The 115,343-nt window shown below is 65.2% G+C and carries 82 protein-coding genes (2 of these 82 cut by a window edge); 32 read left to right on the top strand and 50 right to left on the bottom strand.

All coding sequences use genetic code 11. The features are described 5' to 3' along the window. From ACZ1JV_RS01450 to ACZ1JV_RS01465, 4 genes are all read right to left on the bottom strand, one after another. Nucleotides 1-391: the 5' end (the start) of a hypothetical protein gene (locus ACZ1JV_RS01450; RefSeq protein WP_465149302.1), read on the bottom strand. The gene continues 467 nt to the left of window position 1, outside the view; 391 of the gene's 858 nt are visible here — the first part of the coding sequence; the start codon lies at nt 389-391; its stop codon lies beyond the left edge, outside the window. Between the two features lie 106 nt (nt 392-497). Next, nucleotides 498-1,115: a hypothetical protein gene (locus ACZ1JV_RS01455; protein ID WP_465149303.1), complete on the bottom strand. Its 618-nt coding sequence runs from the start codon at nt 1,113-1,115 to the stop codon at nt 498-500. Further along, nucleotides 1,112-1,918, bottom strand: a complete 807-nt coding sequence (locus ACZ1JV_RS01460) for a DUF2092 domain-containing protein (RefSeq protein ID WP_465149304.1) — start codon at nt 1,916-1,918, stop codon at nt 1,112-1,114. Before ACZ1JV_RS01460 ends, ACZ1JV_RS01455 begins: the two co-directional genes overlap by 4 nt. Nucleotides 1,919-2,091: 173 nt before the next feature. Continuing rightward, on the bottom strand, nt 2,092-2,991 hold the full coding sequence (locus ACZ1JV_RS01465; protein ID WP_465149305.1) for a hypothetical protein: 900 nt from the start codon (nt 2,989-2,991) through the stop codon (nt 2,092-2,094). 357 nt (nt 2,992-3,348) lie between these two features. Here ACZ1JV_RS01465 and ACZ1JV_RS01470 point away from each other — a divergent pair, with 357 nt between their 5' ends. From ACZ1JV_RS01470 to ACZ1JV_RS01490, 5 genes are all read left to right on the top strand, one after another. Further along, the gene (locus ACZ1JV_RS01470) at nt 3,349-5,670 is read left to right on the top strand and encodes an arylsulfatase (RefSeq protein WP_465149306.1); all 2,322 of its coding nucleotides are present in this window, start codon (nt 3,349-3,351) and stop codon (nt 5,668-5,670) included. Between the two features lie 350 nt (nt 5,671-6,020). Beyond that, nucleotides 6,021-6,671 carry a response regulator gene (locus ACZ1JV_RS01475; RefSeq protein ID WP_465138881.1) on the top strand — a complete coding sequence of 217 codons (651 nt, stop codon included), beginning with the start codon at nt 6,021-6,023 and terminating at the stop codon, nt 6,669-6,671. A gap of 113 nt (nt 6,672-6,784) precedes the next feature. Further along, the gene (locus ACZ1JV_RS01480; protein WP_465149307.1) at nt 6,785-7,810 is read left to right on the top strand and encodes a SphA family protein; all 1,026 of its coding nucleotides are present in this window, start codon (nt 6,785-6,787) and stop codon (nt 7,808-7,810) included. Nucleotides 7,811-7,878: 68 nt separating this feature from the next. Beyond that, a complete protein-coding gene (locus tag ACZ1JV_RS01485; RefSeq protein ID WP_465149308.1) occupies nt 7,879-9,105 on the top strand; it encodes a BamA/TamA family outer membrane protein in 1,227 nt (408 codons plus the stop codon). A gap of 170 nt (nt 9,106-9,275) precedes the next feature. Next, entirely contained in the window at nt 9,276-10,133 is an 858-nt protein-coding gene (locus tag ACZ1JV_RS01490) for a Na+-dependent transporter (RefSeq protein WP_465149309.1), read from the top strand. Nucleotides 10,134-10,188: 55 nt separating this feature from the next. On the opposite strand, the gene ACZ1JV_RS01495 is transcribed toward ACZ1JV_RS01490, so the two are convergent. Continuing rightward, complete coding sequence (locus ACZ1JV_RS01495) at nt 10,189-10,851, bottom strand: M24 family metallopeptidase (protein ID WP_465149310.1); 663 nt, start codon at nt 10,849-10,851, stop codon at nt 10,189-10,191. Between the two features lie 726 nt (nt 10,852-11,577). Here ACZ1JV_RS01495 and ACZ1JV_RS01500 point away from each other — a divergent pair. Continuing rightward, nucleotides 11,578-12,663, top strand: a complete 1,086-nt coding sequence (locus ACZ1JV_RS01500) for a sensor histidine kinase (RefSeq protein WP_465149311.1) — start codon at nt 11,578-11,580, stop codon at nt 12,661-12,663. On the opposite strand, the gene ACZ1JV_RS01505 is transcribed toward ACZ1JV_RS01500, so the two are convergent. Further along, nucleotides 12,605-13,255 carry a response regulator gene (locus ACZ1JV_RS01505; RefSeq protein WP_465149312.1) on the bottom strand — a complete coding sequence of 217 codons (651 nt, stop codon included), beginning with the start codon at nt 13,253-13,255 and terminating at the stop codon, nt 12,605-12,607. The two genes, ACZ1JV_RS01500 and ACZ1JV_RS01505, sit on opposite strands and share 59 nt — an antisense overlap. Before the next feature lie 434 nt (nt 13,256-13,689). Here ACZ1JV_RS01505 and ACZ1JV_RS01510 point away from each other — a divergent pair, with 434 nt between their 5' ends. Further along, a complete protein-coding gene (locus ACZ1JV_RS01510) occupies nt 13,690-14,130 on the top strand; it encodes an EF-hand domain-containing protein (protein WP_465149313.1) in 441 nt (146 codons plus the stop codon). Nucleotides 14,131-14,309: 179 nt separating this feature from the next. Here ACZ1JV_RS01510 and ACZ1JV_RS01515 read toward each other — a convergent pair whose 3' ends face one another. Next, nucleotides 14,310-15,029: a hypothetical protein gene (locus tag ACZ1JV_RS01515; protein WP_465149314.1), complete on the bottom strand. Its 720-nt coding sequence runs from the start codon at nt 15,027-15,029 to the stop codon at nt 14,310-14,312. Nucleotide 15,030: 1 nt separating this feature from the next. Then, nucleotides 15,031-15,843 (bottom strand): DUF2092 domain-containing protein, encoded by an 813-nt coding sequence (locus tag ACZ1JV_RS01520; protein WP_465149315.1) that lies wholly within the window; start codon nt 15,841-15,843, stop codon nt 15,031-15,033. A gap of 267 nt (nt 15,844-16,110) precedes the next feature. Here ACZ1JV_RS01520 and ACZ1JV_RS01525 point away from each other — a divergent pair, with 267 nt between their 5' ends. The 4 genes from ACZ1JV_RS01525 to ACZ1JV_RS01540 all read left to right on the top strand — a co-directional run bounded on the left by ACZ1JV_RS01525 (nt 16,111) and on the right by ACZ1JV_RS01540 (nt 19,392). Beyond that, entirely contained in the window at nt 16,111-16,647 is a 537-nt protein-coding gene (locus tag ACZ1JV_RS01525; protein ID WP_465138871.1) for a DUF4136 domain-containing protein, read from the top strand. After that, nucleotides 16,647-17,309 (top strand): YidH family protein, encoded by a 663-nt coding sequence (locus ACZ1JV_RS01530; RefSeq protein ID WP_465149316.1) that lies wholly within the window; start codon nt 16,647-16,649, stop codon nt 17,307-17,309. The genes ACZ1JV_RS01525 and ACZ1JV_RS01530 overlap by 1 nt, the downstream gene beginning before the upstream one ends. A gap of 74 nt (nt 17,310-17,383) precedes the next feature. Beyond that, nucleotides 17,384-18,304, top strand: coding sequence for a formylglycine-generating enzyme family protein (locus tag ACZ1JV_RS01535; protein ID WP_465149756.1), 921 nt, complete (start codon nt 17,384-17,386; stop codon nt 18,302-18,304). Beyond that, entirely contained in the window at nt 18,301-19,392 is a 1,092-nt protein-coding gene (locus tag ACZ1JV_RS01540; RefSeq protein WP_465149317.1) for an AI-2E family transporter, read from the top strand. Before ACZ1JV_RS01535 ends, ACZ1JV_RS01540 begins: the two co-directional genes overlap by 4 nt. Here the strand turns inward: ACZ1JV_RS01540 and ACZ1JV_RS01545 are convergent. After that, complete coding sequence (locus tag ACZ1JV_RS01545) at nt 19,365-20,636, bottom strand: BamA/TamA family outer membrane protein (protein WP_465149318.1); 1,272 nt, start codon at nt 20,634-20,636, stop codon at nt 19,365-19,367. The genes ACZ1JV_RS01540 and ACZ1JV_RS01545 overlap by 28 nt on opposite strands. A 420-nt stretch (nt 20,637-21,056) precedes the next feature. Between ACZ1JV_RS01545 and ACZ1JV_RS01550 the strand changes: the two genes are divergently transcribed. Beyond that, complete coding sequence (locus ACZ1JV_RS01550; RefSeq protein WP_465149319.1) at nt 21,057-22,601, top strand: arylsulfatase; 1,545 nt, start codon at nt 21,057-21,059, stop codon at nt 22,599-22,601. A gap of 3 nt (nt 22,602-22,604) precedes the next feature. Then, on the top strand, nt 22,605-23,459 hold the full coding sequence (locus tag ACZ1JV_RS01555) for an acid phosphatase (protein ID WP_465149320.1): 855 nt from the start codon (nt 22,605-22,607) through the stop codon (nt 23,457-23,459). Between the two features lie 53 nt (nt 23,460-23,512). Here ACZ1JV_RS01555 and ACZ1JV_RS01560 read toward each other — a convergent pair whose 3' ends face one another. Genes ACZ1JV_RS01560 through ACZ1JV_RS01570 form a run of 3 tightly spaced genes read right to left on the bottom strand, consistent with a single transcriptional unit; the run spans nt 23,513 to nt 28,210 of the window. Further along, nucleotides 23,513-26,035: an Hsp70 family protein gene (locus ACZ1JV_RS01560; protein WP_465149321.1), complete on the bottom strand. Its 2,523-nt coding sequence runs from the start codon at nt 26,033-26,035 to the stop codon at nt 23,513-23,515. Nucleotide 26,036: 1 nt separating this feature from the next. Continuing rightward, nucleotides 26,037-26,417 (bottom strand): hypothetical protein, encoded by a 381-nt coding sequence (locus ACZ1JV_RS01565; RefSeq protein WP_465149322.1) that lies wholly within the window; start codon nt 26,415-26,417, stop codon nt 26,037-26,039. After that, complete coding sequence (locus ACZ1JV_RS01570) at nt 26,414-28,210, bottom strand: hypothetical protein (protein WP_465149323.1); 1,797 nt, start codon at nt 28,208-28,210, stop codon at nt 26,414-26,416. The genes ACZ1JV_RS01565 and ACZ1JV_RS01570 overlap by 4 nt, the downstream gene beginning before the upstream one ends. Nucleotides 28,211-28,741: 531 nt before the next feature. Here ACZ1JV_RS01570 and ACZ1JV_RS01575 point away from each other — a divergent pair. Continuing rightward, on the top strand, nt 28,742-30,022 hold the full coding sequence (locus ACZ1JV_RS01575; RefSeq protein WP_465149324.1) for a Xaa-Pro dipeptidase: 1,281 nt from the start codon (nt 28,742-28,744) through the stop codon (nt 30,020-30,022). Between the two features lie 131 nt (nt 30,023-30,153). Beyond that, a complete protein-coding gene (locus tag ACZ1JV_RS01580) occupies nt 30,154-31,605 on the top strand; it encodes a CYTH and CHAD domain-containing protein (protein WP_465149325.1) in 1,452 nt (483 codons plus the stop codon). Nucleotides 31,606-31,643: 38 nt separating this feature from the next. Here the strand turns inward: ACZ1JV_RS01580 and ACZ1JV_RS01585 are convergent, their stop codons facing one another. The 6 genes from ACZ1JV_RS01585 to ACZ1JV_RS01610 form a co-directional block, all read right to left on the bottom strand. Beyond that, nucleotides 31,644-32,960 (bottom strand): MlaA family lipoprotein, encoded by a 1,317-nt coding sequence (locus ACZ1JV_RS01585; RefSeq protein ID WP_465149326.1) that lies wholly within the window; start codon nt 32,958-32,960, stop codon nt 31,644-31,646. A gap of 257 nt (nt 32,961-33,217) precedes the next feature. Continuing rightward, nucleotides 33,218-34,039, bottom strand: a complete 822-nt coding sequence (locus ACZ1JV_RS01590) for a 3-deoxy-manno-octulosonate cytidylyltransferase (protein WP_465149757.1) — start codon at nt 34,037-34,039, stop codon at nt 33,218-33,220. Between the two features lie 11 nt (nt 34,040-34,050). After that, a complete protein-coding gene (locus ACZ1JV_RS01595) occupies nt 34,051-35,088 on the bottom strand; it encodes a KpsF/GutQ family sugar-phosphate isomerase (protein WP_465138860.1) in 1,038 nt (345 codons plus the stop codon). Between the two features lie 1,699 nt (nt 35,089-36,787). Further along, nucleotides 36,788-38,092, bottom strand: coding sequence for a replication initiator protein A (locus ACZ1JV_RS01600; protein ID WP_465149327.1), 1,305 nt, complete (start codon nt 38,090-38,092; stop codon nt 36,788-36,790). A gap of 620 nt (nt 38,093-38,712) precedes the next feature. After that, the gene (locus ACZ1JV_RS01605; RefSeq protein ID WP_465149328.1) at nt 38,713-39,777 is read right to left on the bottom strand and encodes a ParB/RepB/Spo0J family partition protein; all 1,065 of its coding nucleotides are present in this window, start codon (nt 39,775-39,777) and stop codon (nt 38,713-38,715) included. 145 nt (nt 39,778-39,922) lie between these two features. Next, nucleotides 39,923-41,068 carry an AAA family ATPase gene (locus tag ACZ1JV_RS01610; protein WP_465140282.1) on the bottom strand — a complete coding sequence of 382 codons (1,146 nt, stop codon included), beginning with the start codon at nt 41,066-41,068 and terminating at the stop codon, nt 39,923-39,925. Nucleotides 41,069-41,510: 442 nt separating this feature from the next. On the opposite strand from ACZ1JV_RS01610, the gene ACZ1JV_RS01615 reads away from it, so the two are divergent. After that, entirely contained in the window at nt 41,511-42,617 is a 1,107-nt protein-coding gene (locus ACZ1JV_RS01615) for an acyltransferase family protein (RefSeq protein WP_465149329.1), read from the top strand. A 189-nt stretch (nt 42,618-42,806) separates the two neighbouring features. Next, complete coding sequence (locus ACZ1JV_RS01620) at nt 42,807-43,457, top strand: twin-arginine translocation pathway signal protein (protein WP_465149330.1); 651 nt, start codon at nt 42,807-42,809, stop codon at nt 43,455-43,457. Between the two features lie 52 nt (nt 43,458-43,509). Here the strand turns inward: ACZ1JV_RS01620 and ACZ1JV_RS01625 are convergent, their stop codons facing one another. From ACZ1JV_RS01625 to ACZ1JV_RS01645, 5 genes are all read right to left on the bottom strand, one after another. Next, nucleotides 43,510-44,178 carry a GntR family transcriptional regulator gene (locus ACZ1JV_RS01625; protein ID WP_465149331.1) on the bottom strand — a complete coding sequence of 223 codons (669 nt, stop codon included), beginning with the start codon at nt 44,176-44,178 and terminating at the stop codon, nt 43,510-43,512. Then, nucleotides 44,175-45,266 carry an alpha-hydroxy acid oxidase gene (locus ACZ1JV_RS01630; protein ID WP_465149332.1) on the bottom strand — a complete coding sequence of 364 codons (1,092 nt, stop codon included), beginning with the start codon at nt 45,264-45,266 and terminating at the stop codon, nt 44,175-44,177. The genes ACZ1JV_RS01625 and ACZ1JV_RS01630 overlap by 4 nt, the downstream gene beginning before the upstream one ends. 83 nt (nt 45,267-45,349) lie before the next feature. Continuing rightward, nucleotides 45,350-46,672, bottom strand: coding sequence for an NtaA/DmoA family FMN-dependent monooxygenase (locus tag ACZ1JV_RS01635; RefSeq protein ID WP_465149333.1), 1,323 nt, complete (start codon nt 46,670-46,672; stop codon nt 45,350-45,352). A 112-nt stretch (nt 46,673-46,784) separates the two neighbouring features. After that, nucleotides 46,785-47,522, bottom strand: a complete 738-nt coding sequence (locus ACZ1JV_RS01640) for a 4-carboxy-4-hydroxy-2-oxoadipate aldolase/oxaloacetate decarboxylase (protein WP_465149334.1) — start codon at nt 47,520-47,522, stop codon at nt 46,785-46,787. Then, complete coding sequence (locus tag ACZ1JV_RS01645) at nt 47,519-48,475, bottom strand: hydroxyacid dehydrogenase (protein WP_465149335.1); 957 nt, start codon at nt 48,473-48,475, stop codon at nt 47,519-47,521. Before ACZ1JV_RS01645 ends, ACZ1JV_RS01640 begins: the two co-directional genes overlap by 4 nt. Before the next feature lie 169 nt (nt 48,476-48,644). On the opposite strand from ACZ1JV_RS01645, the gene ACZ1JV_RS01650 reads away from it, so the two are divergent. Beyond that, on the top strand, nt 48,645-49,568 hold the full coding sequence (locus tag ACZ1JV_RS01650) for an SMP-30/gluconolactonase/LRE family protein (protein ID WP_465149336.1): 924 nt from the start codon (nt 48,645-48,647) through the stop codon (nt 49,566-49,568). Nucleotides 49,569-49,696: 128 nt separating this feature from the next. Here ACZ1JV_RS01650 and ACZ1JV_RS01655 read toward each other — a convergent pair whose 3' ends face one another. Both ACZ1JV_RS01655 and ACZ1JV_RS01660 read right to left on the bottom strand, forming a co-directional pair. After that, a complete protein-coding gene (locus ACZ1JV_RS01655; RefSeq protein WP_465149758.1) occupies nt 49,697-51,328 on the bottom strand; it encodes a family 43 glycosylhydrolase in 1,632 nt (543 codons plus the stop codon). A gap of 17 nt (nt 51,329-51,345) precedes the next feature. Continuing rightward, nucleotides 51,346-52,917: a GH39 family glycosyl hydrolase gene (locus ACZ1JV_RS01660; RefSeq protein WP_465149337.1), complete on the bottom strand. Its 1,572-nt coding sequence runs from the start codon at nt 52,915-52,917 to the stop codon at nt 51,346-51,348. Between the two features lie 349 nt (nt 52,918-53,266). Here ACZ1JV_RS01660 and ACZ1JV_RS01665 point away from each other — a divergent pair, with 349 nt between their 5' ends. Beyond that, entirely contained in the window at nt 53,267-54,049 is a 783-nt protein-coding gene (locus ACZ1JV_RS01665; RefSeq protein ID WP_465138847.1) for an IclR family transcriptional regulator, read from the top strand. A gap of 91 nt (nt 54,050-54,140) precedes the next feature. Here the strand turns inward: ACZ1JV_RS01665 and ACZ1JV_RS01670 are convergent, their stop codons facing one another. The 10 genes from ACZ1JV_RS01670 to ACZ1JV_RS01715 all read right to left on the bottom strand — a co-directional run bounded on the left by ACZ1JV_RS01670 (nt 54,141) and on the right by ACZ1JV_RS01715 (nt 67,575). Next, nucleotides 54,141-54,431 carry a hypothetical protein gene (locus tag ACZ1JV_RS01670; protein ID WP_465149338.1) on the bottom strand — a complete coding sequence of 97 codons (291 nt, stop codon included), beginning with the start codon at nt 54,429-54,431 and terminating at the stop codon, nt 54,141-54,143. A gap of 51 nt (nt 54,432-54,482) precedes the next feature. Next, complete coding sequence (locus tag ACZ1JV_RS01675) at nt 54,483-54,797, bottom strand: hypothetical protein (protein WP_465138845.1); 315 nt, start codon at nt 54,795-54,797, stop codon at nt 54,483-54,485. A gap of 87 nt (nt 54,798-54,884) precedes the next feature. Next, nucleotides 54,885-56,462 carry an MFS transporter gene (locus tag ACZ1JV_RS01680; RefSeq protein WP_465149339.1) on the bottom strand — a complete coding sequence of 526 codons (1,578 nt, stop codon included), beginning with the start codon at nt 56,460-56,462 and terminating at the stop codon, nt 54,885-54,887. A 52-nt stretch (nt 56,463-56,514) separates the two neighbouring features. After that, a complete protein-coding gene (locus ACZ1JV_RS01685) occupies nt 56,515-58,980 on the bottom strand; it encodes a glycosyl hydrolase 115 family protein (RefSeq protein ID WP_465149340.1) in 2,466 nt (821 codons plus the stop codon). Nucleotides 58,981-58,982: 2 nt separating this feature from the next. Continuing rightward, entirely contained in the window at nt 58,983-60,098 is a 1,116-nt protein-coding gene (gene bglB, locus ACZ1JV_RS01690) for a beta-galactosidase BglB (protein ID WP_465143916.1), read from the bottom strand. A gap of 44 nt (nt 60,099-60,142) precedes the next feature. Beyond that, complete coding sequence (locus ACZ1JV_RS01695) at nt 60,143-61,366, bottom strand: glycosyl hydrolase 53 family protein (protein WP_465149341.1); 1,224 nt, start codon at nt 61,364-61,366, stop codon at nt 60,143-60,145. Further along, entirely contained in the window at nt 61,363-64,389 is a 3,027-nt protein-coding gene (locus ACZ1JV_RS01700) for a glycoside hydrolase family 35 protein (RefSeq protein WP_465149342.1), read from the bottom strand. The genes ACZ1JV_RS01695 and ACZ1JV_RS01700 overlap by 4 nt, the downstream gene beginning before the upstream one ends. 4 nt (nt 64,390-64,393) lie before the next feature. Further along, nucleotides 64,394-64,723 (bottom strand): L-rhamnose mutarotase, encoded by a 330-nt coding sequence (locus ACZ1JV_RS01705; protein WP_465149759.1) that lies wholly within the window; start codon nt 64,721-64,723, stop codon nt 64,394-64,396. A 79-nt stretch (nt 64,724-64,802) separates the two neighbouring features. After that, nucleotides 64,803-66,341: a rhamnogalacturonidase gene (locus ACZ1JV_RS01710; RefSeq protein WP_465149343.1), complete on the bottom strand. Its 1,539-nt coding sequence runs from the start codon at nt 66,339-66,341 to the stop codon at nt 64,803-64,805. A 4-nt stretch (nt 66,342-66,345) separates the two neighbouring features. After that, nucleotides 66,346-67,575, bottom strand: coding sequence for a rhamnogalacturonan acetylesterase (locus ACZ1JV_RS01715; RefSeq protein WP_465149344.1), 1,230 nt, complete (start codon nt 67,573-67,575; stop codon nt 66,346-66,348). Between the two features lie 265 nt (nt 67,576-67,840). Between ACZ1JV_RS01715 and ACZ1JV_RS01720 the strand changes: the two genes are divergently transcribed. Further along, the gene (locus ACZ1JV_RS01720) at nt 67,841-70,801 is read left to right on the top strand and encodes a TonB-dependent receptor (protein ID WP_465149345.1); all 2,961 of its coding nucleotides are present in this window, start codon (nt 67,841-67,843) and stop codon (nt 70,799-70,801) included. Between the two features lie 74 nt (nt 70,802-70,875). Here ACZ1JV_RS01720 and ACZ1JV_RS01725 read toward each other — a convergent pair whose 3' ends face one another. Together ACZ1JV_RS01725 and ACZ1JV_RS01730 are read right to left on the bottom strand one after the other, a co-directional pair. Beyond that, nucleotides 70,876-71,841, bottom strand: coding sequence for a glycoside hydrolase family 43 protein (locus ACZ1JV_RS01725; RefSeq protein WP_465149346.1), 966 nt, complete (start codon nt 71,839-71,841; stop codon nt 70,876-70,878). Further along, nucleotides 71,838-72,830, bottom strand: a complete 993-nt coding sequence (locus ACZ1JV_RS01730) for a family 43 glycosylhydrolase (protein WP_465149347.1) — start codon at nt 72,828-72,830, stop codon at nt 71,838-71,840. The genes ACZ1JV_RS01725 and ACZ1JV_RS01730 overlap by 4 nt, the downstream gene beginning before the upstream one ends. A gap of 83 nt (nt 72,831-72,913) precedes the next feature. Between ACZ1JV_RS01730 and ACZ1JV_RS01735 the strand changes: the two genes are divergently transcribed. Next, entirely contained in the window at nt 72,914-73,912 is a 999-nt protein-coding gene (locus tag ACZ1JV_RS01735) for an alpha/beta hydrolase (RefSeq protein ID WP_465149348.1), read from the top strand. Between the two features lie 168 nt (nt 73,913-74,080). Here the strand turns inward: ACZ1JV_RS01735 and ACZ1JV_RS01740 are convergent, their stop codons facing one another. Together ACZ1JV_RS01740 and ACZ1JV_RS01745 are read right to left on the bottom strand one after the other, a co-directional pair. Continuing rightward, entirely contained in the window at nt 74,081-74,758 is a 678-nt protein-coding gene (locus ACZ1JV_RS01740) for a DUF6250 domain-containing protein (RefSeq protein WP_465149349.1), read from the bottom strand. Further along, a complete protein-coding gene (locus tag ACZ1JV_RS01745; RefSeq protein WP_465149350.1) occupies nt 74,755-77,529 on the bottom strand; it encodes an exo-rhamnogalacturonan lyase family protein in 2,775 nt (924 codons plus the stop codon). The genes ACZ1JV_RS01740 and ACZ1JV_RS01745 overlap by 4 nt, the downstream gene beginning before the upstream one ends. A 218-nt stretch (nt 77,530-77,747) precedes the next feature. On the opposite strand from ACZ1JV_RS01745, the gene ACZ1JV_RS01750 reads away from it, so the two are divergent. Next, nucleotides 77,748-78,935, top strand: a complete 1,188-nt coding sequence (locus tag ACZ1JV_RS01750) for an MFS transporter (protein ID WP_465149351.1) — start codon at nt 77,748-77,750, stop codon at nt 78,933-78,935. A gap of 86 nt (nt 78,936-79,021) precedes the next feature. On the opposite strand, the gene ACZ1JV_RS01755 is transcribed toward ACZ1JV_RS01750, so the two are convergent. After that, nucleotides 79,022-80,935 carry a rhamnogalacturonan lyase gene (locus ACZ1JV_RS01755; RefSeq protein WP_465149352.1) on the bottom strand — a complete coding sequence of 638 codons (1,914 nt, stop codon included), beginning with the start codon at nt 80,933-80,935 and terminating at the stop codon, nt 79,022-79,024. 212 nt (nt 80,936-81,147) lie between these two features. Here ACZ1JV_RS01755 and ACZ1JV_RS01760 point away from each other — a divergent pair, with 212 nt between their 5' ends. After that, nucleotides 81,148-84,267, top strand: a complete 3,120-nt coding sequence (locus ACZ1JV_RS01760) for a TonB-dependent receptor (protein ID WP_465149353.1) — start codon at nt 81,148-81,150, stop codon at nt 84,265-84,267. 170 nt (nt 84,268-84,437) lie between these two features. On the opposite strand, the gene ACZ1JV_RS01765 is transcribed toward ACZ1JV_RS01760, so the two are convergent. The 5 genes from ACZ1JV_RS01765 to ACZ1JV_RS01785 form a co-directional block, all read right to left on the bottom strand. Continuing rightward, the gene (locus ACZ1JV_RS01765; protein ID WP_465149354.1) at nt 84,438-86,018 is read right to left on the bottom strand and encodes a tryptophan halogenase family protein; all 1,581 of its coding nucleotides are present in this window, start codon (nt 86,016-86,018) and stop codon (nt 84,438-84,440) included. Between the two features lie 60 nt (nt 86,019-86,078). Continuing rightward, entirely contained in the window at nt 86,079-89,027 is a 2,949-nt protein-coding gene (locus tag ACZ1JV_RS01770; protein WP_465149355.1) for a TonB-dependent receptor, read from the bottom strand. 236 nt (nt 89,028-89,263) lie between these two features. Further along, nucleotides 89,264-90,058: a GDSL-type esterase/lipase family protein gene (locus tag ACZ1JV_RS01775; protein ID WP_465149356.1), complete on the bottom strand. Its 795-nt coding sequence runs from the start codon at nt 90,056-90,058 to the stop codon at nt 89,264-89,266. Then, nucleotides 90,055-90,993, bottom strand: a complete 939-nt coding sequence (locus ACZ1JV_RS01780) for an alpha/beta hydrolase (RefSeq protein WP_465149760.1) — start codon at nt 90,991-90,993, stop codon at nt 90,055-90,057. Before ACZ1JV_RS01780 ends, ACZ1JV_RS01775 begins: the two co-directional genes overlap by 4 nt. Before the next feature lie 76 nt (nt 90,994-91,069). After that, complete coding sequence (locus ACZ1JV_RS01785; protein ID WP_465149357.1) at nt 91,070-93,502, bottom strand: glycoside hydrolase family 3 protein; 2,433 nt, start codon at nt 93,500-93,502, stop codon at nt 91,070-91,072. A gap of 137 nt (nt 93,503-93,639) precedes the next feature. Between ACZ1JV_RS01785 and ACZ1JV_RS01790 the strand changes: the two genes are divergently transcribed. Continuing rightward, nucleotides 93,640-94,740, top strand: coding sequence for a LacI family DNA-binding transcriptional regulator (locus tag ACZ1JV_RS01790; RefSeq protein ID WP_465149358.1), 1,101 nt, complete (start codon nt 93,640-93,642; stop codon nt 94,738-94,740). A 10-nt stretch (nt 94,741-94,750) separates the two neighbouring features. Here ACZ1JV_RS01790 and ACZ1JV_RS01795 read toward each other — a convergent pair whose 3' ends face one another. The 5 genes from ACZ1JV_RS01795 to ACZ1JV_RS01815 all read right to left on the bottom strand — a co-directional run bounded on the left by ACZ1JV_RS01795 (nt 94,751) and on the right by ACZ1JV_RS01815 (nt 99,864). Next, the gene (locus ACZ1JV_RS01795; RefSeq protein WP_465149359.1) at nt 94,751-95,599 is read right to left on the bottom strand and encodes an aldose 1-epimerase; all 849 of its coding nucleotides are present in this window, start codon (nt 95,597-95,599) and stop codon (nt 94,751-94,753) included. After that, nucleotides 95,596-96,999, bottom strand: a complete 1,404-nt coding sequence (locus ACZ1JV_RS01800) for a sugar porter family MFS transporter (RefSeq protein ID WP_465149360.1) — start codon at nt 96,997-96,999, stop codon at nt 95,596-95,598. Before ACZ1JV_RS01800 ends, ACZ1JV_RS01795 begins: the two co-directional genes overlap by 4 nt. A gap of 61 nt (nt 97,000-97,060) precedes the next feature. Continuing rightward, on the bottom strand, nt 97,061-97,933 hold the full coding sequence (locus ACZ1JV_RS01805) for an SMP-30/gluconolactonase/LRE family protein (RefSeq protein WP_465149361.1): 873 nt from the start codon (nt 97,931-97,933) through the stop codon (nt 97,061-97,063). A gap of 3 nt (nt 97,934-97,936) precedes the next feature. Continuing rightward, a complete protein-coding gene (locus ACZ1JV_RS01810; protein ID WP_465149362.1) occupies nt 97,937-98,722 on the bottom strand; it encodes an SDR family NAD(P)-dependent oxidoreductase in 786 nt (261 codons plus the stop codon). Between the two features lie 17 nt (nt 98,723-98,739). Further along, nucleotides 98,740-99,864: a fumarylacetoacetate hydrolase family protein gene (locus ACZ1JV_RS01815; RefSeq protein ID WP_465149363.1), complete on the bottom strand. Its 1,125-nt coding sequence runs from the start codon at nt 99,862-99,864 to the stop codon at nt 98,740-98,742. Nucleotides 99,865-100,127: 263 nt separating this feature from the next. Between ACZ1JV_RS01815 and ACZ1JV_RS01820 the strand changes: the two genes are divergently transcribed. From ACZ1JV_RS01820 to ACZ1JV_RS01855, 8 genes are all read left to right on the top strand, one after another. Continuing rightward, nucleotides 100,128-102,299, top strand: a complete 2,172-nt coding sequence (locus ACZ1JV_RS01820; protein ID WP_465149364.1) for a WD40/YVTN/BNR-like repeat-containing protein — start codon at nt 100,128-100,130, stop codon at nt 102,297-102,299. After that, nucleotides 102,296-103,933: a DUF5597 domain-containing protein gene (locus tag ACZ1JV_RS01825; protein ID WP_465149365.1), complete on the top strand. Its 1,638-nt coding sequence runs from the start codon at nt 102,296-102,298 to the stop codon at nt 103,931-103,933. Before ACZ1JV_RS01820 ends, ACZ1JV_RS01825 begins: the two co-directional genes overlap by 4 nt. A gap of 27 nt (nt 103,934-103,960) precedes the next feature. Then, nucleotides 103,961-106,879: a glycoside hydrolase family 31 protein gene (locus tag ACZ1JV_RS01830; RefSeq protein ID WP_465149366.1), complete on the top strand. Its 2,919-nt coding sequence runs from the start codon at nt 103,961-103,963 to the stop codon at nt 106,877-106,879. A 229-nt stretch (nt 106,880-107,108) separates the two neighbouring features. Next, nucleotides 107,109-108,758, top strand: a complete 1,650-nt coding sequence (locus ACZ1JV_RS01835; RefSeq protein WP_465149367.1) for an alpha-L-fucosidase — start codon at nt 107,109-107,111, stop codon at nt 108,756-108,758. Between the two features lie 33 nt (nt 108,759-108,791). Continuing rightward, complete coding sequence (locus ACZ1JV_RS01840) at nt 108,792-110,432, top strand: DUF5597 domain-containing protein (RefSeq protein WP_465149368.1); 1,641 nt, start codon at nt 108,792-108,794, stop codon at nt 110,430-110,432. A 133-nt stretch (nt 110,433-110,565) separates the two neighbouring features. Then, nucleotides 110,566-110,880, top strand: a complete 315-nt coding sequence (locus tag ACZ1JV_RS01845) for a hypothetical protein (RefSeq protein ID WP_465149369.1) — start codon at nt 110,566-110,568, stop codon at nt 110,878-110,880. A gap of 1,841 nt (nt 110,881-112,721) precedes the next feature. Continuing rightward, the gene (locus ACZ1JV_RS01850; protein ID WP_465149370.1) at nt 112,722-114,878 is read left to right on the top strand and encodes an acyltransferase family protein; all 2,157 of its coding nucleotides are present in this window, start codon (nt 112,722-112,724) and stop codon (nt 114,876-114,878) included. Beyond that, nucleotides 114,875-115,343, top strand: partial view of a GMC oxidoreductase gene (locus ACZ1JV_RS01855; protein ID WP_465149371.1) — the 5' portion only. The gene runs 1,106 nt beyond the window's last position; 469 of the gene's 1,575 nt are visible here — the first part of the coding sequence; its start codon is at nt 114,875-114,877; its stop codon lies beyond the right edge, outside the window. The genes ACZ1JV_RS01850 and ACZ1JV_RS01855 overlap by 4 nt, the downstream gene beginning before the upstream one ends.

Below are 115,343 nucleotides of genomic sequence, written 5' to 3' on the forward strand. Positions count from 1 at the left end.
TCCCGACGTCCAGCCCGAAGATGTCGCCCGCCAGAATCAGCCCCAGCGGCGTGACCACGATCGACAGCAGCGTCGTGCTCACCAGCAAGCCGGTCACATAGCAGGCCCGGCCGCCGGCGCGCATCATCTTGCCCGGCAGGATCGGCGGCAGCGGAGAGAGCGCGATCGCCACCATCGCCGCCTTCACCACCGGATTGAGATCGAACAGTTTTGCCATGGCGATGGCGATCAACGGCACCACCACGAATATCGACACGAAGGCCCGCAGGCCCAGTTGCCAGTGCGTGACGAAATAGAGCGCATCCGCCGCCTTCGCGCGCAGCGCCAGCCCCAGCACCATCAGCACGACGCTGAGCACCAGCAGCAGCTTCAAAATCATGGCAAGAGTCATCGCGCGTCTTCCCCGTTATTGCACCGGAAGTACCCCGTCACATTGCGCGGCAGCGCCGGACGCCGGGCGTTTGCCCGGAGCCCGGCGCCAGCCCGGTCAGACCATGTCAACGCGGCGGGTTGACGACCACATACTGGACCGAGGATCCGGCATATTGCGGCTGGTACCAGGTGCTGCCGCACTGCGAATAGCTGACGCCATTGACCACCACGGTGGAGCAGCTGGGCGGAATGCTCCGGACGATGGAGCCAACCACCATGGCCGTTGCGGTGACGGCGGCCGCCGTGGCCACCGGATGCCAGTGATCGTCCCAATCGTCGTCCCAACCGCCATGGCCGTGATAGTCGTTGTGGACGTCCACGTTGACGTTCCGGTTCACATTGCGGTTCACATTGCGATTGACGTTCCGGTTGGCGTTCGCGGTGTGGTTGATGTTGGTCTGCGCCCCGCCGCGCACAGCGGGCCGGCCGCCTGCCCCGCCCGGATGGGCCCCGCCGGCATGGGCACCACCGGCGCGGGCACCGCCGCCGCCAGCCGGTCGCCCTGCCGGTCGCGCACCGCCGCCGCCGCGATGGGGTGGCGCGCCATAGGCCACTTCGCCTCCCGATCCGCTGAGAGTTGCATCGGAGAACGGCGCCGCCACGGTCATGGGCAAGGATAGCCCATCCAATCCCAGCACCAGCCCGGCTACCAGCGCCACAGGCGCACTGACGATCGCGCTCATTGTGCATCTCCCTTACCGGCGGCGGTCTTGATGTCCGCCATAGTGATACGATGGGCGTCCGCCGGCGGATTGAACGCCAGATCGGCCGCGCTCGGCGGCGGCTGCGTGGTCCAGCGCAGCACTGCGGTATATTGCGGCATCGTCGGATCTTCCTTGCTGGTGATCACGATCTTGCAGGGCAGCGGCATCGCGCCGTCCTCCACCCACAATTGCCAGTCCACTTTCTCCTGCCGGAAGGCATAGTGCATGCATTTCCGGTCGCCGATGGTCTCGGGCCGAATCACCATGGCCTCCTTCACGCGCGACCGGAAGGTCTGGTCGGTCCCCCAGGTGAAAAGGTCGGCCAGCGGCAGTTCGATACCGAAATCGTTGCGCGCCTTGTCGATCGTCAGCCCGATCGAGGACGGCGCGGGGAAGCTGGCGTAATAGCCCAGCCGCGGCGCGAAGATCGTGAAAGTCTTCCCGTCATAGAACATCTCACGCCGCTGCAAGTCGGAATCGGCCACGATCTTGAAGGCGGTCGGCCGCTGGGCCAGGATCTGCACGGTGCCGCCGAACTGGATCTTCTGGCCGGTCGTCAACACCTGCTCGGTCGTGACGTCGGCATCGATCCGGAAGGCGTTCAGCGTCAGCAGTGCCGCGCTCATCTTGTCCATCGCCTGCATCGCCGCCGGATCGATGGGATTGGAGGCGTCCGCCGTCGCGGGCGGCGTGGCGGATTGGGCATGGACGGCGGGAATGAGCGCAGGGCTGCATAGCGCCAGGCCCAATGCTGCCAGTCCGAATGAGGCGGAACGTCCCATAGAGTCACTCTCCTGAAGCAGCGGGCCGGTGCCGGCGCGTGGGTTTTACCGGGCGGGCACGGACGGCGCCCCGGTGTCCTTGCATGTATCGACTGTTCCGATTGCCGGACCCATCCGGAATACTTCCGAGATCGGGCGGGATTGATCCTCTATCCGCCCCTTTCGTTGCCCGATCATTCGGGGAACAGCAGCGTCATCACGAAGCGGAAGCCCCATTCGGGGCCGAACTGGGGCCTTTCCGCATAGTAGCGCCCGCCAACGCCCAGGCTGACCGGCTGCTTGCCGAACTTCACCACGTGGCTGACCGAAAGGTTGATCGGCACCGTCCACTGCTTCGCCTTCCAGTCGTAGCTGGTCTCGGTATTGAGCGCGAAGCTGGTGGAATCGGGCAGCGTCTTGGTGATGAAGGGCTGCAGGAACGTCTGGCTGACATCGGGATAGGAAGACTTGCCCGCGAACGACCAGATGTGGTTCGCCAGAATGCCCACGGTGATGCCCTTCTTCTGGCGAAGCAGAACCGCCGTCGGGCCGGCGCCGAACTTCTGCGCACTGAATTCGGAGGCGCCGGTGGGCCACAGTATCGCCGGGCCCACGCCCCAGACGATCCCGTTCTTCGCCTCCTTGGGCGAGAAGAAGAAACTTTGCAGCACATCGCCGAAGCCGGTGGCCCCGCCCTCGCCCGGCTGCGACTCACCCTGGCTGATGATCGGCACGATGGTGCGGGCGATCACGTTCCAGTCCTTCGACAGGCCGAAGGGGATTACCGGCTGGATGTTCAGGGTGTAGCGATCCCCGTCGCGCGGGCCGTAGCAGCAGTCGTAGTTCGACTGGAACGGCACCGAGATCAGGCTGGAAACCGGGTTGGCCAGCTTGTCCGCCAGCGCCTGCCCTTCGGACGCGCCGCCCTCCCCGGCCCCGGCCCCGGCCCCGCTGGAATCGCTCAAAGTGGGTTCGGCGGAGGGATTCGCCGCCGGCTGCGCCTCCTGCGCCCGCAGCGGAGCGACCGATACTGTCAGAGCCAGCAGGGCTGCCGCCGGCAGCAGTCTCCGGCAGGTGTGAAGTCCCCTCATCATGTCCTCCTGCGCTCATCGGCGCTTCGGCCGAGACCCTTGCGAGACTCGCCTGCCCGCATCGGACTTGGCCATGGGCAATTTCCTTGTGTTCGCCTGGGGGTTTTCCCGATGACTGGCCCGATGGCGGCCTGCGCGTTCCATTTGCGGGGACATTTCGGGGGCGCATCGGGGAATCTCGGCAGCTTCCTCGGGAGAAGTCCCGATGGCCTCGCCCGGCGATCCGGTTACTTCCTGATGTCGTGGCGCGTCGCCGAGCCGCCGGATGTCCTTGAACACGGCGCGTCACACATTTTCCGGCGGCATTTGCGCGCTGCGGCCGCCGCAGCGGACGATTATCGACACCGAAGGAGACTGGCAGTGGCCCAGAAGGAATTCAAAGGCGTCATCAAGCTCGACATTCGCGATTCGAAAGCGGACTGGGAGCCGTTCCTGCCACCCAAGGCCCCCGAAGGCGCCCCGAACGTTCTGATCGTGCTCTATGACGATACCGGCCAAGCGGCATGGCAGCCCTATGGCGGCGGCATCAATATGCCCACGCTGCAGAAGCTGGCGGACAACGGGCTGATCTACACCCAGTGGCACACCACCGCGTTGTGCTCGCCCACGCGCTCCTGCTTCCTGACCGGCCGCAACCATCACCTGAACGGCATGTCCTGCATTACCGAGGCATCGAACGGCTTTCCGGGCTGGAGCGGCCGCGTGCCCGAAAACTGCATGACCATCGGCCAGATGCTGCAGGACAACGGCTACAGCACGTTCTGGCTGGGCAAGGACCACAACGTGCCCGAACAGGATATCTGTTCCGGCGGGCCGAAGAGCGAATGGCCGCTGCAGAAGGGCTTCGACCGGTACTACGGCTTCCTCGGCGGAGAGACCAACAACTGGTATCCCGACCTGGCCGAGGACAACAAGTTCATCGACCAGCCCTATCTTCCCGAGGACGGCTATCACCTGTCCAAGGACCTCGTCGATCAGGCCATGCAGATGATCCGCGACCAGAAGGCCAGCAACCCTTCGAAGCCCTGGTTCACCTGGCTCTGCCCCGGCGCCAACCACGCCCCGCACCATGCGCCGAAGGAATATGCGGACAAGTACAAGGGCAAGTTCGACGACGGCTACGACGCCTATCGCAAGTGGATCGTGCCGCGGATGATCGAGAAGGGCCTGCTGCCCGCCGGCACCAAGCTGGAAGACTTCAACCCGGTCCGCGAGGATCAGGCTAACCCGGCCGACTATGTCCGCCCCTGGGAGGAACTGAGCGCCGAGGAGAAGAGGCTCTTTTCGCGCATGGCCGAAGTCTATGCCGGCATGTCCGAATATACCGACGTGCAGGTCGGCCGGCTGATCGACTATCTGGAACAGAGCGGCCAGCTGGACAACACCATTATCCTCTACTGCGCGGACAATGGCGCATCGGGCGAAGGCGGCCCGAACGGTTCGGTCAACGAAAACAAGTTCTTCAACAACTATCCCGACTCGATCGAGGAAAACCTCAAGTATCTCGACGTGCTGGGCGGGCCGGAAACCTACAACCACTATCCCACCGGCTGGGCAGCGGCGTTCTCCGCGCCGTACAAGATGTTCAAGCGCTATTCGGAATATGCCGGCGGCACCGCTTGCCCGATGGTCATCCACTGGCCCAAGGGCATCAAGGCCAAGGGCGAAGTGCGCAACCAGTACCACCACGCAGTGGATCTGGTGCCCACCCTGCTCGAATGCATCGGCATCGAGATGCCCGACAGCTATCGCGGCGTGAAGCAGCATCCGCTGTCCGGCGTGTCGATGAAGTACAGCTTCGAAGCGGACGGCAAGACGCAGAAGAAGCGCCAGTACTACGCCATGCTCGGCACCCGCGGCATCTGGGAAGACGGCTGGAAGGCCGCCGCCATCCACGCGCCGCTCACCAGCAAGGGCCACTTCGACCAGGATGACTGGGAACTCTACCATGTCGATGAGGATCGCTCGGAATCGATCGACCTTGCCAAGGAGCATCCCGAAAAGCTGGAAGCGCTGATCAAGGCGTGGTTCGAGGAAGCGGACGCCAACAACGTCCTCCCGCTCGACGATCGCAGCGCCGCCGAAGTGCTGGGCACCGAACGCCCCTCCACCGAAGCGCCGCGCGAACGCTACATCTACTATCCCGGCACTTCGCCGGTTCCGGAAGGCGTGGCCGTCAACGTGCGCGGGCGTTCGTACAAGATCATCGCCGATGTCGATATCACCGACACGACCGAAGGCGTGATCTTCGCCCATGGCTCACGCTTCGGCGGGCACTCGCTGTTCATCAAGGACGGCAAGCTGCATTACGTCTACAACTTCCTCGGCATCAAGCCGGAACAAAAGTTCTCTTCGGACAAGCTGGCCCCCGGCACCTATTCGCTGGGCATGGAGTTCATCCGTGAAAAGGCCGGTGAATACGGAGAGTCGCTCGGCAAGACCACGCTCTACGTCAACGAGCAGGCCGTCGATTCCGGCGACATGAAGACCCAACTCGGCAAGTTCACGCTTTCCGGCGACGGTCTCTGCATCGGGCGCGACAGCGGCGATGCCGTCAGCGAGGAATATGCCTCGCCCGGCGAGTTCAAGAACGGAACCATCCGCGGTGTGGGCGTGTCCGTCGAAAAGGAACAGTACCTCGACCTCGAAAAGCTGGCCGCTGCCGCAATGGCGGTTGACTGAGCCCCCTTGCCGCAGGCGAGGCGGTGGGCAGCAGGATGGGCGGGTGCTTCGGCACCTGCCCATTTCGCATTTGGCCCATTTCGCATTTGGCCCATTTCGCATTTGGCCTATCCTGTTTTTCCGGATCGTCGCCTTCACGCCCTTTACGCATGACAATCGTTGTCACTAATATGCAGTATTACAAAGGGATAGCCTTTCTTTCTGGCCTTCGTGGACGGTTCACACATATGCTCCCCGATCCTAGGGAAAACCCTGATTGAACGTCTCGGTAGTGCGACGATGATGAGGGTCCGCGCTCATGACCTTGAGAACGGACCGCCTGAACACGAAACAGGGGAAAGGGGGTTCTCATGCATCAGCCCACAAGCAGGATACTCATCGCCGACGATCATCAGGCGATGCGTCAGGGCGTAAGGACCCTGCTCGAATCCGATCCCGTCTTCCAGATCATTGCGGAAGCCGGCGACGGGCGGGAAGCGCTGAACCTTGCGATGGAAACCAAGCCGGACATCGCCATTCTCGACTATTCGCTGCCGCTGATGAACGGGTTGGAACTCACCCGCTCGATCAAGCACGCGCTGCCGCGTACCGAGATCCTGATCTATACGATGCATGACCGCGAAAGCATCCTGATCGACGTGCTGCGCGCCGGCGCGCGGGGCTATGTGTTGAAGTCCGACAGCGGCACGCATCTGGTCACCGCGGTCAAGGCGCTGGCCAAGCGCAAACCCTATTTCTCCGGCGCGATCTCCGAAACGCTGCTGGAACACTTCATCGAAAGCGATCACGGCCCGGACAAGGCCATCACCCTCACCGCGCGCGAGCGGGAGATCGTGCAGCTGATCGCCGAGGGCAAGCTGAACAAGCAGATCGCACATATCCTGGAGATCAGCGTGAAAACGGTGGAAACGCACCGCGCCGCCGCCATGCACAAGCTGAAGATCCGCACCACGGCCGAACTCGTGCTCTACGCGGTGCGCAACAATATCGTCGAACCATAAAGGGTTCCGCTCCGCCACCCCGGTAAGCGCGTAGCCGAAACCGGGGGTAAACCCCGATTCAGGCGGCGCTGCCGGTCCTGCACAATCGCGGGGAAACAGGGCAGGAGCGGGCCATGGCCGTCTTGAATTCACAGCATCGCCGCAAGAGCGCGTATCTCATCTCTATCGCCGGGGCCGCCGGCCTGTTCGCCGCCGCCACGCCGGCGCTGGCGACCGAGGGCGGCGCCAGCATCTACCTCTTGGGTTCGGGCGGGCCGGCGGCGGCGGTGCAGCCACCGGTCGAAGGCGTCTACATCGACAGCACCTATTATTACTACGACGGCGGCGTCGATGCCGACAAGAGCCTGGTGGTGGGCGGCAAAGTCGCGGCCGGGCTCGATTCGGTGATCGTCGCGCAGTTCGTCACGCTGCTATGGGTGCCTTCGACCAATTTCCTGGGCGGCACGGTGGCGCTGGGCGGTACGATGCCGGTGGCGGCCCCCATGGTCAAAGCCGATCTGACGGTAACCGGGCCGCTGGGCAACAGCATCACCCGCTCGGTCCGCGATAGCACGCTGACGGTGGGCGATCCGCTCGCCACCGCGTCGCTGGGCTGGGCCTGGGACAAGTTTCACCTCACCGCCAGCAGCTTCGTCAACATTCCCGTCGGCCACTACCGCGAGGATCAGCTGGCAAACATCTCCTTCCACCGCTGGGCGGGCGACGCCTCGCTGGCGGCGAGCTGGCACGATACCAAGTCGGGCTGGGACCTTTCCGCCAAGGCGGGGGTGACGTTCAACGGCACCAACACCTACACCGACTATAACAGCGGCAACGAGTTCCACCTGGAAGGCGCGGTGGAGAAGACCTTCTCTCCCAAGTTCTCGGCCGGGATCCAGGGCTACTGGTTCAAGCAGATCAGCGCCGATACCGGTTCCGGCGCCAAGCTGGGGCCGTTCGAGGGCGAAGTGGCGGCACTGGGCGGAACCGTGGCCTATAACACCGTACTGGGCCGCAGCCCGACGACGTTCCGCCTGCGCGTGCTGCAGGAATTCGACGCCAAGCGCCGCCAGGAAGGCACTGTCGCCATGTTCAGCGTGACCGTGCCGTTGAAGATGAACCTGCCCCCGCAAGCCGCGCCGGCGGCGGCCACTGAGTAGAGCGATGGCCAGTAGAGCGATGGCCGAGTAGCCCGGCACGGAAGGGCACAGCGAAGGGAGCAGCGGACATGCCCTCAATCGTCCCCGGCAAGCGGCCCTGCCGCCGGCTACGCGCTGCCTCGCTGATCGCTTCTCTGGCCCTTTCCGTGTCTTTCCCCGCTCTCGCCCAGCAGCAGATGCAAGTGCAGCAGGTGGCGACCGATGCCGTCACCGCCGGCACGGCGCTGGGCAACGACAAGGCCGCCCGGAAGGATGAGGCCGCAGCGCCTGATGCTAATCCCGCCGAAAAGAAGAAGATGAAGCCCGACCTGCTGGTCGTCCCCATCCCGATGTCGAACCCGACCTTGGGCGCCGGCCTGATGCTGGCCGGCGTGATGTTCTACAATCCCAACGGATCGGAGCAGCCCTGGGTCACCGGCGGCGGCGGCTTTTACACCAGCAACAAGAGCTGGGGCGGCGGGCTGGTGCACAGCATGGCGCTGGCCCATGATCGCTTCAAAGTCCTGCTGTTCGGCGGCTATGCCAACGTCAACGTGAACTTCTACGGCATCGGCCCCAATGCCGGCGCGCGCGGCGTTTCGGTGGACATGCAGGACAAGGGCACGCTGGTGATGGCGCAAGGCCAGTACCGGCTGGCCAAGAATCTCTACATCGGCCCCCGCTTTCAGCTGATGAAGATCAATTCGCGGATCGAACGCGAAAATCCGCTGTTTCCCGATCTGAACCTGCCGAAAGGCGTGCTGGACAGCCAGATTTCCGGCCTTGGCCCCGCCATCGATTTCGACAGCCGCGACAATCAGTTCGCCCCGCGCAAGGGGGTGAATGTCACGGTGGTCGGCCTGTTCAATACCGACTGGCTGGGCAGCGACTTCACTTACAACAAGTGGCAGGCCGCCGCGAATGTGTTCTTTCCGGTGACGTCCGGCGGCACGCTGGCGCTGCATGGGGGGATGTGCGCGGTATCGAAGGGCGGGCCGTTCTACGACTTGTGCATGTACGGCCAGAACAGCGATCTGCGCGGGTACGAGATGGGCCGCTATCGCGACGGCGCCTCATGGGCGGCGCAAGCCGAATGGCGCCAGCATCTGGGCGGGAAATTCGGGGCGGTATTCTTCGCGGGCGTGGGCGGAATTGCCGACAGTCTCGGCGATGTCGGCAATACCAAGATCCTGCCGAGCGCCGGCATGGGCCTGCGTTTCCGCGCCTCGCAGCAGACGGGCACCAACTTGCGGCTGGACTTCGCGATGGGGAAGGATTCGCACGCCGTCTACTTCGGCATTGGCGAGGCGTTCTGAGAGTCAGTTTGGAAATTCGCGAAAGAGCGAATTTCGCGGCGCCAGCCGGACTGCCCCACCCTGCCACCCTTACTGGATGCAATCCGCCCGCCGCCTCCGGGGTTTCCCCGATGAAAATCGCCGCGCGAAACGGCGATCATGACCTGCATTCCCAAGGGGAGGATTGACCGATGGAAATTGCCCGGCATCTGATTCCGCTGCTGCTTACCGGCAGCATCGCCCTGCTGGTCATGTCCGCGGGCATTGCCTCTTCGCGGGGAGACTTCGCCTATGTGCTCACCCGGCCCGCCTTGCTGGGGCGGGCGATGCTGGCGATCGTCGTCATTCCGGTCATCGCCGCGATCATCGTGATCGCGCTGTGCCCGATCTCTCACGCGGCAAAGGCGGCGATTTTCCTGATGGCCATCTCTCCCGTGCCGCCGCTGGTGCCGGGCAAGGCCCTGAAGTTCGGCGGCCATGCGGGCTATGCCTACGGCCTGCAGGCGGCCGGGGCGCTGCTGGCGCTGGTATTCGTGCCGGTACTGGGCGCCTGGGGAGCGCGATTCTACCACGTGCAGGCCCAGTTCCCGATGGCGGTGGTGGCGCACAATCTGCTGATCGGGCTGACGATTCCGCTGGCCATCGGGCTGCTGCTGGGCCGCGCCGTGCTGCACAACGTTTCCCCCGCCCTGCCGCGCACTTTGACGATGATTGCGAACGTCATGCTGGTACTGGCCTTCGTGCCAGTGCTGATCGCGGTGTTCCCGGCGATGATGAAACTGGTGGGAGACGGCACGGTGCTGGCCATGGGCGCCGTGGTCGTGGTCGCGCTGATCGGCGGGCATCTGCTGGGCGGGCCGGAGCTTGCCAACCGTTCGACGCTGGCCTTCGCCGCATCCATGCGCCATCCCGGCATCGCATTGGCGCTGGCCGGCGCCAACCACGCCAACAAGGCGATCTCCGCCGCCGTCCTGCTGTTCCTGCTGAACGGCGTGCTGGTGCAGATCCCCTATCAGATCTGGATCAAGCGGAAGACGGCGCGCGGTTGAGGTCGTTTGAAAAATGCCCCCACGGGCATTTTCAGCGCGGCACCGGCAAAATCATTCAGACGAGCAGATCCTCGTGAAACGCGCCGAAAGGCCGCGTGGGATGGCGGATCTGCATTTCCAGAATCCACAACCCGGTCCCCGGAACGGCATCGAAATCGCCCAAATTGCCGCCCTTGTGCACCGAATGCGGATAGTCGCTGACGCGGTGCCCGCGAATGTCGAGGTTGAGCACCCAGCCCATCGCCTGCGCCTCTTCTGCCGCGCGTTCGTAAAGCGCGCGGCCGGATACCGCGCCGCCATCCCAGATCGCGCGCACCCGGTCGAACAGCACGCGCACTGCTTCGGCGCAGGCCTGCATCTCCGCATCGGCGCCCACCGTGAACGTCGCGCCGACATCGCCTTCGTGGCCCAGGAACACCGGGCCCATATCGATGAAGAAGATGTCGTCTTCCGCCAGCACCGCATCGCCGGAAGAACGGTCGCTGAAGATCTTCAGCGTATTGCTGCCAAAGCGGATCAGCAGCGGATGCCACGAACGCTCCATCCCCAGTTCTTCCAGCACGGCAAGACCGGCGGCCTGCGCCTCGCCCTCCGTCATGCCCGGCCGGACTTGCGCGGCGATCGCGTCCAGCGCGCGCCAAGACAGGGCCTGCGCCTCACGCAGCGCCGCGATCGAATAGTGCGGGCCAACGGCTTCGCGGGACTGCGGTGCGGACATGCAGGCTTCTCCGGATCTGGGAACGGACCGCCGTTTGCCGCCGCCATCGGACATTCGTCAAGCCACGGCCGCAAATTTGCGGAAGGCATGTCTTGCGGCGGGACCAAGAGGGTGAATCTTTTTTTAAGCTGAAGATTTTGCAACTACCGGAAACAATTCCGAAAAGAAAAATTCCCGATCCTGTTGCGCAGGCATCAATGAATGCCACGCCGTAAGCAGATGTCATTCAGGCCGCGATTTGCGCGAATCGATTCGCGCAAAAGCATGCAAAGAAATTGTCATGAACGTTTTCTGGCGAAGACTTCGCGTTCAATGGATTAGGCAAGATATCTGATTTAGGCGACGGCAACCTTTTGCATGCTGCGCTGCACAAGCGATCAACATTCCTTTTTGAAGGCTAACTCGCGCCTGTGGAGCCCCGCGAATCCATGGGGTTTCGTAGCTTTTGTTAGTTAACATCGCATTGTTCATAGAAAACGCACCCATGCGATGGTCTGCGGTGCAGGACGAATCCGTCAGCACGGCGATAGACTTTGGAGGTATATGCAATATCGATGGAGTACCTTACTTGAATTTGCTAATAGATGTACTGCCCTAAGCGGGTGCGGATACGAGGCACAACGCATGACGAATGCGAATTTTGGCAGTGAATCCGTCGTAATCGATTTACCCCTCGCCAGGATTTCAAAAGAAAATACCGGACTTGTGGCAGTGGTGCAGCAACTCATGCTCGCACTCCCCATCGATATCTTCACGGTCGGCTGCGATGGCAGGGTGCAAACCGCGAACCTTGCCCGCACCATGCGGTTTCTGGCGGGCCCCGATCACCGAAATTCCATTGTCGGTGCCCCTTTCGAGGCTGCGCTGGACCGTCTTCCGATCGACGAGACAAGCCGCGCGGAAGTCCGCGATCAATTAACAAGCGTACTCTACGGCGGCGTTCTGTCCGCCACGCGGTCCTATCGCCTGCTGGCGTCCGATCCCGATGTGGTGACGATCCATGCCACCCGCATGTCCGGGCCGATGGGCCAGATGCTCGTCGCGCTGGAGGGAGAGCGGAACGCCGTGGGCCAGCGCTGCTCCCGCCGTGCGCAACAGGCAAAACTGCTCCGCGCGCAGGATGAGGAACGCCGCCGCATCGCACGCGATCTGCACGATGGCACCTCGCAATATCTGGCGCTGGCGCAAGTCACGCTGGAAACCGTGCGCAAGGCGCATACGTTCGAGACGATCGAACAGGCCTGCGTGGAGATCGAGCGCGCGATCAGCACCGCGCAGCACCAGATGCGCACGCTGAGCTACGTGCTGCATCCGCCCGAGCTGGAGGCCGGCGGCATCGTCGAGGCGCTGGGCGCGTTCCTGAAAGGCTTCGCGCGGCGAACCGGGCTGAACGTGCGGTTCCACAACCTGGCCGGCTATCTTCGCCCCTCGGCCGATCTGGAACTGGCGCTCTACCGCGTGGCGCAGGAGGCGCTGGTCAATGTCGGCAAGCATGCTTTCGCCAGCTCGGTGGAAGTACGCCTGCGCAGTGTGGACAAGTATCTTGCCCTGGAGGTAGAGGACGACGGGATCGGTATCCCGGCGGACATCGCAGAGGGCCGGATGCGCGAAGCGGTCGGCGTCGGCCTTGCCGGCATGCGCGAAAGGGTGGAGGGGCTTGGCGGGATGTTCAGCGTGGAGCGCCGCCTGAACGGCACGCATATCGGCGCCTATTTCCCGCAGCGCCGTACCGACGATACGGCCAAGAGCCGCGTCACGGCTCAACGATATTGTTCCGAACCGCGTAAAGTACCAGCTCGGCAGTCGTCCTGATCTTCAGCTTGTGCATGGTCGCGGCGCGGTGCGTCTCGACCGTCTTCACGCTGATTTCCAGGATGTGCGCGATCTGCTTGTTCAGCTTGCCCTCCGCGATCAGCTGCACGATCTCCCGCTCGCGCGCGGTCAGGGTGATCCCCCGGTTGGCCTCATGGTCGCTCTCAATGAAGTGCTCCAGCAGCGTTTCCGAGATCGCGCCCGAGAAATAGGGCTTGCGGTTCGCCAGTGCCCGCACCGCGGCCACCAGATGCGTGCCGCTGTCGGACTTCAGCACATAACCCCGCGCGCCGGCGCGCAGCACGTCGATCAGGATGCTTTCGCGGTCGTGCATCGTGTAGATCAGGATTTCGGTGCGCGGCAGCGCGTGCTTGATCGCCCGCGTCAGTTCCAGCCCGTTCATCAGCGGCAGCGAATAGTCCAGGATGGCGATGTCCGGCGTAGTCTCGATCGCCAGATTCAGCGCCTCTCGCCCGTCACCGGCTTCGCCGATGACCTGGAAGCCCGCATGCGATTCCAGCAAGGTCCGTACGCCCTGGCGCATGGCCTGGTGATCGTCGGCGATCAGGATCCTGCTAGTGGTTGGCCGCATTTCGAACGTCTTTTCTCATGGTCTGTTTTCAGGTTCGCAAAGCTGGGTTCACCATCATCGTCTCGCCATATTTCCGATCAATCGGGATTTTCCCTAGAGCACCGGACTAACTCTTTGAAATATTGGTGCGGCTGGCAGAAATAAACCCGCATGATGCAGTAATCGGCAAGCAATACCGGTCGCTTTGCCCGAATTCCTGGAATGCATTGCTGCATTCTTCGATCTCTATTCCGCGATCCTGCCTCAAGATGGCGTATCCCGGATCGGTTCTGCGAAGCATTCGCCCGGATTCGATGCCTTGCCGGCGCCAAAATCCGATCAGCTACCGACTTTCCGCCGTCCATCTCAGTAGGAGTCTGGCTGGCCGCCCACCGGTTGCGCGCGCTATTTCCGGGGCGGCCATTCCGGTGAAACTTGGACCAGGGAGACGCATCATGCGCACGGGACCGAAAATTCTTATCGTATCCGCAATCCTGTCGTGCCTTGCAGCGGGCGAAGCGGCCAATGCGCAGGCGGGTGGACAGGCCGGTGCCGACCGCGCCGCGGCGTTTCAGCGCGCGGATCAGAACGGCGATGGACGGATCACCCGCGCCGAATTCGGGGCCGCGCGGGAACAGGAATTCGGGAAAATGGACCGCAACGGAGACGGCGCGCTGACGAAGTCCGACTTTCCGCGCCTGGCCAACAGCCGGCGTTACGGCGCGAAATTCGATAGCCTGTTCCGCTTTGCCGACACCAACCATGACGGCACGATCACCCACGCGGAATTCCGCAGCAACGATGATCGGACTTTCAACCTTGCCGACGCCAACCATGATGGCGTGATCGACCGCGCGGAGATCGAGCGGCTGCGGACCGCCCGGCAAAAGTCCTGAAACTCCGCTTGCGATTCCGGCGCCGCGTAATTCGCGCGTCACGGATTTGCGGCCTGTGACATTTCGTATCCTCCCGCTGCGTGCCCCGCCGGTTCCGGAAAATCCGCCGTCTTCCCCAAGCCCACGGGCCCAAACCCACTGGGCCGCCCCAAGGACACAGGGAAGACGGCCGATCCGGATCAGCCCGGCGGATTGACGATCAGATACGTCACGCCGGAACTCTGGTACTGCGGAAGGTACCAGATGTTGTCGCAGCTGAAGTAGGTGACGCTGCCGCGCACGACCTTCGGGCAATCCGGCGGCAGGGTATAGACCGTGGCGCCGACCGTCGTGCTCTGCTGCACCACCACCGTCGTCTGAGGCTGGGAAGCGCTGGCGACTACCGCCGCGGTGGTTCCCGCGACGATGCCGACGGCGGCGGCATCCCAGAAGGGATCGTCGTCCCAGCCCCAACCCCAGCCCCATCCCGGCGGAGGAGGCGGAGGTGGTGGTCCGGGGCGCGGCCCAGGCCCAGGCCCAGGTCCCGGCCCAGGTCCGGGATGAGGTCCTGGGCCCGGTCCCGGTCCGGGGCCCGGATGCGGTCCCGGGTTCGGGCCAGGGCCGGGGCCAGGTCCAGGATGAGGCCCCGGATTAGGCCCAGGCCCGGGGCGCGGGCCGGGGCCTTCACCGCCGCCACCGCCACCGCCGCCGCGCGGCACGGCGGGATTGCGGATGCCACCGCCGCCGCTGCCGGGTGCGTGGAAATTGACGGGCGCGCGGGCATGGAAGCCACCGCCTGCCGCCCCGCCCCGGAATCCCCCGCCGCCGAACCGGCGCTGCGCCTCTGCCGGGGTGACGGCGGTGGCGACAAGCGTCAGTGCGGAAACGAGCCCGGCGATCTTCACCATCCTGTCGCGCATCTCACTGCCCTCCCTTGAGGCTGGCCATCTTGATCGCCGTCGACTTGGGATCCGGCGTGAACGTGAAGTCCTTCGCGGTGAATGTCGGGGATGTGTTCCAGGTCAGCTCGGCGCTGTAGGACGGCCGAAGCGGATCGCTGCGATCGGTGATCACGATCTTCAGCGGCAACGGTGCCGGGCCGCGCGCGATCCACACCTGCCAGTCCAGATCCGGGCCGCGATAGATGAACTGGTCGGTCTCCTGCCCGTTCACCCGTGCAAACCCCACCCGAACGGCCGAAGTGATGCCGTCCGTCATCGGGCTTTCGGACCAGTAGAACAGGTCCGCCAGCGGCAGCATGATGCCATAGTCCGCGTAGATCTTGTCCACCGTCTGCCGGATCGTCGGCGGGGCGGCTGCCGTCGCATAGAAGTTCTGGCGCGGCACGTTCACGGTCATCGTCTTGCCGTCGTAGAAATACTCCCGCACCGCGCGGTCGGACTTCAGCTGGATGTAGAAGGCATTGGGCCGCTGGACGCGGTAGGTGCCCTCGTACCCCAGATGGACCACCAGATCGGTATCCTCCAGCGCGGCTTCCATAGTTGCATTGCTGCGGACCTCGAATGTCTTCAGCGTCTTCAGGTAGTTGCCCATGCCCGTCAGCGCCTGCAGCGCCACGGGGTCCAGCGTGCTGCTTGCGGTCGTGCCCGAGGTTGCAGCAGCAGAGGGGGTCTGAACCGGCGGGGTTTGGGCCGCGAGTGGCCCGGCCGGCACGATCAGAGCCAGCGTCACCGCGACCGCCCCGGCGACGGACCGGTTCTTCAGAAGATGCATCTTGTCTCTCCTGCGGGGAATATCGGCCGGCACGTTCACAGGTTTGGACAAGGCGGCACATCGGGAGAATCCCTTTGATGCCTGGGGAATTGTCTCCGTTCGGGGCGAGGGACAGTGCTGGGGGCCGAGCGTGGATTGACCGCCACTTCCGCCCTTTTGCGGCCCCATGCGATCCGGGTTGGCAGGTGCGCCTGATCAGGGAGATTCCCGATAGATGATCGCGCTTCCGCCCCCGATAGTCGGGGCAATTTCAGCAAGGAGGCAGCGATGAAAGCGCGCGCGGTAACCCTGGCCTTTTGCACGATGCTCGCCGCATCCTGCACCACAACGCCACAAGTCAGCTTTGATGCCGATCCGAACGCCAACTTCTCCCACTTCCGGACCTATAGCTGGGCCTATACGATCGCGCCGCAGGGCACCAATCCGCTGCTCACCCAGCGGGTGCGGACCTCGATCGACAACGCGCTGGCGGCACGCGGCTATACCAAGGCCGATCCGGGCGACTTCGCCATCGGCTTCACGCTGGGCGCGCGCAACCGCGTCGAAGTGTCCAGCATGGGCGCCTATGGCCCCTACTTCCGCCCGTGGGGCGGCTGGGGCGGCGGCTTCAACCAGGTGGACGTGCGCAATGTGACGGACGGCACGCTGACGATCGACGTCTACGACACCGCCACCAAGGCGGCCGTCTGGAACGGGCAAGCCACGCAGCAGGTGACCACCGACCAGATCTCGCAAGAGAAGGTGGACGTCGCGGTCAACGCGGTCCTCGCGAAATTCCCGCCGCCCCCCGCAGGAGCGAAGTGATGAGCACCAGTCCCCAGACGAAGACCGACCCAGGCAAGAGCGTGCGGCCCGAACGCATCGATCTACCCGCCGTGCCGGATCTGCCCAATGTCGAGAATCTGGAGGCCGATCAAGCCTCCACCCAGTTCTCGCGCTTTCGCAGCAATCTCTCGCGATTCCGCACCGGCCTTTCCGAACATCGGACCGATCTTTCGGAATTCCGCACGGATCTTTCCATGCATCGCACCGACCTGTCCGACCATCGGACCGAGATGTCGATGCGCCGCACCGGCATGTCCTTCCAGCGCACGCGGATGAGCGCGGATCGCACGCTGATGTCGGAAATCCGCACGGCGCTTTCGCTGATCGGCTTCGGCTTCACGATTTACCAGACGTTCAACAAGCTCTATCAGGCCAACGTCATCGCGCAGAGCCAGGCGCCGCGCAATTTCGGCATGGCGCTGATCGTGCTGGGCGTGGTGCTGCTGATAGGCGGCATCATCCGCCACCTGCAGTTCGCCACCGAACTGCGCGCAGAGCGCAAGGCGATGGCCGAGGAAGGCCTGGTCCACGCGGAAAGCGCCTTCCCGGTTTCGGTCACGTTACTCGTCGCGATCTTCCTATGCCTGTTGGGGGTTGCCGCCTTCGCGGGAATCGCCTTCAACTTCTCCGCCATGAACTGACACGGAAGCAATCGATGGAAAGCACCACTGCGACCGCCGTAGCCACTTCTGAAACCGTTATTGCCGAACGCGACATGGTCTGGCTGCCCGGCGGGCGCTTCACCATGGGGTCCAACCATCACTATCCGGAGGAACGCCCCGAACGCGCGGTGGAGGTGGATGGGTTCTGGATCGATCGCACCCCGGTCACCAATGCCGAGTTCGCCCGCTTCGTGGCCGCCACCGGATACCGCACTTTCGCGGAAATCGCGCCCGATGCGGCGGACTATCCCGGTGCCTTGCCCGAACTGCTGGTGCCTGCCTCGCTGGTCTTCCAGTCGCCCGGGCACCCCGTCGACGCGCGCGGCCCGGCCAGCCAGTGGTGGGACTTGCGCGCCGGCGCAGACTGGCGCCACCCCACGGGGCCGGACAGTTCGATCGAGGACATTCTGGACCATCCCGTCGTCCATGTCGCGCTTGTCGATGTGGAGGCCTATCTGGCCTGGGCGGGGCTGGACCTGCCGACCGAGGCGGAGTGGGAATATGCCGCCTGGGGCGGCCGCGAAGGGCAGGAATTCGCCTGGGGCACCGAACTCGTGCCCGATGGGATCCATCACGCCAATGTCTGGCAGGGCCTGTTTCCTTACGCCAACCTCGCGGAAGACGGCTGGGTGCGGACATCGCCGGTGGGGCTCTATCCCGCCAACGGCTTCGGCCTGTTCGACATGATCGGCAACACCTGGGAATGGACGACCGATTGGTGGTCCCAGAATGTGCAGGGCAAAGCCCCCGGGCCAAGTTGCTGCACCGTCGCCCGGCAGCGCGCGCAGGCGGGCAGCATCGATCCGCAGGACCCCGCCGGCATCGCCCGGCGCGTGCTGAAGGGCGGATCGCACCTCTGCGCCCCGAACTATTGCCGGCGCTACCGCCCGGCCGCGCGGCACCCGCATCCGGTGGACACCTCCACCTCGCACGTGGGCTTTCGCTGCGTGCGCCGACCGCCCAAGGGGTCATGACCGGCGACGAAAACGGGCAAGGCGTCAGGATGCGGATCGATACCCGCCAGATCGTCCTGACACTGCTGATCCTGGCGCTGGCGTTCTGGGTGGCTTTTTCGTTCCTGACGCCGCTCACCTGGGCGGCGGTGCTGGCCATCGCGGAATGGCCGCTCTACTGCCGCGCCGTGGCGCGGTTTCCGAACCGCCCGATCACGCTGGCGATCCTCTTCGCGCTGGGCACCGGGCTGTTCATCCTGGTGCCGCTGTCGCTGGCCGCCGCCGCGCTGGTGCAAGAAAGCCGGGCGGCGATCGACTGGTTCACGCGCGTGCAGCAGACCGGCATCGCCATGCCGCCGTGGCTGCCCGAACTGCCGCTGTTCGGCCGCCGCGCGGCGGGCTTCTGGCAAGATCATTTCGCCCGGCCGCGTTTGGCGGATGACCTGATGCATATCCTCAACACCAGTTCGCTGCTCAGTTGGACGCAGGCGATCGGCCTTGAAATCGTGCGCCGGTCGGCAACCGTGGTGATCACCGCCGTCGCGCTTGCCGGGCTGCTGTGGCACGGCCATACGCTGGCCAGACAGGGCCGCATGATCGCGGTGCGCATGTTCGGCAGCTTCGGCGGCGATTTCCTGTCCCGACTGGCCGAAGCGACCCGCGCGACCGTTACCGGCACGATCCTGGTTTCTTTCATCGAAGGCGCGATCATCGGCGTGGGCTATGCGGTGACGGGGGTGCCCCAGCCGACCCTGTTCGCCACGTTCACGATCATGCTGGCGCTCATCCCGTTCGGCGCATGGGCCGCGTTCGGACTGGCCAGCCTGATCCTCGTCGCCTCGGGCTCTGTGCTGAAAGGCGCGCTGCTTTTCGCGCTGGGCGCCGCGGTCATGACCATTGGCGACAATTTCGTGCAGCCGGTGGTGGTGGGCAGAGCGGTGAAGCTGCCCTTCCTGCTGGCGATGATCGGGGCGTTCGGCGGCCTTGCGCAGATGGGTCTCGTCGGCCTGTTCGTGGGGCCGGTGGTGATGGCGGCACTGCTGCTGATCTGGCGGCAATGGTTGCTGCCGGCACCGTCCGATCAATCCATCCCGAACGACCAGGCGTGACCGAACTGCAAGTAGAACACGCCGCCGCCGGGGCCGACCGCAACGTCGATCCCCGCGTCCAGCCCCAGCTTGCGCGCGATGCGATAGCGGAAACCCGCCCCGCCCGCGAAGATGGCCCCGGAATCGTCGAACAGCCGCCGGTCTCCTGCGGAGGTCGCGCCGACTCCGCCGAATGCCAGCAAGGCCCAGCGCGGGCTGAGTTGGCGGGTCAATTCGACTTCGGTACTGAACACCCCGCTGCCTTGATAGCGCTGGGCTTCCACCCCGCGCAAGTTGATGGCGGGGGCGAAAAAGATCGGAAAGTCGCCCCGGATCGCGGAGTATTCGGCCTTGTAGCCCAGCCGCCATTTGGGTGACAGCGGGCGAAAGGCATAGAGGTCCGCATCGTAGTTCTGGAATGTGCGGTCGCTGCCGAAAGCAGGTGAATTGAATTTGCCCTGGACCATGGCGTTCACCCCTTTGGTGGGCGTCATCTTGTTGTCGCGGCTGTCGAAATGCACGCCGAAGCCCATGGCGCCGGTTGTCAGCGTGCGGCCGAAATCACGGTCGATCGGCAGCGGATTGGCGAAATCGACACTGGATTTCAGCTTGCGGAAGTCGATCATCGGCCCCAGCGAAAATCGCCGGTCGGGCAGATGGACCAGCATGGAGCCGAGGATGCCGTACTTGTACCTGTTGGTGTACGACAACGGCTGGTCCAGAAAGCTGGGATGGGCATCGAGGGTGATCTTCCCGTGCCCGATTCCGAACTTGTAGCTGATCAGCCCGTCCACCGCCGAGCCGGATTCGAAATAGCCGAACCCGTAGGATCCATTGCCCGTCTTCACCGCACCCAGCATACGCCGCGTGACATTGCGGGGATCGTCCTTGGGCAGGGTGATGAACTGCGCCACCACGCCATAGCCGCCTTTCACCGCCGGCTCGGTGACGATGACCGGCATGGGAAAGAAGCCCCCCTTGGCCAGGTAATTGGAGAAATCCAGTTTCCCGTCCTGTTCATCGAAAAAGCGCTGGAAAAACCCCGATTTCTTTCCGGATGACGCCGCATCGCCTCCCGCTTCAGGCCCCGTTTCGACGCCGGTTCCCGGGCCAACCTTGGCGCTGACGTCAGGACCGGCAGGCGCATCGGTGGGCGGCGTGTTGGCGGCCGACGCCCCGGTTTGATCCATTCCGGACGGGGCCTGCATCTGCTGTTGCGCCTGGGCGAGATGCGGCATGGCAAGCAGCGGCGCAAGCACCAGCATCGTCACCCGCCGGGCGATGCGTAATCGGCAAGAAGGCCGGCGTTCCGGAAAGGTCGCCTGAGCTGGCTGTTGCACTGCCGGACGCGCAGCCCGATGCATCGCCACTGTCACTGGCACGGCGACCCGCATTGCCTATCCAAAACGGCCATTTGCCCGCTCCTGATCCCGGTCTTTCGATCCGCAGTCTTGCAAGAACTGTGCGGCAACAACGCGTGCGGCTGAATAGGGGTTTACCCCCGATCTCGCGCATATGCTTCCGGGTCCCGCACCGGACCCTCCCGGAGGCTGGCCTGCGCGCCTGCCCGGCCGGCAAGTGAATCTCTTCACGGAACCCGCGCATGCCGGCCTAGGGGAATCCCCGATAGATAATCGCGTAAAGAACTTCGACCATGCAAGGGAACTTCTGGGAAGGACTCTACCATGCCGAATGGAAAGCCGAACATCCTGGTCATCTGGGGTGACGATATCGGGATCAGCAATCTCAGCTGCTATACTGACGGCCTGATGGGCTATAAAACGCCGAACATCGATCGCCTTGCCAAGGAAGGCATGAAGTTCACCGACAGCTACGGCGAACAGAGCTGTACGGCAGGCCGGTCCTCCTTCATCACCGGGCAGAGCGTGCTGCGCACCGGCCTTTCCAAGGTGGGCATTCCCGCCGCGCCCATCGGCATGAGCGAGAAGATCGTCACCATCGCCGCGCTGCTGAAGGAACAGGGCTATGCCACCGGCCAGTTCGGCAAGAACCACCTGGGCGACCTGAACCACATGCTGCCCACCAACCACGGGTTCGACGAATTCTTCGGCAACCTCTACCACCTCAATGCCGAGGAAGAGCCGGAAATGGCCAACTATCCGACCCATGAGCCGGATATGCCGAACTTCAAGGACCGTTTCGGGCCGCGCGGCGTGATCCACAGCTGGGCGACGGACACCGACGACACCACCGAAATGCCGCGCTGGGGCAAGGTGGGGAAGCAGAAGATCGAGGATACCGGCCCGCTCACCAAGGAACGCATGGAAACCTGCGACGACGAGTTCGTCGCGGCGGCGCTGGCTTTCATGAAAAAGCAGGAGGCCGAAGGCAAGCCCTGGTTCGTGTGGATCAACACCACGCACATGCATATGTTCACGCACACGAAGAAGGAAAGCCTGGGCCAGGCCGGCCGCTGGCAGTCGCCCTATCACGACACCATGATCGATCATGACAAGAACGTGGGCGAGGTGCTCGACGCGCTCGACGAAATGGGCATCGCAGACGACACCTTCGTCATGTATTCCACCGACAACGGCCCGCACCGCAATTCCTGGCCCGATGGCGGCATGACCCCATTCCGCAGCGAAAAGAACACCAACTGGGAAGGCGCCTTCCGCATTCCGCTGATCATCCGCTGGCCGGGCAAGGTAGAGCCGGGATCGGTGTCGAACGGCATCGTCCAGCACCACGACTGGTTGCCGACGTTCCTTGAAATGGCGGGTGAGCCAGACATCGTCGAGAAGGTCAAAAAGGGCTACCCGGCGATCGGGCGAACCTACAAGAACCACATCGACGGGGTTAGCCTGCTGGGCCATATCACCGGCAAGGAGGAGAACAGCCCGCGCAACTTCTTCTTCTACATCAGCGACGATGGCGACATCCTGGCCATGCGCTACGACAATTGGAAGCTCGTCTTCCTGGAACAGCGCTGCAAGGGCACCATGCAGGTCTGGGCGGAACCGTTCACGCGGCTACGCTTGCCCAAGCTGTTCAATCTGCGAACGGACCCATACGAGTTCGCCGATATCACGTCGAACACTTATTACGACTGGTTCCTGTACAACGCCTACTTCATCTACGCCGCGCAAACCGGCGCGGCGATGTTCGCGGAGACGTTCAAGGACTTCCCGCCGATCCAGCATCCCAACAGCTTCACCATCGACGACGCGATCGCCAAGATGGGCGACGCCGCCGCCGGTTCGAGCTGACGGATGCGGCCCGTTAAACCGGTTCTGCCGGTTGCGCTGGGCGCCGTCGCGGTCTTCATGATCGCGGCGGCGCCCGGGGCCGCCGATCAGCCCGCGACAGGAACGGCACCGGCGCTGACGCCCTCCATCGCGGCCAAGCTGCCACCGAACATGCCCAAGGGCTATCTGCCGCCCGATCAGTTGCCGGACAGCCTTGCCCTGCTGCCCCCGCCGCCCCCGGCAGGGTCGGCCGCCTTCGTGCGGGATGAGGAGGTCAGCAAGGCCACCGCGCGCGATCCCGGCTCGCCGCGCTTCGTTCAGGCGGCCAGCGATGCCGATCTGAAGCCCGCCCATGCCCTCCAGACCTTCGCCTGCGCGGCCGGCGTCACGCCCGATCCGAAGCGGACGCCGGTGCTCTACCGGTTGCTGGGCAAGGCGATGATCGACATCGGCCTTTCGACCTACAAGGCGAAGACGCATTACCAGCGCGTCCGCCCCTTCGTCGCGCACGGAAACGGCACATGCCTGCCGGCGGACGAGGCGGCGCTGCGGCAGGACGGGTCCTACCCCTCCGGCCATAGCGCCCTGGGCTGGGGCTGGGCGCTGATCCTGGTCGAACTGGTGCCCGATCGAACCGACGCGATCCTCCAGCGCGGCCGCGATTTCGGGGAAAGCCGTCTGGTCTGCAACGCCCATTGGGCCAGCGATGTCGATGCCGGGCGTCTGGTCGCGGCGGCAGCGGTGGCGCGGCTCCATGCGGATCCGGCCTTCCGGGCCGACCTTGCGGCAGCGCGGACCGAACTGGCGGGCAGCACCCTTCCCGCCCCGCCGCCAACAGAGACTTGCGCCGCGGAAGCCGCCTCGCTCGCCATGCAATGACCGCGCCGGGCAGGTCCGCCTGCCCTGCTATCGGCCCCTGCTCTCGGCCCCGGCTAGCGGCGCAAACCGGCCAGTGCCGACACGTCACCACCTTCTGCGCGGGCCGGCAGCAGGCCGTAAAGCTCGCCGATCACCTGACGCAGGGCCTGCAGGTCGTTCGCCGCCAGTGCCGCCTCTCCGCGGCGGGCGGTGAGGTCGAAGCGCACGGCATCCACCGCCGCGCGGCGTTGTCCGCAGAGCCAGTGGAACTGGCCGACCAGGAACTCGGGCTGCGCCACCAGCGCGCGGCCGCGCACCGTTTCGATCGCCTCTATCGCGCGCCGCGCGATCTGGAAGCGGGCATCGGCAATCGCCCGCAGCGCGGTTTCCCGATGGCTGGCCACGTCCGCCATATCCCCCGGAGAGAGGATCGCGGAAAGGTTTCGAACCTGCCGCTCCGCCGCTTCCAGTTCATGGCGCAGCACCGCGGCGCGCAGTTCCGGGCGATGCAGCAGACGGGAAAGATCCTGCCCGATCAGCCGCGCCTCTTCCGCGATCGAGCGGAAACCGTCGGCATCGGCGGTGATCTCCAGCCGGTCGAACTGTTCGCCGATGCGGGCATAGAGGTCGCTCAGTTCGCCCGGCGCATGGCGCGTCAGCACATCGCGCGCCTGATCGATCCGCATGTGGACGCCGGCCATCGCCTCGGTCGCATAGGCGCGGCCACCCGTGGCGAAATCGATGCGGGCCAGATCCTCGATATAGAAGCTGTGATCGCGCAAGTGCAGCCCGTGGTCGGGCAATTCGATGGAGCAGCGGATCAACTGGCTGTCATCCACCGACCAGTGCAGCACCACTTGCTCGCCGGGGGCCAGCGGGCGGCTATAGGCAGGCAAATCCTCTCCGGAAAGGCGGAACGCGCCCACCAGCAGGTTCGCCTCCGGCTCCGGCACCCCCTCCGCCTGTTCGAACAGTTCGACGTCGATCCATTCGGCCGTGCCCGGATCGATCTTGCGCGCGGCGCGTAGGACTTTCGTCCCCTGGCGCGGCAGCGTCTCGCCCTTGGTCACCAGCGGTTCCAGCACGTTGATCGTGCGCACGCCGTCGCTGTCCTCCACTTTCACGGCAATGGTGCTGGTGCAGGGCGCACCGGCGGCCACGGCCACCACGCGGGTGATCGTCAGCTCGCGGCAGGCGTCTTCCACCGGCCGACCAGCCGCGTCGGTCACGGTCATCCGCACGCGGGTTTCGCCTTCGCCCAACTGGACCGAGAAGACCGGGCTTTCGCTCACCAGCCGCTCGCCATAGTCGCGCCCGTCGCTGGCCAGCGCGGAGACGCGCAGCCCCTCTGCCCCTTCGGCCTGTGCCGTGACGCGGATGCGCCCGCGATCGCGCAAAGTGCGCGCTTCGTAGTCATAGGATACCGCCGCGCCCGCTGCTTCCTGCAGGCGTCCCTGCTTCCCACCGGAGCCACTCCCGGCTCCGTCGGTGCCCGACCAGTCGCGCCCTTCGGCATAGATCGCCGCGCCGCGCGCCACGGCCGTCATCGGATCGATTTCCAGATCGGCGGCAATGCCCAACCCGGCCGGAACCAGCCGCCGCACGATGGGCATGCGCGAAGGCCCGCCGATCAGCACCACCCGGTCGATGTCCGAAGGCGCATAGCCATTGTCCGCCACGACCTTGCGGCAAAGCTCCACCGATCGCTCGATCCGTTCGGCCACCAGCGCTTCCAGTTCGGCGCGCGAGATCACAATCTCCAGATAGATCGGCCGCCCATCCAGATCGTTGGTGCGCGCATCGTGGTCGGAAACGAAGACGATCGCCTGTTCGGCAAACGACAGTTCGATCTTGGCCAGTTCGGCATTGGCCGTCGCCAGCGCCAGCAGGCGGCGAAATTCGGGCCGCCGGTGAAAGTCTTCGGGCAGCGTGAAATTGGCCAGCAGCCAGGGGCGCACCACGCGGTCGACCAGCGTGCGGTCGAAATCGCTGCCGCCCAGCATGTTGATGCCCTCATGCGCCTCGATGGAGACCGAACCCTCCACCGCGCGCACCAGCGCCACGTCGAACGTGCCGCCGCCAAGATCGTAGATCAGGAACAGCCCGCTGCGCGTACCCGGCCGCTCCAGACAGGCGAGCGCGGCGGCGATCGGCTCCTGCAGCAGGCCCACCCGATCGAGCCCGGCGGCCCGCGCGGCGCGGATCGTCGCTTCGGACTGCATCTGGTTGAACGCCGCCGGCACGGTGATCACGGTGCCCTCCACCGCCGCATCGCCCACCCGCATCCGCGCCTGCTTCACCAACTGGCGCAGCACTTCGGCGCTGGCATCCTCCGGCGTGATCGTCTCGTCCTCGGTGCCGAAGGGCAGCGCGGTATCGGTGCCCAGCAGGCGTTTGAACCGCGCGGCGATGCCTTGCGGGGATACCTGAAGCTGGTCGTAGGCACGCTTGCCCACATAGCGGCTGCCGGTGCGGTCGCGCATCACCACCGAAGGCAGCACATCCTCCCCGCTGACCGACTTGAACAGCGTCAGCCGCCCGTCCTGATGGCCGACGATGGCCGAATTCGACGTGCCGAGATCGATACCCAGATACATGTCAGGCTTTCCTCAGGAGTATCCGGCCGGGCAGCACGACATCGGTCCCGCACAGGATGGTAGGTTCGACGGTGCGGTCCACGGCCACGTTCTCGCAGCCTTCCACTTCGTCGGGATTGATCGGATTGGCCGGGATCTGGGCGCCCCAGTCCTGGCCGTCGAACGTGACCAGCCGCAAGTCGCCCTGCGCCAGCAAGGTATCCAGCCGCCGCCCGGCAAAGCGCAGCATGGCCTGCCCGGCCTGGGTGCGGGAGGGCGGGGCCTGAGCAAGCTCCCCCGCCAGCGCATCGGCCAGCTTCCAGGCCAGGCTGGCCACTTCGGCCAGCGTGCGGCGGCTGTCGTCGGCGGCCTGAGCCGGCATTTCGGCGGACAAGTCGGTCATGGCTTGGCTCCCTGCATGGCAGCGCCCGTGGTCCCTGAGTATGCCGGGCCCGAGTATGTGGGCGGGGATGGCGGTGCACCATTGGCTGGCGGGTAGCCGCCATAGCCCCTGCCCCATGTCGGCCGAGGCCGCGGCTCTTCCCATTCGCGGCGCATCCCTTGCGCCCGCTGGGCGTCGTTGGCGGCGCGGATGCGCTCCGCTTCGGCATTCGACTGGCGGATTTCCTCCCGCATGCGGGCCAGTTCCTGCGCCCGCGCGCTGGCCTGCGCCTCGGCAGCGGATGGCGACGTCTCTCGCGCCGGTTCGCGCGCCGAAGCGCCTGATGAAAGGGCCGATGATGGGGCCGACGAAGATTGCGCCGACGGTTCCCGGTGCCGGGGTGCATCATGGTGTCCGCCGCAGCGCATCAGCAGCAGGACGATGCTGGAAATGCCCAAAGCCCATCCGGCAAACCCGGCGTTCAGCTGGTTCAGATCGCGTTTCAGCTGGTCGCGGACCGTCTCGGGCGGGTCTTCGTCCAGCAACCATCTGAACAGGATCCTCGCGCATTGGCGGTCGCGCGTTTTATTGTACGTCGCGATGATGATCGCACGGGCCAACTGGAAAGGGGCCACCCGCTTGCCTTCCGCGGCTTCCAGTGTGGCTTCGAAACATTCGATAAGCTCGGCAGCCAGGCCCTTGGCCTTCGGGCCCATCCGGCCACTCTTCACCTGAGCAACGAAACGGCTGCGCTGCTTGGCAATGCGATCGCCCAGCTCGGTCAGGCGCTGGACCGCGACGTTGCCCAACAGCACCGGCATCTGCTGCTCCAGCCGTTTGCGCTGCTGCGGAAAGTGGGCAAAAGCATCGAGCAGAGCCTCCGCCAGCCGCAGCGCGACGCCATGCTGGTCATGCGTATTGGCGATCTTGACCGTCAGCCCCAGCAGCGAATCGAAGATCCGCGCGGATTCCCCATCGTCCAGCGCGCGCGCCGCTTCCATCACCTGGATCGGCCGGCGATAAGCGGACCACTGGTTGAGCACGGCGATCAGGCTGTTGATCTGCATCGCATTGGCGGGATCGGCATCGATCAGCGCCACGCTGGTCTGGATGCGCATCTCCAGCCGCCCCAGCGGTTCCTGGATCGCGGCGGCGTAAGCGGTTTGCAAGGCTTCGAGAAACGCGGCCAGCGTCGATCCCGGCCTGGCGGAACGATGCACGGTGCCGGTCAGGCGCGCGCGGCCTTCGGGGGAGGCGGCAATCAGCGGGCCCAGCCGCGCCGCCGCATCGCCCAGCCGCCCGGCCACGGCCCGCTCCCACTGGTCCACGTCGATCGGGCGATAGCCGCCGCGCCCGCGCGCCTCGTCCAGCAGGTTCAGCGTGGTTTCCGGCTGCCACCGGGCGATGATCTCGATCAGGTCGAACGCCGGCTGCACGTCTATAGCGCGCAAGTCGGCCCCGGCTTCGGCCAGATTGATCGCGGCCAACCCCGTCGTCCGGCCGGACAAATGCAGCAGCGCCGCCGCATCGCCGCGCGCGATGGCGGCAATCGCGGCCTGCTGCTGGTCCGGCGTGCATTCGGGCAGCCAGCCGATTTCCTGCCCCAGCCGGTCCCGCGCCGAAAACAGGCTGGCCCGTGCCGCCTGCAACGCGGCCTCATCCTGCCCTTCCTCGAAAGCCAGATCGTCCACCCGCTGCGAGACGCGGTCCTGACTGGCATCCAGCGGCAGCCCCAGCACGGCAAAGGCATTGCCCGAAAGCGGCCGGAACGCGGCTTCTACCGGTGCGGCCGGAAGAGGCGCCGAACTCGACAAGGGAGCAGGCCGCCGTTCCGAGACGCCAGCCGCTTGCGAAGTCGTTCCCGCAATCGGCCCAGCAATCGCCCCCGCAATTGGCTGCGAAGCCGCCGGGGAAACCGAAGGCACTCCAACCGTTCCAGGCAATCGCTTGCCAAATGTACGCATCCCCACTTGCCCACCGCCAAATTCCGCCACCGAGAGTATGCGCAACAATTGGTAAATAAGGGCTTTCATCGTGAGCAATAGCCGAGAACGCGGTTGGACCGATCACTTGTGTACACAGACAGGCGATCTGCAAACGATTGACGGACCCGGTAGAATTACTGGCCATATCTTGGGAACAACTGTGACAGCATCTTGCTCTCGAAAGTCCCGATCTCCGCTCCCCGCCCTACCCCTCGCACCGGCCCGTCACCACCGTCAGCGCGGCTCTTGCCGGGCCCTGCCGGTCTGTGCTCTATCGGCGGCGGGGGTATTGTTTCGGGGCGTAAGTCGCGCGCGCCGGGCGCTTCCATCCTTTGTGTTTTTCCCATTCTTCGGAGAACGATGATGCGCTTGCGTTTGTCTGTGGCTGCCCTGCTGGCCTCGGTTGCGATGTCCACGGCGGTTCATGCAGAGACGGTGGTGCTCACCGCCGCGCGCATGGTGGACGTGCTGGCCGGCAAGTCGGTCGACAAGCCGCAGGTCGTCGTCACCGATGGCCGCATCGTCAGCGTCGGCCGTCAGGGCGATGCCGTTCCGCAGGATGCCAGGCGCATCGATCTGGGCGATCGCACGCTGGTGCCGGGCCTGATCGACATGCACGTCCACCTGACCTCGGACCCGACGATTTCGGGCTATAACGGCCTTGAATATACCGATAATTTCTGGACGGTCGTGGGCGTCGCCAATGCCAAGCGCACGCTGGACGCGGGCTTCACCACCGTGCGCAACGTCGGTTCGTCCAACTATGACGATGTCGCGCTAAAGCAGGGCATCGAAAAGGGCTATGTCCCGGGCCCGCGCATCGTGCCGGCCACGTACGCGCTGGGTGTAACCGGGGGCCACTGCGACAGCACCGAATTCCCGCCCTCGGTCCAGGTGCCCTCCCCCCAGATCGCCAACACGCCCGACGGTTTCCGCGCCGCCGTGCGCCGCAACCGCAAGTATGGCGCCGAAGTCATCAAGGTCTGCATGACCGGCGGCGTGCTGTCGAAGACGGACTCGGTGGGCGCGCAGCAGCTGAGCTATGAAGAGATCAAGGCGATCGTGGATGAGGCGCACATGCTGGGCATGCGCGTGGCCGTCCACGCCCACGGCACCGAAGGCATCAACACCGCCCTGCGCGCCGGGGTGGACACCATCGAACACGCCAGCCTGGCGGACGAAACCAGCTTCAAGCTGGCGAAGGACCACGGCGCCTGGTTCGATATGGACATCTATGACGATGACTACATCCTGGCAGAAGGCGCGAAGAACGGCGTCTTCGCCGAAAGCCTGGCCAAGGAGAAGGCGATCGGCCTGAAGCAGCGCCAGACCTTCCGCGCCGCCCACGCGGCCGGGGTGAAGATGCTGTTCGGCACCGACGGCGGCGTCTATCCCAATGGCGACAACGCCCTGCAGTTCGCCAAGATGGTGGAATGGGGCATGACGCCGATGGAGGCGATCCAGGCCGCCACCCGCAACGCGGCAGAGGCGCTGGACCGCACGGCCGACCTCGGCGCTATCGCCCCCGGCCGCTACGGCGATATCATCGCGGTGGACGGCGATCCCCTGCAGGACGTGCGCCTGCTGCAGCACGTGGCCTTCGTGATGAAGGCGGGCAAAGTGGAAAAGCCTGCCTCCTGATCGGGCGCATCCAGCCATGACGGAAGGGGCCAATGGACGACGATGTAGAGGACGGGGGCCCCTTTCGTCACGGCACTGTCAATAAGCACCGGTTTCCCCTATGATTTCCGTCAAGAGGGCGGAGATCCGGCATGACTGCGAACGCAGCCGACGAAGAGGAACTGAAGCTTGAACTGACGCCGGAAGGTGCCGATGCGCTGGAAGGCGCGGGGCTGTTCGCGTCTTCGCCCACGGCGGTCCGGCAGGAATCGACCTATTTCGATACCCCCGACCACGCGCTTTCGCAGGCCGGGCTGTCGCTGCGCATCCGCCGCAGCGGCAGGCGCCGGGTGCAGACGGTGAAGGCCGATCGCTCTGCCGCCGGCCTGCTGGTCCGCTCGGAATGGGAGTGCGAGGTTTCCGGCGATCACCCCATCCTCGACACGGATAGCCCGGTCACCGCGCTGCTGGGGCCGCAGACCGCCACGCTCTCGCCCGTGTTCACGGTGGAGAACCAGCGGCGGATCTGGGTAGTGAACGGCGTGGAAGTGGCGCTCGACCGGGGCCGGATCGTCGCCGGCGACCGCTTCACGCCGATCTGCGAAGTGGAACTGGAGCGCAAGGGCGGCGATCTTGCCGCGCTGTTCGACCTTGCCCGCAAGATCGACGCCGTGGCGCCGGCGCGGATCAATGTGCGCAGCAAGGCGGAGCGCGGCTATCGCCTGCTGGGCCCGGCCGCACGCGCCGTAAAGGCCCTCCCCATCGACCTGACCGCGGAGATGACCGCGGGCGAGGCGTTTCGGGCCATAGTCGGCGCCTGCATCGGCCAGTTCCACCGCAACCTGCCGGCGATTCTGGACCATGACGATGCCGCCGCGCTGCATCAGGCCCGCGTCGCGATCCGCCGCCTGCGCTCGGCACTGACGATCTACAAGGCGATGCTGGCCGAAGATCGCGTGGCCGCCAGAATCGGCCGCGAACTGCGCTGGCTGGCTGGAAAATTGGGTGCCGCGCGCGAAGTGGACGTGGTGATTGCCGATGCGCGGGATGCCGATCTGCTTGCGCGGCTGACCGCCGCACGCACCCGCGCCTATGCCGGGGTCGGCATCACCTTGCGGTCCAAACGCACCCGCGCGCTGATGCTGGATCTGGCCGAATGGATCGTGCTGGGCGACTGGGCGGCAACGCCCGCCCATGCCGACACACGCGACCAGCCGGTCTGCGCCTTCGCTGCAAAAACGCTGCGCCATCGGCGCAAGGTATTGAAAAAACGGGGCCGCGATCTGCCATCGCTGGACGATGAAGCGCGGCACGAGGCACGCAAGGCGGCGAAGAAGCTGCGTTATGCGGCGGACTTCTTCGCCGCGCTCTATACCGGCAAGCAGGCCCGCCGCCGCGACCATTTCGTGGACGAACTGGAAACCCTGCAGGACCGTCTGGGCGTGCTCAACGATCTGGCCAGCGCGCCCGCCGTCGTAGAGCGGCTAGGCCTGAGCGACCTGCCCCGGGCAAGCGATCTTGTCGCACGCGGCGATAAACCACGCCTCGTCAAATCCGCAGCCCGCGCGATGGACGCTTTCGGCGAAGTGAAGCGCTACTGGTAAACGGCTCGCCGCGGATATCCCCTGCGTCCGCCGGGCGATCAGGGCTGGGTTTCGAGCAGCGCCGGATTGCCCTGAGGCTGAGCCTGGGCCTGTGACTGGGGCTGAACGGGCAGCGTCTGGGTGGGCGTGCCGCCCTGCCCTGCCGCGTCGGGCACGCCCGGCACCGGCGGCGTTACCGAAACCGCGCTTGGCCCAGATGCGGGTGCCGCAACCGGCGCTGCTGCCGCCGGATCAGCGGGAACCGCGGCCGGCTGCTGCGCTTCTGGCGCCGCTTCGTCCTTCTTCTTCTTGCCGGGGGTTTTCATGCCCGGCCCGTAGACCGGCACGACATTCGGCGTCACGCGGCCATGCAGTGCGTCGATTTCCGCCTGACGCTGCCGCAGATAGAGTTCGCGATAAGTCGCATAGGGGTCGTCCGTCGCGCGGATGCGGTTGATCTCTTCGTCGAACGCGCCGCGCTCACCCAATTGCCGCACAACGCTCATCGGCAGCGCCACTTCGGGCTTGGTGAAAGGCTTGCCGATCAGCGTGGGCGCCAGCACCAGATTGTCGATCGTATCGCCGATCAGATCGCGCACGGTGGTCGGGCCGACAAGCGGCAGATACATGTAAGGCCCCGGACCGATGCCGTAGAAGCCCATCACGTTAGCCAGCCCATTGGGGCGATAGGGCAGATTGAACGGCTTGCGCTTGGCGACATCGACAAAACCCGCGACGCCCAGCGTGGTGTTGATCACGAAGCGCCCGGCCGTTTCCGCCGCCTTGCCCGGCTTCAGCTGCAGCATGTAGGCCAGGAACACCACGGGTTCATTGAAATTGTTGAAGAAATTGCGCAGGCCCTGACGGATCGGCCGCGGAATACCCTTGTTATAGATCTTGGCGACCGGCTCGATCACTGCCTTGTCCACCGCCTGCACGGCCTTGAACGATTCGACGTTGATCTGCTCCAGCGGATCACCCGGCGACGGCCGGCGGTGGCGCACGATGATTTCCGAGCCCGCCATCGTCGGGTCGGAATTGTCGTTGGCGGGCGTATTTTCGCCGGTCTGCGCGGATCCGAGCGTCGGCAGCGAGGTCGCCGGATCGAAAGTGGTCTGTTGCGGCGCGCTCTCGGCGCTACCGAAAGTCGGCAGCACGATGGGAAGCGGGGCCGCCTGAGCGGGTGACGCCTGAGTGGGCGAGGTTTGAGCGGGCGACGTCTGGGCCGAAGCTTCAGCCGAAGCGCCCGCCGGGGCTTGCGGCGCCGTGGTACTTTCGACGGTGGCCTGGGCCAGATTCGCGCCCAACGTCGCGGTCGCGGCGTCGGGAACCGGCGAACCCATCATCAACACGACAGCGGCAACCGTCACGCTCATTCGATCATCCTTGTCGGGCGGCGCACGTCATGTACACGCCGGCCATCCACGCCTGTCCGTGGACGCGGCTCCTTTGGCGGGGGAACTTGGAGCGCACATTATCGCGGCTAAGCGGGATTGCGCCTTTCGTCAATTGCGCGCCACGTGAATGACTTGTCGGTGCGGCAGCCGGAGCAACGCCTGCGATGCCGGCCCGAAGACGCCGGAGCAGCCCTGCGATGCCAGCCCAAAGGATTTCAAAGGCCGGCGCAAGCTGCTCAGGCAATGCCCCTTTCCTTCAGGATGGCTTCGATTACCGGCTTATCGCCCGGATTATTCAGTTCGATCGCATCCCATGCCAGCGGATCGAGCTGGACGACTGCGATCGGCAGGCCAAGGTCGAGGAAGCGCAACTGCTCCAGCCCTTCCAACTGTTCCAGCGCGCAAGCCGGCTCCGCCGCATAGCGCGCCAGGGCGGCCGGACGATAGGCATAGAGGCCCAGATGGAGGTGTACGGGCGGAAATTCCAGCGCCGCCGCTTCCGGCGGCAGATGCGGCACCACCCGCTTGGAGAAATAGAGTGCGCGGCCGCGCCCATCGACCACCACGGTGGTGCCACCCACCCTGCCCTCTGCCTGGTCCTGGGTGAGATGGGCATAGACCGTGCGCGATGCCCGCACCGCCGGCGTGGCCATGACCGCGCCGGGATCGCGCGCCAGTTGCGCCACCAGCCCCGGGATCACGCTTGCCGGCGATAGCGGCGCATCGCCCTGCAGATTGACGATGACGTCGGCCACCGGCCCAAGCTTGGCCACGGCTTCCGCGCAGCGCTCGGTACCATTGGCGCAATCGGGAGAGGTCATGACCACCTGCCCGCCGAAGCTTTCCACTTCCTCGGCAATGCGCGAATCGTCAGTGGCGACCCACACGCCCGCTGCGCCTTCGACCGCCATCGCGCAGTCCCAGCTGCGGCGGATCAGGCTGCGCGCCTCGCCAGTCGCGCCGGTCAGCTTGACCAGCGGCTTTCCGGGGTAGCGGGTGGACGCATAGCGGGCGGGAATAACGATCGCGAAACTGGAATTGGCCCCCATGTCGACCATCGTGGCGGAGTTCACGCCAGGCCCATGCGCAGGAAGTCGTGCAAGTGGATGATGCCCACGGGCAGCTGGTTCCCGGTCACCATCGCCTCGTCATTGATCGCCACGCAGGCGGCTTCGTCATCGGCCACGACGAAGGCGCAGGTGATCTTGGAATCGTTGAGGAAGCGCAGGGCATCTTCCGCCATCATGCCGGCGCGCACGACCTTGGGCCGCCGCGTCATCACATCGCGCGCGCGAAGCTGGCCAAGGTCGCGGAAATGGCGGCGAAGATCGCCGTCGGTAATGATCCCGACCAGTCTGCCCGCCGGATCGACGACGCCGGCAATACCGAAGCCCATCGACGTCATCTGCGAGATGACCTCTTCCATCGGCATCTCGCGATCGACCAGCGGCAGCTTGTCCCGGCCGTGCATGAGCTGGCCCACCGAAGCGAGGCGCAGGCCGATCGTACCGCCGGGGTGCAGTTCCCTGAAGCCGTCGCGCGAGAACCCGCTGGCGTCCATCAGCACCATCGCCAGTGCGTCGCCTAGCGCCAGTTGCTGGGTCGTCGAACTGGTCGGCGCGATGTTCGAACTGCAGGCTTCCTGCGCCTGCGGCACCAGAATGCAGACGGTGGAGCGGCGCTGCATCATCGAGCCTTCACCCGAAGTCACCCCCACAACGGGGATGCCGCGCCGGTCGGCGTGATCGAACAGCACCTGGAATTCGGCGGTATTGCCCGAATTGGAAAACGCCAGAACGACGTCACCTTCCACCAGCATGCCGAGATCGCCATGCGCGGCCTCGCCGGGATGGAGGTAGATGGCGGGAGAGCCGGTAGCCGCGAAGGTCGCGGCGATCTTGCGTCCGACATGGCCGGACTTGCCGATGCCGGCCACCACGATGCGCCCGGTGGCCAGGCCCAGCAGTTCGCAGGCGGAAACGAAGTTGCGGTCCAGCGACGCCGCCAGATCGTCAAGCGTCCGCGCCTCGATCCCGATAACGTCGCGCGCCCGCGCCAAAACCCCTTCGCTTGCTCCAACGGCCTTAAGCACTACTGACGATGCCAAAACGAACTCCCCTTGCCCGTGAACGAAGACCCAGCCATTTGCGAGCTTCTCGCACCGAAGCTGCACCTCACCTGACTAACTCTTCGCGTCGGCATAATTTTCAACGCTCTACGCGTTATCTCTCGCAATGCAGCATGTAAATGCCGCAAGCCGTTCCCGCGGTGAAAACGTTGAGTGAAAAAATTTCAACACGCTGAATCGGTTGATCTATTTTGCACGCAGAGACGCGTTTACCTTGCCACCGATGTCAGAATGACAGAATTTTCACAGTACTGACGGCATTTTCATCTCCATCGGCACGCGGCACCCATCGGGTTTACGCACGCTTCGCAGCGAAATGCGCTGGAAACGCATCGCCTGCGGTAGTCACGCGGCGTTAGCTGCGGAAGTTATTCTCTCTCTCATTGCATGGCCGTTCGCTCCGTTGCAGTGCCCGGGCGCCGTCCCCTCGCGCGATCGGCCCCGTTCCATAGACGGAGCAAGCGAGTGGCAGCCTTGGTCGCTCCGGTTGCGGCAAGCGATTCTCGATGGCAATATTTGCGCGATTTTTGCCCAAATATTAGGCAGCCTCAGGGCTTCATACAGAGCTTTTTTGGCAATACTTGGACCTGTGGATCATCCGAGCGGCTCACGGCCCCTAAGGGGCCTTAAAATCGAAAATCCAGCTTTTCCCGTTTTGTTCCTCGCCAGAAAAACCGAAATTCTGGGTTTTCCTGCTCGAACCAAGTTTTCAGGCCCATTCGTTCGGTTTCCGTCCCTCGATCGCCAGCTCGGAGCGAGTATCCACCTCGGCCTGCTCGACTGAGGCGAAAGTTGGGCGATAGTTCCCCGGCTTCCAGTTATCGTTTCCAAATGCTGGCGGCCGGTGCGTCGCGATCTCCGTGCACGGGGAGCGACGCGCAGGAAACGTTTCGCGCGTCCACAGGTTGGACCGCGAGGCAAGAGGTCCGATGGTGGGGCATCGATCCGAGAGCCGCAACTCTCATCGTCAATGCTTGTCCAAAACTTTTAGGAGCCCATCGACGCCCTCCCCTGCCCGGCCGTACACGTCCGTGGCCTGCAGTTCGGGCGCCGCTGTCAGGAGGCGGTGTGGATGTGTTCTGGTAGCTGCCGTGCCGGGCGAGGCGCTTAGAATGTCCCATCAAACGCTTTGCTGTGTTGGGCCTGGGCCGGTCCTGGCAGGCTTCCTATGGCGCCCGGAACGAAGATTGGAGCGAGACCTCCACTTGCACCAGGACATTGCTGGCAGCCCAATCTGGCCGGTGCGGTGCATCCCGCGCGGGCCTGTTACTCCTTCCAGATTATCCAGCAAAACCTGAAGCTTCCGAGCGGTTAGAATCCTTTTTATAGATTCTGTTACAAGGTTACGCGCCGGTTTGACCGCGATCAGCCCTGCATTTCCGCTGAGTCGCGAAAAAGTGCCGTTCCCGATATGCCGTCAATGCGTTCCTGGAGTGTCGATGCTGCCGTTCCCGGAGTGTCGAACATGTGTTCCCGAAGGGTCGAAGATCCGGGTATGACGGTTCCCGTTGTGTCGAAGGACCAGCAAAACCGGCAATTTTTCGGACTTCGTTGAAACACTTTGTTGGATTGCCCGGCGAAGAAGGTTCAAATTCCAACTTCGCCTTCGCCGCGGGTAACCCGTGAAACTTGCTCCTCTGGTCCGACGCGACACTTCGGGAACGGCCTCTTCCTCCCATCATCCGCGCAGCGTGCGGCCGTGCTTTTCGTGATGGCGGCGAACCCAGCCGACGAACGCGCGCTGCCAGTCGGCCGGAGTCCGATCGGGGCTCGCGCCAACCCAGCGTTCGAAATCGGCATGAAGCGCGTGGAGATCCCAGCCCGGACATTCGCGGCGGAGCAGGGCCATGGTCTCGTCGGTCATGAACCCGCGCGTGGCGGCATCGGACAGGCCGACGATGGTCGAGCGGATCAGCTTGCGGGCATCGACCACATGTTCGGGATCGGCCTCTTCGTCGTCGTCGAGGGGCTGCGGGGCGGCCCGGCGCGGCGGCGTCGCGGCCTTGGGCAAGGCGGTCCGTTTCCCTGGGGAAACGGGCTTGGCGGAGAGCGCCGCGGCGCTCTCCGCCGAATCGGATTGGGCCGCGACCTGTGCGGCGGCTTCGGACTTGCCGGCACCTTCGGGCAGCACAGCCCCTGCCCCGCCCTTCCCGTCCACGCGGCGCATGCGCAGCAGCGGCTCGCCGTCCTTGGCCGTTTCGACCGCGAGGGCATAGCCGGGCAGTTCGTCCTTTTCGGCCAGCTTGAGCATCTCGAACTTGAAGCGGCGATACTGCCCCTCGGCGCCGGACTTCTCGAACAGCACCGGCATGGAGATCGCGAAGCCCGCCTCCCCTGCCCCGCCGGCATGTTTGCGCGCCACGCGGTAGAGCCAGCGTTCGCGGCCGCCGGTGATATCGAAGTAGGCGCGATCGATGGAAAGGACGCCGCCCTTCATCATCACCCCTTCCCAGAACCAGTTGGACAGTTCCAGCGTCATCCCGCGCGAACGCTCGGTCTTCTCGTCCACCAGCTGGGTCCAGCCATCGAGCCAGGAGAACGTCGCCTCGCGCCGGTTCTCCGCACGGATATTGGTCTTGATGGTGGTGGAAACCAGACGGTCCAGCGCTTGGCCCAGCAATTCGTAGGCGCGGCCGGTGGTCGGGCGGCCGATCGCGCGCAGCAGGTCATAGGGCATGATGTTCAGCTTGCGCGGAACGTCGTTGGCGCCGCGCCGCGCCATGTCGGCCAGCATGCTGGCGCAATAGATCAGGATGTCGGCATCCCAGATCGTCGCCATGCCGTAATCGGGATTGGCGCTGACGTGGACCCACAGCTTTCCATCAGGGCTGGTATAGTCGATCGCCTTCACGCGTTTCGACTTCGCCAGGCTGAAGAAGGGGCGTTCCATCATCTCGCGCTGATCGCGCAGCGGCAGCTCCGCGATGTAGGGCAGGAACATGTCGAATTGTTCGGAGGCCGTCTCCGATTTTTGGCGGCTCATGATCGGGTTCCGACTGGATAGAACTGGGACATTATGAATGGTCAGGGCGTGCCTTCCCCTCGTTTCCCCGGGGAAACGCAGGCGCCGGCAATCCTGGTGATTCCCGCCATCATGGCAGGGTGGGGCAGGGGAGAGCAAATCGGCGGCCACTACGCCTGTGAAGAACTCGCCCGGGCCCATCGCCATGACGGGAATCGTGCCTTCTCCACGCCGCGATCGGGGGGCGGGTGGAGGCGCGTGAAACCGGATGTGCCTATTCGCTACTTTGCCGGATAAGAGGCTGTTTCCCCGGGGAAACAGCTGGGCCGGAGGGCGGGGCGATAGGCCCAAAGATAGCTGCCGAAGAAGGAGGCAGGGGAGGGGGCCTCAAGATCGCAAGCCGCACTTGTAGAACGGGGCGCCGAGAAAGCGCGTCGCGCGCATTTCGCCCGGTTCAGTTTCTGTGAGCGAACTGGATCAAGGTACAAGCGTCATTTCGGCGCCTTGTTTCGCTGGGGCGTTTCCCCGGGGAAACAAGGGGGCGACTGCACGCTGCTCGCCGGGCAAGAAAAAGGGCGGAGATTTTCATCCCCGCCCCGTGGCTTCTATCTCATGGCAGCCAGGCCTCCCGGCCTGGTTCATTACGGACGCAAGCCGCGACCTTCCTCTTCGAGAAGATCGAGCAGATTGCGAACCGCTTCCAGCACTTCGTCCCGCCGTGCTCCCGAACCGGCATGAAGGCGCATCGTCACGCCCTGGCGGTTGCTGGACTGCACCGAGGCGACCGGACGCCCATGGCTGGACAGGACCGACTTCGGCTCCGGACGGACGCGGCCCGCTTCGGGGGCGGCGAGCAGCGCCTGGATCACATCGGCCGCCGCCACGCCGGGGCGACCGCCCGAACGACGGCTTGCCTGTTCCCTCGCCAGGCGCTGCGCTTCCTTGCGGATCGCCGGCGCCTTGCCGGAATCGTCCAGCGCCTGTGCCAGCGGGTAGGCGGGCTTCAACTGCACATCGGCAGGGGAGGCGAAAGCATCCAGCACCGAATCCGGGATCGCCGCGACCTTGAGCATTTTCGACAGCCAGCCCTTGGAGAGCTTCAGCCGTTCGGCCATGCGCGTCATGTGATTGCCGTAGTGCTGCTTCAGCGCCTCGGCATAGTTGCGCGCGCGTTCCAGGTCGGACACGTCCTTGCGGGCGCGGTTTTCCAGATCGGCGAGGCGAAACGCGGCTTCGTCATCCAGCTGGACGACCTGCGCCACGAAATGCATGTCCGGATAGGAATGGGCACGCAGCCAGGCGACCGACCAGTGACGGCGAGTGCCGGCGATGACTTCGAAATCGTGATCCGGATCGCCTTCGATGCGGCGGACCACCGCGGGGACCTTCTGGCCGCCCTCGGCGATCATCGAATCGATCAGTTCGCGGCAGGATTCTTCCGAAAGGTGGGCATAGCTGCGGGCGTTACCCGGCCAGGGGCGGACGCGCGCCGGGTCCAGCAGCAGCTGCGTGACCTGCCGAACCTCACCACTGGCAACCCGGGCCAGCGCGCTTTCGCGGCCCAGCAGAGTGGTGCCGCGCGAACGTTCCGCCCGTGGCGCCGGCGGGGGCGGGGGGCTGGCCGCCTCGTCCGTGGTGGTCGCTCCGGTCTCGATCTCGTCGTCGGAGAGCAGCGCGGCGAGATAGTCTGATTGCTTGCGGGCCATGGCTTACCTCGGAGAACGCACTGGAAAAGAAGGATATTCGGTAAAGAACATATCAGGAACTGTAAAATCCGGCCGCGTTCCCGAAAGAACGATGCCCGCAGAAGCGCCTGATGGGGCGGTTCTCACGCGGCCGGGGTGCCGGCTGTCATCCATTGACCAGCATATCCTCATCCACCTTCTGGGTGCTGCGGCCCCAGCCGGTGCGCACCAGCTGTTCGATCTGGCCCAGCGCCTCGTCCAGATTGGCGCGGCAGCGTTTGTGCGTGCGCGCGGTGCCGATCGGTTTTTCCAGTTCGTAGACGGTCATCATCCGCATCGCGGCATGGCTGATTTCGGCGCTTTCCAGGATCGGAACCGGCAGCAGGGCCGGGCCGAAGGTCTGTTCCATGATCGTGCGGACCATGTCGTGGCTGGGATCGTTGCCGTCGAACTTCGAACAGATCAGGCGCACGAACGAATAGTCCACCTCGATCCCCGCGCCGGTCAGCTGCTCCAGCACCTGGTCCATCATCGAAAGGAACTGCACGGTGGAGCAGAAGTCGGGCGTGGTCGCCGCCAGCGGCACCAGCAGCGAATTGGCCGCCTGCATGACCGCCAGGCTGATCGTGCCCAGCGCCGGCGGCGGATCGAGGATCACCACGTCGTAATTGCGGGCGAGATCCATCAGGCCCTTCTTGAGCTTGCGGAATCGCGCCGCGAGCACCGATTGACCGTCGGATCCGGCCGCCGCCAGTTCGTATTCCACGTCGAACAGTTCAAGGTTCGACGGGATCAGGTCGACATTCGGCCAGGGCGTGCGCTTCACGGCATAGAGCAGGTCCGCCTGCGTCGGGTCGATCGACAGGTAGGGGTAAAGCGTCTCTTCGCGGGTGATGTTGAAGTGCGGGTTGAAGCCGAACAGCGTGGTGGTGGTGGCCTGGCTGTCGCAATCGACCACCAGCACCTTATAGCCGTGCACCGCGAAATAATGCGCCAGATGCGTGGTCACGGTGGACTTGCCGACGCCGCCCTTGAAGTTCTGGACGGCGATCATCGCCGGAATATCCAGCGGCGCGCGCGCGGGCGAGGCGCCCAGCACTTCGCGCATATGCAGCATTTCCTCGACCGAATAGCCGAGGCGCCGGCCGTTTTCGCCGGCCGGGGGCGGGGGCAGGCGGCCGTCGTCCTCTGCCATGCGGATGCGGTTGGTGGAACAGCCGAGCAATTGCGCCGCTTCGGCAATTCCGGTGCGGACATTGAGCCCCTTGCGGCTTTCGGGCAGAAAGGCCTTGCGGCGCAGACGCTCGATCATTTTCTCGCCGGCGTCGGCAAGATCGCCGATCTGCGAAAAGACGGCATTCGATTCAGCCACGCGGAACTCCATTGAAGCACTTTTGCGGCAACAATAGCCAATTTCATTCAATCTGGCAATGAGATGAAGGCTATTGCTACTTGTAGTCGTATTGGCGCGGGGTGAGCGCAATATCTTGCGTTCGGCGGGTTCTGGACCTCTTCCGCCAGACTGGTCGCGGCAGGGTTTCGCGGCGCCAAAATCGGGCTGAAAAGCGTGCTGGTGCGAATCTGCAATCCCAATTGCTAGGCATACCCCCAAGGGAGAATCACCAGGGGTACCCGCCCAGTGCCGGCTACTGCATTTGGCGGGCATAGTCGGGACATTGTCGGGGGGCACGGCAGGGAAGCGCGGCCGGTGCGGCGAAGCGCCGCCCCGCGCCGTCACGCGGATGATGTCAGCCATGTCTGGAACGCAATTCGAAGGCGCGGGGCGATCCGGGACAGCGAACGGGCAACGCCTGGGCAGGGCATCCGACCCGGCCGCTGCCGGCGGGGAATACTTCACCCTTGTCCACGCGCTGCGCGGGATCGCGGCGTCCTGGGTGCTGCTGTTCCACTTCGACAAGAGCACCGCGTTCGACCGCGCGCTGAGCGTGCTGCCCGCGGCCCTGCGTTATGTCCTGTTCGGCTATGGTTCGGCCGGGGTGGCGATGTTCTTCGTGATTTCCGGCTTCGTCATCGCCCACAATCTGGCCCGCCGGCAGATGACGCCGACCGCGTTCGGCCAGTTCGTCGTTCGCCGGTCGGCGCGGCTCGATCCGCCGTACTGGGCATCGATGGTGCTGGCAGTGGCGGTAGGCATGCTGGCGCATCGCCAGTTCACGGCAGCGCAGATCGGGCTTCACATGCTCTATCTGCAGGAACTGGCCGGAGCGGCGGAAATCCAGTTCGTCTACTGGACGCTGACGTACGAAGTGCAGTTCTATCTGGTGACGGCGGGCGTGCTGCTGGCGACCCACCGGTTTCCGGCGTCGAAACAGCCGATCTGGGGGATGCTCTATCTGCTGGCGCTCTATTCCGCGCTCAATCGCGAATGGGCCCCGCACGGGCTGTTCGTGACGCTGTGGCACGCCTTCATGGCGGGGCTCTGCGCCTATTGGGCCGGGCGCCGGGGGGGAAGCGCGGTGCCGCTGATCCTGCTGGTGATGGCGATGGCCTGGGGGGCGGAGAACAATCCGGCGGTGTTCGACATGCCCGCCGCACTCACCGCGCTGCTGCTGTTCGTGGCGGCCCGCACCGACAGTCTGGCCGTGCCGCTGCCGGGCTGGCTGGCGGGGCTGGGGACCATCAGCTATTCGCTTTATCTCGTCCACGATCCCGTGCTGGAAGTCTGCACCGCATTGTGGCGCAGGATCGACGGGCCGCCCCCAGCGGCCTGGATCGCCGCGGTGGCCACGCTGGGGGTTTGCCTGCTGGCGGCGGTGCTGTTCCATCACGCGGTCGAAAGGCCCAGCCACGGACTGGCGAGACGGCTGTTCCGAACGCAGCGGGAGGCGATAGCGGGCTAACGAAGACGCCCGCCATTGCAGACGATGCCGGGCGGGATCGTGGGCGTTCAGGAAAGCTGCCACTGCGGCAAAGTACGATGCCTTTTCCCGCGCGCTCATAGATCCCGTCTATGCGCCCCATGGGTGGAGGGCATCTAGGCCGGGATGGCCATTCTGCGCTCTATGCGGCTCTGGAAACGGAGCAAAGATATGACCACCTGGGCCGCACGCGGCGTGACGTTGACGATCCTGATCATGGCCGCATCGGCCGCATCCGCCGCCGAAGTGCCGACTGCGAGCGCGCCGCAGGCCGCGGTGTCCGCGCCCATCAGGCAAACGCCGAGCAGGGCACTTGTCCCTGCCGATTTCGCCGTTCCGACGCTGGTCGAAACCGGCAATTTCAGGATCGAGCCGCTCGGCCCCAAGTTGGTAAGGCTCGATTTCGACGCCTACATGTCCTCTATCGCGCACTTGCAGAAGACCTTCAGCCGCAGCACCGCCTGGCCCCATGAGGGTATTTCCGATGCCGAGGCCATGCGCGACATGGAAACCGAACAGGCCAGATTCGCGAACCGGCAATCCTTTGCCTATGCGGTCCTGACGCCCGACGGAAAGCGGGAGCGCGGCTGCGTCTACGTTCGGCCCAGTCGGGTGGACGGCTACGATGCGGTGGTCACGATGTGGGTGACCAAGGCCGACTACGACGCCGGTTTCGAAGCCGAGCTTTACCAGTGGGTGAACGACTGGATCCGCAAGGACTGGCCCTTTGCCAAAGTCGCCTATCCCGGCCATGCGATCGAATGGGGCAAGTGGGATGCACTGGTCGCAGCCCAGAAGGCCGGGAAAGCGACGCCGGAATAGCGGATTAAAGCATTCCGATCAGGTGGAATCACCTGATGAATCGGAAACCGCTCTAGCGCGCCTGGCTGAGCCGATGCGCATGGCGCTGCAGGCCGATCCGCGTGCGGCGGATATGCAGCACCAGCGCGGCCTGCGCGGTTTCTACTTCGCCGCGCACCACCGCATCGTAGAGCAGCTGATGCTCCACATCGTGCGTGCGGCTGCCGCTGGCGAAGGCGAGTTTCAGGTAGGCGCGGCGATAGCTTTGCGTCGTGTCCCACACGCGCTCGACGATCTGGGCGAGCAGGGGGGTCTCATGCCGGCGATAGGTGATCCAGTGGAATTCCCGGCCCAGCGCGATGGCCTCGTCGATATCGGTGACTTGCTCGTTGCGCTCCATCACCGCCTTGAGGTCGGCGAAATCGGCTTCCGTCAGGCGCGGCATGCTCTCGGCCAGCAGCAGTGGCTCGATCCGCTCGCGGATTTCGTAGGAAATCTCCAGATCGCGCATGGTCAGGCTGGCGACGCGTGCGCCCGCATTGGGGCGCATGACGACCAGCCCGCGCGCCTCCAGCATCCGCAGCGCATCACGCACCGGGATGCGGCTCGTGTCCAGTTCGGCGGCCAGCTCGTCCTGCTTGATCCGTGCGCCGGGGGCGAGATCGCCGGCAAGGATACGCTCGGCAAGAATGTCGGCGATGCGCTGGCTGGCGGCGGAAGAAGAGGGCGGCGGCGTGGTCATGCGTGGTCCTGCATAGCCTTGGCCACGGGCTGGAGGAAAGTGCGGTCCAACTCGCTGAGCCGGGTGATCCCCAGCATGGCCATCGCCACATCGATCTCGTGGGCGAGCAGGGCGAGGGCATGCGCCGCACCTGCCTGCCCCCCGGCCGCGCAGCCATAGAGTGTCGCGCGGCCGATCATCACCGCATCGGCGCCCAGCGCGATCGCCTTCAGCACGTCCGCCCCGCGCCGCACGCCGCTGTCGAACAGAACGGTCGCCCGGCCGGCCACGGCATCGACGATGGCGGGCAGCACCTGAATGGCGGGCGGCGCGGAATCGAAATTGCGGCCGCCGTGGTTGGAAACGGCGATGCCGTCCACCCCGTGATCGATGGCGCGGCGCGCGTCGTCGGGGTGGAGCAGGCCTTTCACCACCAGCTTGCCCGGCCAGCGGCGGCGCAGTTCGTCCACGTCCTTCCAGTCGACCGAGGCGGAATTGGCGACGCGCGCCACTTTGCCGGTGACTTTTCCGCCCACTTCGGCCGGATAATTGGCGAACTGCGGCAAGCCGCCCGACAGCATGTAGCGCCCCATCACCGAGGCCAGCCAGCGCGGGCGGCGCAGGAAATCACCGACAAGGCGGGCATTGGGCCGGATCGGGTTGGACATGCCGGCGCGGCGGTTGAATTCGCGCAAGGGCCAGACCGGCGTGTCGACCGTCAGCACCAGCACATCGGCACCGTTTTCGCGCGCGGCATCGACCACTTGCCAGGACAGATCGCGCCGTTCCCACAAGTACATCTGCATCCAGTGGCCGGCGGTCGCGACGTTGGCGATGTCGGCGAAGCTGGTGGTGGAACTGGTGGTCTGGGTGAAGGGAATGCCGGCGGCGGCAGCGGCCGAGGCGATGGCACGCTCGCCATGATGCCACATCAGGTCGGCAATGCCGGTGGGCGCGATCACCAGCGGCAGGGGTTGGCGGCGGCCGAACAGCGTTGTTTCGGCAGAGCGAGGGGAAACGTCGCGCAGCGCGCGCGGGGTGAGGTGGAGCGATTGCAGGGCGGCGACGTTGCGGCCGATCAGCAGGTCGTCCTCCGTCCCGCGCTCCATGAATTCCCAGATCGCGCGCGGCAGCCGCCGGTGAGCGAGGGCGCGGAGCTGGGATATATTGTGGGCTTTGCCGTCAATTGCCATCAGGTGAGGCCAAGGTTGGCGGCGAAAGTCGTGCCTTCGTATTCAGTGCGGAACACGCCGCGCTTTTGCAGGATCGGCACGACTTCATCGACGAAGTTCGTGACGGAGGACGCCATGACCGTGGGCGTCAGGTTGTAGCCGTGGCAGCCGGTTTCGCGCCAGATCGTCTCCAACTGGTCCGCCACTTGCTCGGGTGTGCCGACGATCTGCGGCATGCCGACCGACAGGCCCCACTTGATGGCCACTTCGCGCAAGGTGAAGGGCCGGTCGCCCAGAACCGAGGTGAAGGCCTTCATCAGCCCCTGAGAGGCCTGCGTCGCCTGTTCCTGCATCGGCTGATCGAGTTCGATGCCGGAGAAATCGACGCCCATCGTGCCGGACAGCCGCGCCAGACAGCCGTCGAGCGGCAGGCGCTCGATCAGGTCGTCCAGATGGCGCTGCGCTTCCTCCTCGGTGCCGCCAAGGATCGGCTGCACGCCAAACAGCACGCCGGGCGCTTTGCGGCCAAGGCCGGCCGCGGTTTCGCGCAGCTGGCCCATGTAGCGCTGCATGCCGGGCAGGTTGGGCTGGATCGCGAAGACCACATCGCCATGCTCGATCCCGAAGCGCAGGCCCCGCCCCGATGCCCCCGCCTGAAACAGCACCGGCCGCTTCTGGGGGGAGGGGAGGACCGGCCCCACCGTCTGGCACTTGTGGAACTCGCCCTGGAAATCGACGAACTTCACCTTTGCCGGATCGGCGTAGACGCCCGCTTCACGGTCGGCGAGAACGGCGCCTTCGCCGATGGAATCCCACAGGCGATAGCAGATTTCCATGTACTCGTCGGCGGCGTCGTAGCGGCGGTCATGCTCCTGTTGTTCATGGCCCAGCGCGCGATGTTCGCCGCGCAGGTGCCCGGTGACGATGTTCCAGCCCACACGGCCGCCCGAAAGGTAGTCCAGCGTGGAGAGCTGGCGCACGATCGACCACGGACGATACGAACTGGTGGACATCGTGGTGGCCAGGCCCAGATGCTCGGTCGCGGCCGCCAGTGCGGAAAGCAGCACGACCGGATCGTGGTTGGGCCAGCAGATGCCGTACTTCACCGCATCCTTGTGGCTGTCCTTGTAGCGGTCGAACACGCCGGGGGTATCGGCGAAGAACAGCCCGTCGAACTTGCCGCGCTCCAGCGTGCGGACAAGATCCTGCCACGCCTTCAGGTCGGCCATTGCCGCCAGCCGGTTGTCGCCGGGGGCGGCCCAGCTGAGCACGGTGTGATTGATCGGGGAATGGATCTGGAAACTGACCAGATGCATCTGCCTGTCCGGCGTAATTGCGCCCATGTTCCTCTCCTCGCTTCCTCTCGAACGCCCGGAATTCGGCCGGTGCGATTGTTTCCCCGGGGATACGACCGGGCCCGCGGGGGATGCCGGCCCGGTCGTCCCTGCTGGACCGCTAGCGGTCCCCTCCCCAGGTGCAGTCGTTGAAAGTGCAGTCGTGAATTTCGATGCCGAGGTCGGCGACGATCCTGTCCATGCCCAGAATTTCGAACAGCACTTCGCCCTCGCCGATGCGGCGGCGGAATTCGACTTCGGCGGCGGCGCGCGTTTCGGCCTTGGCGACGGTCTGTTCGATCAGCGCGCGCGGGATCACCAGCACGCCATCGGAATCGCCCACCACCAGATCGCCCGGCTCCACCCGCACGCCGTCGGCCACCACGGGCACGTTGACGGCGGCCGGTCCGCGCTTCTTGGGATGTTCTACCGAGACGGCAGTGGACCAGACTGGAAAGCCCAGTTCCCGGATCGCATCGACATCGCGCATCGCCCCGTGGACGACCGTGCCGGCCAGCCCCTTCTGCTTGGCATAAGTGCAGGCAACGTCACCCCAGAGCGCGCCCTGATGGCCGCCGCCATTGGTGAGCACCAGCACGTCACCCGCCTCCGCCACCCAGAGCGCGGCGTGGATCGCCAGATTGTCTCCGGGAAAGTTCCAGGCGGTGACGGCGGGGCCGCACAGCTTCTGCCCCGGAGCGATCGGCACCATCGCCGGACTCATCAGGCCCATGCGTCCGGCGATCTCGCCCAGTCCTTCGTGCAAGTCGGCGACGCCGAACTTTGCAGCGCGGGCGACCAGCGCGGGATCGGGGCGGGGGATGCGGCGATAGATCACCGACTTAAGGGGGGCGGTCATGCGAAAATCTCCGGATTGAGCAGGGTGTCCGGCCGCTCCCCGCGGCTGACCAGATCGACCACGCGGGCGACGTTCAGCGCCATGTCGCGCATTCCGGCCTCGGTAACGCCGGCGACATGGGGGGAGAGCAGGCAGTTCGGCAGCGCGAACAGCGGATTGTCAGGGGAGGGGGGCTCGGCACCGAACACGTCGATCCCCGCACCAGCGATCTGGCCGACCTTGAGCGCTTCCGCCAGTGCCGCCTCGTTGACGATGCCGCCGCGCGAACAGTTCACGAGGATGGCGTGGGGGGCCATCAGGCCCAGTTCCACGGTATCGATCAGATTGCGCGTACCATCGGTCAGCGGGGTGTGGATGGATATGACGTCGCGTTTCAGCACGTCCGCCAGCGGCAGCGGTTCGACGCCGGCGGCGCGCATGTCCTCATCCGCGACCATGGGATCGAACGCGGCCACTTCGGCGCCGAAACCCGCGCCGCAGATTCTGGCCACGCAGCGGGCGATGCGGCCGAAGCCGATCAGGCCCACGCGCGCGCCGGTCAGGTCCCCCAGCCGCACGCCCCAGCGTGCGTCCCAGCGATTGCCGCGCACAAGTGTATCCATCTCGCGCGTGCGGCGCAGCAGCGCCAGCATCATCGAGACCGCCCCTTCGGCGACGGCGGAGGCGTTGTTGCCGCCCGGCGTATTGGCCACCAGCACCCCGCGCGCGGTGGCGGCGGGAATGTCGATATTGTCCACCCCGGCGCCGTGTTTCACGATCGCCTTCAGGCGCGGCATCGCCCCGAAAACCTCGGGGCCGAGCGGGCTGGTGCGTATCACGATCACGCTGGTTTCGGCCAGCCGGGGGTCGTCCCGCCAGTTCGCCGGAGCGATGATATCGTGCGCCCCCGCCATCCGCTCCACGCCGAGGGGATGGATAGGGTCAATAATGCATACGAGTTCGCGGGAACTCATGGGGATTTCGCCTCTCCGTGCCAGTTATGTATACTTTCATGGGCTGATCGAGTGGTGAAGCCTCTTTTCAGAACGGTCAATGGGCAATAGGTCTGTGGGGCCCCGGGCAGGCATCGAATGCCGTCAGAGCGATGCCCTGCGAAGAGCGGGGCGGGATGAGGAGAGAGAGATGTTCGCTGCGCCGCCCGCCGTCACGGCGGAAGTTTTCTGCCGCATTCCCGATGAATTCCGCCGCTTCGGCGAAAGCAGCGAATGGGCGCGCGTGCAGCTTCATGGCGCGCCGGCGCCGGTATTTCTGGAAGGTCCGGTGTTCGATGCGGCGGGCAACTTGTGGGTGACGGATATCCCCTGGGGCCGCCTGTTTCGCATCGCGCCGGACGGCACGTGCGAGGTGGGCTTCGAATATGACGGTCAGCCCAACGGCATGAAATTCCTCTCAGACGGGCGCCTGCTGGTGGCGGACCATCACAAGGGCATGGTGATCTGCGACCCTGCCACTGGAAAGTCGCAGGTCTGGTTCGACCGCTATCTGCTGGAGCCGTTTCTGGGCTGCAATGACCTGACGATTGCCCGCAATGGAGACATCTACTTCACCGATCAGGGCCAGTCCGGCTGGCAGAACCCCAATGGCCGCCTGTTTCGCGTGCGTGCCGGTACGGGGCGGCTGGAACTGCTGCTCGGCGGCATTCCCAGCCCCAACGGGCTGGTGCTCAACAAGGCCGAAACCGCGCTGTTCCTGGCCGTCACCCGCGCCAATGCCGTCTGGCGCTGCCCGCTGGTGGAGGACGGAGAGGTCGTCAGCAAGGTCGGCACTTATATCCAGATGTCGGGCGGCTCCGGCCCGGACGGGCTGACTATCGATGAGGACGACAATCTTGTCGTCTGCCACGTCGGCTTCGGGGCGGTCTGGCTGTTCAGCAACCGGGGCGAGCCGATCTTGCGCATCGATGTGCCGGAGGGGCGCTACACTACCAACGCCGCCTATGGCGGGCTGGACAACCGCTGGCTCTACTTCACGGAATCGAGCACCGGCACCGTCTACCGCGTAGAGATGCCGGTGCCGGGAAGACCGATCTACTCGGCTTCTATTTGAAAATGCCCTTAGGGCATTTTTGAAGCGGCACCAGCCCATTCCCCCACCCGACCACCCATCAGGATACACTCGTGGGTGGTCGGGTGGGGGAATGGGCTGGTGCCGCGAAATTCGCCTTCAGCGAATTTTCAAACGGACGCTATCGCGCCATTGGCGCGATAGCGAAAATCGCGCAGCCGCACTTCGCCCTTGCCGGCGGCATAGATGCCGAGGCGCAGGCTGAGGAAGCCGCCGAACGTATTGTGATGCAGGCCGGAGACTTCCATGCGCGTGTCGTGGCGCTTCCACGTGCGGCCGTCGTCGTGCGAGTAGTGCCAGGTGATCACGTTCTCGTCGCTGGTCAGCCGCAGGCGAATGCTGCGCGTCTGGTGCGCGATTCCGGCCCACTTCAGCTCCTCCGAATATTCGAAGATCTTCAGCACCGACGGCGTGAAGCCAAGGCCGACATAGGCCTTGTGGTTGTAGAACAGCAGCAGCCCCGCCTCGGCCTCGTCACCCAGCAGGTCCAGCGACACTTCCGCCTGATAGCGGCGGTCCCCGGCGATGCAGGTCAGCGGCGCGGAATCGGCGGGGGAAGTGCCGGCAGCCGTCAGCACCAGCCCGCCGGGGCGGTAGGCGGCGCGCGGCGCGCCCGCTTCCGGCGCGAAGAAGGTCCATTGCACCCCCATCCGGTCTTTCGAGAAATCGTCCGAAAGCGCAGGCGTGGAAGGGGAGGGCTTGCCGCCCGCAGGCTTGGGCAGCGGGCGGGAGAGATCGCCGCCCTTGGCCCGGAACCAGCCGTCCGCCGTCCATTCGATCGGCTCCAGCAGGGTCTGCCGGCCCAAGGTGCGCATGCCGTTCTCATAGCCGTGGTAGACCATCCACCAGTCCCCGGCCGGCCCCTCCACCAGCGTGGCATGGCCGCGCGACCACCAGGGCTCCGCCGTGCTTTGCGTGCGGACGATGGGGTTGTGCGGGCAATGCTCCCACGGTCCGTTCACCGATCGGGATCGCGCGGCGATCACCATGTGCCCGGTCACCGGCCCCGCCGTGCCGCCGATGGCGGTGACGAGGTAGAACCAGCCGTTGTGGCGCAGCAGCTTGGGGCCTTCGGGCGCGAAGTTCTCGACGATCCAGTCGTCCGGATAGCGCCAGGGATCGTAGGCCTTTTCCACCGGGCCGTCGGTGGCGAGGCCGTCGTCGGTCAGGCGCACCTTGCGGATGCCGTTGGTGAAGAGATAGCGGCGCCCATCCTCGCCCACCACGTGGCCCGGATCGATGCAGCCGGGGATGTTCAGGTCCACCGGATCGCTCCACGGCCCGCGAATGTCATCCGCCCAGATCACGTAGATGCCCCAGGGCTTCCCATCCGGCGCGGCGGGCAGGTAGATGAAATAGCGCCCCTTGTGCTTCACCAGATCGACGGCCCAGACGCTGCCCAGATTGTGCTGCAGCGCCGGCCCGATGGGGGACCAGTTCACCAGATCGCGCGACTGCCAGATCACCAGGCCGGGATAATAGTCAAAGGAGGAGAACGTCATGTAATAGACGTCGCCATCCTTCAGGATCGTCGGATCGGGATGATCGCCGGACAGGATCGGGTTGCGATACGTGCCGTTGCCCAGATCGGCCTTGCGCTGGCCTTCGGCGCCTTCGCCCCAGTTCGGCGCGGCGGCAGAGCCGGTCTCGCGCGTGGCAAGCGGCGCGGCCAAGGCGGGCAGGGCAGGCAGCGCCGCCCCGGCAAGCGCGCCCTTGAACACGGTGCGGCGCGTAAGGCTCATGGTGGTTCCTTCTTTGGTCATGATGCGGGCTTCAACGTCACCAGCACGACATCGTTCGTCTGCATCTGCACAGTGAGCGCCGCCGTGCCGTCGCGGCCCACGGTGATGAACTTCGCCGCTTCCGGCTTGTCTGCGGTTTCGGCGCGCAACTGCGCAAGCTGGGCCTCATTGGCCGCATCGGGCATGCCCATGTCGATATAGAGCGAGAGCGGATCGTTGTGCCGATAGCCGGTGCGACGCGTCTCCACCCGGTACTTGCCGGGCGCAAGGTGATCGAACCGGATATCGAGCGGCGCACTGGCGCGCGCGGGCTGCAGGCGGGTGTAGAACGGCTTGTTGCTCAGCGTCTGGGTGGGCTGGTGCCAGTCCCACACGACGGCGGAAACTGCCTTCCCCTCGCGCGCGGCCAGCGTGAATTCGTCGGTGACCGGGATCGTGCGTCCGCGCAGCGCGTGGAGGTACTTGTAGGCGAACCACGCGGGCTTGCGGATGCCTTCGCGGTTCATCAGGCCGAAGCCGCCGTGGAACGGCGTGGGCGGCGGGCCGGGTTCCTCGAACAGGTCGGTATAAGTCCAGTAGCTCATGCCCTGGGCCAGCCCGCCGGTCTTCTTCAGCTTGGTGAGGATGTAGGGCGCGCTGACATAGCTGTCGTGCACGAAATCGCGCGGGGTGTAGCTGGTGCTCCACTCGGTGAAATAGAGCGGAATGCCGGGATAGGCGGAGGCCTCTATCTGCTCCCGCACATGCCGCACGTCCCCGATCACGGCGTCGGGGGAGGGGGACAGCTTGGTGTCCTGCTTGCCCTGTTCGTCCAGAAACCCGCCTTCGACGCCGTACGTATGCGTGGTCACGAAGTCGACCGGCAGCTTGTTCTTGGCGGCATAGGCCAGGAATTCCGGCACCCATGCTGCGCCCGCCGTGGCCGGGCCGCCCACGCGCAGGCGCGGATCGATGGCCTTGATGGTCCGGACGGTATCGGCATAGAGGCCGAAGTAGGCGCCCTGGTCCGCGCCTTCCCAGAAGCCGTCCAGATTGGGCTCGTTCCACAGCTCGAAATACCAGCTGCGCACTTCCTCCGCCCCATAGCGCGCGCGCATGTGGGTGACGAAGGCATGGACCAGATCGCGCCACTGGGCCGGATCGGGGTGCGAGGTATTGCCCTTCCAGTAGAACAGCTGCTGGTCCGATGTGCGGATGGCCGCCGGCGTCCAGCCCAGTTCCACAAAAGGCCGGATCTTCTTGGCGAGCAAGGCATCGTAGAGCGCGTCTATCCCGCTCCAGTCATAGACGATCTTGCCGTCCACCTTGCGCACGGTGCCGAGCACATCGTGAAACACGTCGTGGAAGCGGATGTAGCGAAAGCCCAGTTCGTCGGCCGCGATCTTCAGCTGCGCCTGACTGTCGGCACGTTTCAGGGTACCGGGGAAGTCGGAGCCCACCGAAAGATCGAAGAAGCGATCGACCGGGCCCGTCGAAGCGGCGGCGTCGATACGGACCTTGCGCGGGGAGGCAGCGTCTTCGGCACGTGCGGAACTGGCTGCGGAACAGGCTAAGGCCAGAGCGATGGCGGACAGGCCGATGGATTTCACGATTTTCCCCTCCCGGCATCCTTCGCGGCGCCGTTTACCGCTTTATGGTAGCGCAAACATTTTTCCCCGCAAGAGGGTCGAAAAGAAGTTTTCGCAGGCGCTGCGAAACCATGCGAAGCCCCGGAAAAAGCGGTTGGACGCACGCTGAACCTCTCCCGGACACCACTCCTCGTGGCCGGGCAGGGCGCATGGCTGTCTTCAATCGAAGAAGGATCGACCTATTCTCGGCCACGGGAACGGGGCTTCGATGAGATCGCAATTGAGTTGACCTTGGCCCGGCAGACTATAGATCGGTGGGACAGGTGGGTATGCGTCCCTCTAAGTGGGGCGCGAGAACGGATTGCTGACAATGACGGCACTGCGCGAAGAAAAGGCCGATGTCGAAGTGAAGGGCACGCAGACGCTGATGCGCGCGCTCGACATCATGGACGAGGTGATCGACGGGCCGATCCGGGCCGCCGATCTCGCCCGCAAACTGGGCATGAGCAAGACGACGGCGCACCGTCTGGCGCAGGCGCTGAAATCGCGTGGCTATCTTTCGGTGACCAGCGACGGCTTCGGGCTTGGCCCCAAGCTGCTGGAACTGGGGGTGATGGCCACCGAACAGATCGACTATGTGCGCGTGGCGCGCCCGTTCATGGAAAAACTGTCGGACGAGACCGGCTTCTGCGTCTTCGTCGGCAAGCGGGAGGGCGACTGGTCCCGCCACCTCGACCGCGTGACCGGCCGCCAGCGCCTGCGCGTGGCCACGGCTCCGGGTGACCGCCGCCCCATCGCCGAGACCGGCCTGGGCAAGGCACTGCTGCTGGATGAGCCGGAAGAGGTGTGGGAAGAACTCTACCGCCAGGCCAATGGCGGCAAGGTTTCGGCCAAGGCGATGAAGGAATATGTCGCCCAGATGCGCGAGCACAAGGCGCGCGGCTATGTGCTTCACGACAGCGAACTGGGCGACGGCGTCCGTTCCATAGCGGCGCCGATCCGCGATGCGCGCCGCCAGATCTGCATCGCGCTTTCCATCGCCAGCGCCGCCCATTACCTGACCGACGACATCGTCGATGATCTTGTCGCCGCCATCGTCGCGACGGCGGGGGAGATCGGCGAGGCTGTGGGCTACCGCGCGCCGCGGCGGTAAGGGGCCGGGCGGGCACGCTCACCGGAAGGAGGCGGGATGCCCGTGGCAGAACACGGGCCCTTATCCCTTCGTTCGTGCGAGGCCCTGCGTCTTATGACGGGCTGTTCGGTCCAGCGCTCAAGGTCGCGGCGATCTCTTTTTCGGCGGCAGTCGCTTCAGTGGCAAGCTGACGCAGGGCCTTCGCGGTATCTTCCAGAAGGCCGTCGCCAAGCGGGCGCTCGCCATTGATGAAACGCCGGATCGCCCGCTCGTCTATGCCAAGGCGCCGCGAGAATGCCGTGGTGCCGCCGAAAAGTTGGACGCAGTAGGCAAAATGCTCACGTCGCTCGTCGATGGAAGGTGCTGTCATTGTATCCGCCTGTCGATGTGTTGCCGTTGCCATAAGCTTTCCTGCGCATGAGGCAATGCAGGGTGCTCGCCCCGGAGGGCGGTATTAGTTGCCATCCGCATCGACGGTAAAAACCATCGGCTTTCCGCGCGAAGCTGGTTCCCAGCCGGCCGCCAGCGCTGCCCGGATCCCCCGCGCTATGACCGGGTCGCTGATCTGAAGACGCCCGCGCTGCATGCCTTTCAGCAAACGCTTCGGCGGGGGAAACTCCAACAGGGCCCCGCGCTGGGTGTGCTTTTGCAGCAAGGCAATCGTCATGCCCCTCCAGCCATCGGCATCACCCCACTGCGGCTCGCTCCGCAGTTCCCATTCATAGTGAAGTCCATCGACCTCGACGATACCGGCTGACTTGTTGCTCATGGCAGCACATCTAGCAGGTCTTGGAGCATTTTCTAATCAGATGGAATCATCTGATGACTCGGAGACTGCTCTAGCGCGCAAACCCACTCAGTGGCCTGCATTCACCGGATTGCCCAGATCGCCGCCGTTGCGCTCTTCCTCTTCGACCAGCGGGTTGCGGCCCCAGAGCTGGTCGTAACGCCAGCCTGACAGGTCTTCCACGATCGCGCCGGCTTCGGGGCTGCTTGGCGTGCGGGCGCCGCTGCGCAAGTGCTCGATCTCACGCATCAGCACGGCGTGGGTGGCGGGGGAGAGGCGGAAGCGCCGCGATACCAGCACGCCGAACAGCAACATGCCCACGGTGCCGAGGCCCAGCAGGACGGCGATGGTGAGGATTGCCCCGTGCGATTGCTGCGCGGCGCCGGACACGAAGCCGCCCGCCTGCATGACGAAGCCGACGCCTGCCACGGCGGCGGCCTGCGTGGCCTTGCGCACGAAAGTCATGACTCCGGCAAAGGCGCCCTCGCGGCGGCGGCCGGTGACGATCTCGTCGACGTCGGCCATGTAGTTGTAGGTCGCCCAGGGGATGTAGTTGAGCGCCCCCCGGCCGAGGCCCGCAAGCACGATGGGCAGCCAGATCATGGGGCTGGTGGCAGTGATCCCGAAGGTCCACAGGCCGATCAGCGTCAGCGCGCCGGCGCCGAAGCTGGCGGCGGCGATCTGGTAGGCGCGGCTGGGAGAGGCGCGCAGGGCCATGTTGATGGCGACGATCACGGCCACGAACTGGACGATGTACATCGTCCCCAGCAGGCCGGATGCGACGGCGGTGGTGCCTGCCAGCGCGAAGATCACGAAAAACGTGAAAGCGGCGTTGAACACGTCCTGGCTGATGTAGCCGCCCAGATACATGCCAAGATGCAGGCGAAACGCGCGGATCCGCATCGTCGAGAACAGGTTGCGGTAAAGCGCCTTCAATGCCTCCAGCGGGCCGGCCGAATGGCGCTGTTCGGCTGGCAGGGGAGCTCCGCCCGGATCGTGGCGCTCCCAGCTGAACAGATAGAGCATGGCCGCCGTCACCATGAACAGCGCGGCGAAGATCAGGCCCATGTAGAAGAAGGTATCGGCGCTATCCCGCCCCAGCGCCTCGATCAGCCAGAGCGGCAGGAAACCGGCGAGGATCGCGGATGCCTGTCCGAACAGGATGCGCGATCCGGCGAACTTGGCCTTGGTGCGATAGTCGCTCGACATTTCGGCGGCGAGCGTTTCGAACGGGATGATCTCCATCGCATAGACCAGTTCGAACAGCACATAGCTGACAAGGTAGTACCAGAAGCTCTGCCCCGGCAGCCACATCAGCGCGAAGCTGGGCAGCAGGGGGATCGCGGCAAGGATGAAGAAGCGCCGCCGCCCGAACCTGCGGCCGAGCGTGGTGGTGCCGAAGTGGTCGGAGATATAGCCGATCATGGGAGAGGCGAAGGCGTCCAGCACACGCGCCACTGCGAAGATCATGGCCGCCTGCGCCGCCGAAAGCCCGCAGAACTGGGTGTAGAAGATCAGCACCCACCCGGAGATGACCGCCATCGACCCGGCCCCGAGCACATCGTTCGAGCCATAGGCGAGGTAGTTTCTCAGGCGCACGGGGCGCACGGCCACTTGCTGGCTTTCGGGCACTACAGGATCCTTCACCGTATATGTTCTTGTGCGGGCCGCCTTCGTGGGCAGCCTCGTCGAGCGATTATTATGTCGGAGTAATTGACTTGTCAGCAGGCAAGAAACGGATGGCCTCGATCATCACGGCAGGATCGCCGGATTCGAGAGTGAACTGGTGGCGCCCGCCAGCCAGCGAGCCGGACAGCGGGATGGAAATGCGGTTGTCCAGCACGGCGAGGGCCCAGGCATGGTCGCCGGTATGGCGCGGAATTTCGAGCGTCTGCACCGCGCCGTCGATGCGCAAGGTCAGGTGCAGCGCATCGCCGTTGTCGGAGGGGTAGGTCGGCAGCACGTCGATCACCGCGCGCCAGTTGCCGGCCGGCAGCGTGATTGCCCCTTGCGCCGAAGCGGAACTGCCCGAGGCCCCCAGCACCGAACCCATGCGGCCAAGGCCATCGATCAGGCGCCATCCCTTGCCCGGCGCGAACTGGTCCGGGCGGAGTAGAGGCAGCGGCACAACCGGCGCCGAAACCGGAGGCGCGGCGACAGGTCCGGCTGGCATCGAGGCCAGCGCGGGCACCACCGGCAGACTCTGGCGAAAACTGCGCCACTGGCCGTCGGCGGGCTCCACCGTCATGATCCCGCGCCATTTGCCGCCGGCGATCTCGCGGTTGTAGCGCCATGTCAGCGCGCCGATCTGCGCATCGGCCTCGGCCGCGATCTGCCCGCGCCGCCAGCTTTCGGCGGCGTCTTTGTCGCGCAGCGCGTCATGTGCTTCGGCTGCGAAGAAGCGCCGGTTGGCGGCGGCGGATGCGGAAACCGGATAGTCCACCAGTTCGAAAAAGGCATCGGCCCGATCCGCCGGGATTTTCGCGCGCAGTGCAGCAAGGCGCTGCTCCATCACCGCGAACTCGCCCAGCCGCGCGTCGGCTTCGGCAATCGAAAGCGGGCTGGCGTGCGGCTTCTCGCCGGGCAGATACCACTGCAGATGCTCGGGCCGCCGCGTGAAATTCAGCCGGTGGTAGTCACGTAGGATCGCCGCCACTTCCGCGCCGCTGCCCCGGCCCAGTGTCTCGTCCGCCCAGCGCCCCACCCATGTGTCGATAGGCGCGGCGCGGGTGGCGCCCACATCCCAGGCGAGGCTGAGGAAATAATCGATGTCGAGTTCGGCGGGCTTGATGTCGCCGGCATTAACGATCCACATCTGCCGCGCGCCCAGGTCCCACGCCCGCCCCATTTCCGCGCGGATCAGCGCGGGCGGCGTGGTCGAGAGCCAGAGGTAGGAGAGCGGCGCGCCCAGATACGACACATGGTAATAGACGCCGGCCCCGCCGCTGCGCTGTCGTTCCGCCGCATCGGGGAACTGGCGGATGTAGCCGAAGTTGTCGTCGGTCCACATCAGCGTAACATCGTCCGGCACTTTCAGCCCGGCGCGATAGATATCGAGCACTTCCTTGTACGGCGTGAAGACTTGCGGGGCCCCCGCAATCCCTGCCTCACGCAACAGGTCGCGCTGGTCGGCGAAGACCTGTTCCAGCACCTGCCGACGCCCTTCGTCGGTCGTCGGCCCGATCATCGCGCTGTCGTGGATGCCACGCTGGCCCAGCGTCCAGATCGTTTCGTAACCGCGATTGCTCTGCACCCGCGCGCGCCAGTAATCGCGGATCGCATCGCGATTGGTCAGGTAGTTGAATTGCTCCGCCGTTCCCGTCCATTCGCCCACGTTGTTGCGCAGCATCGGTTCGGAATGGCTGGACCCCATGACCACGCCGTAGCGCTCTGCCAGCGCGGCATTGGCCGGGTTGGCGTTGAACGCGCGGCTGACCTTGTGCATCGCCGGCCAGAGCATGTTGCCCTTCAGGCGCAGCAGCAGGTCGAAGACCTTGGCGTAAGTCCTGGGGCCGGGCGCGGGTTCATCCGGTGCGTAGGTGCCCTGCGCCCAGGGGACGAGGCCCCAGTCCTCGTCATTGATGTAGATCCCGCGATACTTGACCGAGGGCGGGCCGAAGCGGCGGGTTCCAGCAGAGACGTAAAGCGCGGCGTGATGTTCGGGCGGAACGTCGGCCCACCAGTGCCAGGGCGACACACCGATGGCGCGCGAGAGTTCGTAGGCGCCATAGGCCGTGCCGCGCCGGTCGCTGCCGATCACCACCAGCGCCTGTTTCACGCCGGGGGCCGGATTCGGCACCGCGGCGATGACGAAGCTTTCCCATGCGCCGCGCAGTTTTGCCGCATCGATCCGGCCCGTCGCGACAAGCCGGTCGATGGCCGGATTGCGGCCCAGCGTGCCGATCCAGATTTGCGCATCCGATGCCGTCTTCGCGCCGCTGACGGCCGCCAGATCGCCGCGCAGATCCTCGGCGGCGATGCGGACCAGTTCATGATCCTGCGGTGCCGTGACGACTTGCGCAACCCGGCCATCCGTCGCCAGCGCGAAATCCCCGCGCGCGGGCTCGAAATGGACCCAGGCAGCGGAGGATTGCGGAACAGCCGCACGCGCTGGACCGGCGAGCACGAAACTCGCCGCCAGCAACAGGGAAGCCGCCCGCCGCATCGTCAGATATACGTCCGCAGGAACTCGGCCAGCGCGCAGATGGCAAGGCTCTGGCCATAGGGCATCGAGGTGAGCGCGATGTCCTTGTAGAACTGCAGCGTGTCGCCCATTGCGGTGCCGAAGCTCACCTGCTGCAACTCGCCCGTCTCGTCGATATTGGCGAGCACGCCGCGCACGGCCCGGATGCCCACATCCTCGTACTCGCGCGGCAGGTAGCCCTTTCGCACGGCCTTCAGGATGCCATAGGCGAAGCCTGCCGTGGCGGATGCCTCAAGGTAGCTCGTCGGATCGTCGATCAGCGTGTGCCAGAGGCCGGTCTCACCGTCCTGCGTGGCGGCCAGCGTGCGGACTTGCGCCGCCAGCGTATCGATCAGGAACAGGCGCAAGGCATCGCCCGGCTCCAGATCGAGCAGTTCGATGATTTCCGGAATGGCGATCGTCACCCAGCAGTTGCCGCGCGCCCACAGCGCCTCTGCAAAGTTGTGGCGGCCGGTGAAGTCCCAGCCATGGAACCACAGGCCGGTCTTCTTGTCTGCCAGATACTTGATGTGGATGAGGAACTGGCGCTTGGCTTCTTCCACGTAGTGCGGACGGTCCAGCAGCAGGCCAATCTTGGCCAGCGGCAGCACGCTCATCATCAGCGTGTCGTCCCACAGCTCGCCCGGATTCTCGTCGTTGTAGACGATGTGCTGGAAGCCGCCTTCCTCGGTCTTGGGCAAGCCGTCGGGCGCCATAAGCCATTCGGCCCAGGTGTCGAGATAGGGGATGTAGCTGGGGTCGCCGTCCAGTTCGTAGAGGTAGGCGAGGGTAATGAACGGCGCCATCGTGTTGATGTTCTTGGTGGGCGTGCCTTCGGCGAAACGGTCGGCAAACCACTGGCGGATGATGGCAAGCGCCTTCTCATCGCCGGTCTGCTCGAAATAGCGCCACATGCCGAACAGGCCGACGCCGTGGGTCCATTCCCACCCGGCCCAGCCCTTGGTGTCGATCACGCGGCCGTCTTCCAGATGCAGCAGGAATTCGCCGGTCTCGTCCTTGATGTTGACGAGGTTGTGCATCAGCAGGTCGATCGCCGCGGTGACCTGCTGGCGGGGGATGTCATGGGTAAGGGCGGCCACTCAAGTTCTCCTGTGGGCGTAGCTGCGGCAGGGCGCGCGGTGGGTCATTTCAGGACTCCGTAATCGCGCGCCATCTGGCGATAGAGTTGCAGGAAGGCGGGATCGGCGTCGTACCGGCCGCCGTGGTTTTCGGATTTCGGTGCGCTGGGCGCGGGCTCTGAAGAGGGCGTCGCGCCGGGGGCTTCGGCTGCGTTCAGGCCTTGCGAAAGCAGGTCGGCGCGGGGGCCTTCACCCGCGCTCTTGCCGTCTTTCAGGAAGATCGCTTCCTGATGCCGCGTCGGCTCCCAGATGAAGCTGCCCCAGCCGTTCGGATGGGCGTGGACCAGATCGTTCAGGTAGCGCTTGCGCGAGGAATACTCGATCGCGAAGAAGCCCTTGTCCGGATAGCGGCGGCTGAATTCGGCGAATGTCCGCTGCCAGTCCCCCTGCGCCGCCTGCTGGTAGCAGGAGAAGCCCAGCGCATCGAACCGGACGTCGCGGGCGATCAGGCTGTCGGTCCAATGCTGCACGATCGGCCAGTGGCGGCCGAGGTGATTGTGCAGCGCCACGGGGGTACTCGGCAGGTGATCGCGGCTGGCGGCGATCCCGGCCTTCAGCAGCGCGGCGAACTTGTCATAGCCGCCTGCGTCCCGGACATGCATGTGTTCCTTGTCGGTCACCGGATTGCCGGTGGGGATGGTCAGCGGCACGCGGCCATCGGGCCAGAGCATGCCGAATGTGGTCTCGTTGCCCAGGATCGCCAGATCGGGGGCGACGCCTGCCGCTTTCATCGCCGCGAACGTCTCTGCCGTATGGCGATGGACGGCATCGACCAGCTTGGGGAAGGGCAGGTTCGCCCATGCCGCCGGCTTGTCCTGATGCTGCGGATCGGCCCAGGTGTCCGAATAGTGGAGCGTGAGCGAGAGGTGGAAGCCCGCCGCCTTGATCCGCCGCGCAAATTCGATCGTGCGGGGCAGGTCGCACCACGGACCGCCGGGCTGCCCCCGCGAATAGCCGTTCGCGGGATCGACGAAGAGGCGCAGCTTGACCGCGTTGAATCCGGCATCGCGGAAGATCGCGAGCACGTCCTTGCGCTGGCCGTCCTCGTAATAGGTGGCGCCCTGTGCTTCGTCTTCGGGCACCCAAGAGATGTCGGCGCCGATCAGGTAGGGCCACGGGCGCGCGCCTGACTTCGGGGCCGCGCTCGCGATGCCCGGCAGCCCGGCAAAGCAGAGCGCGCCGGCGCTGCCGATGCCGAACTGGCGGCGGGTGAGCGCGTCGCCGGTCATTTCAGCTGATCCGGGCGGGTGGGGGCGGGCACCATCTGCACGGGGAGGCCCCCCTTGACGTTGTGCAGGGTGACGAGCTTCACCGCCTCCAGCGCGTCACCGGGGGCGCCGTCGCTGGTCACGGCCAGCGCCACGTGGTTTGTGCCGTGGTGATTGAGGATACCCTCGGGGATCGGGAACACGCGCTGCGGGCCCACATGGGCAATGAACTGGCCCATGTTCCAGCCGTTGACGAAGATCAGAACGCGGTACTTCGCGGCCGAGCGCGGGCTCTCGGTATCGCCGAAGGCCAGCGCGATAGTGGCGTCCTGACCCTTGGGCACGGCAAGGTCGAATGCGGTGCGATACCATGTGGTGCCCGGTGCAGCGCTGGTCGCCGGTACTTGTGCGGCAGACCACCGGCTGTCGTCGAACAGCGGCAGATGCCAGCCCATGCGCTCGCCATAGAGGCCGCCGTTGTTGGCGGGGCCGCGCACGGGGTCGGCAATGTCCTCGCCGCCGCGCTGGCCCTGGATCTTCCACGCGATCGGCACCGCGAAGCTGCGCCCGCCTGGCTGCGAGATCGACGCGGAGATCAGGCCGCGCGCTTCCTTGTGGAAGTCGTCGGAATCGAGGTCCCAGTTATGGCCGTTGTTGCGGACCATGACCGACAGGACATGGCTGCCAGCCGCCTGCGCTTCGGGGGGAAGGTCCAAGGTGACGGTGCCGGTGGTGATCGGGCGGGGCAGGCCGCTCGGCGTCTCGGCCTGACCGATGAACTTGCCGTCCAGCCAGGCCTGCACGAGGCCCGAGCCGCCGGCACCGTAGAACAGCGAGACGGTTCTGGCGCCGGGGGTGCCCTCGAACTGGCCGCGATACCAGACGTCACCCTCGTGGAAGCCATAGGCATCCATTGCCATGTTCGGCTGGCCGTCCGGGCGCTGGGTGATCGTGGCATTGGGGCGATTGCCGCCCACGGCCTGCCATGTGCTGTCGTCGAACTTCGGATCGGCCTCGGGCGAACCCTTGGCCATGCGCCAGCCGGTGAGGGCGGGAAGCACGACCGGGGCAGGACCGGACAGGGGCGCGGTTGAGGCGAGGCTGCCGACGGTGGATGCCTTGGCAGGGACACGCGCGCCGTTCCATGTCAGCGTGTGAATGGCGCCGGACGCCCAGACTTCAAGTTCGCCCGCTTCGCCGGTGTCGCCGGTCAGCGCCAGCGCGCCGGATTTGATCGAAGCGTGACGGACCAGCTGCGGACCGCGCACGAGAACGGGGCCTGCGGCGGATTCGACACGGGTGTAGCGGGTGCCTTCGGCCTCGTCGGCAAGGATCAGGATCAGGTCGCCGCGTCCGCCGCCGGTCAGACGCAGGACGGTGCGGCCTCTATGCGCGTAGGTGACTTTCAGGTCGCCCTTGGTGTCGTTGAAGGCGGTCTCTGCCGCGCCTTCCAGAACCGTGACTTTCGGGGCCGAGGCATAGCGCAGAACGGTCTCGCCCGGCTCCCCGGCACGGCCGTAAAGCAGCAGCAGGTCGGCACTTCCACCCTTGGACACGGATTGCAATTCGGAGGTCGAATAGACCAGCCGCTGCCCGCCAAGATTTATCCCGGCGACCAACCATTTGGCATCGAAGCCATTGAGCCGCATCGGAAATGTATAGCGCCCATCCGGCAGCGCGGCGGTGACCGTGAAGCTGTCGTCGGTTTGGCCGTTGGAAGGTTTGTGCGCTACCAGCAGGAAGCGCGCGTCGGTCTCCGGGCTCTTGTTGTGATAGACCTGAATATTGGGCGAGGAGATCTCAGGCGCGCCTGCCGGGATCATCCCCGCAAGGTCCGGCACGGAGGCGATCAATCCGCCCAGTTGCTTCATCTCCAGCGCCTTTTCGCGCAGGTTCCGCGCCTCGGAAATGGCGGCGCCATAGTCGTAGCTGGTGAACACCACCGGGGCCGGCAGCCAGCCCCAGCTGGTGCCGCCATAGGTCATGTAGAAGCTCTGGATGCCGATGCCGTTGGCCAGATTGGTGCCGTAGAACACCCGCTGGAACCGCTTGCCGCGCTGGACCGCGTTGCACTCGTAGCCGCCGTTGGAACCCCAATAGTCGAACCAGCCGCCGCCGAATTCGGCCAGGAATCCGGGCGTTTTCGGCGAGGCGGAAGCGCCGCCCTTGGCCCCGCCGGGGCCGTAGAAGCCCCAGTCCGGCGCGGCCACGCCGCGCGTCGGCTTGCCTTCCACGGTGCAGGTGCCGCCGGGGTAACCGTCGAATGCATACATGTCGTTGGGGCCGTGGACGACCTTGTCGACGGGTGAACCTTCCGGCACCCAATAGCCGTTGCGGCCCTGATCGTTGTGGAAGATCGGCACGGTAATGCCGTCGGCGCGCGCCTTGGCGTAGAGGTGGTCCATGTAGCGGCGCTGCGCGGGCGTGGTCAGCGCCAGTTCGTTCTCGATCTGGTGAAGGATGACGGTGCCCTTGTGGCCCTTGCCGTCGCCGTTGATCTGGTGGCGGGCGATGATCGCGTTGACCTCAGTCAGCCACTCGTCGGCCGCTGCCATATATTCGGGATCGTCGGTGCGGGCGCGGCCCTTCTGGTTGACCAGCCAGCCCGGAAAGCCGCCGCGCGACAGTTCCGCGTTCACGTAAGGCCCGGCGCGGGTCATGACCCAGAGGCCCTCTTCCTCCGCCATCGTCAGCAGGCGGTCGAGGTCGCGAATGCCGCTGAAATCGTAGACGCCCCGCTTGGGCGAATGGTAGCCCCAGTCGAAATAGAGCGCGACGGTGTTGTACCCGCTGGCCTTCATCTTCTGCAGCACGTCGCGCCAGAGATCGGGGCTGGGCAAGCGGAACGGGTGGAACTCGCCCGACCAGATCACCTGCCGCTTGCCGTCGATCATCAACGAACGCGCATCGAACGAGACGCGGCCGAATGTCTGGACCGGGGCGGAGAGATCGGCGGTCGGCTTCGCGTCCTGTGCCAACGCGGGCAACGGAACGCCAATGGGAACGGCGGAAAGCAGCAAGGCCGCAAGGAACGCGCGCTTCATCGGCTCAGTCCATGTGGAACATAAGCGGGAGCGGCCATTCCTTCGGCCGGTTGCCGGGCTCCACTTCCATCAGGGGGGCCATATGGTTCCACCAGCGGCGCATCACCGGATGGTCGGGCAGGGTATCGCGGGTGTTGTCCGGCGTGACGCGCAGCACCGCGAAAAGTGCCAGGCTCTGCTCGTCGAGAAAGATCGAATAGTCGCGAATGCCCGCTTCGGTCAGCAGGGCGGAGAGTTCGGGCCAGATCGCGTCATGACGGCGGCGGTACTCATCGACCGTGCCGGGCTTCAACTGCATCCTGAAAGCGTGGATCGATCCCGTCGCCATCCCCATATCTGGCACTACCACTCTCCCGACGTTCCATTATGTGGATATCAATACCGATATTTGGTAACTCGTCCACACGTGTCCGTCAATCGCCATTCTGGCGCAGCGGTGTGCGCGAAAAGCTCGGGAATGCGACGTTTTCCAGCCGGATCGGGGCGCGCGCTTCGTGAATAATCGTTTCCGCATGGAACTTGTCCACGGTCAGGCGTTCCACATGGCGGACCCAGAGTGCCCATGCCGGGAGAATGCCGAACATGCTGGGTTCGGGGTAGGCACCGGCCAATTCCGGTACGGTTTCGGCCGGCTCAGGGAGGATTTCGCGCGCTTTCGCTGCCTCGCCGTAGACAAGATGCACGTCACGCATGACGATCGATTCGATCGGCCTTGCGGCAAGGCCCGCGAAGGCGGCGGGAAAGCGCGGGTCGATTCCCCGGGCGTCGATCTCCGAAAGCACTACGCGGCGGATCGCGCCGATCCCGGTTCCCTCCGGCCCGCGTCGCCGGTCGCCCAGCCGCACGAACAGGGGCGCGGTCGTCACGCCCCGCATGGTGAGGCGGCGGGCGACGACGTTTTCCATCACGCCGCCGTCCACCGCTTCCAGCGCAAGGCCCCGGCAATGGGTGAAGGTGCAGTCCTTCACCACGACATTGCGATAGCCGCCGTTGCTTTCGGTGCCGAGCTTGATGCGGCCGGTCACGCGGTCCCGGTCGGGCGCGTATTGCTGCGTCCTGCGGCGGGTGCCGTCGATCAGCGTGCCGATGTCATAGCCGGAAACCGCGCAGTCCTGAATCACCACGTTTTCGGCCGCGATCGGCTCACCCAGTGCAAGGCTGGATTTGACGACGATGCCATCATCGTTCGGCGAATTGACCTTGCAACCGCGCACCAGCGTGTCCTTCACGCAGTCGAGGTCGATGCCGTCGCGGTCGGTGTCGATGGTCAGGTTCTCGATCAGCAGGGCACTGGTGCCGGTGGCGAGGATCGCGAAATGCCCGCCCTTGAGCACGGTAAAGCCGGAGAGGCGGATATTGCGCCCGCGCTTCAGGGCGATGGCCTTGTTGCCCAGCCCGTCCATCGCGGCCACGGCGGGTTCGAGGTTTGCGATCTCCCTTTCGCTCATGCCCTGCATGGAAAGCGGACGCTCGCCCGTTTGCGCCTTCCAGCGCGCACCGGGGCCGTCGCGGGTGAGACCCAGGCCATGGATCAGGCCGGGGCCTTCGATCACGACATCCTCCACATCCTCGCCCCAGATCAGGCTGTTGCGCCAGTGGCTATGGCCGAAATCCTGATAGAGGCCGGGTGCCGGTTCGGGCAGGTCGTAGCGGCCGCCATGAAGCGCCGGATCGGCGGCGACGATCGTCGCGCCGCGTTCGAAGACCAGCCTGATGCGGCTTTTCAGGCGGATCGAGAAGCAGAGATAGCGTCCCGCTGGAATCCGCACCGTGCCGCCGACGCGCGCAGCTTCGGCGATCGCGGCATTGAAGGCCGGGCTGTCGATGGCCACGCCGTCACCCTTCGCGCCGAAGTGGCGGACATCGAAGAGCCCTTCCGCCGCAAGTACAGAGCGGGGCGCCAGCGCGCCCGCCAGACAGAGGCCGGAAAACACGCGGCGGGGCACTTTCACTGCCCTAGCTCCCTTCCGGCTTGGTTTCCTCCAGAGGAGTGCTCGGCGCGATCGGCAGCGCGTCGGGCAGCGGCGGATGCGCCGGATCGAAGGTCTTCAGCGTGACATAAGGCGCGAGTTCGGGGATCTTCTCGGCCACCTGCCGGGCGATCGCGGCGGCGAAGAGCCACGCGCCATAGTTGTTGTTGTGCGTGCGGTCCTTGCCGTTGTCGGCAAAAGCGCGCGGGGAGACGTCCGGGCCCAGCGCCTGCATGATCGCGATGCTGTCCCGGTTGAGGTCGATCAGCGGCACGTTCTCTTCCGCCGCCACCTTGCGCACCGCGGCGGCATAGGCGCCCAGCGTGTCCTTGATCTTGCCGCCTTCGTCGAAATTGCGGCGTTCGGGCGAAGTGACCAGCACCGGATGCACGCCGCGCCGCCGCGCTTCGGCAATGTAGCTGCGCAAGTAGGCGGGATAGGTCAGTTCGGGATCGAGGTAGGTCATCGGCCATTCGGCCTTCTGGTCGTTGTGGCCGAACTGGATGAACAGCCAGTCGCCTGCGCGGGCCTGCGTCAGCAGTTTGGAGAAGCGCAACTGGGCGATGAAGGATTTCATCGTCGCGCCGGACTTGGCGTGATTGGCCACGACCACATGCTCGTCCAGCATCGCGGGCAACATCTGGCCCCAACTGGTGAAGGGCTCGGTATACTGGTCCGCCACGGTGGAATCGCCGGCGAGGAACAGGCGCGGGGCGCTTGCCGGTTCGATATGGATGGCCGCAACGCGCGGCTGGCCAAGGAATTCGAACGTAAGCTTGTCGTCCCAGCTGAAGCTGGCGAGATCGCGCTCGTCCAGCAACACCGTCTGGCCGAAGCGCGGAGCGCCTGCGGGCTGGTGCGGCAGGCGGGCATCGCGCACGTCGACAAGGAAGCTGCGCGTCACCGTCTGCCCGCGCCGCGTGGCAACATCGCGCAGGAACAGGCGGCGGCTTTCGGCCTTCACCGTGGTGTTCCCCGCGCTGCGCCTGTCGCCCAAGGTCAGCGTCACGCGGTAGATGCCTTCGGGCAGCGCCACCGAATAGAGGAACGCGCCGGAGGGATCGCGTCGTTCCACTCCGTTTGCGCCGGGCCGATAGCTGGGCATCTGGTCCGGCGTCTTGCCGGCAAGGTCGATATCGATGACCGGCGCGCCGGACGGACTTGCTGATGCTGTTGCTGCGGTAACGGCCAAAGCCAGCGCCGTGGTCAGGGACATAGCGATCCTCTCCCGATCTTTCATCATCTACCGCTTTGGGATTATATCCCATATGACGGTTTATGATCGCATATATCGGGAGCATTGAAAGTCAATCCGCACAGCGCCCGCTTTCCGGCGGCGAGCCGTTCCCGGCCTGCGTGGAAATAAGGGGTAAGGATCGTTTGGAAGCGATTTTGACTGGATTTGAGCGAAAACGTCATATATCGTAAAACCTAATCCCACATAATGGGACAAGTTAAAGAACGATAACGGGAGTGAGATAATGGGAAGGGCGTCCTTCAAAACCATCATGCGCAGCCGCGTTTCGGCTCCGGCGCTGGCTGTTGCCGCGTTGATGTCGGTTTCTCTCCCTGCTTTCGCGCAGGATGCCGCCGCGCCGCAGGCTAACGCCGGTACGGACACACCGCCCAGCGCCGAGGATATCATCGTCACCGGCTTCCGCGCCTCGCTGAACGCAGCGCTGGCGGACAAGCGCGATCAGACCGCCGCGATCGACACCATCAAGGCGGAAGACCTTGGCAAGTTCCCCGATTCCAACCTTGCGGAATCGATGCAGCGCATCCCCGGCGTGGCGCTACAGCGCGGTGACGGGGGAGAGGGCAAGAACATCTCCGTGCGCGGTCTGGGCGCTGATTTCACCCGCGTGCGCATCAACGGCATGGAAGCCGCCGCGCAGACTGGCGGTTCGGACATCTACGGCGCCGGCAACAACGGCCGCAGCTTTGACTTCAACGTGTTCCCGACCGAGATCTTCTCGGCCCTGACCGTGCGCAAGACGCCGTCGGCCGATGTGGAGGAAGGCTCGCTGGGCGCGACGGTGGACCTTACCGCGCCCAAGCCGTTCGATTCCGCAAAGCCGTTCGTATTTTCGGCCACCGGCCGCGGCGTTTGGAACGAACTTTCGAAGCAAGTCGATCCGCGCGCCTCGGCGCTGGTATCCAAGCAGTTCGGGGACAGCGGCTTCGGCGTGCTCGGCTCCATCGCCTACCAGAAGCGGCACACACGCGAAGTGGGCTATTCGGCGGTGGACATTCTTTCCGCAAACCAGAACGGCATGTTCTGCTCGCCGCTGGGCGTGACGCCGCAGAACCCGGCGAACAGCGCCTCGACCGGCGCCAGCGCGACGAACTGCTCCACCGGCAACCCGCGCACCAGCGATCCGGCGGCCTATCAGACCGTCTATGACGCCCGCCGCGATGACATGCCGAACACGCCCGGCAGCGGCGCCTTCTTCCCGCGCATCCCGCGCTACATCAATTCCGAACAGACGCAGGAACGCATCGGCGGCACCCTGACGCTGCAATATAAGCCCGACGATGACACCGATATCTCGCTGGACCTGCTCTATTCGCGCTTCAACGTGACGCGTGACGACAACTACATCGAAGCCATCTCGTTCGGCCGCTCTGCGTCGAACCAGGGCTTTCCGATGATGTCGCTGAAGGACGTGCAACTGTCCGACCTCGGCTCGGTGGACTATGCGCTGCTGGATGGCGTGGATGTGCGTTCGGAAGGCCTGCATTCCAAGTATTCGACCACGTTCAAGCAAGCGAACCTGAACTTCATGCACCGGTTCAACGACCGGCTGACGGTCGATGCCAAGGTCGGCCTCAACGAGTCGGTCTGGAAAGACAAGATCCGCATGCAGTACTTCATGGATGCGCTGGATACGGACAACTTCTCCATCGACTACACGGGCGGCGGGCGTACGCCGGTGCTGGGCTTCGGCTTCGACGTCTCCGATCCGAACAACTTCCTTTACGGCCCGACGCCGGGTGCGGGCGTCGTCACCGGCGGTTTCAGCCTTCAGGGCAAGCCGGCCAGCAACACCACCAAGGGCGTGCTGGCCGAATGGAACGCGCATTACGAAGTGTCGGATGCGTTCAAGGTCCATGCCGGCGCGCAGTACCGGTCGAGCGACTTCAAGCAGCGTTTTACCACCTACTACACCGCCGATACGCTGGTTCAGGCCCTGCCGTCCGGTGTCGCCCTGTCGGATCTGACGACGCAGATCACCGGGGTGGACAGCCTCTGGGGCCATGGCGCGCCGTCCAGCTGGGCCAGCCTCGACTGGCAGAAGCTGGCGGACACCTACAACCTGTTCGATGCGCGCACCTGCACCGGCTGCGGAGAGACCAATCCGGGCGTCAAGGAAGAGGAATCGAGCGCCTATCTGATGGGCACGTTCGATTTCTCGGACGCGGTGGGCTTCGGCCTGCGCGGCGATGTGGGCGTGCGCTATATCCACACCTGGCAGCGTTCCACCGGTTTCATCAACCTGTCTGACGCCACCTCGCCCACCGGTCTGACCGGCCAGTTCCGCGCGGTTTCGCGCAGTTATGACGACTGGCTGCCTTCCGCCAACGTGGTGATCGAACCCGTCCGCAACCTGCTGCTGCGCCTGTCCGCCGCCAAGGTCATGTCGCGCCCGGCGCTGACGCTGCTGGCGCCGACGGTGGCGATCAATGCCGTCACGCGCTCCGGCTCGCTGGGCAACCCGCTGCTCGAACCGATCCGCGCCAATACCTTCGATGCCGCCGTCGAATGGTACTTCCGCCCCGGCGCGCTGCTGTCGGCCGCGTTCTTCTACAAGGACATCAAGACTTACGTTCAGAACGTGAACTCGCTGGTGCCGTACAGCTCGTTGGGCCTGCCGAATGAACTGCTGATCGGCAGCAACACGACGCCGGACGAACTGTTCAACATCGCCACGCCCACCAATACGCCGGGCGGCCCGCTGAAGGGCGTCGAGCTCAACGCGCAGATCCCGTTCAACTTCATGTCCGGTTTCCTCAGCCACTTCGGTGTGCTGGCGAACTACACGCACGTCATGTCGAAGATCACCTACTGCCTCTCCAGCTCGGGCGGGGTCTGCACGGTGACGGCCAAGGACGATCTGGTCGGCCTGTCTAAGGACACGGCATCGGGCACGCTTTATTGGGAGAACAACAAGTTCTCGATCCGCGGCACGATCAACTATCGCGGGCCGTTCATTCGCGGCATCCCGGCGTCGCCGGGCAGCGATCTGGTGGGCAACCATGCGACGACGTACGTCGATGCCTCGGCCTCGTACAACCTGACGGACAATGTGAAGCTGATCCTTGAGGGCACCAACCTCACCGATGAGCAGAACAGCCTCTACACCGACAGCCAGCGGCAGGACACGCTGTTCCAGACCCGCGTCGGCCGGACGATCTCGGCAGGCGTGAACGTGAAGTTCTGATTTTGCAGATCCCGGCGGGGCCCTCCCGCGCCGGCACTGGCGGCTCCCGGATCCTCCATCCGGGAGCCGCTTTTTCAGGATTCCAGAGCAGCGAGGAGCTTGCGATCGATCCGCACAAGCGATCCGTGGCGCGCGCCCTGCGGCATGGCGAGACGGTCGCTGACGTCCTGCCATGTCACCATGTCGCGCGTGGATTTGGCGCCCCAGCGGCCATCGCGATAAACGTCGTAGTAACAGACGAGGTCGTCGCCGATCCGCGTCGTCATCGGCCCTTCCACCCAGGAGGGCGTGAAGGGCTCGCCCAGCGGCGCGAAGGGCCCCAGCGGTCCGCGCGCGGAGGCCGCGCGCAGCCACTTGCGCGGCGAGGTGACCGTCTCGTCCTTCACCACCAGCCAGAGGCCGCCGTCCGGGGCATGGGCGAATGTGCCGTCGATCACGCTGAAGCCGGGGTCGTAGAGCACTTGCGGCGGGGTGAAACTCTCGAAATCGGCAGTCGTGGTGTACCAGAGCCGGTGGTTGTAGCCGCCTTCGGAGGTCCCGGCGGTTTCGGGGAAGCGCCCTTCCACCGTGCTGGACCAGAAGATCACCGTGCGGCGTGTGGCGGGATCGAAGATCGCCTCGGGCGCCCAGCAGTTTCGGGTGCCGTGCACCGACGCCATGACCGGGATCGCGCGCTGGGGTGTCCAGTTCACGAAATCGCGCGTGGTGGCGTGGCCGATCGTCACGCCCTGCCATGCCGTGGTCCAGACGCAGTGCCACGGCGCGTCCGGCCCTTCGCCGCGCCAGAGAAAGGGATCGCGCAGCAGCTTCTTCTCACCGACCTGTGGCACGAGGAAAGGCTTGCCGCCACCGAGCGAGCGGAAGGTGAAACCGTCCTCGCTCACCGCGAGTTTCAGCCCGTCCGCCTCGCCCTTTCCGGTGCTGAAATAGGCGAAAAGCAGGGGGCCTTCCGGCTCGGACGGGGTAATGCGCGTAGTGGCGCAGCCTGCCAGCGCCGTAGCGCCGAGGCAGAGCGCGCGGCGATCGAGCAGCAGGCTCATCGCCGCGTCTCCTTCGGCGGCGTCAGCCGGACATGGGTGGGGCTGTCGCGGTCTACGGTAATCACCCCGTCCTTCTCCTTCAGTTCCGCGATCTGGAGCACGCTGCGGCGGTTCCAGTCGGGGTTCGCCTTCGCTTCGTCCTCGCCGCCCTGATGCACGAAGTAGACGATATAGGCGCGTGTCCCAGAAACGATCACGTCGGGATGCTGGCCCTTGGCGCGGTCGGTCGGTGCCTGTCCGGGCGTGGCGAGGATGTGGCCGGGTTGGGTGGTCCAGTGCTCGCCATCATCGGAACGCATGACGAGCAGGCCCTTCCACGCGTCGGAAACCAGCCACCAGCGGCCCTTCCAGCGGAAGGCCTTGGGACCTTCGCCCGGCGTGGTGGTGAGGCGGTCCTTCACCGTCCAGTGGACCAGATCGGCGCTGTCCGCCGTGCGGATCGCCTTGCCCATGCGCTCGTCATTGAAGAACAGGCGATAGCCGCCCTTCGGCAGCGCGATCACGCTGGCGTCGATCACCCGGTCCGAACCGAGGTCGAGGCGGTCGCCGCAAGTCCAGGACTTCAGATCGCGGCTGGTGAGGTGAACGATGAAGCGCGGGGCGTTCCAGTCGCGGAACACGCCGGGCACGACCGTCAGCCACATATGCCACTGGCCATTGAAACGCTCGATATCCGGTGCCCACAGCGTTTCGCCCGTGCAGCTTGCCGGGATCGTCGCCGTGCCGCCATAGCGCCAGTGCACGCCGTCCTTCGAGCGCGCGGTGCCGATCGCGGTGCCGTGGACCCAGCGCACGTCCTTCTCGTCCTCCATCGGCAGGTCGGCGCGGCGGTTGGTGTAGAACATCACCCATTCGCGGGCGGCCGGATCGTAGACCGTGGTGGGATCGGCGGCGCCATCGTGCACCGGATCGCGGAACAGCGGTTTCGGCGCCACGTCGGCGGCCGGAGCGGTCGCGGCGGCGAGCAGGAGCAGCGAGGCGGCGATCATGCGAAAGCCTCCCGTTGCGGCAAAGTCCGAATGATTTTCAACATGTTCCAATGCATAGAATGACCTTTCGGGGAGAGTGCAATATGTCGAGTGATCGCCGTCAATTTCTGGGTTCGCTGAGCGCGCTGGCCGCAGTGCCGCTGCTGTCCACCCGCGCGCTGGCGCAAGGCGGTGACAGTGCGGGGGCGGGTATGGTCGAGCGTTTCCCGATCTGGCCGGGATCGCCGCCGGGGCTGCCCAAGGGCGGCGTGAAGGAGGAGCGCGTGCTGCGCTCCAACAAGAACAATCCTGACGATTTCGCCTGGCCGCATGTCGCCACGCCGATGCTGACAGTGTGCCCGGCGGCCAAGCCCACTGGAGCGGCCGTGCTGATGTTTCCCGGCGGCGGCTATGCACGCGTGGCCATGGGCACCAAGCCGTCCGCAATCTCGCGCTGGTTTGCCGGGCAGGGGGTGACCGCCTTCGAACTGCTCTATCGCCTGCCGCATGACGGCTGGACCGGCGGGCCGGACACGCCCCTGCAGGATGCCCAGCGTGCCATGCGGGTAATTCGCGCCAATGCCGCGAAGTGGCGCGTCGATCCGGCCAATGTGGCGACCATCGGTTTTTCGGCGGGCGGCCACTTGTGCGGCAGCATCGCCACGCGCTTTGCGGCCAAAGTCTACGATCCGGTAGACTCCGCTGATGGGCTGGACGCGCGGCCGATGGTGGCCGGGATGTTCTTCCCGGTGGTCAGCATGATGCCGCCGCTCGCCCATGCCCAGTCGCGCAGCGAACTGCTGGGGGCGAACCCGAGCGAGGACCTGTCGCGGCGCTATTCGCTTCAACTCGATGTGCCCGCCGCGACGCCGCCGATCCTGCTGGGCCATGCGGCGGACGATACCGTGGTCGATTGCGGCAACAGCCTTGCGATGTTCGAGGGATGCCGCGCGGCGAAGATTCCGTCCGAACTTTACGTGATCGAGAAGGGTGGCCATGGCGCGCCGCTGTTCGAGCCGGATGGCCGGGCCGGGTTGTGGCTGACGCGCTTTGCCCGCTTCGCGGCGCGGCACGGGTTGCGGATTCCTTCCGACGGGGCGTGAGGAACTTAAGTCTCCTCCCCCCTCGGGGGAGGTGGCAGCGCGTAGCGCTGACGGAGGGGGCTTTGGGCAGCGCTGCGCTACCCCCCTCCACCACCCTTCGGGCGGTCCCCCTCCCCCGAGGGGGGAGGATCGCGTTGGTCTGATCTGAGTGACAGCCACCGTAGCGCCTCAGCGCTTGGGGCCGAGCGGAACGATCCGGAAATTGCGGATGCGCAAGTGGCTCTTGGTGGTGCGCAAGGCGAACCAACCCCGGCGATAGGGCGCAGCATCGGTCATCGTGAAAAGCCGCTTGCCGCCGAAGTCTACCGTCACCGTCGCGCCATCGGCGGCAAGCCGCACCGGCACCCAGCGATTGGCCACGAGCAGCGCCGCCGGATCCGCCCTGTCATGCTCGGGCAGCAGCGGACGGTTGCCCGGTTCACTGACATAGCGGCGCATTCGCGTGGTGGTGTTGCGATTGCCGCCGATGCCGACGTAGTAGGTCTTGAGCGTGTCATAGGCCGCGAAAGCCCCGCTGCGAGGCCGGGCGAGGGGCGATCCGTCCGGTGCGGCGGGGTCGGTGGCCATCCAGAAGGCGTTGACGTCGCTGACCGCATCGTTCGGCCTACCGGCCGACACGGCCATGACCTCGTACTCGATGGCGACGGGTCCGGTGAGTTCCTCGCCCCACCAGACCGAGAGCCCTTCCGGCGCATCGATGTCCATCACGCCGTCCTCTACGGTGACGCGCGAGGGCGCTTCCGCCTCGACGCGCCAGTGCGACAGGCCGTGGCGGAAATCGTCCGTTTGCGGGGGTGCCGCCGCCGGCAGCAGCATGAGCATAAGGGTGGCGGCGAGACGCTTCACTCCAGCGCATCCCCGATCAGCGTCAGGTTCACGGTCGCGGCGATGCCCCACTGTGCGGCATCGTTGGTGGAGACTTCGGCGATCTCGTCCACCGGCTTGAGTACCGCAGCGCCCGTAACCTTGCGCGCGCCGCGCGACTGGTCGCGCCCTTCGCGGTCGCCCGCGCCAAAGAATTCGCCCCAGGCGCGCTTCACCAGTTCCGGCTTGCCGAGTTGCACCCCGGCATAGGCGGTGTAGCGCGAATGCGCCTGCGTCAGCGCACGGCCCTTGCCCGATGCCCCGGTGCGCGCACGGAACTCTGCCTCCGGCGCGTTGTAGAGTTCGCAGTATTCGAGCCAGGTCTTGCGGAACGCTGGCTCGTCCAGCAGTTCCAGCAGTTCGGCAGTGATCTCGAACACGCCGAACACGCCGTTGAGGTGGCTCATGTTCACCTCGTTCCCGCCGCCGACAAAGCGGCCCGTGGCGAGGTCGAATGCCGCGCCGCCTGCCAGCCAGCCCTTGGGCAAGGCCGCGATGGAGCGCATTCCGGCAACGATGCGGTCGCGCCATTTGGTGTCGCGCGTGCGCTCCCACTCGGTCAGCCATGCGCCCAGTAGCGATCCCCAGACGGTGCCGAACTGCATGAAGATCTGGCCATCGGGCAGCGGCTGGTCGGCCACGACCGCGCCGGTTCCGGCAGGCGGCTTGCTGGCATCGGCGCGGTGCATGACCTTGCGGCCGATATCGACCGTCTTCAGCGCATGGTCGCTGTCTACCAGACCACGCATCAGGTCGCCGCAGCGCTCATCGGTGGTGAGGTAGTAGTAGAACCGGCGATAGGCGGCGTTGGAGATGCGCGGCTGTTTCGAACTGTCCGCCCAGTGCTGCACGCCGTGGCGCGTGCCCAGGCCCTTGAAGCGGCCGGCGTGATAGACGTCCACCTCCCCGGTGTGGCGTGTCATCGCTTCCGCCAGGCGGAACACGTCGGCGCGGCCCGTGCGCAGGAAGCCGTACCAGAGCCACATGTCGGTCGAGAGTTCGCTGTTGTCCCAGGCGAAGCCGCCGATGTCGTAGCGCCAGACGTGCCGGTCGTTGTCATAGCTGTGCATGACGTCGCCGTAGTTCCAGAAGCCGTACCAGCGGCGCTGGTCCACTTGCCCGATGTAGAAATCGAGTTCCTGCTTCGCCCGCGCCTCGATCTTGCCCCGCAGAGGCCCGCCGGCGGCGATCGGGCTCCACGGACCGAACAGCCCGGCCGCATGGACCCGCGCGACATTGGCGACCAGACGCGGCGGCGTGGCAAGGCCCTGGCCCATCTCGGCCAGACGTTCGCGTGGCGGCGTGGCGGGCAGGGCCCAGATGCGGAATTCGGTGGTGCGCGCGATCCCGGAGGCATCGCCCCAGCCCGGTTCGTAGTCCTCGTAAGTCACGTCCAGGCCAAGGTTCTGCGCCTCGAAACTCTCCATGCCCATCACATCGTGATAGAAGCGCAGGTCCATCGCCGGGGCATCGGGGGCATGATACCAGACGGTGAAGCGCGCCGTGTCGCTGGCCGCGTCGGCGATGTCCAGACCGACCGGGCAGCGCTGCCAGAAGTCGTGCATCCCGAAGGCGACGCCGCCGGAAGGACCGCCGATATAGCCAAGCCCCGGCGCCCGCCCTGCCGTATCGACATCGATCCAGCCGCAGCCCGGCTTGGTGCGCTTGACGATGGAAAAGCCGTCCGAATTGGGCTGGCGCAGGCGGAAATCGCCCCATGCGGGAATGTATTCGATGTTCTGGCGCACCGCCGCGCCCATCTGGTCGAGCCGGGGTGTCGTCGCGCCCGCCACTTGCGCATCGCGGAAGGCCTTGCCCGGATCGCGGCGCAGGCCGGTCAGCGGACGCACGGCCTCGCCCCAAAGGCCGCCATTCTCGCCCGCGAAGCGGACATGGCGATCATGCAACTTGTCGCGCATCGGCACCGCGCCTTCGAGGCCCAGCCCGCGAATGAAGCGCTTGGCGGGATCGCCATCGAAGATCATCGAATGCACCAGCCGCACACTGTCCGACCCGGCGTGGAAGTAGAGGCGGACGGAGAAGGGCATCCAGTCGCCTGCCTCACCGCGATGGCGCCCATCGAGCTTGATGACCGCGCGGATCGGGCCGTTCTGCTCGACCGTGGCGGTTTCGACGGCACTGGTCCAGCGAGCCAGCGCGGGTGTGCCGTCCTCGTCATCGGGGCGGTCCTGCGCGCTGGCGAGCAGGCGCACCGATTGCAGCACTTCGTTCGCACCCACCCGCGCCGAGCGGATCAGCGCTTCGCCCGAGCGGCCCACTGTCCAGACGGTCTGGCCCACGGTGACGGTAATCGCATCGCCCGCCTCGCGCACGAAGAGCGTCTGCGCCGGTTTGGCCGTGCCGGGAACGACGCGCAGCGAACCAGCGCGGGCGCCATTGGCGGCGGAGGCGTGTCCGGTCCACTTGATCGAGCCGTCCGGCCACCAGGCCATTGGCCAGGTCTGCACTGCCTCCCGCCCACTGCCTGCGCCTTCGAGAACGTAGCCGCGCTTGTCGAGCCGGGTGCCGCGCGGCCAGGGCTGGCCCCATGACTGGCCTTCATGTGCGGAAGGGGCATTGCCGTCGAGCCAGACCACGTCATCGCCCGGCGCAATTCCGGACCCCAAGGGCTCCTTCGCGGGACCGGGAGCAGCATCGGCGCGCCCAGCCGTGAGCGCCATGGAACCGACGACGGCGGATGTTGCCAGACTTTGGGCCAACATCTCGCGGCGGCTCCAGACCAGCTTGCTCATGCTCTCTCCCTTCCCGAACGGGTATCTTATGTGGGATGGTATTTCATCATGTGGATTTGATCGTCAACTAGTCAGACAAGAAAAAGTGTGTCGCAGCATTGCGACATCAAAGCGGTTCACGGCTTTGGAGGATTGCCAATCGCGCTTCGGGAGGCCATCCCCACGCAATGCCTCTTTCGCGAATGCAGGAGCCCGGCGCGCCAGCGTCGCGGCGTTCGTTGCCACTGCGCTTGTCGCTCTGGTTGCCGCTCTTTGCCTTGATCGTTCTGGGCTGCAATCTGCGCAGCCCGTTGACCGCGATCCAGCCGGTTCTGGGCGAAATCCGCGCCAGTCTGGGTCTTGGCAGCGTGGGAGCGGGGCTGCTCACCAGCATTCCGGTGCTCTGCTTCGGCCTGCTGCCGCCGCTGCTGTCCCCGCTGATCGCGCGCTGGGGGATCGACCGATCGATCCGCGCGGTGCTGATCGGCGTTGCACTGGCCACGGTGATCCGCCCTTACGCAGGGCTCGTCGGCATGTTCGCCGGGACGCTGGTGATCGGCATGTGCATCGCGATGGGAAACATCGTCTCGCTCATGCTGATTGCGCGCGATTTCCAGCGCAATGTGAATGCGGTGACGGGGCTTTACACGGTCTCGCTCAATCTGGGCGCGATGCTGACGCTGGCTTTCACTGCGCCGGTCGCGGCCTGGGGCGGCTGGCAGATCGCGCTGGCCGGGTGGGTCTGGCTGGCGCTGCTCGCGCTCGCGTCGCGGTGGTTGATCGATAGCCAGAGGCCCGAAAAGGCAGACGCATCTGTGGGTGCGGAGGCGCGAACGGCAAGCGCACCGACAGATACGATGCCATCCGCGCTCGTCTGGCTGATGGTCGCCGCCTTCGCGATCCATATCTTCGCCTATTACGGGCTGACCGCGTGGTTGCCGACGTTCCTGACCAGGGCAGGCGGGATGAGCGGCACCCAGGCAGGCATTGTCGCCTCGGCCTTCCAGATCCTCTCGCTGACCGGATCGCTGGGGATTCCGGTACTGGCGCGGCGAGTGTCGCTGGGCTGGTTGCTGGTGCTGATGGGCGTGGTCTGGACGGTGACGCCGCTATGGATCGTCGCGGCCCCCGCGCAGTGGATGCTCTGGGCACCGATCGGCAGCATCGCCCATGGTGGCACGTTCGTGCTGCTCTTCATGATGATCATGAAGTTCGCCCGCTCCGTGGACGAAAACCGCCGGATTTCGACGAAAGTACAAAGCGCGGGCTATTGCTTCGCCGCGCTCGGCCCCGTGCTGATCGGCTGGCTGCAGGGCGGGGCGGAGGGTTGGTGGCTGGCGTTCGGACTGCTGGCCGCATTGGCGCTTGGCCTGATCCCGCTGGGGCTGGCGATCAATGGGTACGAGCGTCGTAAGACGATCGTTTAGCCCTTGTTTGCCAGGTCATTCCGTCATCCCCGCCTTCGCGGGGCGACGGAGTTAATTGTGGGTCTGATTAGCGGGACGACATTCCCTCACTTCACCTTCGGCGGCGGCGCGCCAAGGTAGAAGCCGGTGTGCGGGGGCTGATTATAGGCGGTGTTCTGCCATGCCACGCCGGCCCGATAGACGGGATCCTGCATCAGCGTGACGAAGCGATGGGAGGTCGGATAGGGGGTGGTGTAGATGCGCAGTTCGCGGTTGTCGGCACTGCGCCAGATCACTTCCTCTCGCCAGTCGCCGATCAGGTCCGCCTGAAGCGTGGGCGTCGCCTTGGTGCCGTTGTTGGAGGCCAGCCCCTCCGGCGCCAGCAGCGGTGTCGCCACACCGTGCTCCCAATCCCACTTGGAGATCGTCGTGCCGTCCAGCAGTTCGCGCTGCAGGTCGCCGTCCCACCAGATCGCGAAATTGGTCTGGCGCGGATGCGGGCCGATCGGCTGGCCCTTGGTATCGAACAGGCGATCGGAGTTGGCACCCCAGAACTCTTCGCCGTAGTGGCGCGGGTCGATATCGGCGGACAGGCCGCGCCCGGTGTCTTCCTCCGCCGGTTTCGACCAGAGAACTTCGCCGGTGCGGGCATCGAGCAGGGCCGAACCGAGGCCGCCGTTCTGGCGAATATCCTCGAACACGCCGAACTTTTCGAGGCCCGGCCGCGCCGGGTCCAGATCGCCCACATGCATGGTGTCCCCATGGAACAGCGGCTGGGTCCAGAGGCCCTTGCCGTTGTCGTCCACCGCCATCGATCCGTAGATCACTTCGTCACGGCCATCTCCGTCGACATCGGCGACGGAAAGCTGGTGGTTTCCGCGCCCGGCATAGTCGGCGTTGCCGGGTGCCGAACTGTCGAACAGCCAGCGCTGGGTCAGCTTGCCGCCCCGCCAGTCCCACGCGGCGATCGCGGTGCGCGCGTAATAGCCGCGCCCGAAGACCATGCTGGGAAGCTGCCCGTCGAGATAGGCGACACCGGCCAGGAAGCGGTCGGACCGGTTGGCATAGCCATCGCCCCACGATGCGGTCAGCTGTTCGGGCGTAGGGTTGCCGCCGGGATAGCGCGGGGGATCGTAAGGCGCGGTGGCGAGCGCCTTGCCGGTCAGTCCTTCGAACACCGTCAGGTATTCCGGCCCTTTGACGATGCGGCCCTGCATCGGCGCGACCTTGGTGCCGTCCGGCAGGACTTTGGCGCCGGTGCGGTCCCGCTGCGGCACTTCGCCGCCGCTGCTGCGCCAGTCGGCATTCTGATCGCCGATGACTTTGCCCATGCCATCCACCGTGCCGTCGCCGGTTTTCATCGCCACTTCGGCGCGCCCGTCCCCATCGAAGTCGAAGACGAGGAACTGCGTGTAATGTGCCCCGGCGCGAATGTTGCGGCCCAGATCGATGCGCCAGAGCCGGGTGCCGTCCAGCCGATAGGCGTCGAGGAAGACGTTGCCGGTATAGCCGGTGTGCGCATTGTCGTGGCTGTTGGTGGGATCCCACTTCAGCACGATTTCGTACTGCCCGTCACCATCCAGATCGCCCGCGCTGGCATCGTTAGCGGTGTAGGAATAGGCCTCCCCGGCCGGCGTGACGCCATCGGCGGGCGGGGTCAGCGGGATCGAGAGATAGCCCTTGTCCCACATCATGGCACGCTGCGGACCGGCACGGTCGCCAATGCGTTCCACTGCGTAGGCGCTTGTGGGCGTGCCCTGTGCGTCCACAAAGGTGGTCGCTTCGCCCGTCTTGGTGACATGGACCGGCTTGCCATCGCGCAGCACGCGGAAGCGCGCGGCCTTCGGATCGCTGGCCAGAAACCGCCAATTCACGAGCATTCCCCCGCCCTTGGCAGGCACGACGACCGCACCCCGATCTAGCCGTTCTGCGGCGCTGCGGACCGGCGTGGGTGCCGCCAGTGCCGACGATGAAGAAAGCAGCCCCACGATCAGGGCCAGAGCGCGGATTTGTGCCGCCATTTGGAACATCCTCCTGATTTTGAACCATGTCGGTCCAAATTATAGCATTGCATCCCACATATCGGTTCAATAAGTGTCCGTCTAGAAACTGATTCGATCCGTCACCGGAAAACCGGAAATGCGAGGTCGTCAGGGGATTGAGGGGAAAGGCTATGCAGGCTCATAACGCTGAAGTTGCGTGCAATTTTCACACAAATCGGTTTGACTCGCGCATGCTTCGCAGCGCTTCCGTATTGGCATTCGCCGCCGCGTTGACGGTTTCGATGCCGGCCATTGCTCAGACAAATACCGGCGATAACGCGGCCGATCCCCAGTCCATTTCCGCATCCGATCAGGCGCCCGATCAGAAGACCGTCGAAAGGGCGATCACCACGGCGAACGACATCGTCGTCGTCGGCACCCGCGCCTCGCTGCAATCGGCGATCAACCGCAAGCGCGATGCCAAGACCGTCGTCGATTCCATCGTGGCCGATGACATTGCCAGCTTCCCGGACAAGAACATCGGCGAATCCCTGGCCCGCATCACCGGCGTGCAGCTCAGCCGCGACTTTGGCGAGGGCGTGAAAGTCTCGATCCGCGGCGTGGAGCCGGACCTCAACCGCGTGGAGATCAACGGCGTCAGCCAGGTCAGCGCGCTGGGCGACCGTTCGGGCGATTTCCGCGAACTGGCGACCGAACTCGTCAAGTCGATCGACGTCTACAAGGGCTATGCGGTCGATCTGACCGAAGGCGGCATCGGCGGCACCGTGCGCGTGGAAACGCGCAAGCCGCTGGACCTGATGAAGCCGATCCTGTCCGCCACCGTCTCCGGCCAGCACCTTGATACCACGCAGACCTGGCGGCCGCGCGTCTCGTTCTTCGCGGGCACGCCGCGGTTCCTGATCGACGGGCTGGGCGTATTGTTCAACGGCACCTACAGTGACGTGAACACGCGACAGGACTACGTCAGCAACACCAATTGGTCGCGCATGGCCGACTTCGACCATTCGACCGAGAAGACCGTCGCCGATCCGCTCTATGACGCCTACGACACCTATGAAAGCTGCGCCGGAGTGGGCGGCGCCACCACCGCGAAGGCCACTGCCAACCGCCTTGCCTGCGAAACCCAGTTCTTCGACTGGGCGCCCAAGGCACCGCGCTATCGCAACCTCGTGCGTGACGACAAGCGCATCTCTGGCGACCTGACGCTGCAATATCAGGTTGCGCCCAACTTCCGTGCCTATGCCAATGCGCAGATCAACAAGCGCAACCAGAATCTGCAGGACATCAACTACTCGGTCGATCTGGGCACGATCCAGCGCTTCAATCTCGATCCGCAACTTGCGGCGGGAGCGGGTGGTGGCACTTCGCGGCAACAGGTGGCGCTCGGTACCTCGACGGTGAATGCCAACCATGTCGTCACCAGCGTGACCACGGCGCAGAATGCCGTAAACCTCGGCACGGCCGCCGTTCCGAATTGGGGAGGGGCCGCGAATATCATCGGCGTGCAGCGGCGCGACTTCAGCTACGATCAGGATTCCAAGTATTTTTCCGGCGGATTCCGCTGGGATCTCAATCGCCTGCACATCGATTTCATGGGATCGCACGCCAAGGCGCACACCGATTCCCAGACCAACCTGATCTCGCTGGGCACCAGCGTTGCCGGCATCACCATCGATCGCAACAATGCGCAGGGGATCCCGGTCTTCCAGTTCCCGTCGGACTTCGACCCCGCCGATCCCAACGTCTATGCCGATGCCACGCGCACGGGCGCCAACGGGCAAGTCCTGCCGATCTACGGGCCGACGATCCAGTATCGCCCGGCGGAGTACAACAACACCGAAGACCAGCTGAAGTTCGATGCGGATTGGGAGATCGATCACCCGATCGTCAGCAAGATCGAGTTCGGCGCGCAGGCGCGCAAGCAGAAGTTCCTGAACTATCTCGGCGGCGGTTCGATGTTGATCGATCCGGCGACGATGACCTACCAGTCCAGCGCCAACGTCTCCTACACCACGCAGATTCAGAACAACCCGGCCGTCGCGCGCAATGGCAACACGTATTACATCACGCCCGCGCAATATGCCTCGCTGATCTCCTCACTGGGCGGGGTGACGGGCGGCGCGCCGCTCTATTCCGGGCTGAAGAATGCGCCCTCCGGCATCCCGAGCCGATTGGCCTTTCCGAACTTCAATTCCGACATCCTCTCGCAGATCTACGACCTGTCAGGCTTCGATCACGATCTTGTGCGTGAAGCCGATGGCTATCCGCAGATCCCCAGCGCCAAGATCGACGAAACCGTGCTGGCCGGCTATGCGATGCTGGACATCGATACCCAGATCTTCGGCATGAACCTGACCGGCAACGCCGGCCTGCGCTGGACGCACACAAAGGACACCGGCCTTGGCACCAACGTCAGCCGCGTAACCCGCTTCAACGCGACGGGCGGCACCGAAACGGTGGTGCTGGCGGCGCAGGAAGCGCGGATTTCCAACAGCTACACGGACTTCCTGCCGGCCTTCAACGCCAACCTGGAACTGCAGCCGAACCTCTACTTCCGCGCCAACTATGCGAAGAACCTGGCGCGACCGAAGCCGACCGATCTGGTGCCCAACATCAACTGCGTGGACGACCAGACGATTTCCGGCGCGGACGATACCTGCACCGCCGGCAACCCGGACCTGAAGCCCTACCGCGCGGATCAGTGGGAAGTGAACCTGGCCTGGTATCCCAACCCGGACACGATGCTGAGCCTGGGCTACTACAAGAAGTACGAATCCAGCTTCGTCATCGGCAATGTCGTGCGCAGCGGCGTGGACCTGTTCCACGACGGCATCACTTATACCGTCCGCCAGCCCGTCAACGGCAGCGGCGCGCTGCTCGACGGTATCGAAGCCAGCGCGCAGACGGCCTTCACCTTCCTGCCAAAGCCGTTGGACGGTTTCGGTGGATCGGCCAACTTCACTTATGCCCGCGCGATCCGCACCAACCTGACCAACGGCGCGACGAACCAGGAACTGAAGGAATATCCGGGCCTTTCAACCTATACCTGGAACGGCAGCGTGTTCTACGACAAGGGCTTCCTGAACGCGCGCCTCAGCTACAACTACCGATCGAAGTGGCTGGATGTGGTCAGCGACGCCAACAACGGCAACAACCCGATCTACCGCAAGGGTGAGGGCTATCTGGACGGCAAGATCACCTTGCGCTTCCCGAAGTACCACTTCGACGTCTTCTTCGAGATGCTGAACATCGGCAAGGAATACTCGAAGACCTACATCAACAAGGACATGCCGCTGGAACTGTATTACCCCGGCCAGCGCATCTTCGTGGGCATCCAGGCCAAGCTTTGAGATCTGTTTGAAAATTCGCGAAACGCGAATTTAGCGGCACCGGCCCACTCCCCCACCCGACCACCCACTAGGGTACAATCGTTGGGTGGTCGGGTGGGGGAGTGGGCCGGTGCCGCTTCAAAAATGCCCCTGCGGGCATTTTTCAAAACGGGCGCGCCGCCCTTACACCGTCAGGCTCTTACGCCGGCAAAGGCCTTGATCGTCGATCCTGCATTGGGGGCGAGCATCTGGCGCAGGAGTTCGCGGTTTTCCGGTAGGTTTTCCACCGCATAGGCGCTTTGTCGCCGTACTTGCTCGAAAGCCTCACGCGCTTCGGAACGCAGGCGCATCACGCCGGATTTCGCCGACAAGTCCGTCTTCCAGCCCATGCCGTAGAGCACGCACTGCCAGCTTGTGGCGGGGAAAATGTCGATGTTCGGGTTGAAGTCCTTCTCGTTCGGCGGGCGATGGCGCCAGCGATCGAGCAGTTCCATCAGGCTGTCCGGAATCGTTTCCGGTCGCACGTTGTCGAGCCAGAACGGCGTATCGGTGCGCCGGGTCAGGCTGTAGTGCATCTTCAGGAAGTCGCGCGCCCGCTCGTACCGTTCCAGCATCACCGCATTGAACTGACGGGCGGAGGTTTCGTAGTCGCCGGCCCACGGGAACAGGTTGGCGATGGCGCCGGCAGCGATTTCCGAAAAGACGATGCCGGTGGCCTCAAGCGGCTCGAAAAAGCCGCTGGAAAGGCCCACGGCCACGCAGTTCTTGTACCAGTTCACTTCGCGGTAGCCGGCGTTGAACTGCAAGCGGCGCGTCGTCGCCGTTTCGCCCTGCGCGCCAAGATAGCGGCGCAAGGTGCGCTCCGCCTCTTCGGCATCGCAATGGGCGGATGAATAGACATAGCCGGTCCCGCGACGGGTCTGCAGCCCGATATCCCAGATCCAGCCGGCATCGCGCGCGGTAGACAGCGTGCAGGACTGGATCGGTGTTTCCGGGGCGTCGTAAGGCACTTGCGCGGCAATGGCACTGTCGCAGAACAGCACATCAGTGCAGCTCTTCCACTTCTGGCCCAGTGCCTTGCCGATCAGTTCGGCCCGAAAACCGGTACAGTCGATGTAGAGATCAGCCTCCAGCACGCCGTTCTTCTGGGTGCGGACCCCTGCAATCGCGCCGTCTTCGCTGCAGAGCACTTCCTGCACGGTGTCGGGAATGTGCACCACGCCATTGGCAACGCTCTGGTCCCGCAGCAATTCGGCCAGCGCGGCGGCATCGAAATGGAACGCGTAGTTCAGCACACCGGCATATTCGGGGTGCGATGCCAGTTTCGGCCCGCGCAGGGCGTCTACGGTGCGCTTTTGCGGGGTGCTGGCCTCGTCCCACGGCATGTCGCCGGCTTCGCCCAGCAGCCAGTAGGGAAGGTATTCCGGCCCGCCATTGCGGTCGTCCGCTTCCTGGAAGCCGTGGAGATAGTTGTTCGGCCCGCCATGCCCGGCCGGATGCAGCCAGTCGACGAACTTCACGCCTTGCTTGAAGGTCGCCTCGCAGCGGCGGAGCAGTTCCTTTTCGGGAACGCCGATCCGTTCCAGGGTGCGGCGGATGGTGGGGAAGGTGCCTTCGCCCACGCCGATGATGCCGATTTCGGGAGATTCGACGAGGGTGATCTGCGCCCCGCCCGGAAGGTCCGCGCCCAGTATCTTCGCCAGATAGCCCGCGGTCAGCCAACCGGCCGTGCCGCCACCCACCACGAGAACGCGCTTCGTCTTGGCATCCATTGTGCCACACTCTCCCCAATGTGGATCGGGCGGACCATTTGGCCCGCCCGACTTATCTTATCAGAACGTGACGTTGACGCCCATTCGGTAACGACGATCGCTCTGGAACCAGCTGCGGCCGTAGAGCACGCCGCCGGGGTTGCCGCCCATCAGCGTCTTCTGCGTCGCGTTCAGGATGTTCTGCGCCTGAAGCTGGACGTTGAGGTGCTCGTTCACGCGCAGCGTCAGGCCCGCATCCAGCGTGCCATAGCTTGCGCCATAGACCGGCAGGTTGGTGGCGATGCTGGTGCCCACGCCGTTCGCATCGTAGTACGTATAGGTGTTGTTCGTACCGCTTGCCGTGGTGGACTGCAGGTACTTCGAACGCCAGCTATAGGCGATGCGCAGCGAGAACGGATCCTTTTCATACAGGAACGCGGCGTTCAGGTTGTGCTTCGAAAGACCCTTCAGCGGCACGTCGTTGCGCTTCACGCCGTCGATGTCGAAGTACAGGTCGCCCGGGTTCTTGCTCTGGATGTAGGTGTAGTTCGCTTCCACACCGATCCCGGCGAGCCAGCCCGGAAGCTGGTCGAAGAAGGTTCGGCCGCCGATTTCGACGCCCTTGACCGTCGCGGTCTCGTCGGACGTGTGCGCATCGTTGGTGGTAGCCAGCGCCTGTTCCGAGGTTCCGTCCGCGAACTGGACGGTAATCTGACGCTGCGCGGCGCCAAAGACGACAAGGTCCTTGATGCGCTTGTAGAAGCCCGCGACGTGCAGGGTGGTGCCCGGCTTGGGATACCATTCCACCGAAAGGTCGAAGTTGTTCGACATCGTCGGCTTGAGCGTGGGGTCGCCGCTGGTCGTGGTGTAGTTGGCGAAGGTATCGGGTGCGCCGTTGCCGCCGGAGCCGGAAAGCGTGTTCACGCCCAGCGTGCCCGATGCGCGCAGGTCGTAGAACGATGCGTTGTCCATCGTGATGTTGTAGGCGGCACGAACCTGCAGCGTGCTGATCGGCGCATACGTAAGGTTCACGGCCGGCAGGACGCGCGTGTATTCGGCGCCATCGTCACGAATTTCGGCGGTGTTGGCCAGAGTGTAGACCTGACCGTCGCGCGTGAACTGGGTCGACGTCTGCTGGAAATAACCGGTGCTGGCGTTCTTGATGTTAACGACGCGCACGCCGGCGTTACCGGTCAGCGACGATTCGCCCCAATTGGTGCCGAAGTTGACCATGGCATAGCCGGCCAGATTCTTGGTGGTGTAGTCGGTCTGGTCGCCCGGCAGGATGAAGCCCGGCGTACGGCCCGGCGAACCGCCGTAAAGGTCGAAGAAGCCCTGTACGCTGGTGTTCTGGATGAACTGCTGCGACGGGAAGTACTGGGTTCCCGGAAGCTGAACATCACCGCGGAAGAAGTTGCTGAAGGCGTGCTTTTCATAGTCGCCCGCACGGCTATCGGCGAACGACACGACCGGCGAACCGTTCCAGCCCTGACCCAGCGCCGACCATGCATAGCCATTGTCCAGATCGCGCTCGGTGCGCTTCGACCAGCGGCCGCCGACCTTCACCGACTTGAAGAAGCCTTCGCCGACATCCCAGGTCAGATCACCCTGAGCGGAGTCCATCTTGCCCGAGTTGTCGTTGTTGTGCGGCATGACCGCCTGCCAGGCGTAGTTGGCAGGATCGAGCAGCGCGGCCTGCGTGCCGGCCGGCACCGAGATCTGGGGCAGGCTGCCGCCGAGATCGAGGCCGTAGCTGGTCGGGAAGTTGACGGTGCGGAACACCGAGATACGGTCCACCGACGCGGTCGACTTGGTGTGCTGGTACGAAGCATCGAACGTGATCGGCAGGCTGGCCGGCGTCCAGTGCAGCGAGCCCGAGATATCCTCGGTCTTGTTCTTGCCTTCCCAGAACGCGGAAGTGCCGCCGCTGGAAATCGGTGCACCGGTGGCGAGGCCCGTTACGGGGTCGCGCTGGAATACCGCCGGCGACGAGATCAGGCCGCCGTTGTCGTCGAACACGCTCTGCGACGGATCGACAGCGAGGCTCTGCGAGGTGACGAACGAGCCGTATTCGGTGTCGGTGTTGCTGTACTTCGACTGGAAGTAGATGCCGGTCAGCGTCAGGTCGGACGTGGGTGCCCACTGGATCGCGCCGTAGATACCGTCGCGCTTACGCTGGTAGTTTTCTTCACCGTAGGTGTAGCCGCCCGGAATGAAGTAGTCGTTCCCCTGGATGTTGGTCCGGTAGAACTCTTCCATGCGCACGAACTGCGACTTGGTCGACAGCTGGCTGTGCGCGTAGTCGAACACGAAGCCGATGTCGCCGATGCCGGTGTTGAACTTGCCGGCGACCAGGCCCGAAGCGGAATAGTCCGTCTTCTGCGAAAGATCGCCCATGCTGATGTCGCTGCTGCCGGCGAAGTGCAGGCCGTAGCCATAGTCGAACGGCAGCTTGGTGCGCAGGTCGACCGAACCGCCGGTGCCGCCTTCGATCTGGTCGGCGGTGGACGACTTGTAGACGTCGACAGCCTGCATCAGTTCGGGGGTGACGTCGCTGAACTGCAGCGAACGGCCGCCGTTGGCGCTGAAGATGTCACGGCCGTTGAGGCGCGAGGCAACGCCGGAAAGGCCGCGCAGCTGGATGCCCGAACCTTCGGCCGAGAAGTGGTCGGGATCGTTCAGCGACTGGAAGCGGACGATGGTAACGCCCGGAACGCGCTGGAGAACTTCGGTGATCGAGTTGTCGGGCAGCTTGCCGGCGTCGTCGGCCACGACCGAATCGACGATCGAGATCGCATTCTTCTTGCGATCGTCTGCCGTCTGCATGGCGGCGCGGCGGCCGGTGACGACGATGGCGTCGGCTTCGGCGGCGCTGGGTGCCTGAGCGGCTTCATCCTGCGCCCATGCTGCGGTCGGCACTGCGCAGGCGATCAGCGCAGTTGCGGAAACGCCCAAGCCCAGCGCGGTGCGGCTGGCGCTACGGCTGTCCAGGGTCGCGAAGCCGCGACGAATCTGTGTGAAAAACGCCATTCTGTGTCCCCTCCGGTCCCACGTGATATTGCGCTGCAACAATATGATAGCGCTATCACTTCACATTACACTCAGGCTGCGGCGATTCTTTATGGCATAGCCGTGCCCATATCGGCGCTACCTAACATCGGAGTAATAGACGCGCAACACGCTATTTGTTGACCGCTAACATCTCACGATAAACTGTGACGATTTTGCGTCACTATGTCCGTCGATGCTGCGATAGTTGCAGCAAATCAGCGGTTTTTGCTGCGCAGCGTCTGTGCGATTGCTGCCTGCACGATTGGCGCCATACGCGCGTAACCGGCGGCGAGCGGATGCACGCCATCATGGGTGAAAGACTGGTCCATCAGCCCGTCAGCGCCGGCGAGTGCCGGGTAGTAATTGGCGAAAGCATAGCCGCGGGCCTTGGCCAGCGATTCCAGCTTGGCGTTGATGCGGCGCAGTTCTTCGGGCTTGCGTTCCTTCACCACATAATCGGCGCTGGGCGTGTTCGTTACCGGCAGAATCGAGCAGAGCACCACCTTGATGCCATGCCTCTCCGCGATGTCGGCCATGGCCTCTATGTTCGAGACGATGCCGTCCTCGCTCTCCATCTGCAGGAAGCCGGAAACGTCGTTGACGCCGCCCAGAATTACCACAGCGCGGGGTTTCAGAGCGACGACGTCCTGCTGGAAACGCACCAGCATTTGCGCCGTCACCTGGCTGCCGATGCCGCGATTCACATAGGGTTTGCCGGGGAAGTACTGGCGAAGATCCCACATGTCGGTGATCGAATCGCCCAGGAAGACGACGCGCTGCTCATCCTTCGCGGGGGCAGGCAGTGCAGCATTGGCGGGCGCGTAGAGATAACGCTCACCGAAATCCTGCATCATCGAGGGCACCAGCTTCTCGCGGAATGGCCCCGCCCACGGCCCCCAGTCGCGCGTGTCCTGCACCGTGCAGCGCTCGGGACTGGACTGGTAATGCTGCGGCTCGCCCGCGCCGATCAGCAGAGCGGCGGCGGGCAAGAGCAGGGCCCATTTCTTCACGCGGAGAACACGCCGTGGCGCTTGCCATAAGCGTGGAACAAGTCCGGCCAGGCATGGGCGGGAACGCTGTCCGGCAGACGCGCGCCGAAACCGTGGCCGCCCTTGTCGAAGCCGTGGAATTCCACCGGCCGCTCCTTTGCCAGCATGGCGGAGTACATCGCAATGCTGTTGCCGATCGGCACGAGGCCGTCGTCGCTCGATGCAGTGAGGAACACCGGCGGTGTATCGGCGGTCACGCGGTTTTCGACCGACCCGGCCTGGCGCAGCGCCTCGCTGGCGCCTTCGCCCAGCAGGCTGTCGCGCGATCCGCCGTGGGTGAAGGGCTGCGACAGGCTGACCACCGGATAGATCAGGCCGGCAAGGTCGGGCCGGGCGGAAAGCGTGTCGGCCTTGTCGACGGGCGTGTAGACTTTCTCGTCAAAACGCGTGGCGATCGATCCGGCGAGATGGCCGCCGGCCGAAAAGCCCAACACGGCGACGCGCTTGGGATCGATCCCGAACTCGGCCGCGCGCGAGCGGACGAGGCGCACTGCGCGCTGCGCGTCTTGCAGCGGCACCGTTTCGCGATTGGCCCAGCCTTCGCCCGGCAGGCGGTAGGACAGGATGAAGCAGGTGACGCCGCGCGCGGTCAGCCAGCGGGCCTGTTCCTCGCCCTCATTGTCCCACGCAAGGAAGCCGTAGCCGCCGCCCGGCAGCAGGATCACGGCCGATCCATCGCGATAGGCGGGCTGGCGCACTTCCAGGCTTGGCGCGGCGATGCCGGTGATCCAGCGATCGTCAAAGGCGGCGTCCTTGCTCTGCTGCTGCATCTTGCGAACCGGCAGCTTTGCGGGAGCGCCCGGCGCCTTGCCCGGCCAGAGCGGGATCGAGGGGCCCGAATAGGAAATCGCGGTCGGCCCGGCCACGGCCTTGCCCGAAGATACCGCGGCAGCCATTCCGGCAGCGGCGATTCCGCCGAGCAGGGCGCGGCGCGAGGTTGAGGTCTTGTCGCTCACAGCGGCTGTTCCTTCTTTACTCAGGGCAAACCGCGCCGGCCGGATCGGTGGCGAGGCGCATGTCGGAAATGGTGATCGTGAAGGGCGCGTCGGCGGCCAGCGTGAAGGGCTGGCTGATGCCGCCAAGGTACGTGCCGTGGTTGCCAAAGCACTTCAGCGGAATGCGCAGCGATGCCCACTTGCCGGGCTGCGCCACGGCCTTGTCGATCCGCACCGCGCCCGAACCGAGCGCCAGCGTCACCGGGCCGCTTGCCGCCTTGTCCACGCGGTAGAGCACTTCCACGTTCATGTCGGCATTCGCCTCCCGCTCCAGCGTCAGATTGGGGCCGAGAATCGAGGCCTTGCCGGTGCCGGAGAACGCCAACTGGATCGCACCTTCCTGACGGTTGGCGCTGTCGACCAGCTTTTGGCTGACAGCGGCGCCAGTCTCAAGCCGGAACGGCTTGGCGACGATGCCGGCGGCGACGAAAACGCTGGAGTTGAAGGCGCTGGCATCGATGCCGGCTTCCTCGCTCTGCGCGGCGACGTGGGCGCCCTTCGCATAAGTCAGGCCGTAACCCAGCGGGAACAGCGGGTCGTAGCCGGGCTGCTCCTTGTTGAGCGTGAACTGCGCGGCGGTCTTGGGCCAGGAGAAGGAGAGGGTGCCGTGGAAATCGGTCTTGCCGCCGATCAGCACGTCGGCAACGCCATTGCCTTCCGAGCCGGGGAACCAGGCGGCGACGAACGCGTCCGAAGCGTTGAGTTCCGGATTGACCCAGAGCGGGCGGCCCGAAAGGAAGACCGAGACGGTGGGAATGCCCGCCGCCTTCAGCTTCTTCAGCAGCGCGAGCGACTTCTTGTTACCCGGCTGGAATTCCAGCGTGCGGATATCGCCGCGCAGCTCTGCATAGGGTTCTTCACCGAAGACGACGATGGCGACATCGGGCTTGGCGGTGAAGCTGCCGTCGGGTGAGAGCACGGCCTTGCCGCCGCCCGCCTTCAGCGCATCGGTAATGCCCGCGTAGATCGAGGTGGCGCCGGGGAAATCGGCATTGGTATTGCCATCGCCCTGCCACGACAGCGTCCACCCGCCGGACTGGCGGCCGATGTCGTCCGCCGCGTCACCGGCGACGAGCACGGTGGCGCTGGTCTTGATCGGCAGCACGCCTTCGTTCTTCAGCAGCACGAGGCTTTCCCGCACGGCCTGACGGCCGATGGCGCGGTGCGCGGCGGAGCCCATTTCCTGCGGCTTGTTCTCGAACGGGCGCGCGGCATCGAACAGGCCCAGCTTCATCTTCACGCGCAGGATGCGGCGCACGGCATCATCGATGCGGCTCATCGGAATCGTGCCGGCCTTGGCGGCGGCCAGCGTCGAATCGAACAGGCCCTTCCAGCTATCCGGCGCCATCGCCATGTCGAGCCCGGCGTTGAACGTCGCCGGGCAATCGGTGTTGGTGCAGCCCGGGATCTGGCCGTGGCCGTTCCAGTCCCCCACCACGAAGCCGTCGAAGCCCATGCGGCCCTTCAGCACATCGGTCAGCAGGGCCTTGTTGCCGTGCATCTTGGTGCCATTCCAGCTGGAGAACGAGGCCATGACCGTCATCGTTCCGGCATTGACGGCGGCGGGATAGCCGGCGTCATGAATGCGGATCAGCGTATCCTCGTCGACGCGGGTGTCGCCCTGGTCGATACCGTCATGCGTGCCGCCGTCGCCCAGGAAGTGCTTGACGCTGGCGGCGACGCGGCCGGCCTGAACCGTCGTCTGCGTGCCCGGCGTGCCCTGCAGGCCTTCGACCATCTTGCCGGCATAAGCGGCGACCACGGCAGGGTCTTCCGAATAGCCTTCGTAGGCACGGCCCCAGCGGTCGTCCTGCGGCACGGCGAGGGTCGGGCCGAACGCCCAGTCGATGCCGGAAGCAGCGGTTTCGGCGGCGGTGGCCTTGCCGATTTCCTGCATCAGCGCCGGATCGTGCATCGCGCCCAGCGCGCTGTTGTGCGGGAACAGCGTGGCGCCCACGACATTGCTGTTGCCGTGCACGGCATCAATGCCGAACATGATCGGGATCGGCTCATGCTGGGCACGCTTTTCCAGCGCGACGGCATTGAACGCGCGCGAGGTGGCGACCCAGGCCGAGGCGGGCGAACGATCGGGCGCGCCGATCGGCGGCGAATTGCCGCCGGCCAGAATCGAACCGAGCGGGTATTCCTTCAGGTCTTCCGGCTTGATCGATGCGGTATCGGCCTGGATCATCTGGCCGACCTTTTCGCGCAGGCTCATCCGCGCGATGATTGCGGTGATGCGCGCTTCGGTCTTGGCATCGACAAGGCCGGGGCTTTTCGCAGCCGGCCAGCGTTCGGGGTGGACGGGGGTAGGGGCGGGCGCGGTACGGGGAGCCTCCGCCTGGGCCAGTGCGACAGTGGCGCACGATGCCAGGGCAACGGTCTGCAATACGCGGTGAATACGCCTCATCTCATCCTCTTCGTTTTCCCAATTGCCGCTGTCTAGGCGATCGAAAATGATTGCGCTACCATAAACCGATCGCGGAGACGGGGGACTGTGTGCAAGCCTGCGCTTTTCACCGGCCGCAGACATGCTAGAGAAACGTCATGTCCGACAGTGAGCGCAAACGCCGCAGCGCGAAATCCCGGCAGACCGGGGCCCCGACGATCGCCGATGTGGCCGCGCTGGCGGGCGTATCGATGATGACCGTATCGCGCGTCATCAATTCCGAGCCCAAAGTGCGGCAGGCCACGCGCGATGCGGTGAATGCCGCCATCGCGCAGCTGAATTACGCGCCGAACCGCGCCGCGCGCAGTCTGGCCGGGGCATCGCAGCTGCGGCTGGGCCTGCTCTATTCGAACCCGTCCGAAGCGTTCCTCAGCGCGTTCATCGTCGGCAGCCTTGAGGAAGCCGGGCGGTCTGACGTCCAGCTGATCGTCCAGAAAATGGAGGACGGGGAAGATCTCGCCCTTGCTGCCGAGCGGATGGTGGCGGGCGGTATCCACGGCGTGATCCTGCCGCCGCCGCTGAACGAGGCGGTGGAAGTGCTGTCGGTGCTGCGGCAGGCGCAGATGCCGACGGTCGCGGTGACGACCGCCAAGCCCCATGAGGGCATCGCCACGATCATGATCGACGACCGGAGTGCCGCGCGCGAGATGACGGCGCATCTGATCGATCTGGGGCATCGCCGCATCGGCTTCATCGCCGGCCATCCCGATCTCTCGGCCAGCGGCGCACGCCTGGAAGGGTACCGGGAGGCGCTGGACGAAGCCGGCATCGCCTTCGACGATGCACTGGTGGCGCAGGGCTACTTCACCTATCGCTCCGGCCTGGATGCGGCGGAGGAATTGTTGTCGCTGGAGGATCAGCCCTCGGCGATCTTCGCCAGTAACGACGACATGGCCGCCGCCACTGTCGCCATCGCCCACCGGCGCGGGCTGGACGTTCCCGGCGACCTGACCGTCTGCGGGTTCGACGACGTGGCACTGGCGACGACGATCTGGCCGGAACTGACAACGATCCAGCAGCCCATCGTCGAGATGAGCCGCCGCGCGGTCGAACTGCTGGTCACGATGCTGCGCAACAAGCGGCAGAACGAGATCGGCGATCAGCGGATCGAGATCGAGTACAAGCTGGTGCGCCGCCAGTCCGACGCCGCGCCGCGTCGCCGCCCGGTGGGGCGCCCGCCGGTTCCGAACGGGAACTGAGCGCGCGCCGTCAGGCGCTGCGGATGCGCATCGTTACGGTGAGCGTTTCGCCCGGTGCGAGCGGGGCGGGTGCGTCGCGATTGACCGCATCGGGCATCGTGCTCTGCGGCTCGGCGCAGAAGAAATCCTGCCCCGGCGGCACGTAGAAGTGCAGGAACGGCGTGTCGTCCCCTTCGACTAGTACGTCGCCGTCTTCGCGCTGAATGCGTAACTGGCCGGCCCATCCGGCATAGCAATGATCGACAAGATCGGGGCGTTCCAGCCCCGCACCCCGGCTCCAGTCGCCCAGCGTGTCGGCGGTGGCGCGCACGGTGGGCAACATGTCGGCATCGGCCAGCCATACGGCCTTGGCGGTAAAGGCCACGCCGGTCACGCCTTCGCGCGTGAACCAGGGGTGGAAGCCAAGGCCCGCAGGCATCGCGGTGGTATCGGTGTTGGTCAGTTCCAGTCGCGCTTCAAGGCCGTCAGCGCCGAGCCGGAAATGCTGACGCAGCGTGAAAGCCCAGTCCCAGTCGGAACCGGCGGCATGGTGGTGGATCAGGGTGGCGGAATTCGCCTCCTGCGCCTCAACCGACCAGTCGCCCAGCCATGCCGTGCCATGCAGCGGGTGCTTCTGCCCCGGTGCGTTCGGCGCCAGCGCATGGGCCTTGCCGTCCCACGTGAAGCGCCCGCCCGCGATGCGGTTGGCATAGGGGGCGAGCGGGAAGCAGGCACTGTCGAAAGGGGCATCTGCGCCTTCCGGCATCGGCCGCAGGATGTCCGCGCCGCGCCGGGTCAGCGCCCGGACCATGCCACCGCGATGCGGATCGAGGGCCAGGCGCCAGTCGCCCGCGGCAAGGATCATCCCGCTCTGGCTCATCCCTGCATGTCCTCAAGCTCACGCCCGCGCGTTTCGGTCACGGTCGCGCGCACGAAGAAGAACGAGACGGCAGCGGCCAGCGCATAGAGCACATAAGTCACCGCAAGGCCGGGACGTTCGGACATGCTGGGGAAGCTTACCGAGATCGCGGCATTGGCGATCCACTGCGCGAAACCGGCAACGGCCAGCGCGGAGCCGCGGATCTGGTTGGGGAACATCTCGCCCAGCATGACCCACATGACCGGACCCCAGCTCATGTTGAAGAACACGACATAGGCATTGGCCGAAATCAGCGCGATCAGGCCCGAATGACCGGGCAGCGTGAGCGCGCCGTCCGCGCCGGCAACGGCGGTGGAGAAGGCCCAGGCGACAAGGCCCAGCGTCACCGCCATGCCCGCCGAACCGATCAGCAGCAGCGGCTTGCGGCCGATCTTGTCGATCAGCGCGATGGCGGCAAGGCAGGCGCCGATCGACAGCGCGCCGGACAGGATGTTGATCTGCAGCGCGTTGTCTTCGGTGAAGCCCACCGCCTGCCACAGCGTCGCGCCGTAGTAAAAGACGACGTTGATGCCGACCAGCTGCTGGAACACGGCGATGCCGATGCCCACCCACATGATCGGGCGGATCTTGCCGGTGGTCTTGTCGATCAGGTCGGACAGACGCGGGCGGTGATGGTCGGCCGCGAGCGAGGCGTTGATTTCCGCCACCTTGCGCGTGGCTTCACCGCTGCCGAACAGGCGGGTGAGCACGGCATGCGCTTCATCCTTGCGGCCGCGCGCGACGAGGTAGCGCGGGCTTTCCGGGATCGAGAGCAGGGCGATCAGGTAGATCGCGGCGGGAATGGCCTGCAGCCAGAACATCCAGCGCCACGCCGGGAAGCCCAGCCAGAGGTTGGCGGTGGAACCACCGGCCCAGCGCGCGAGCACGAAGTTGGCGACGAAGGCACCGGTCAGGCCGGTGATGATCATCACCTGCTGCACGCTGGAAAGACGCCCGCGCAGGTTCGCCGGGGTCATTTCCGAGATGTAGACCGGCGAGGTGACGCTGGCCGCGCCAACGCCCAGGCCGCCGATGATGCGCGCGAAGATGAAGATCTCCGAAGACCCGGCGGCGCCCGCCAGCAGCGCGGAAATCAGGAACAGGACCGCCGCCAGCATCATCGTGCCGCGCCGGCCGATCAGGTCCGACAGGCGGCCGGCGATAAAGGCGCCGATCGAGGAGCCGACGAGAATGGCGCCCACGTTGACGCCGATGCCCAGACGGCCCAGCGCGAAGGCGGCCTCAAGGCCCTTCTGCGTGCCGTTGATGACGCCGGAGTCATAGCCGAACATGAAGCCGCCGATGGTCGCCACGGCAACGACCAGCGCGATGAGGCGCTTGTTGATATCGATCCTGTCCATCAGGATATCCTTTCCCGGCGGGCCGGCCTGATCTTTCTGTCTGGCCGGGCCCGGTGTGTCTTCAGGTGTTTGCGGTGCGTGGCGGTGCGGCGGCTATCGCCGTGCGGAAAGTGAACAGATCGCCCGCAAGCGGCTGGTTTGCAAGCTGTTCTTCCGACAGCCCCTGACGCGCGGTGGTGGCGAAGGCGGTGCGCCCGTCCTCCCCGCCCAGTGCGATCTTGGTGACGTTGGAAACCGGGAAGCGTACTTCGTCGGTCAGGCTGCCATCGGGCGCGAAACGCCGCGCCGCGCTGCCGGCATAGAAGCCCAGCCAAACGCCGCCTTCGGCATCGCAGATCGCTCCGTCCGGATAGCCCCAGTCGGCACGGTCTTCGCTGTTGAAGTCGAGGAATATCTCGCCTGCATCGGGCGTGCCATCGGCCGAGACGGCGTGGCGGATGACCTTCCGGGCCAGCGTGTCGACATGGTAGACCAGCGATCCGCAAGGCGAGATGGCCGGGCCGTTGGTGATCGTCACCGGATCGAGCCCCGCCTCGCGAACCGCACCCTTGTCGAGCACGAAGACCTTGCCGGTCTCGCTTTCCTCAAGGTTGTCCATCGTGCCGAACCAGATGCGGCCTTCGGCATCGATGGCCGCGTCGTTCAGGCGGTTGTCGGGCAGGTCTGCCTGAATATGGGCGATCCGTTCGAACGCGCCGGTTTCGGGCAGGAAACGGTGCGGGCCGCTCTTGAGGCCCGCTATCAGGCCGCCTTCCGAGGAAGGCAGCACCCACCCGACATGCTCGGGCGCGGGCCAGCTGGCAAGGTCGCGCGTCGCCGGATCGAAGCGGAACACGGTGTTCCGCTTGATGTCCACGAACCACAGGGCGCCCTCGATCCACACCGGGCCTTCGCCCAGTTCGGCGCCGACCGAGAGGAGGTGCTCAGCCTGCATGGCTCAGCGCCACCCGGCGTCGACGAAATAGTCGTGCCCGGTGCACATGCGCGCACCGTCGGAGCTGAGGAACAGCACCAGCGCCGCCACGTCCTGCGGCACGATGCGGCCGGGCAGGCACTGCGCGGCCATGATCTCGGCCTCGCCCTCGGGCGTGTACCACTTTTCCTGGCGCGGGGTTTTCACATTGCCGGGAACGATGGTGTTCACGCGGATGTTGTCGCCGCCCAGATCGCGGGCAAGGCTGCGCGTCAGGCCGGAAATCGCCGCCTTGGTGGTCTGGTAGAGCACCAGATCGGGCAGGGCGAGGTGCCAGGAGATCGAACCGAAGTTGACGATCACACCGCCGCCCGCCTCGCGCATCGTCGGCGCCACGGCCTGTGCGGCGAAGAACAGGTGGCGCAAGTTCACGTTCATGCGCTCTTCCCAGAACGCCGGCGTGACGTCGGCGATCTGGTGGCGATCGTCGTTGGCGGCGTTGTTCACCAGCACGTCGATGCCGCCCATGTCGCTAACGATGGCGCGGATCGTCTGACTGACGCTGTCGATATCGACAAGGTCGAGATGGCGATAGACCGGCGCGTGGCGTGCGCCTGCGGTCAGGCGGGCGGCCAGCGCCTCACCTTCGGCATCCTGGATATCGACGAAGACGACTTGCGCGCCTTGCGCAACGAAGCCTTCGACAAGGCCGGCGCCGATGCCGGTGGCGCCGCCGGTGATGATCACGCGGCGGTCCTGAAGTTCGGGATAGATGGCGGTCAGGCCGCCCGAAGAAGTCTGTGTGAGCATGGTTTTGTTATTGCCCGTCATGCCGCCAGCAGGCCGCGGCGCGCCAGATTGGAGAAGAGTTGGCCGATCCCGAAAGTCCACGCCGGCGCAGCGGCCGAAGTGGTGACGGGGTTGACCAGCGTGCCGAGGCGCGCGCTGGAAATGGTGACCGTGTCGCCCACTTTGTGGGTGAAGCCGCGGCCGGGCTCGTCACGGTCCTGCGTGGGCGCGAAAAGCGTGCCGCAGAACAGCGCGAAACCGTCCGGATACTGGTGCTCGCTCATGGTCTGGCGCAGCAGGTCCTCGGGATCGCGGCTGATTTCGCGCATCGTGCTGTGGCCTTCGAGGACGTAGCCGTCCTCACCCACGATGGTCATGGCCACGTCCGCCGTGCGTACGTCTTCCATGGTGAAACCGTCGTCGAACAGGCGGATGAACGGGCCGAGCGAGCAGGAGGCGTTGTTGTCCTTCGCCTTGCCCAGCAGCAGCGCCGAACGGCCTTCGAAATCGCGCAAGTTGACGTCGTTGCCCAGCGTGGCGCCCACGGCCTTGCCGTCCGGGCCGGCGATCAGCACCACTTCGGGTTCGGGGTTGTTCCAGCCCGAATCCGATCGCACGCCCACCGGCGCCTCATGGCCGACGGTGGCGAGCACGGGGCACTTGGTGAAGACTTCGGCATCGGGGCCGATGGCCACTTCAAGGTACTGCGACCACATGCCTTCGTCGATCAGCGTCTGCTTCAGGGCGTCCGCCTCGGGCGAACCGGGCACGGTGGAGCGGACCGAACCGCCCAGGACGGCCTCGATCTTGCTGCGGATTTCGGCCGCGACGGTGTGATCGCCGCGCGCCCGTTCCTCGATCACGCGTTCCAGCGCGGAGACGGCGAAGGTCACGCCGCAGGCCTTCACGCACTGGAGGTCGACCGGGCTGAGCAGCTGCGCGGATTCCAGCACCTCGATACCGCCCAGCAGTTCCCCGCCGCTGCGCACGTCGGCGGCGATCAGCCCTGCGGTGGTGGGGGCGATGCGGGCCATATCGAAAACCTGACCGCCGCGAATCAGAATGGGAGTAGGACCTTCCGCGGTCTCGATGCGCCCCAGGAAAATACCCTCACGCCAGTCATGGGGCAGGCCGCGATCCGCGACCGAACTATTTTTTGTCACCGCTATTCCTCTCCAGGTGTGTTAGCGTTATCTACGAGCCGCAGCGCAACGTCAAGACGGGTCACGGAACCCGTGATCCGCTGGTTTGGAAGCGAGAGGAAAGAGGGGAGGCCGTGGGCATCAGCGGGGCAAGAAGAGCGCCATTAGTTGCGCTCACAGCGATCGCGACGGGAGCGATTGCGGCAGGTTTTGCTGCAGGCGCTGCGCCGGTGTTTGCGGATGCCGTTTCGCCCGCTGGAATCGATTCTTCGCGAGCGGGTGATGTGGCTTACGACTGGCGCGGCGTGCGCGTGGGTGGAGGCGGTTTCACCCCCGGCGTGGTTTTCAGCCCGGTCGAGCGCGGTCTGGTCTGGCTGCGCAGCGACATGGGCGGGGCCTATCGCTGGGATGCCGCCGCGAAGCAGTGGGTGCCGCTGCAGGATCGTGTATCCGAAGGCAGCTTCATGGGGATCGAGAGCATTGCCGCCGATCCGGTCGATGCCGGTACGGTCTACCTTGCCGCCGGCATGAGCTGGTCCGCCCCGGCCGCGATCTTCCGTTCTGCAGACTACGGCAAGACCTGGCGCGAGACGCGCGTGCCTTTCGCGATGGGCGGCAACGAGAACGGACGCGGGCTGGGCGAGCGGCTGGCCATCGATCCTTTCGCGCATGACCGGCTGCTGTTCGGATCGCGCCATCAGGGCCTCTGGGCCAGCGACGATGCGGGCGCGAACTGGCGCAAGCTGGATGCCTTCCCGCTCGCCGGTTTGGGCCTGCCGACCAACCGGCGCGAGACGCATGGCGGGCTGTCGTTCGTGGTCTTCGACGCCAAACTGCGCGGCCGCGTCTTCGTGGGCAGCGCCGATCCGGGCGAGCGGCACCTGTTCCGCTCCGACGACGGCGGCAAGACATGGAACGCGGTTGCTGGCGGCCCCGCGGCCGACATGCTGCCGGTCAAGGCCGTGATCGGCGGCGACGGCGTGCTGACGATCACTTACTGCGACGGCATCGGCCCCAACGGCATCACGCGCGGCGCCGTCTGGCGCTTCGATCCGGCGGGCGGGGCATGGCGCGATGTCACGCCGATCAAGGGCGCGCAGGCGCCCATCGGCGGCTACATGGGCGTTGCCGTGGCCGCGAGCGATCCGCAGACCATCGCGGTCAGCACGGTGGACCGGGGCAAGCCGGTCGATACGGTGTGGCTCAGCCATGACGGCGGCGCGCATTGGGACGAGCTGTGGCAGCGTTCGGTGCGCGACGTTTCGGCAACGCCCTTCCTCGATTTCGGCGGCAAGGCGAATTTCGGCCACTGGATCGCCGGTCTTGCCATCGATCCCTTCGACGCGAACCACGCGGCCTATGTAACCGGCGCGACGGTCTATGCGACCGAGGAACTGCAGAAGCCGGGCACCATGCAGTGGGCGCCGTGGACGCAGGGGATCGAGCAGACCGCCATCATTACGCTCGTCAGCCCCACCGGCGGCGCGCATCTGGTTTCGGGCTTCGGCGACATCGGCGGCTTCCGCCATGACGACTTCACCGTCTCGCCCGCGCACCAGCATATCAACCCGTTCCTGTCGAACACCAACACGCTCGATTACGGCGGCCGCGCCCCGCTGGTGATGGTGCGCAGCGGCAATACTCATGCCCGCGTGGTGCCCGATACCTCGCTGGCGTGGTCGGCCGATGGCGGCGCGACGTGGAGCCCTCTGCACGTGCCCAAGGGCACGCCGCATGCCGATGGCACGCCGCTGCCCGAAGAAACGGGCAATGCGGCGATCACCGTCTCGGCCGATGGCGCGACGTTCCTTGTCGAGACCGACCAGCCCCGCATGTCTCGGAATCGCGGCGCGACATGGCAGGCGGTGAGCGGCCTGCCCAGCCGCACCCGCGTCACGTCCGACAAGCAGGACGCTAAGCGCTTCTACGCCATCGACTTCGCGAACAACCGCGTGGTGCGCAGCGACGATGGCGGCGCCCGGTTCCACGCGCTCGCGGGCAAGGGCCTGCCGGCAGACCTTTCCGCCGCACAGAGCGCCAATCGAGAAGCACCCGCGCCGATCCTGGCCGATCCGAACCGCGCCGGGGCCTTGTGGCTCAATCTGGGCGGTGCGCTCTATCGTTCGACCGACTTCGGGAACAGCTGGCAGCGCACCGGACAGGCCATCGCCATCGAGCGCTACGGGCTTGGCAAGGCCGCGCCCGGCCGCGATAGCGCCGCGCTCTATGCGCTGGGCACCGTGGGCGGATTGCGCGCGGTGTGGCGCTCCATCGACGGCGGCGCGACATGGCAGCGGATCAATGACGAGGGCCACCAGTGGGGCCTGCGCATCCGCGTGATTTCCGGCGACCCGCGCCAGTTCGGGCGCATCTACATCGGTACCGACGGCCGGGGCATCGTCTATGGCGATCCGCAGGCACGGCAGGCCCAGAAGCCCGGGAAGGGGACAGAATGAAAAGCAAAGACTTCATCGCATCGCTCATGCTCGCGGCCGCCATCGGCGTGGCCGCGCCGGTTCAGGCGCAGGATGCCGCAACGCAAGTGCCGCGCCTTGAAAGCCGGAACGGCCGCCACGCGCTGATCGTCGATGGCAAGCCGTTCCTGATGCTGGGCGCGCAGGCGAACAATTCCAGCAACTATCCCGCGATGCTCGATGCGGTCTGGCCGGTGCTCGATGCGATGCACGCCAATACGCTGGAAATCCCGATCGCCTGGGAACAGGTGGAGCCGGTCGAAGGCAAGTTCGATTTCACCTACCTGCAGAACCTGCTCGACGCCGCCCGCGCGCATGACAAGCGGGTGGTGCTGCTGTGGTTCGGCACCTGGAAGAACACCAGCCCCAGTTACACGCCGTCGTGGGTGAAGCTGGACAACAAGCGCTTTCCCCGGATGAAGGCGCCCGATGGCTCGGACCACTACGTGCTGACGCCGCTGTCGCAGAACACGATGGCGGCGGACCGCCGCGCCTTCGTGAAGGTGATGGAATACCTGCGCGATCATGACCGGCAGAACACCGTGATCATGGTCCAGCCGGAGAACGAGACCGGATCCTACCGCGTGCCGCGCGATTTCTCGGCAGAGGCGAACGCGCTCTTCGCCAAGCCGATCCCGGCCGCGCTGGCGAAGAAGACCGGCAAGTCCGGTTCGTGGGACGCCGCGTTCGGCAAGCAGGCCCCGCGCGCGTTCAACACCTGGTACGTCGCCCAGTTCGTCAATGCTCTGGCAGAGGCGGGCAAGGCGGTGAAGCCGTTGCCGATGTACGTCAACGCCTCGCTCGCTGGGCCGTCCAACGTGCCCGATCCCACCGGCGTCGCCAGCGGCGGCCCGCAGTGGGACGTGCTGGACATCTGGAAGGCGGGCGCCCCGGCGATCGACTTCGCCGCGCCCGATATCTACGACCGCAACAGCGCCAACGCCGTCCAGTACCTTGATAAGTACGCCCGCCCGGACAATGCGCTGATGGTGCCGGAAATCGGCAATGCGAAGGAATTCGCGCGCTTCTTCTGGGCCACCATCGGGCGCGGGGGCATCGGTTTTGCGCCCTTCGGCATGGATGACACCGGCTACTTCAACTACCCGCTCGGCGCGACCGCGCTGGACAAGGAGACGCTGGCCGCTTTCGCATTGCCCTATGGCACCTTGGCGCCGATCGCCAGCGACTGGGCGAAGATCGCCTATGACCGTCCCACCTGGGGCGCCGCCAAGCCGGACGACGGCGCGGTGCGCGAAACCGTGATGGGCAAGTGGAAGATTTCGGCCGACTGGGGCCAGTGGCAGTTCGGCCAGAAGGACTGGACCTGGATCCCCACCAAGCCCGCGCCCTGGGCCGATCAGCCGGTGGGCGGCGTGGCCGTGGCCCAGCTTTCGGACACCGAATACCTCGTCATGGGCGATCACGTCCGCGTCAATTTCTCGCCCGCGAAGGGGGAGAGCAATGGCGTGATCGTCGCCGTGGAGGAAGGCACTTTCAAGGACGGCAAGTGGGTGACCACGCGCTTCTGGAACGGCGACCAGACCGACTACGGCATCAACCTGATCGACCGGCCGCAGGTGCTGAAGATCACCACCGGTTTCTATTCTTCCAAGTAATTGCCTGAAGCGGCAGAGGATCACGACATGAAGCAATTCACGATAGCAACCCTGCTGGCGGGCTCCGCCATTGCGCTGATGCCGGCCGTGGCGCTGGCCGCTGACGGCGGCGTGGAGAACGTGCCCGGCGGCGTGGCGGTTACGCCGCAGAGCGGCCCTTCGGACCGCGTCGAAGTGACGCTGCACGGCGACGGCATCTTCCACGTCGTCGCCCATCCGCGCGGCCTTCAGGCCCCGGCTGCCAGCGCCAGCTTGATGGCGCCCAACCCGCCGTCGGCAGGCAAGTACACGGTCAGCCAGACCGCCGGCCACGTGCAGGTCAAGGCGGCCAAGGCGACCGCCGACATCGACCTTGCCAGCGGGCAGGTGCGTTTCCTGGACGCGGCGGGCAAGGAACTGCTGGGCGAGGCGGCCTCCACCGTCTTCACCCAGACTAAGGCGGACGGCACCCCCTACGTCACCGTTTCGCAGCAGTTCAACCGCGGCACCAGCGAAGGGCTCTACGGCCTTGGCCAGCACCAGCAGGCGGTGATGGACTACAATGGCGAGGACGTGCAGCTCGCCCAGCACAACATGGACATCGGCATTCCTTTCGTCGTCTCCAGCAAGGGCTACGGCCTGCTCTGGGATAACGAGAGCATCACCCGCTTCGGCAACCCGGCGCCCTACACGCTGGTTGGTGACAAGACGGGCATGAAGGTGACGAGCGGCGGCAAGCCGGGCTTCACCGCGCGCTATTACCTTGACGACAAGCTGGCGGTGGAACGCCAGGAAACGACGATCGACTACCAGTACCTCGACGATCAGGCGAAGTGGCCGGAAGCGGCCAAGGCCAAGACCGTCGCGTCGGAGCAGGGCCAGAACACTGCCGGCAATGCCGTGCAGACGCAGAAGGTGGTGTGGGAAGGCGATCTCCAGCCCGACAAGACCGGCACGCACAAGTTCGAACTCTACGGCTCCAGCTATTACAAGGTCTATGTCGACGGTGAGCTGAAGCTGGATCGCTGGCGTCAGAACTGGAACCCCTGGTACGCCAATTTCGAAGTGCCGATGACGGCGGGCAAGCCCGCGCACATCCGCATCGAATGGGATCCGAACGCCGGCTACATGGCGCTGCTCCACAACGATCCGCTGCCTGAGGCGGACCGCCATTCGGTGTGGTTCACCAGCGAAGTCGCGCGCAACAAGGATTACTGGTTCATCGCCGGAGGCGACAACAAAGGCGCCGGTGGCGACATGGACGGCGCGGTGGCGGGCTATCGCCAGCTGACCGGCAAGTCGGAAATGATGCCCAAGTGGGTCTACGGCTTCTGGCAGTCCCGCCAGCGCTATGACACCGCGAAGGAACTGACCGGCGTTGTGCAGGAATACCGCAAGCGCCAGTACCCGCTGGACAATATCGTGCTCGACTGGCGCTACTGGACCGACGATTCCTGGGGCAGCCACAAGTTCGATCCCAGCCGCTTCCCCGATCCGGAAGCGATGGTCAGCACGGTTCACGGCGATCATGCCAACATCATGATCTCCGTCTGGCCGAAGTTCTATCCGACCACCGACACGTTCAAGGAACTGGATGCGGCCGGCGCGATCTATCACGGCAATCTGCGCCAGGGGAACAAGGACTGGGTCGGCCCGGGCTTTGCCAACACCTTCTATGACCCCTATTCAGCCAAGGGCCGCCAGATCTTCTGGCGCCAGGTGGAAGACCGCATCGCCAAGTTCGGCTTCGACGCCTGGTGGGCGGACGCCAGCGAGCCCGACATGCATTCGAACCTGTCGATCGAAAAGCGCATCGACACCATGGGCCCGACGGCGATGGGGCCGGCCACGGAGTTCTTCAACTCCTACCCGCTGATGAATGCGCGGTCGTTCTTCGACGGCTGGCGCGCCTTCAAGCCGGACGTGCGCCCGTTCCTGCTGACCCGTTCGGGCTTCGGCGGCCTCCAGCGCTATGGCGCGGCGGTGTGGTCGGGCGACGTGGCGACGCGCTGGTACGATCTGCACGCGCAGATCTCTGCCGGCGTGAACACCGCGCTGTCGGGCTTGCCCAACTGGACGCATGACATCGGCGGTTTCTCGGTCGAACCGCGCTTTGCCGCTGAAAAGCCCAAGGCGGAGGACCTCGACGAGTGGCGCGAACTGAACTTGCGCTGGTTCCAGTTCGGCGCGTTCAGCCCGCTGTTCCGCAGCCATGGCGAGCAGCCCTGGCGCGAGATCTACGAAATCTCGCCCGAAGGTTCGCCCATGCGCGCCTCGATGGTGTGGTATGACGAACTGCGTTACCGCCTGATGCCCTACATCTACACGCTGGGCGCGGACACGTACCAGAACGACGGTTCGATCATGCGCGGCCTCGTCATGGACTTCCCGAACGATGCGAAGGCGCGCAAGGCGAACGACCAGTTCCTGTTCGGCAAGGCCTTCCTGGTCGCCCCGGTCACGACCTACAAGGCGCGCGAGCGGGAGGTCTATTTCCCCGGCGATGCGGGCTTGACCTGGTACGACTTCGCCAGCGGCAAGGCCTATCAGGGCGGCACCAGCGCCACGGTTTCGGCCCCGGCTGAACGTATGCCGCTGTTCGTGCGGGCCGGCTCGATCGTGCCGATGGGCCCGGTCATGCAGTACACCGACGAGAAGCCGGATGCCCCGATCACGCTGGTCGTCTACACTGGCGCGGACGGTTCCTTCTCGGTCTACAACGACGATGGCCGCTCGGAACAATACCGCACCGGCGCGTGGGAACGCATGCCCGTGCGTTATGACGATGCCACCGGCACCGTCTCCATCGGCGCGCGTGAGGGCAAGGGCTATGCCGGCATGCCGCAGGCCCGCACCGTGCGGATCAAGTGGATCGTGCCCGGCACTGCCGTCACCGACCAGAACAGCTTCGACAGCGAAGTGCGCTGGACCGGCAAGGCGCTGCAAGTGAAGCGCCCCAAGCGCTGAGGGTTTGTTTGAAAATTCGCTGAAGGCGAATTTTGCGGCACCGGCCCACGCCCCCACCCGACCACCCACGAGCGTACCCTGATGGGTGGTCGGGCGGGGGAGTGGGCCGGTACCGCGCCGAAAATGCCCATCCGGGCATTTTCCAAACAACGGCCAGGCAAGATTTCAACGGGATCAGGAGAGGGTTTTACACGATGGTCGGCGCAATCCTTCGCAGCAGGTGCAACCCGTGAAGGGGCTGAGGCCGGATCGTCGCCGCTTTCTGGCGGGCGCGCTTGCCGCAGGGGCCTCGGCGCGGCCGCTTGCCGCCGCTGCCGCCTCGACCGGCGCGGCTGCGGGCCCGGTGCAGGCCAGCTGGGCCTCGCTGGTCGAGCACTATCGCTATCCCGACTGGTTCCGCGATGCCAAGTTCGGCATCTGGTCGCACTGGGGCCCGCAGGCGGTGCCCGAGCAGGGCGATTGGTACGGACGCTTCCTCTACATGCAGGGGCATCCGATGTACGAACATCACCTGAAGACTTACGGCCACCCGGCCGATACCGGCATGATGGAGATCCAGAACCGCTGGAAGGCGGAAGCCTGGGATCCGGAAGCGCTGATGCAGCGCTATGTGAAGGCGGGCGCGAAGTACTTCGTCTCGCTCGCCTGCCATCATGACAATCTCGATTGCTTCGACAGTTCGCACCACGCCTGGAACTCGCAGCGCGTGGGGCCGGGCCGCGATATCGTCGGCACTTGGGAGAAAGCCGCGCGCGCGGCGGGGCTGAAGTTCGGCGTTTCCAACCATATCTCGCACGCCTGGCACTGGTATCAGCCGGCCTATGCCTACGATCCCGAAGGCCCGCGCAAGGGCGAGCGCTACGACGCCTACCGCCTCACCAAGGCCGATGGCGCGGGCAAGTGGTGGGATGGGCTGGACCCGCAGGAACTCTATACCGGCCCGCACATGGTCGCCCCTGACGGCATCGATTCCATCGAGGCGATGAACGAATGGCACGACAAGAACGACGGCCAGTGGATCGAAACCGCGCCGCCGGGGGACGAGACGTTCGCGCGCCAGTGGCTGCTGCGCCAGATGGACCTCGTGGCCAAGTATCGCCCGGATTTCTGCTATTTCGACAACTACGAGCTGCCGTTCGGGCAGTACGGCCTGGCGGCGGCGGCGGACTACTACAACCGCTCGATCGAATGGCATGGCAAGATCGACGTGGTGCTCACCGCCAAGCAGCTGAAATCCTACGCCCGCTTCGGGCTGGTGCAGGACGTGGAGCGCGGCTTTACCGACCATCTCTGGGACGAGCCCTGGCAGACCGACACCTGCATCGGCGACTGGTTCTACAACCGCGATCGTTTCACGCAGAAGAGCTATGTCGGCGCGCAGGGCGTGCTGCAGCGGCTGGCCGATGTGATCTCGAAGAACGGCAACCTGCTGCTCTCGATCCCTCAGCGCGGTGACGGCACCATCGATAGCGAGGAGGAGAAGATCCTCGACGACCTCGCCCGCTGGATGGCGGTGAACGGGCAGGCCGTGTTCGGATCGCGCCCCTGGCATACCTATGGCGAGGGGCCGACAGTGCTCTCGGTCGGGATGCAGAACGAGGGCGGATTCAAGGGCTTCGTCGAGGGCGACGTGCGCTTCACCGTCAAGGACGGTGCGCTCTACCTGTTCGCGCTGGCAGCGCCGCAGAAGCCGCTCTCCGTGAAGGCGCTGGGCCGACGCGCGATGGCGCAGGCGGGCAAGGGACATGTGGCAAAAGCCACGCTGCTCGGCAGCGGCGCGCTGCCGTTCCGGCAGGGGGCGGAGGCGATGGAAATCGACCTGCCTCAAGGACTGGGCACGGTGCCGGTGGTGAAGATCGAAGGTCGCGGTGTGGCCTGAACCTAGACGTACCCTAAAGGAACCTAACGCGACATGAGAGGCACCTGGAAGACCGCCACGACCTTTGGCGCGGCCCTCTGCGCCGCGCTTGCCGTTGCCCCGTTTTCGGCATGGGCCGCATCCGACGAGGTGCCCCATATCGTCACCCGCGATGGCCGTCATGCGCTGATCGTTGATAGCGCTCCCTTCCTGATGCTGGGTGCTCAGATCAACAACTCCAGCGCATGGCCGGCGACGCTGCCCAAAGTCTGGCCGATGATGGCGGCGATGCACGTCAACACCGTGGAAGTGCCGATCGGCTGGGAGCAGATCGAGCCCGAGGAAGGCCGCTTCGATTTCACGTTCGTCGACCAGCTTCTCGAACAGGCCCGCGCGCAAAATGTGCGGCTGGTGCTGCTGTGGTTCGGCACCTGGAAGAACACCAACCCGCAATATGCCCCGCGCTGGGTGAAGCTGGACAACGCCCGCTTCCCGCGCATGCGCCGTGCGGACGGCACCCTGCATTACGCCCTCTCCCCCTTCGGCAAGGCGACGCTGGCGGCGGACAGCAAGGCCTTTGCCGCGCTGATGACGCATCTGGCAGAGGTGGACCGGCAGAACACCGTCATCATGATGCAGGTGGAGAACGAGGCCGGCTCCTACGGCCTCGCCCGCGATCATTCGCCCGAAGCCAATGCCGCCTTCGCCGCGCCCGTGCCCGAAGCCTTGCGCAAGCGCCTTGGCAAACCCGCCGGCAACTGGACCGCGCTGTTCGGCCGCGATGCCGAACTCTATTTCCACGCCTGGCAGGTCGCCAGCTACATCGACAAGGTGGCGGCGACGGGCAAGGCGGTGAAGCCGCTGCCGATGTACGTCAACGCCGCACTGCCGAACGACCCGTTCACCTGGCAGGATCCGAACACGTACGCCAGCGGCGGCCCGGCCAATACCGTGATCGACGTCTACAAGGCCGCCGCCCCGCACCTCGATCTGGTGGCGCCGGACATCTACAACCCGAAGCACAAGGCCTATCTCGGCTTCCTCGACGCCTATCGCCGCACCGACAATCCGCTGTTCGTGCCCGAGACCGGCCACGCCCCCGAATATGCGCGCCACTTCTTCGCGGCGCTGGGCGGCGGCGCGATCGGCTGGTCGCCCTTCGGTATCGACCCGCTGCGCTATCGCCCCAGCCTGCCGCTGGCGTCGAAGCTGGATGACGAGGCGATTGCGCCTTTCGCGGCCAACTACGCCCTGTTCGCACCGATGGCGCGCCTCTGGGCAAAGCTGGCCTTCGAAGGCAAAGTCTGGGGCGCGTCCGAACCCGAAGACCCCGCCGATGGCCACAAGCAGGTGATCCCGCTGGGCAAGTACGTCGCCACCGCCAATTTCGGCAACGGAGACTTCGGCCCCACCGACCCCAAGGGCAATGCCAAACCCACGGGCGGCGTCGCCATCGCCGAGATCGGCCCGGACGAATACCTCGTTACCGGCTACTTCGCCCGCGTGGAATTCGCGCTCGCGGACCCCAAAGCCGCCAACCTGATCCTGGACCGTGTGGAGGAGGGCACTTACGACGCCGCAGGCAAGTGGCAGTTCCAGCGCGTATGGAACGGCGATCAGGTGGACTGGGGCCTCAACTTCACCGCCGCCCCGCAAGTGCTGCACGTGAAGCTGGCGACTTATCCGATCCGGTAGCGGGCCGTTCGACGCGCTGCCTATCGGGCGCATATCTTTCGGAGGCAACATTCGCATCGCAGACCGTGTCGTTTCGCCATAATGATGGGTGCTCGCCGATCGCTGGTGACACGGACAGGACTGAAAACTGCCTATGATGCGCTTCCCCCGCAGCGGAACAGTGGCCATCGCGGCGGCATTCCTGATCGCCGGTATTGCGATCGGGTTAGCAATTCCCCGCCCGGCTCAAGTGTCTCCGCCCGGCCCTGCAGGCAGCGACCGTCTGCGTCCGCCCCATTCCCAATCGCCGGCAAGAAACATGTGGTCTCCGGATATCCGGCACGATGCCTATGTTCTGCAAGAGCAACAGAAGATCGTGGACGCGCTTGAGCAGCAATGCCGGATGACCGGGAAGGACTGCAAACTGGCTGAGGCTGCCCGGCAGACGCTGGACAGGAACTCGAAATAGAGCCGGCAACGCCGCTCTCCCCTTTGACCTTGCGACTTCCGCCAGGTTGAAGGGGGCAAATGACCTGCGGTGCTACGCAACACCTTTGCGCCTCCACGTCTCTGCGTGTGTCAGTCCCTCGTCATCCCAGCGAAAGCTGGGATCGCCATCGGCCTCACGCGATTGCGAGACCGATCCCAGCTTACGCCGGTTGAAAGTGTCCGCTCTCTTGGCTTTACAGCGAATTGCGGCCGTGCCGGATACGCCGACATTGCGGACGAATGTTCAAACTATTTCCTAAAACGGCCCGCGAAAACCGATGGTGCAAATAACGCAGCCCGCTGTGACGAACGCGATGTACGGCAAGGTTAAAATGGCGCGAACCAATGCCGAGATTGGTAATAGCCAGATGCCGGAAAGCCCCATCGCAATGAAGAGTAGAAGCGCCATAAAGTCCGTATGCGGCCAGATTTTAGGGGCCCCATCGACCAAGTGTAGATATGGGATAGTGAGTGCAACAGGGCTTGTCACAAGGAGCAAGCCCATCGCCCAAGGGCCGCGAAATAGATCCAGCGATCGCACGAAACGAATTCTCATAGAGAAGGAATTGCCCTCTCTTTTCTATTCGCGCAATGGATGCATTCCTCGGCAAAGGGGAGCGGCAGATTTTCAGGATTTTAATCTGAAACCTGCCTTTCCGGACACGCCAACGTTGCTGACTTTTGAATTCGGTTTGACCAGGCCCATGAAGTTGCTCAGGACACTGGAATTGAGCTTCTGATCGGCTCTTTCCGTGGCTGAGCCAAAACACATGCCGAAAATTTAGGGAGGAAATATTGTTATTTTTTGGGCTCATAGGCGCCATTTTCCTCTCCTTGAGTTTGCATGCAGTGAAGAGCGGGAAAATTTTCGTCAGAAATAGATTTATATCTAAATACGAAGATGGAGTGAGTTTTGTTGTGTATTTGGCGACATACATAACGTGCTCTATTTTCATTGCTCTATTAATCATTAATCATTATGCAAGCGCATAATCTCGGTATAAATCTCCGTGCCTTGCAATTTTTCCGCCGGGACAACAATTCTCAACAAGGAAGCCCAGTTTGTCGCCGCCCCCCTTGGGCCTGACCTGCTCCTTGGGGCCGCTGTCCCCGACAAAGCGGAATGGCAGATTTTCAGGTTTTTAATCTGAAACTTGCCTTTCCGGACACGCCGACATTGCGGACATATTCGAAGCTGGAATACAGACCGAGGGCAACGGCAAAATATGAGGCGAATATTGAAAATCCCCGGGAAGCCCTCACGAACCATTGAACAGGTTTGGTTTTTCCTTGCCGGATCGATGCCCATAGCTGGTCTTGTCCTCGGTGTCTGGGCGCTAGCTCGGGGCATGTTGGATTGGACTGGTGTCGCAATAACAACAGGCATGACGTTGCCGCAGACTCTGATCTTCCTAGGCATCGGTCTTTTCTACCGCTCACTTCGTAAGCGTAAGCAATCAGTGTTTGACGATTATCAGAATACGCTGCGCGCGCTTGTGTCGGCCGACTGACGTCCGCTTCCCCCGACATTCCGGTCATAAAGACGGCGCTTCCGGCGCACCAAAACCTGCCCTTCCGGACGCGCTGCCATTGCGGAGAGTGCTACAATCCATCCCCAACCTCTCCCGCTGCGGGAGGGGCGTTCCAGCGCCCGCGACCAAGTTCAGCCACGCCCGCGTGTCGGTCCGAAATCAAAGGGCAATTCGGTATATCCGGAAAAACGACACGGCAGTTTTAGAAATGACGTTGGCGAACCGCCTGCCGGTATAGTTCGCGGGAGCCAGTGGCTCGCAGCCGCCGCGAACGTGAGTGATGCCGTCCATGGGCCAAGCCGTCTGTCCCGAGGTTTCCAGTACCGCTCCCGGATCCGTGTGGCGTGCGGCGCGTCCGGGCAGGGACGGCGCGGCGGCGAGCGGGCGGCATCTTGCCTATCGCCGGGAAATCGACGGGATGCGCGCGATCGCCGTGCTGGCCGTGGTGCTTTTCCACTTTTCCGTGCCGGGCCTTCGGGGCGGGTTCGTCGGCGTCGATGTGTTCTTCGTGATCTCCGGCTATCTGATCGGCGGCCTGCTGGTGGACGAACTGGCGCAGAGCGGCAGGATCGACCTGGTCGCCTTCTACATGCGCCGCATTCGCCGGTTGGCGCCCGCCTTCTTCGCAATGGCCTTCTGCTGCTGGATCGTCGGCTGGTTCGTGCTGTTGCCTTTCGAATACCGCAATTTCGGAAAGGAACTGATCGCGTCGAGCGTCTGGGCCTCCAACGTGCTGTTCTATCGCGAGGCGGGGTACTTCGACATCGGCGCGGAGAACCGCGTGCTGCTGCACACATGGTCGCTCTCCGTGGAGGAGCAGTTCTATGTGTTTCTGCCGCTGTGTCTGATGCTGGTGGCCTCGCTGCGCCGGAACGGCAGTGCGATCACCGTCTGCGTCGGCCTGCTGTGGGCCCTGTCGCTGGCCGCTTGCGTGCTGCTGACGCCGGCGCATCCCACGGCCACGTTCTATCTCTTTCCCTACCGCGCGTGGGAGCTTTTGTCGGGCGTGCTGGTGGCCTTGGCGCTGCGGCATCCGGGGCTGAAGCTGCGCGCGCGCCTCACCCCGGCGCTGGCTCTTTCGCTGTCCGGGGCGGGGCTGGCATTGGTGCTGGTTTCGATCGCAGTGGTTCGCAGCGCCGGTTTTCCGGGGTGGCAGGCCCTGCTTCCAGTGGTGGGAACTTGCGCTCTGCTTGTCGGAACGGCGGGTGAGAGCCGCAACCGGGTCGCCGCAGTGCTGGCCAACCCGGCGATGGCGTTCATCGGGGTGATTTCCTATTCGCTCTATCTCTGGCACTGGCCGGTGCTGATCCTGTCCCGCTATTGGCGCGACGGCTATCGATCGCCCGGCGAAAGCGCGGCGTGGCTGGCGCTGGTCTTCGCCCTCTCGGTGCTCAGCTGGCGTTTCGTCGAGCAACCGTTCCGGCGCGGGCCGCATCCCCGCCCGGTGAAGCTGCTGGGCGGAATGGCGCTGGCGGGCGGGTTGGCCGTGGCGCTTGGCTTCGTGATCTGGAGCGGCAACGGCCTGACCGACCGGTTCAACCCCGATACGCGGGTGCACATCACGGCGTCGAGCGGGTTCCTGCAGGATACCAGCCGCTGCAGCCAGGCGGCCGAGGGGCCGCTGGCGGGCATCACCACGTGCGCCATCGGGCCCGAGGGGCCGCCGCAAGTGCTGATCTGGGGAGACAGCCACTTGCGCGCGCAGATGGATGGGCTGGCGCTGGCCGCGCGCGAGGCGAAAAGCCCCGGCGTGATCATCTGGCATGCGGGATGTCCGCCGCTGTTCGGCATCGCCAAGCAGGAAAGCGCCGCAACGCCCGACGAAGACCGCGCCTGCCTGACCGACAATCTGCGCATTCGCGATGCCTTGCGGCATTTCCCTTCGGTAAAGCGGCTGCTGCTGGTGGGCCGCTGGAGCTATTACGCCGACGGGATCGGCGTGGGGCGCGATGCCAACAACGTGATCCGGCTCTCGCCCGTCGACGGTTCCGGCCTGCCTCAGGGCCGGGGCGGGGGTGAGGGGCAGGGGGCGCTGTTCGGGGCGGCGCTGCGCATGACCATCGGCGAACTGGCGCGCGACGGCTATCAGGTTTTCCTGCTGCGGCAGGTTCCCGAGCTGCCGTTCTACAGCAGCCCCATCGTCGCGCGGGAGATGGCGCATGGGCGGCTCACCGCCGAACAGGCGCGCCGGCTTGCCACGGTGTCGCTGCCCGATGCGCTGGCCCGCCAGCGTCTGGCCGAAGATGCCATCGATCCACTGGTGGCGGCGGGCAGCGTGCGCCTGATCGATCCCTGGCCGCGCCTCTGCGCCGCGCAGTGCAGCGGGATGCAGCGGGGCGTCTCGCTCTATTTCGACAACAACCACATGACGTACGCCGGCGCGGTGGCATTGCGGGACCTGTTCCTGCCGTTCCTTTCGGGCGATCGGGCGGGGAAGCGCACATGATCGACGATCTTGTCCAGCGGCACTGGGACGTCATCGTCATCGGCACCGGCGTGGGCGGCGGCACGGTGGGCAGGCGGCTGGCGGAGCGCGGGCTCTCGGTCCTGTTCCTGGAAAAGGGGCGCGCCGGCCATCGGCGCGAGGAGAACGCGCTGTCCGGCGCGGAAATTTCCGATCCGGTGGCGCGGCTGACCCGCGGCGCCTGGCCCGATCCGATCCGCGTGCGGATGGGCGACACGCCGGGCGGCGCGGAACACTCCTTCCATCCGCCGATCGGCGCCGGGGTGGGCGGGTCTTCGGTGTTCTATGCGGCGACGCTGGAACGGCCCGAACCGCATGATCTGGACCACAGTGCGGAACGGCCGCACCCGACGCAGGGCTGGCCGGTCAGCTTTGCAGAGATGCTGCCGTGGTACGATCAGGCGCAGACGCTTTTCTCGGTCTCGGGGGAGGCCGATCCGCTGGCCA

The sequence above is a fragment of the Novosphingobium sp. BL-S-19 genome, from assembly GCF_055521675.1.

Bases quoted from the DNA above. Each gene is read 5' to 3' on its own strand.
- ACZ1JV_RS01455 (WP_465149303.1), bottom strand. From the start codon at position 1,115: ATGAGCGCGATCGTCAGTGCGCCTGTGGCGCTGGTAGCCGGGCTGGTG.
- ACZ1JV_RS01460 (WP_465149304.1), bottom strand. From the start codon at position 1,918: ATGGGACGTTCCGCCTCATTCGGACTGGCAGCATTGGGCCTGGCGCTA.
- ACZ1JV_RS01465 (WP_465149305.1), bottom strand. From the start codon at position 2,991: ATGATGAGGGGACTTCACACCTGCCGGAGACTGCTGCCGGCGGCAGCC.
- ACZ1JV_RS01475 (WP_465138881.1), top strand. From the start codon at position 6,021: ATGCATCAGCCCACAAGCAGGATACTCATCGCCGACGATCATCAGGCG.
- ACZ1JV_RS01480 (WP_465149307.1), top strand. From the start codon at position 6,785: ATGGCCGTCTTGAATTCACAGCATCGCCGCAAGAGCGCGTATCTCATC.
- ACZ1JV_RS01485 (WP_465149308.1), top strand. From the start codon at position 7,879: ATGCCCTCAATCGTCCCCGGCAAGCGGCCCTGCCGCCGGCTACGCGCT.
- ACZ1JV_RS01490 (WP_465149309.1), top strand. From the start codon at position 9,276: ATGGAAATTGCCCGGCATCTGATTCCGCTGCTGCTTACCGGCAGCATC.
- ACZ1JV_RS01495 (WP_465149310.1), bottom strand. From the start codon at position 10,851: ATGTCCGCACCGCAGTCCCGCGAAGCCGTTGGCCCGCACTATTCGATC.
- ACZ1JV_RS01500 (WP_465149311.1), top strand. From the start codon at position 11,578: ATGCTCGCACTCCCCATCGATATCTTCACGGTCGGCTGCGATGGCAGG.
- ACZ1JV_RS01505 (WP_465149312.1), bottom strand. From the start codon at position 13,255: ATGCGGCCAACCACTAGCAGGATCCTGATCGCCGACGATCACCAGGCC.
- ACZ1JV_RS01510 (WP_465149313.1), top strand. From the start codon at position 13,690: ATGCGCACGGGACCGAAAATTCTTATCGTATCCGCAATCCTGTCGTGC.
- ACZ1JV_RS01515 (WP_465149314.1), bottom strand. From the start codon at position 15,029: ATGCGCGACAGGATGGTGAAGATCGCCGGGCTCGTTTCCGCACTGACG.
- ACZ1JV_RS01520 (WP_465149315.1), bottom strand. From the start codon at position 15,843: ATGCATCTTCTGAAGAACCGGTCCGTCGCCGGGGCGGTCGCGGTGACG.
- ACZ1JV_RS01525 (WP_465138871.1), top strand. From the start codon at position 16,111: ATGAAAGCGCGCGCGGTAACCCTGGCCTTTTGCACGATGCTCGCCGCA.
- ACZ1JV_RS01530 (WP_465149316.1), top strand. From the start codon at position 16,647: ATGAGCACCAGTCCCCAGACGAAGACCGACCCAGGCAAGAGCGTGCGG.
- ACZ1JV_RS01535 (WP_465149756.1), top strand. From the start codon at position 17,384: ATGGTCTGGCTGCCCGGCGGGCGCTTCACCATGGGGTCCAACCATCAC.
- ACZ1JV_RS01540 (WP_465149317.1), top strand. From the start codon at position 18,301: ATGACCGGCGACGAAAACGGGCAAGGCGTCAGGATGCGGATCGATACC.
- ACZ1JV_RS01545 (WP_465149318.1), bottom strand. From the start codon at position 20,636: ATGCTGGTGCTTGCGCCGCTGCTTGCCATGCCGCATCTCGCCCAGGCG.
- ACZ1JV_RS01550 (WP_465149319.1), top strand. From the start codon at position 21,057: ATGCCGAATGGAAAGCCGAACATCCTGGTCATCTGGGGTGACGATATC.
- ACZ1JV_RS01555 (WP_465149320.1), top strand. From the start codon at position 22,605: ATGCGGCCCGTTAAACCGGTTCTGCCGGTTGCGCTGGGCGCCGTCGCG.
- ACZ1JV_RS01560 (WP_465149321.1), bottom strand. From the start codon at position 26,035: ATGTATCTGGGTATCGATCTCGGCACGTCGAATTCGGCCATCGTCGGC.
- ACZ1JV_RS01565 (WP_465149322.1), bottom strand. From the start codon at position 26,417: ATGACCGACTTGTCCGCCGAAATGCCGGCTCAGGCCGCCGACGACAGC.
- ACZ1JV_RS01575 (WP_465149324.1), top strand. From the start codon at position 28,742: ATGATGCGCTTGCGTTTGTCTGTGGCTGCCCTGCTGGCCTCGGTTGCG.
- ACZ1JV_RS01580 (WP_465149325.1), top strand. From the start codon at position 30,154: ATGACTGCGAACGCAGCCGACGAAGAGGAACTGAAGCTTGAACTGACG.
- ACZ1JV_RS01585 (WP_465149326.1), bottom strand. From the start codon at position 32,960: ATGAGCGTGACGGTTGCCGCTGTCGTGTTGATGATGGGTTCGCCGGTT.
- ACZ1JV_RS01590 (WP_465149757.1), bottom strand. From the start codon at position 34,039: ATGGTCGACATGGGGGCCAATTCCAGTTTCGCGATCGTTATTCCCGCC.
- ACZ1JV_RS01600 (WP_465149327.1), bottom strand. From the start codon at position 38,092: ATGAGCCGCCAAAAATCGGAGACGGCCTCCGAACAATTCGACATGTTC.
- ACZ1JV_RS01605 (WP_465149328.1), bottom strand. From the start codon at position 39,777: ATGGCCCGCAAGCAATCAGACTATCTCGCCGCGCTGCTCTCCGACGAC.
- ACZ1JV_RS01610 (WP_465140282.1), bottom strand. From the start codon at position 41,068: ATGATCGAGCGTCTGCGCCGCAAGGCCTTTCTGCCCGAAAGCCGCAAG.
- ACZ1JV_RS01615 (WP_465149329.1), top strand. From the start codon at position 41,511: ATGTCTGGAACGCAATTCGAAGGCGCGGGGCGATCCGGGACAGCGAAC.
- ACZ1JV_RS01620 (WP_465149330.1), top strand. From the start codon at position 42,807: ATGACCACCTGGGCCGCACGCGGCGTGACGTTGACGATCCTGATCATG.
- ACZ1JV_RS01625 (WP_465149331.1), bottom strand. From the start codon at position 44,178: ATGACCACGCCGCCGCCCTCTTCTTCCGCCGCCAGCCAGCGCATCGCC.
- ACZ1JV_RS01630 (WP_465149332.1), bottom strand. From the start codon at position 45,266: ATGGAGCGCGGGACGGAGGACGACCTGCTGATCGGCCGCAACGTCGCC.
- ACZ1JV_RS01635 (WP_465149333.1), bottom strand. From the start codon at position 46,672: ATGGGCGCAATTACGCCGGACAGGCAGATGCATCTGGTCAGTTTCCAG.
- ACZ1JV_RS01640 (WP_465149334.1), bottom strand. From the start codon at position 47,522: ATGACCGCCCCCCTTAAGTCGGTGATCTATCGCCGCATCCCCCGCCCC.
- ACZ1JV_RS01645 (WP_465149335.1), bottom strand. From the start codon at position 48,475: ATGAGTTCCCGCGAACTCGTATGCATTATTGACCCTATCCATCCCCTC.
- ACZ1JV_RS01650 (WP_465149336.1), top strand. From the start codon at position 48,645: ATGTTCGCTGCGCCGCCCGCCGTCACGGCGGAAGTTTTCTGCCGCATT.
- ACZ1JV_RS01655 (WP_465149758.1), bottom strand. From the start codon at position 51,328: ATGAGCCTTACGCGCCGCACCGTGTTCAAGGGCGCGCTTGCCGGGGCG.
- ACZ1JV_RS01665 (WP_465138847.1), top strand. From the start codon at position 53,267: ATGACGGCACTGCGCGAAGAAAAGGCCGATGTCGAAGTGAAGGGCACG.
- ACZ1JV_RS01670 (WP_465149338.1), bottom strand. From the start codon at position 54,431: ATGGCAACGGCAACACATCGACAGGCGGATACAATGACAGCACCTTCC.
- ACZ1JV_RS01675 (WP_465138845.1), bottom strand. From the start codon at position 54,797: ATGAGCAACAAGTCAGCCGGTATCGTCGAGGTCGATGGACTTCACTAT.
- ACZ1JV_RS01685 (WP_465149340.1), bottom strand. From the start codon at position 58,980: ATGCGGCGGGCGGCTTCCCTGTTGCTGGCGGCGAGTTTCGTGCTCGCC.
- ACZ1JV_RS01695 (WP_465149341.1), bottom strand. From the start codon at position 61,366: ATGACCGGCGACGCGCTCACCCGCCGCCAGTTCGGCATCGGCAGCGCC.
- ACZ1JV_RS01700 (WP_465149342.1), bottom strand. From the start codon at position 64,389: ATGAAGCGCGCGTTCCTTGCGGCCTTGCTGCTTTCCGCCGTTCCCATT.
- ACZ1JV_RS01705 (WP_465149759.1), bottom strand. From the start codon at position 64,723: ATGGGGATGGCGACGGGATCGATCCACGCTTTCAGGATGCAGTTGAAG.
- ACZ1JV_RS01715 (WP_465149344.1), bottom strand. From the start codon at position 67,575: ATGTCCCTGACCACGGCGCTGGCTTTGGCCGTTACCGCAGCAACAGCA.
- ACZ1JV_RS01720 (WP_465149345.1), top strand. From the start codon at position 67,841: ATGGGAAGGGCGTCCTTCAAAACCATCATGCGCAGCCGCGTTTCGGCT.
- ACZ1JV_RS01725 (WP_465149346.1), bottom strand. From the start codon at position 71,841: ATGAGCCTGCTGCTCGATCGCCGCGCGCTCTGCCTCGGCGCTACGGCG.
- ACZ1JV_RS01730 (WP_465149347.1), bottom strand. From the start codon at position 72,830: ATGATCGCCGCCTCGCTGCTCCTGCTCGCCGCCGCGACCGCTCCGGCC.
- ACZ1JV_RS01735 (WP_465149348.1), top strand. From the start codon at position 72,914: ATGTCGAGTGATCGCCGTCAATTTCTGGGTTCGCTGAGCGCGCTGGCC.
- ACZ1JV_RS01745 (WP_465149350.1), bottom strand. From the start codon at position 77,529: ATGAGCAAGCTGGTCTGGAGCCGCCGCGAGATGTTGGCCCAAAGTCTG.
- ACZ1JV_RS01755 (WP_465149352.1), bottom strand. From the start codon at position 80,935: ATGGCGGCACAAATCCGCGCTCTGGCCCTGATCGTGGGGCTGCTTTCT.
- ACZ1JV_RS01760 (WP_465149353.1), top strand. From the start codon at position 81,148: ATGCTTCGCAGCGCTTCCGTATTGGCATTCGCCGCCGCGTTGACGGTT.
- ACZ1JV_RS01765 (WP_465149354.1), bottom strand. From the start codon at position 86,018: ATGGATGCCAAGACGAAGCGCGTTCTCGTGGTGGGTGGCGGCACGGCC.
- ACZ1JV_RS01770 (WP_465149355.1), bottom strand. From the start codon at position 89,027: ATGGCGTTTTTCACACAGATTCGTCGCGGCTTCGCGACCCTGGACAGC.
- ACZ1JV_RS01780 (WP_465149760.1), bottom strand. From the start codon at position 90,993: ATGGCTGCCGCGGTATCTTCGGGCAAGGCCGTGGCCGGGCCGACCGCG.
- ACZ1JV_RS01785 (WP_465149357.1), bottom strand. From the start codon at position 93,502: ATGAGGCGTATTCACCGCGTATTGCAGACCGTTGCCCTGGCATCGTGC.
- ACZ1JV_RS01790 (WP_465149358.1), top strand. From the start codon at position 93,640: ATGTCCGACAGTGAGCGCAAACGCCGCAGCGCGAAATCCCGGCAGACC.
- ACZ1JV_RS01795 (WP_465149359.1), bottom strand. From the start codon at position 95,599: ATGAGCCAGAGCGGGATGATCCTTGCCGCGGGCGACTGGCGCCTGGCC.
- ACZ1JV_RS01800 (WP_465149360.1), bottom strand. From the start codon at position 96,999: ATGGACAGGATCGATATCAACAAGCGCCTCATCGCGCTGGTCGTTGCC.
- ACZ1JV_RS01805 (WP_465149361.1), bottom strand. From the start codon at position 97,933: ATGCAGGCTGAGCACCTCCTCTCGGTCGGCGCCGAACTGGGCGAAGGC.
- ACZ1JV_RS01810 (WP_465149362.1), bottom strand. From the start codon at position 98,722: ATGCTCACACAGACTTCTTCGGGCGGCCTGACCGCCATCTATCCCGAA.
- ACZ1JV_RS01825 (WP_465149365.1), top strand. From the start codon at position 102,296: ATGAAAAGCAAAGACTTCATCGCATCGCTCATGCTCGCGGCCGCCATC.
- ACZ1JV_RS01830 (WP_465149366.1), top strand. From the start codon at position 103,961: ATGAAGCAATTCACGATAGCAACCCTGCTGGCGGGCTCCGCCATTGCG.
- ACZ1JV_RS01840 (WP_465149368.1), top strand. From the start codon at position 108,792: ATGAGAGGCACCTGGAAGACCGCCACGACCTTTGGCGCGGCCCTCTGC.
- ACZ1JV_RS01845 (WP_465149369.1), top strand. From the start codon at position 110,566: ATGATGCGCTTCCCCCGCAGCGGAACAGTGGCCATCGCGGCGGCATTC.
- ACZ1JV_RS01850 (WP_465149370.1), top strand. From the start codon at position 112,722: ATGGGCCAAGCCGTCTGTCCCGAGGTTTCCAGTACCGCTCCCGGATCC.